Annotated in this window: 99 protein-coding genes, 5 tRNA genes and 1 pseudogene (1 of these 105 cut by a window edge); 53 read left to right on the plus strand and 52 right to left on the minus strand. The window is 42.1% G+C overall.

The window, feature by feature from the left end:
- From V7L01_RS27975 to V7L01_RS27990, 4 genes are all read left to right on the plus strand, one after another.
- Positions 1 to 3,627, plus strand: the 3' portion of a protein-coding gene (locus V7L01_RS27975; protein ID WP_335040629.1) for a WD40 repeat domain-containing protein. Its footprint begins 1,719 nt before the window's first position; 3,627 of the gene's 5,346 nt are visible here — the last part of the coding sequence; its start codon lies off the left edge, out of view; the stop codon is at positions 3,625 to 3,627.
- Positions 3,628 to 3,725: 98 nt separating this feature from the next.
- Positions 3,726 to 4,340 (plus strand): hypothetical protein, encoded by a 615-nt coding sequence (locus V7L01_RS27980; protein ID WP_335040631.1) that lies wholly within the window; start codon positions 3,726 to 3,728, stop codon positions 4,338 to 4,340.
- A 233-nt stretch (positions 4,341 to 4,573) separates the two neighbouring features.
- Entirely contained in the window at positions 4,574 to 5,317 is a 744-nt protein-coding gene (locus V7L01_RS27985; protein ID WP_335040633.1) for an alpha/beta fold hydrolase, read from the plus strand.
- A 192-nt stretch (positions 5,318 to 5,509) separates the two neighbouring features.
- On the plus strand, positions 5,510 to 5,668 hold the full coding sequence (locus V7L01_RS27990) for a DUF433 domain-containing protein (RefSeq protein WP_335040635.1): 159 nt from the start codon (positions 5,510 to 5,512) through the stop codon (positions 5,666 to 5,668).
- Positions 5,669 to 5,694: 26 nt separating this feature from the next.
- Here the strand turns inward: V7L01_RS27990 and V7L01_RS27995 are convergent.
- Positions 5,695 to 5,767: transfer RNA gene (locus V7L01_RS27995), tRNA-Val, on the minus strand.
- A 143-nt stretch (positions 5,768 to 5,910) separates the two neighbouring features.
- Between V7L01_RS27995 and V7L01_RS28000 the strand changes: the two genes are divergently transcribed.
- Positions 5,911 to 6,531: a metal-binding protein gene (locus V7L01_RS28000; RefSeq protein WP_335040638.1), complete on the plus strand. Its 621-nt coding sequence runs from the start codon at positions 5,911 to 5,913 to the stop codon at positions 6,529 to 6,531.
- A 3-nt stretch (positions 6,532 to 6,534) separates the two neighbouring features.
- On the plus strand, positions 6,535 to 7,356 hold the full coding sequence (gene mazG / locus V7L01_RS28005; protein WP_335040640.1) for a nucleoside triphosphate pyrophosphohydrolase: 822 nt from the start codon (positions 6,535 to 6,537) through the stop codon (positions 7,354 to 7,356).
- Positions 7,357 to 7,473: 117 nt separating this feature from the next.
- On the opposite strand, the gene V7L01_RS28010 is transcribed toward mazG, so the two are convergent.
- A complete protein-coding gene (locus V7L01_RS28010; RefSeq protein ID WP_335040853.1) occupies positions 7,474 to 8,664 on the minus strand; it encodes a transporter substrate-binding domain-containing protein in 1,191 nt (396 codons plus the stop codon).
- Positions 8,665 to 8,808: 144 nt separating this feature from the next.
- Positions 8,809 to 8,919 carry an aldehyde dehydrogenase family protein gene (locus V7L01_RS28015; protein WP_335040642.1) on the minus strand — a complete coding sequence of 37 codons (111 nt, stop codon included), beginning with the start codon at positions 8,917 to 8,919 and terminating at the stop codon, positions 8,809 to 8,811.
- 502 nt (positions 8,920 to 9,421) lie between these two features.
- Here V7L01_RS28015 and V7L01_RS28020 point away from each other — a divergent pair.
- Both V7L01_RS28020 and V7L01_RS28025 read left to right on the plus strand, forming a co-directional pair.
- Positions 9,422 to 11,713: a PAS domain-containing hybrid sensor histidine kinase/response regulator gene (locus V7L01_RS28020; RefSeq protein ID WP_335040644.1), complete on the plus strand. Its 2,292-nt coding sequence runs from the start codon at positions 9,422 to 9,424 to the stop codon at positions 11,711 to 11,713.
- A 361-nt stretch (positions 11,714 to 12,074) separates the two neighbouring features.
- Positions 12,075 to 12,290: a hypothetical protein gene (locus V7L01_RS28025; protein WP_335040647.1), complete on the plus strand. Its 216-nt coding sequence runs from the start codon at positions 12,075 to 12,077 to the stop codon at positions 12,288 to 12,290.
- Positions 12,291 to 12,728: 438 nt separating this feature from the next.
- Here the strand turns inward: V7L01_RS28025 and V7L01_RS28030 are convergent, their stop codons facing one another.
- On the minus strand, positions 12,729 to 12,890 hold the full coding sequence (locus tag V7L01_RS28030) for a hypothetical protein (protein ID WP_335040649.1): 162 nt from the start codon (positions 12,888 to 12,890) through the stop codon (positions 12,729 to 12,731).
- A gap of 352 nt (positions 12,891 to 13,242) precedes the next feature.
- Here V7L01_RS28030 and V7L01_RS28035 point away from each other — a divergent pair, with 352 nt between their 5' ends.
- Complete coding sequence (locus V7L01_RS28035) at positions 13,243 to 14,550, plus strand: glutamate-5-semialdehyde dehydrogenase (protein ID WP_335040651.1); 1,308 nt, start codon at positions 13,243 to 13,245, stop codon at positions 14,548 to 14,550.
- 63 nt (positions 14,551 to 14,613) lie between these two features.
- Here V7L01_RS28035 and V7L01_RS28040 read toward each other — a convergent pair whose 3' ends face one another.
- Complete coding sequence (locus V7L01_RS28040; RefSeq protein WP_335040653.1) at positions 14,614 to 15,123, minus strand: GNAT family N-acetyltransferase; 510 nt, start codon at positions 15,121 to 15,123, stop codon at positions 14,614 to 14,616.
- A gap of 347 nt (positions 15,124 to 15,470) precedes the next feature.
- On the opposite strand from V7L01_RS28040, the gene V7L01_RS28045 reads away from it, so the two are divergent.
- Positions 15,471 to 16,418 (plus strand): L-lactate dehydrogenase, encoded by a 948-nt coding sequence (locus V7L01_RS28045; RefSeq protein WP_335040655.1) that lies wholly within the window; start codon positions 15,471 to 15,473, stop codon positions 16,416 to 16,418.
- A gap of 62 nt (positions 16,419 to 16,480) precedes the next feature.
- On the opposite strand, the gene V7L01_RS28050 is transcribed toward V7L01_RS28045, so the two are convergent.
- Positions 16,481 to 17,896, minus strand: coding sequence for an isochorismate synthase (locus V7L01_RS28050; RefSeq protein WP_335040658.1), 1,416 nt, complete (start codon positions 17,894 to 17,896; stop codon positions 16,481 to 16,483).
- 309 nt (positions 17,897 to 18,205) lie between these two features.
- On the opposite strand from V7L01_RS28050, the gene menA reads away from it, so the two are divergent.
- From menA to V7L01_RS28065, 3 genes are read left to right on the plus strand one after another with little or no spacing between them, the layout of a single operon-like run.
- Complete coding sequence (gene menA / locus V7L01_RS28055; protein WP_335040660.1) at positions 18,206 to 19,102, plus strand: 2-carboxy-1,4-naphthoquinone phytyltransferase; 897 nt, start codon at positions 18,206 to 18,208, stop codon at positions 19,100 to 19,102.
- A 13-nt stretch (positions 19,103 to 19,115) separates the two neighbouring features.
- A complete protein-coding gene (locus V7L01_RS28060) occupies positions 19,116 to 20,132 on the plus strand; it encodes an o-succinylbenzoate synthase (protein ID WP_335040662.1) in 1,017 nt (338 codons plus the stop codon).
- Positions 20,117 to 21,502 (plus strand): 2-succinylbenzoate--CoA ligase, encoded by a 1,386-nt coding sequence (locus V7L01_RS28065; RefSeq protein ID WP_335040664.1) that lies wholly within the window; start codon positions 20,117 to 20,119, stop codon positions 21,500 to 21,502. Before V7L01_RS28060 ends, V7L01_RS28065 begins: the two co-directional genes overlap by 16 nt.
- Here the strand turns inward: V7L01_RS28065 and V7L01_RS28070 are convergent.
- The 6 genes from V7L01_RS28070 to V7L01_RS28095 form a co-directional block, all read right to left on the minus strand.
- Positions 21,495 to 21,941, minus strand: coding sequence for an acyl-CoA thioesterase (locus tag V7L01_RS28070; protein WP_335040666.1), 447 nt, complete (start codon positions 21,939 to 21,941; stop codon positions 21,495 to 21,497). The two genes, V7L01_RS28065 and V7L01_RS28070, sit on opposite strands and share 8 nt — an antisense overlap.
- A 35-nt stretch (positions 21,942 to 21,976) precedes the next feature.
- Positions 21,977 to 22,435 (minus strand): type II toxin-antitoxin system VapC family toxin, encoded by a 459-nt coding sequence (locus tag V7L01_RS28075; protein WP_335040668.1) that lies wholly within the window; start codon positions 22,433 to 22,435, stop codon positions 21,977 to 21,979.
- Positions 22,432 to 22,698: a FitA-like ribbon-helix-helix domain-containing protein gene (locus V7L01_RS28080; RefSeq protein ID WP_335040670.1), complete on the minus strand. Its 267-nt coding sequence runs from the start codon at positions 22,696 to 22,698 to the stop codon at positions 22,432 to 22,434. The genes V7L01_RS28075 and V7L01_RS28080 overlap by 4 nt, the downstream gene beginning before the upstream one ends.
- Positions 22,699 to 22,881: 183 nt before the next feature.
- A complete protein-coding gene (locus tag V7L01_RS28085; RefSeq protein ID WP_335040672.1) occupies positions 22,882 to 23,034 on the minus strand; it encodes a hypothetical protein in 153 nt (50 codons plus the stop codon).
- Complete coding sequence (locus V7L01_RS28090) at positions 23,010 to 23,150, minus strand: hypothetical protein (RefSeq protein ID WP_335040674.1); 141 nt, start codon at positions 23,148 to 23,150, stop codon at positions 23,010 to 23,012. The genes V7L01_RS28085 and V7L01_RS28090 overlap by 25 nt, the downstream gene beginning before the upstream one ends.
- A 126-nt stretch (positions 23,151 to 23,276) precedes the next feature.
- Positions 23,277 to 23,492, minus strand: a complete 216-nt coding sequence (locus tag V7L01_RS28095; RefSeq protein WP_334897252.1) for a hypothetical protein — start codon at positions 23,490 to 23,492, stop codon at positions 23,277 to 23,279.
- 235 nt (positions 23,493 to 23,727) lie between these two features.
- On the opposite strand from V7L01_RS28095, the gene V7L01_RS28100 reads away from it, so the two are divergent.
- Together V7L01_RS28100 and V7L01_RS28105 are read left to right on the plus strand one after the other, a co-directional pair.
- The gene (locus V7L01_RS28100; protein WP_335040676.1) at positions 23,728 to 25,917 is read left to right on the plus strand and encodes an NACHT domain-containing protein; all 2,190 of its coding nucleotides are present in this window, start codon (positions 23,728 to 23,730) and stop codon (positions 25,915 to 25,917) included.
- 82 nt (positions 25,918 to 25,999) lie between these two features.
- Positions 26,000 to 26,353 carry a four helix bundle protein gene (locus tag V7L01_RS28105; protein ID WP_335021429.1) on the plus strand — a complete coding sequence of 118 codons (354 nt, stop codon included), beginning with the start codon at positions 26,000 to 26,002 and terminating at the stop codon, positions 26,351 to 26,353.
- Between the two features lie 45 nt (positions 26,354 to 26,398).
- On the opposite strand, the gene V7L01_RS28110 is transcribed toward V7L01_RS28105, so the two are convergent.
- Together V7L01_RS28110 and V7L01_RS28115 are read right to left on the minus strand one after the other, a co-directional pair.
- Positions 26,399 to 26,483, minus strand: a tRNA-Ser gene (locus V7L01_RS28110).
- A gap of 131 nt (positions 26,484 to 26,614) precedes the next feature.
- A complete protein-coding gene (locus V7L01_RS28115; protein ID WP_335040678.1) occupies positions 26,615 to 27,535 on the minus strand; it encodes a TIGR04168 family protein in 921 nt (306 codons plus the stop codon).
- A gap of 149 nt (positions 27,536 to 27,684) precedes the next feature.
- On the opposite strand from V7L01_RS28115, the gene nadA reads away from it, so the two are divergent.
- The 3 genes from nadA to V7L01_RS28130 all read left to right on the plus strand — a co-directional run bounded on the left by nadA (position 27,685) and on the right by V7L01_RS28130 (position 29,028).
- Positions 27,685 to 28,659: a quinolinate synthase NadA gene (nadA, locus tag V7L01_RS28120; RefSeq protein ID WP_335040680.1), complete on the plus strand. Its 975-nt coding sequence runs from the start codon at positions 27,685 to 27,687 to the stop codon at positions 28,657 to 28,659.
- A 124-nt stretch (positions 28,660 to 28,783) separates the two neighbouring features.
- Positions 28,784 to 28,869: transfer RNA gene (locus tag V7L01_RS28125), tRNA-Tyr, on the plus strand.
- A gap of 87 nt (positions 28,870 to 28,956) precedes the next feature.
- Positions 28,957 to 29,028, plus strand: a tRNA-Thr gene (locus V7L01_RS28130).
- A 30-nt stretch (positions 29,029 to 29,058) separates the two neighbouring features.
- On the opposite strand, the gene V7L01_RS28135 is transcribed toward V7L01_RS28130, so the two are convergent.
- Positions 29,059 to 29,715: a group I intron-associated PD-(D/E)XK endonuclease gene (locus V7L01_RS28135; protein ID WP_335040682.1), complete on the minus strand. Its 657-nt coding sequence runs from the start codon at positions 29,713 to 29,715 to the stop codon at positions 29,059 to 29,061.
- Positions 29,716 to 29,784: 69 nt separating this feature from the next.
- Positions 29,785 to 29,857 (minus strand) — tRNA-Arg (locus tag V7L01_RS28140).
- Between the two features lie 147 nt (positions 29,858 to 30,004).
- Here V7L01_RS28140 and V7L01_RS28145 point away from each other — a divergent pair.
- From V7L01_RS28145 to cutA, 5 genes are all read left to right on the plus strand, one after another.
- On the plus strand, positions 30,005 to 30,130 hold the full coding sequence (locus V7L01_RS28145; protein ID WP_335040684.1) for a hypothetical protein: 126 nt from the start codon (positions 30,005 to 30,007) through the stop codon (positions 30,128 to 30,130).
- Positions 30,131 to 30,215: 85 nt separating this feature from the next.
- A complete protein-coding gene (locus V7L01_RS28150) occupies positions 30,216 to 30,875 on the plus strand; it encodes an Npun_F0813 family protein (protein ID WP_335040686.1) in 660 nt (219 codons plus the stop codon).
- Positions 30,876 to 31,015: 140 nt separating this feature from the next.
- Positions 31,016 to 31,867: a hypothetical protein gene (locus V7L01_RS28155; RefSeq protein WP_334773026.1), complete on the plus strand. Its 852-nt coding sequence runs from the start codon at positions 31,016 to 31,018 to the stop codon at positions 31,865 to 31,867.
- Between the two features lie 21 nt (positions 31,868 to 31,888).
- A complete protein-coding gene (locus V7L01_RS28160; protein ID WP_335040688.1) occupies positions 31,889 to 32,893 on the plus strand; it encodes a transposase in 1,005 nt (334 codons plus the stop codon).
- A gap of 5 nt (positions 32,894 to 32,898) precedes the next feature.
- On the plus strand, positions 32,899 to 33,231 hold the full coding sequence (gene cutA, locus V7L01_RS28165) for a divalent-cation tolerance protein CutA (protein ID WP_335040691.1): 333 nt from the start codon (positions 32,899 to 32,901) through the stop codon (positions 33,229 to 33,231).
- Between the two features lie 314 nt (positions 33,232 to 33,545).
- Here cutA and V7L01_RS28170 read toward each other — a convergent pair whose 3' ends face one another.
- Both V7L01_RS28170 and V7L01_RS28175 read right to left on the minus strand, forming a co-directional pair.
- The gene (locus tag V7L01_RS28170; protein WP_335040692.1) at positions 33,546 to 34,487 is read right to left on the minus strand and encodes an ADP-ribosylglycohydrolase family protein; all 942 of its coding nucleotides are present in this window, start codon (positions 34,485 to 34,487) and stop codon (positions 33,546 to 33,548) included.
- Positions 34,488 to 34,574: 87 nt separating this feature from the next.
- Positions 34,575 to 35,516, minus strand: coding sequence for an ADP-ribosylglycohydrolase family protein (locus tag V7L01_RS28175; protein ID WP_335040694.1), 942 nt, complete (start codon positions 35,514 to 35,516; stop codon positions 34,575 to 34,577).
- A 393-nt stretch (positions 35,517 to 35,909) separates the two neighbouring features.
- Between V7L01_RS28175 and V7L01_RS28180 the strand changes: the two genes are divergently transcribed.
- From V7L01_RS28180 to V7L01_RS28205, 6 genes are all read left to right on the plus strand, one after another.
- Positions 35,910 to 36,449, plus strand: a complete 540-nt coding sequence (locus V7L01_RS28180; RefSeq protein ID WP_335040696.1) for a hypothetical protein — start codon at positions 35,910 to 35,912, stop codon at positions 36,447 to 36,449.
- 239 nt (positions 36,450 to 36,688) lie between these two features.
- Complete coding sequence (gene sir, locus V7L01_RS28185) at positions 36,689 to 38,605, plus strand: sulfite reductase, ferredoxin dependent (RefSeq protein WP_335040698.1); 1,917 nt, start codon at positions 36,689 to 36,691, stop codon at positions 38,603 to 38,605.
- A 112-nt stretch (positions 38,606 to 38,717) separates the two neighbouring features.
- Entirely contained in the window at positions 38,718 to 39,362 is a 645-nt protein-coding gene (locus V7L01_RS28190; protein WP_335040700.1) for a Uma2 family endonuclease, read from the plus strand.
- 13 nt (positions 39,363 to 39,375) lie between these two features.
- The gene (locus V7L01_RS28195) at positions 39,376 to 40,083 is read left to right on the plus strand and encodes a 16S rRNA (uracil(1498)-N(3))-methyltransferase (protein ID WP_335040702.1); all 708 of its coding nucleotides are present in this window, start codon (positions 39,376 to 39,378) and stop codon (positions 40,081 to 40,083) included.
- 68 nt (positions 40,084 to 40,151) lie between these two features.
- Positions 40,152 to 41,219 (plus strand): tetratricopeptide repeat protein, encoded by a 1,068-nt coding sequence (locus tag V7L01_RS28200; protein WP_335040704.1) that lies wholly within the window; start codon positions 40,152 to 40,154, stop codon positions 41,217 to 41,219.
- A gap of 75 nt (positions 41,220 to 41,294) precedes the next feature.
- Positions 41,295 to 43,628 (plus strand): after-VIT domain-containing protein, encoded by a 2,334-nt coding sequence (locus tag V7L01_RS28205; RefSeq protein WP_335040706.1) that lies wholly within the window; start codon positions 41,295 to 41,297, stop codon positions 43,626 to 43,628.
- A 43-nt stretch (positions 43,629 to 43,671) separates the two neighbouring features.
- On the opposite strand, the gene V7L01_RS28210 is transcribed toward V7L01_RS28205, so the two are convergent.
- Entirely contained in the window at positions 43,672 to 44,220 is a 549-nt protein-coding gene (locus tag V7L01_RS28210; RefSeq protein WP_335040709.1) for a hypothetical protein, read from the minus strand.
- A gap of 404 nt (positions 44,221 to 44,624) precedes the next feature.
- Between V7L01_RS28210 and V7L01_RS28215 the strand changes: the two genes are divergently transcribed.
- Entirely contained in the window at positions 44,625 to 45,260 is a 636-nt protein-coding gene (locus tag V7L01_RS28215; protein WP_335040711.1) for an esterase/lipase family protein, read from the plus strand.
- 56 nt (positions 45,261 to 45,316) lie between these two features.
- Here V7L01_RS28215 and V7L01_RS28220 read toward each other — a convergent pair whose 3' ends face one another.
- Positions 45,317 to 45,748 (minus strand): VOC family protein, encoded by a 432-nt coding sequence (locus V7L01_RS28220; protein ID WP_334782703.1) that lies wholly within the window; start codon positions 45,746 to 45,748, stop codon positions 45,317 to 45,319.
- A 551-nt stretch (positions 45,749 to 46,299) separates the two neighbouring features.
- Here V7L01_RS28220 and V7L01_RS28225 point away from each other — a divergent pair.
- The 4 genes from V7L01_RS28225 (at position 46,300) to V7L01_RS28240 (ending at position 53,310) form a co-directional block, all read left to right on the plus strand.
- Positions 46,300 to 47,097 (plus strand): TIGR00297 family protein, encoded by a 798-nt coding sequence (locus V7L01_RS28225; RefSeq protein ID WP_335040713.1) that lies wholly within the window; start codon positions 46,300 to 46,302, stop codon positions 47,095 to 47,097.
- A 285-nt stretch (positions 47,098 to 47,382) separates the two neighbouring features.
- On the plus strand, positions 47,383 to 48,165 hold the full coding sequence (locus V7L01_RS28230) for a peptidylprolyl isomerase (RefSeq protein ID WP_335040715.1): 783 nt from the start codon (positions 47,383 to 47,385) through the stop codon (positions 48,163 to 48,165).
- Positions 48,114 to 50,816 (plus strand): type I secretion system permease/ATPase, encoded by a 2,703-nt coding sequence (locus tag V7L01_RS28235; protein WP_335040717.1) that lies wholly within the window; start codon positions 48,114 to 48,116, stop codon positions 50,814 to 50,816. The genes V7L01_RS28230 and V7L01_RS28235 overlap by 52 nt, the downstream gene beginning before the upstream one ends.
- A gap of 886 nt (positions 50,817 to 51,702) precedes the next feature.
- Positions 51,703 to 53,310 carry a S8 family peptidase gene (locus V7L01_RS28240; protein ID WP_335040719.1) on the plus strand — a complete coding sequence of 536 codons (1,608 nt, stop codon included), beginning with the start codon at positions 51,703 to 51,705 and terminating at the stop codon, positions 53,308 to 53,310.
- Positions 53,311 to 53,530: 220 nt separating this feature from the next.
- On the opposite strand, the gene V7L01_RS28245 is transcribed toward V7L01_RS28240, so the two are convergent.
- The 5 genes from V7L01_RS28245 to V7L01_RS28265 form a co-directional block, all read right to left on the minus strand.
- On the minus strand, positions 53,531 to 55,027 hold the full coding sequence (locus V7L01_RS28245; RefSeq protein WP_335040721.1) for an HlyD family efflux transporter periplasmic adaptor subunit: 1,497 nt from the start codon (positions 55,025 to 55,027) through the stop codon (positions 53,531 to 53,533).
- 142 nt (positions 55,028 to 55,169) lie between these two features.
- Positions 55,170 to 56,045: an SDR family oxidoreductase gene (locus V7L01_RS28250; protein ID WP_335040724.1), complete on the minus strand. Its 876-nt coding sequence runs from the start codon at positions 56,043 to 56,045 to the stop codon at positions 55,170 to 55,172.
- Positions 56,046 to 56,298: 253 nt separating this feature from the next.
- Positions 56,299 to 56,556, minus strand: a complete 258-nt coding sequence (locus tag V7L01_RS28255) for a hypothetical protein (RefSeq protein ID WP_331001468.1) — start codon at positions 56,554 to 56,556, stop codon at positions 56,299 to 56,301.
- Positions 56,557 to 57,251: 695 nt separating this feature from the next.
- Positions 57,252 to 58,154: a S1 RNA-binding domain-containing protein gene (locus tag V7L01_RS28260; protein ID WP_335040728.1), complete on the minus strand. Its 903-nt coding sequence runs from the start codon at positions 58,152 to 58,154 to the stop codon at positions 57,252 to 57,254.
- A gap of 122 nt (positions 58,155 to 58,276) precedes the next feature.
- The gene (locus tag V7L01_RS28265; protein WP_335040730.1) at positions 58,277 to 59,017 is read right to left on the minus strand and encodes a dienelactone hydrolase family protein; all 741 of its coding nucleotides are present in this window, start codon (positions 59,015 to 59,017) and stop codon (positions 58,277 to 58,279) included.
- A gap of 382 nt (positions 59,018 to 59,399) precedes the next feature.
- Between V7L01_RS28265 and V7L01_RS28270 the strand changes: the two genes are divergently transcribed.
- Entirely contained in the window at positions 59,400 to 60,383 is a 984-nt protein-coding gene (locus tag V7L01_RS28270) for a GntR family transcriptional regulator (protein WP_335040732.1), read from the plus strand.
- A 44-nt stretch (positions 60,384 to 60,427) separates the two neighbouring features.
- Complete coding sequence (locus tag V7L01_RS28275; protein ID WP_335040734.1) at positions 60,428 to 61,624, plus strand: FAD-dependent oxidoreductase; 1,197 nt, start codon at positions 60,428 to 60,430, stop codon at positions 61,622 to 61,624.
- Between the two features lie 14 nt (positions 61,625 to 61,638).
- Here the strand turns inward: V7L01_RS28275 and V7L01_RS28280 are convergent, their stop codons facing one another.
- The 4 genes from V7L01_RS28280 to tig form a co-directional block, all read right to left on the minus strand.
- Positions 61,639 to 62,559, minus strand: a complete 921-nt coding sequence (locus tag V7L01_RS28280) for an alpha/beta fold hydrolase (protein ID WP_335040736.1) — start codon at positions 62,557 to 62,559, stop codon at positions 61,639 to 61,641.
- Positions 62,560 to 62,649: 90 nt separating this feature from the next.
- The gene (gene clpX / locus V7L01_RS28285) at positions 62,650 to 63,990 is read right to left on the minus strand and encodes an ATP-dependent protease ATP-binding subunit ClpX (protein WP_335040738.1); all 1,341 of its coding nucleotides are present in this window, start codon (positions 63,988 to 63,990) and stop codon (positions 62,650 to 62,652) included.
- Between the two features lie 9 nt (positions 63,991 to 63,999).
- Entirely contained in the window at positions 64,000 to 64,698 is a 699-nt protein-coding gene (gene clpP, locus V7L01_RS28290; protein ID WP_335040741.1) for an ATP-dependent Clp endopeptidase proteolytic subunit ClpP, read from the minus strand.
- A gap of 377 nt (positions 64,699 to 65,075) precedes the next feature.
- On the minus strand, positions 65,076 to 66,515 hold the full coding sequence (tig, locus tag V7L01_RS28295) for a trigger factor (RefSeq protein WP_335040743.1): 1,440 nt from the start codon (positions 66,513 to 66,515) through the stop codon (positions 65,076 to 65,078).
- 850 nt (positions 66,516 to 67,365) lie between these two features.
- On the opposite strand from tig, the gene V7L01_RS28300 reads away from it, so the two are divergent.
- The 3 genes from V7L01_RS28300 (at position 67,366) to V7L01_RS28310 (ending at position 71,483) form a co-directional block, all read left to right on the plus strand.
- On the plus strand, positions 67,366 to 68,409 hold the full coding sequence (locus V7L01_RS28300; RefSeq protein WP_335040745.1) for an aspartate-semialdehyde dehydrogenase: 1,044 nt from the start codon (positions 67,366 to 67,368) through the stop codon (positions 68,407 to 68,409).
- Between the two features lie 137 nt (positions 68,410 to 68,546).
- Complete coding sequence (gene dapA / locus V7L01_RS28305; RefSeq protein ID WP_335040747.1) at positions 68,547 to 69,431, plus strand: 4-hydroxy-tetrahydrodipicolinate synthase; 885 nt, start codon at positions 68,547 to 68,549, stop codon at positions 69,429 to 69,431.
- Positions 69,432 to 69,710: 279 nt separating this feature from the next.
- A complete protein-coding gene (locus V7L01_RS28310; protein ID WP_335040749.1) occupies positions 69,711 to 71,483 on the plus strand; it encodes a ribonuclease J in 1,773 nt (590 codons plus the stop codon).
- A 179-nt stretch (positions 71,484 to 71,662) separates the two neighbouring features.
- Here V7L01_RS28310 and V7L01_RS28315 read toward each other — a convergent pair whose 3' ends face one another.
- Positions 71,663 to 72,289 carry a hypothetical protein gene (locus V7L01_RS28315; RefSeq protein ID WP_335040752.1) on the minus strand — a complete coding sequence of 209 codons (627 nt, stop codon included), beginning with the start codon at positions 72,287 to 72,289 and terminating at the stop codon, positions 71,663 to 71,665.
- Between the two features lie 518 nt (positions 72,290 to 72,807).
- On the opposite strand from V7L01_RS28315, the gene V7L01_RS28320 reads away from it, so the two are divergent.
- Entirely contained in the window at positions 72,808 to 73,185 is a 378-nt protein-coding gene (locus V7L01_RS28320; protein WP_335040754.1) for a Mo-dependent nitrogenase C-terminal domain-containing protein, read from the plus strand.
- Positions 73,186 to 73,296: 111 nt separating this feature from the next.
- Here the strand turns inward: V7L01_RS28320 and V7L01_RS28325 are convergent, their stop codons facing one another.
- The gene (locus V7L01_RS28325) at positions 73,297 to 75,171 is read right to left on the minus strand and encodes a caspase family protein (protein ID WP_335040756.1); all 1,875 of its coding nucleotides are present in this window, start codon (positions 75,169 to 75,171) and stop codon (positions 73,297 to 73,299) included.
- A 199-nt stretch (positions 75,172 to 75,370) separates the two neighbouring features.
- Here V7L01_RS28325 and V7L01_RS28330 point away from each other — a divergent pair, with 199 nt between their 5' ends.
- The 3 genes from V7L01_RS28330 to V7L01_RS28340 all read left to right on the plus strand — a co-directional run bounded on the left by V7L01_RS28330 (position 75,371) and on the right by V7L01_RS28340 (position 77,192).
- A complete protein-coding gene (locus V7L01_RS28330) occupies positions 75,371 to 75,862 on the plus strand; it encodes a hypothetical protein (protein ID WP_335040758.1) in 492 nt (163 codons plus the stop codon).
- A gap of 252 nt (positions 75,863 to 76,114) precedes the next feature.
- Complete coding sequence (rpmF, locus tag V7L01_RS28335) at positions 76,115 to 76,288, plus strand: 50S ribosomal protein L32 (protein WP_012407602.1); 174 nt, start codon at positions 76,115 to 76,117, stop codon at positions 76,286 to 76,288.
- Positions 76,289 to 76,586: 298 nt separating this feature from the next.
- Positions 76,587 to 77,192, plus strand: a complete 606-nt coding sequence (locus tag V7L01_RS28340; RefSeq protein WP_335040761.1) for a sulfite oxidase-like oxidoreductase — start codon at positions 76,587 to 76,589, stop codon at positions 77,190 to 77,192.
- A 60-nt stretch (positions 77,193 to 77,252) separates the two neighbouring features.
- Here the strand turns inward: V7L01_RS28340 and V7L01_RS28345 are convergent, their stop codons facing one another.
- Entirely contained in the window at positions 77,253 to 78,635 is a 1,383-nt protein-coding gene (locus tag V7L01_RS28345; protein ID WP_335040763.1) for an aldehyde dehydrogenase, read from the minus strand.
- A gap of 193 nt (positions 78,636 to 78,828) precedes the next feature.
- On the minus strand, positions 78,829 to 79,974 hold the full coding sequence (locus tag V7L01_RS28350) for a hybrid sensor histidine kinase/response regulator (RefSeq protein WP_335040765.1): 1,146 nt from the start codon (positions 79,972 to 79,974) through the stop codon (positions 78,829 to 78,831).
- Positions 79,975 to 80,158: 184 nt separating this feature from the next.
- On the opposite strand from V7L01_RS28350, the gene V7L01_RS28355 reads away from it, so the two are divergent.
- Genes V7L01_RS28355 through V7L01_RS28365 form a run of 3 tightly spaced genes read left to right on the plus strand, consistent with a single transcriptional unit; the run spans position 80,159 to position 85,874 of the window.
- Positions 80,159 to 80,503 (plus strand): CU044_2847 family protein, encoded by a 345-nt coding sequence (locus V7L01_RS28355; protein ID WP_335040767.1) that lies wholly within the window; start codon positions 80,159 to 80,161, stop codon positions 80,501 to 80,503.
- Between the two features lie 9 nt (positions 80,504 to 80,512).
- Positions 80,513 to 82,663 carry an AAA-like domain-containing protein gene (locus V7L01_RS28360; protein ID WP_335040770.1) on the plus strand — a complete coding sequence of 717 codons (2,151 nt, stop codon included), beginning with the start codon at positions 80,513 to 80,515 and terminating at the stop codon, positions 82,661 to 82,663.
- Between the two features lie 4 nt (positions 82,664 to 82,667).
- Positions 82,668 to 85,874: an AAA-like domain-containing protein gene (locus V7L01_RS28365; protein ID WP_335040772.1), complete on the plus strand. Its 3,207-nt coding sequence runs from the start codon at positions 82,668 to 82,670 to the stop codon at positions 85,872 to 85,874.
- 203 nt (positions 85,875 to 86,077) lie between these two features.
- Here V7L01_RS28365 and V7L01_RS28370 read toward each other — a convergent pair whose 3' ends face one another.
- The 8 genes from V7L01_RS28370 to V7L01_RS28405 all read right to left on the minus strand — a co-directional run bounded on the left by V7L01_RS28370 (position 86,078) and on the right by V7L01_RS28405 (position 93,463).
- On the minus strand, positions 86,078 to 87,031 hold the full coding sequence (locus V7L01_RS28370) for a transposase (RefSeq protein WP_335040774.1): 954 nt from the start codon (positions 87,029 to 87,031) through the stop codon (positions 86,078 to 86,080).
- A 3-nt stretch (positions 87,032 to 87,034) separates the two neighbouring features.
- Positions 87,035 to 88,750 carry an urease subunit alpha gene (ureC, locus tag V7L01_RS28375; protein WP_335040776.1) on the minus strand — a complete coding sequence of 572 codons (1,716 nt, stop codon included), beginning with the start codon at positions 88,748 to 88,750 and terminating at the stop codon, positions 87,035 to 87,037.
- Between the two features lie 64 nt (positions 88,751 to 88,814).
- Positions 88,815 to 89,120: an urease subunit beta gene (locus V7L01_RS28380; RefSeq protein WP_335040778.1), complete on the minus strand. Its 306-nt coding sequence runs from the start codon at positions 89,118 to 89,120 to the stop codon at positions 88,815 to 88,817.
- 21 nt (positions 89,121 to 89,141) lie between these two features.
- The gene (ureA, locus tag V7L01_RS28385; RefSeq protein WP_190736634.1) at positions 89,142 to 89,444 is read right to left on the minus strand and encodes an urease subunit gamma; all 303 of its coding nucleotides are present in this window, start codon (positions 89,442 to 89,444) and stop codon (positions 89,142 to 89,144) included.
- 42 nt (positions 89,445 to 89,486) lie between these two features.
- A complete protein-coding gene (locus tag V7L01_RS28390; RefSeq protein WP_335040780.1) occupies positions 89,487 to 90,326 on the minus strand; it encodes an urease accessory protein UreD in 840 nt (279 codons plus the stop codon).
- 55 nt (positions 90,327 to 90,381) lie between these two features.
- Complete coding sequence (locus tag V7L01_RS28395) at positions 90,382 to 91,686, minus strand: photosystem II assembly protein (RefSeq protein ID WP_335040782.1); 1,305 nt, start codon at positions 91,684 to 91,686, stop codon at positions 90,382 to 90,384.
- Entirely contained in the window at positions 91,679 to 92,617 is a 939-nt protein-coding gene (locus V7L01_RS28400; RefSeq protein ID WP_335040784.1) for an SPL family radical SAM protein, read from the minus strand. Before V7L01_RS28400 ends, V7L01_RS28395 begins: the two co-directional genes overlap by 8 nt.
- 66 nt (positions 92,618 to 92,683) lie before the next feature.
- Positions 92,684 to 93,463 carry a class I SAM-dependent methyltransferase gene (locus V7L01_RS28405; RefSeq protein ID WP_335040786.1) on the minus strand — a complete coding sequence of 260 codons (780 nt, stop codon included), beginning with the start codon at positions 93,461 to 93,463 and terminating at the stop codon, positions 92,684 to 92,686.
- 99 nt (positions 93,464 to 93,562) lie between these two features.
- Between V7L01_RS28405 and V7L01_RS28410 the strand changes: the two genes are divergently transcribed.
- Positions 93,563 to 94,420, plus strand: a complete 858-nt coding sequence (locus V7L01_RS28410) for a ParA family protein (protein ID WP_335040788.1) — start codon at positions 93,563 to 93,565, stop codon at positions 94,418 to 94,420.
- Between the two features lie 15 nt (positions 94,421 to 94,435).
- Positions 94,436 to 94,669 (plus strand): hypothetical protein, encoded by a 234-nt coding sequence (locus V7L01_RS28415; protein WP_335040790.1) that lies wholly within the window; start codon positions 94,436 to 94,438, stop codon positions 94,667 to 94,669.
- 185 nt (positions 94,670 to 94,854) lie between these two features.
- Here the strand turns inward: V7L01_RS28415 and V7L01_RS28420 are convergent.
- The 3 genes and pseudogenes from V7L01_RS28420 to groES form a co-directional block, all read right to left on the minus strand.
- Positions 94,855 to 95,658: pseudogene (locus V7L01_RS28420) on the minus strand (Rpn family recombination-promoting nuclease/putative transposase).
- Positions 95,659 to 95,746: 88 nt separating this feature from the next.
- Positions 95,747 to 97,381 (minus strand): chaperonin GroEL, encoded by a 1,635-nt coding sequence (gene groL, locus V7L01_RS28425; RefSeq protein WP_099099977.1) that lies wholly within the window; start codon positions 97,379 to 97,381, stop codon positions 95,747 to 95,749.
- 97 nt (positions 97,382 to 97,478) lie between these two features.
- Positions 97,479 to 97,790 (minus strand): co-chaperone GroES, encoded by a 312-nt coding sequence (gene groES, locus V7L01_RS28430; RefSeq protein ID WP_100898362.1) that lies wholly within the window; start codon positions 97,788 to 97,790, stop codon positions 97,479 to 97,481.
- Positions 97,791 to 98,095: 305 nt separating this feature from the next.
- On the opposite strand from groES, the gene V7L01_RS28435 reads away from it, so the two are divergent.
- Together V7L01_RS28435 and V7L01_RS28440 are read left to right on the plus strand one after the other, a co-directional pair.
- Positions 98,096 to 98,503, plus strand: a complete 408-nt coding sequence (locus V7L01_RS28435) for a (2Fe-2S) ferredoxin domain-containing protein (protein WP_335040792.1) — start codon at positions 98,096 to 98,098, stop codon at positions 98,501 to 98,503.
- A gap of 403 nt (positions 98,504 to 98,906) precedes the next feature.
- Complete coding sequence (locus V7L01_RS28440; protein WP_012407592.1) at positions 98,907 to 99,584, plus strand: response regulator transcription factor; 678 nt, start codon at positions 98,907 to 98,909, stop codon at positions 99,582 to 99,584.
- Positions 99,585 to 99,661: 77 nt separating this feature from the next.
- Here the strand turns inward: V7L01_RS28440 and V7L01_RS28445 are convergent, their stop codons facing one another.
- From V7L01_RS28445 to V7L01_RS28455, 3 genes are all read right to left on the minus strand, one after another.
- On the minus strand, positions 99,662 to 99,970 hold the full coding sequence (locus V7L01_RS28445; RefSeq protein ID WP_335040794.1) for an NIL domain-containing protein: 309 nt from the start codon (positions 99,968 to 99,970) through the stop codon (positions 99,662 to 99,664).
- A 257-nt stretch (positions 99,971 to 100,227) separates the two neighbouring features.
- Entirely contained in the window at positions 100,228 to 101,622 is a 1,395-nt protein-coding gene (locus V7L01_RS28450) for an ATP-binding protein (RefSeq protein WP_335040795.1), read from the minus strand.
- Between the two features lie 182 nt (positions 101,623 to 101,804).
- Complete coding sequence (locus tag V7L01_RS28455) at positions 101,805 to 102,797, minus strand: chemotaxis response regulator protein-glutamate methylesterase (protein ID WP_335040797.1); 993 nt, start codon at positions 102,795 to 102,797, stop codon at positions 101,805 to 101,807.
- Positions 102,798 to 103,073: 276 nt separating this feature from the next.
- On the opposite strand from V7L01_RS28455, the gene V7L01_RS28460 reads away from it, so the two are divergent.
- Positions 103,074 to 103,475 carry a hypothetical protein gene (locus V7L01_RS28460; RefSeq protein ID WP_335040799.1) on the plus strand — a complete coding sequence of 134 codons (402 nt, stop codon included), beginning with the start codon at positions 103,074 to 103,076 and terminating at the stop codon, positions 103,473 to 103,475.
- Between the two features lie 105 nt (positions 103,476 to 103,580).
- Here the strand turns inward: V7L01_RS28460 and V7L01_RS28465 are convergent, their stop codons facing one another.
- From V7L01_RS28465 to V7L01_RS28475, 3 genes are all read right to left on the minus strand, one after another.
- Entirely contained in the window at positions 103,581 to 105,839 is a 2,259-nt protein-coding gene (locus tag V7L01_RS28465; RefSeq protein WP_335040801.1) for a hybrid sensor histidine kinase/response regulator, read from the minus strand.
- A gap of 93 nt (positions 105,840 to 105,932) precedes the next feature.
- On the minus strand, positions 105,933 to 106,649 hold the full coding sequence (locus V7L01_RS28470; protein ID WP_335040803.1) for a chemotaxis protein CheW: 717 nt from the start codon (positions 106,647 to 106,649) through the stop codon (positions 105,933 to 105,935).
- A gap of 9 nt (positions 106,650 to 106,658) precedes the next feature.
- On the minus strand, positions 106,659 to 108,428 hold the full coding sequence (locus tag V7L01_RS28475; RefSeq protein ID WP_335040806.1) for a HAMP domain-containing methyl-accepting chemotaxis protein: 1,770 nt from the start codon (positions 108,426 to 108,428) through the stop codon (positions 106,659 to 106,661).
- Positions 108,429 to 108,619: 191 nt separating this feature from the next.
- Between V7L01_RS28475 and V7L01_RS28480 the strand changes: the two genes are divergently transcribed.
- Positions 108,620 to 108,880 carry a hypothetical protein gene (locus V7L01_RS28480; RefSeq protein WP_335040808.1) on the plus strand — a complete coding sequence of 87 codons (261 nt, stop codon included), beginning with the start codon at positions 108,620 to 108,622 and terminating at the stop codon, positions 108,878 to 108,880.
- A gap of 187 nt (positions 108,881 to 109,067) precedes the next feature.
- Here V7L01_RS28480 and V7L01_RS28485 read toward each other — a convergent pair whose 3' ends face one another.
- Entirely contained in the window at positions 109,068 to 110,348 is a 1,281-nt protein-coding gene (locus V7L01_RS28485; RefSeq protein WP_335040809.1) for a CheR family methyltransferase, read from the minus strand.
- A 21-nt stretch (positions 110,349 to 110,369) separates the two neighbouring features.
- The gene (locus V7L01_RS28490; RefSeq protein WP_335040855.1) at positions 110,370 to 110,846 is read right to left on the minus strand and encodes a chemotaxis protein CheW; all 477 of its coding nucleotides are present in this window, start codon (positions 110,844 to 110,846) and stop codon (positions 110,370 to 110,372) included.
- Positions 110,847 to 111,044: 198 nt separating this feature from the next.
- Between V7L01_RS28490 and V7L01_RS28495 the strand changes: the two genes are divergently transcribed.
- Complete coding sequence (locus tag V7L01_RS28495) at positions 111,045 to 112,061, plus strand: serine/threonine protein kinase (protein WP_335040810.1); 1,017 nt, start codon at positions 111,045 to 111,047, stop codon at positions 112,059 to 112,061.
- The last annotated feature ends 85 nt before the right edge of the window (positions 112,062 to 112,146 follow it).

Here is a 112,146-nt window from a genome sequence, read left to right on the forward strand (position 1 = left end):
GGCAGGCTTTTGGGAAAAAGTGAGGAGTGGGAAGTTTGTAGAGACGCGATTCATCGCGTCTTTCCTGAGTGGCGAGAGTCAGAACTCGGAACTTCAACCTCTGAACTCGGAACTTCAACCTCTGAACTCGGAACTTCAACCTCTGAACTCGGAACTTCGACCTCTGAACTCGGAACTTCGACCTTTGATATTAAAAATACCCACTCCTTACTTCTCTCGTCTTCTTCACGTCCTAGTGCAGACGCGATGAATCGCGTCTCTACAAAGTTTCTAATCACTCAACTACGCGAAAACGAACAGCGCAACCTGCGAACGGTGTTAATTTTCGATCAATTTGAGGAATTTTTCTTTGTTTACACCGAACCTGCACAAAGGAAGCAATTCTTTGAGTTTTTGGGAGAGTGTCTGAATGTTCTATCGGTGAAAGTTATCTTATCGCTGCGGGTAGATTACATTCATTACTTGCTGGAGTGCAATGATTTGTCCAGTCTCAAGATTATTGGCAATGACATTCTCAGTAATAATGTGCTTTACAAGTTGGGGAACTTCTCACCTGCTGATACGAAGTCAATTATTCAGCGTTTAACTGAAAATACTAGTTTTCATTTAGAACCTGCTTTAGTTGAACAACTCGTGCAAGATTTAGCCGGGGAATTGGGTGAAGTTCGTCCCATTGAGTTACAAGTTGTGGGGGCGCAACTGCAAACGGAGAATATTACAACTCTGGCAGAATATCGGCAGCGTGGCACTAAAGACGAATTGGTTAAGCGTTATTTGCATGAAGTTGTTAATGATTGCGGTGTTGAGAATCAGGAAGCAGCAGACATATTACTGTATTTGCTCACCGATGAAAAAGGAACTCGCCCTCTCAAGACTCGCGCTGAATTGGAACGCGATTTGTTGCCGTACTTCTCGGAGATCCCCCCAACCCCCCTTAAAAAGGGGGGCTTAATTTCTTCAACCCCCTTTTTAAGGGGGTCGCCGCAGGCGGGGGGATCGGAAGCTAGGGCGGAACAAGCTTCTGAAATCAGTAAATTAGATTTAGTGTTAGAGATTTTTGTCCAATCCGGCTTAGTGGTTTTGTTACCAGAAAACCCGGCTGACCGTTATCAACTGGTACATGACTACATCGCCGCCTTTATCCGCCAGCAACAGGAACCGAAGTTAAAGCAGGTGATGGTGGAACTGGAAAAGGAAAGAAAACAAAGAAAACTGAGTGACGCAAAACTGAATAACTTTCTCAAACGCGCCCTTTTTGGTTCCGTCGCCGCAGGATTAGTATTAGCTGGGTTGGCAGGTTTATCATGGCGATGGGGAGTAGAGGCAAATGAGCAAAAAAAACAAGCCGATATTAATGAAATTAATGCTATTAATAATTCTTCAGAAGCGTTTCTTGCCTCTGGACAACATCCAGATGCCTTAATAGCAGCCTTAAAGGCAGGTGGAAAACTCAAACATGCACCTTGGGCACTAGAAAGAAGCGATATCCGAATGCAAACTGTGGCAACTTTACAGCAAGCGGTTTACTTAAAGCCAAACGAGCCAAAAGAAAATCGCGCCATAGAGGTGAATACTTTAGAAGGTCATAGCGATAACGTCAGAAGCATCGCCTACAGCCCCAATGGAGAACAGTTAGCTTCTGCAAGTGATGACAAGACGATTAAAATCTGGGATGTCAGCAGTGGTAAACTCCTCAAAACCCTTACTGGTCATCGCGATATGGTCAGAAAGGTCGCCTACAGCCCCAATGGAGAACAATTAGCTTCTGCAAGCGATGACAAGACCATCAAAATCTGGGATGTCAGCAGTGGTAAACTCCTCAAAACCCTGACTGGTCATAGCAATACAGTCAATAGCGTAGTCTACAGCCCCAATGGAGAACAATTAGCTTCTGCAAGCGATGACAAGACCATCAAAATCTGGGATGTCAGCAGTGGTAAACTCCTCAAAACCCTTACTGGTCATCGCAGTACAGTCTATAGCGTCGCCTACAGCCCCAATGGACAACAGTTAGCTTCTGCAAGTGATGACAAGACGATTAAAATCTGGGATGTCAGCAGTGGTAAACTCCTCAAAACCCTTACTGGTCATCGCAGTACGGTCTATAGCGTCGCCTACAGTCCCAACGGACAACAGTTAGCTTCTGCTAGTCGTGACAAGACCATTAAAATCTGGGATGTCAGCAGTGGTAAACTCCTCAAAACTCATACCGATCATCGCGTAGATGTTATTAGCGTCGCTTACAGCCCCAATGGACAACAGTTAGCTTCTGCTAGTGCTGACATGACCATCAAAATCTGGGATGTCAGCAGTCGTAAACTCCTCAAAACCCTTTTTGGTCATAGCGATAGGGTCATTAGCGTCGTCTACAGCCCCAATGGACAACAGTTAGCTTCTGCTAGTTTTGACAAGACCATCAAAATCTGGGATATCAGCAGTAGTAAATTCCTCAAAACCCTTTCTGGTCATAGTAATTGGGTTATTAGTGCCGTCTACAGCCCCAATAGACAACAGTTAGCTTCTGCTAGTTTTGACAAGACCATCAAAATCTGGGATATCAGCAGTGGTAAACTCCTCAAAACCCTGATTGGTCATAGCAGGGCGGTCAATAGCGTAGTCTACAGCCCCAATGGACAACAGTTAGCTTCTGCTAGTTATGACAAGACCATCAAAATCTGGGATGTCAGCAGTCGTAAACTCCTCAAAACCCTTTTTGGTCATAGCGATTGGGTCATTAGCGTCGCCTACAGCCCCAATAGACAACAGTTAGCTTCTGCTAGTTTTGACAAGACCATCAAAATCTGGGATATCAGCAGTCGTAAACTCCTCAAAACCCTTTTTGGTCATAGCGATAGGGTCATTAGCGTCGTCTACAGCCCCAATGGACAACAGTTAGCTTCTGCAAGTGATGACAAGACCATCAAAATCTGGGATGTCAGCAGTGGTAAACTCCTCAAAACCCTGATTGGTCATAGCAGTGGGGTCTATAGCGTCGCCTACAGCCCCAATGGACAACAGTTAGCTTCTGCTAGTCGTGACAAGACCATCAAAATCTGGGATGTCAGTAGTTTTAAACTCCTCAAAACCCTTACTGGTCATAGCAATACGGTCTATGGCGTCGTCTACAGCCTCAATGGACAACAGTTATCTTCCGCTAGTCAAGACAACACCATCAAAATCTGGGATGTCAGCAGTGGTAAACTCCTCAAAAACCTGACTGGTCATAGCAGTACGGTCTATAGCGTCGCCTACAGCTCCAATGAACAACAGTTAGCTTCCACTAGTCAAGACAACACAATAATTTTATGGGATTTGGATTTCGATAATTTATTACACAGTGGTTGCAATTTGCTAAATAATTACTTCATTGGTCATCCAGAAGTGTTAGAAGAGTTGCAATCATGCCAAACTCCATCGCGGTTGGTGCAAGGGGCGAAAGTGTTAGTCATCCAAGGTGAGAAGTTAGCGCGAAATGATGATATTAATGGTGCTGTTGAAAAGTTCCGCCAAGCACAGCAGTGGGATAATAAATTAAAGTTTGATTTCCAGGCAAGAGCAAAAGAGTTGGCGAATCAAGGCAAGACAGACCTAATCCCCAGCCCCTTCCCTGGCAGGGAAGGGGAGTAAGAAGGGGAGTAAGCCTCAAAGCCTCTCTCCTTTTAGGAGAGAGGTCAAAGGTGTTGCATCCAAACGAGAACTGCTATAGATAATCACAAGGTGGAAGGATGGCATACAGCGATTTTAGTCTCGCCAAGGTGAAAAAGAATTTTGATTTAACACTCGATGAAACTCGGAATTTATTTGCTGATACAAAACCTGTCACACCATCAGAAACTCTCAGAACGATTTTAATAGATTACATTCCTTTAGCAACTGCAATTTCAACCGAAAAAGCTAGGTCAGAGTTTTTAATTGCACCAATCCTGGCAGAGGTCAGACGATTATTAAATAATAAAATATCATTGTTCTCTGGAAATGAGTTTAATGTTGATGCGACCCAAGGATTACAAGGCTTTTGCGATTACATTATCAGCAACTCCCAAGAGCAATTATTTATTTCTGCTCCGGTAATGTTCATTTTTGAAGCGAAAAAAGAAGATATTATCGGTGGTCTGGGTGAATGTGTAGCGGCAATGATTGCAGCACAACTGTTCAATCAAAATCAAGGCAATGAAATTGAGCGGATTTATGGCTCAGTTACTAGTGGAACGAACTGGAAGTTTTTATTTTTAGAAGAGACGACTGTTTATATAGATTCGACTGAATACTATATTAAAGAAGTTGATAAAATTTTGGGTATTTTATTGCAACCTTTTCAGCCTGTTTTAACTGCTGTTTGAACATATCGCAGGTGTTGATGTAACTTACCTGGTCAAGTTTTAAAATTTGCTAAAAAATAAGATAAGTTAAACAACTCGTTCACCATTAAGTATCTAGGCATAAATAAATTTCAAGTTTGTAGTAAGGACTTTAGTCCTGATAATCCTTGCTCTGAGCGATAAATCGCTCACTACAAACTAGGAGTTTATTTTATATTTAATTATGTCTACCTACTTACCACTATTCAATTGATATGAGTCTATATTGTCTAGTTCACGGTGCATTCCAAGCCACGTGGTGTTGGGATTTACTAATTCCCTATTTAGAAGCACAAGGTCACAAAACCATAGCAATGGATTTACCAATTGAAAATGCATCTGCTACTTTGTCCCAACTTGCAGATGTAGTAATTCAAGCACTGCCAAAAACTGATGATGATATTGTGTTAGTCGGTCACTCAATGGCTGGTACTATAATTCCCTTGGTTGCAGAAGCGGTAAAAGTGCGTCAACTAGTGTTTGTGGCGGCGCTACTTCCATATCCTGGAGTTAGTACACTCGACCAATTTTCTCATCGTCTTGATTCTGATACGCTCAAATCATTCAATTACCAGCCAAAAGACCCAAGTAAACTCCAACAGTTCTACGATGAACCTGATATGTATGAACCAGCTTCCGTAGGGAAAGATTATTCAGACGAAGCAGTATTAAGAGAGTTTTTCTTTCATGATTGTCAACCGGATGTAGCACAGTGGGCAATCTCGAAAAGTCGTTCGCAACAATCGATGGCATATATTTTTGAAACGAATCCTCTAAAAGCTTTGCCGCATATTGAGCGTAAATATATTGTTTGTACCAATGACCGAATAATATCTCCTACATGGTCGCGCTACGCTGCACGCAAGCGCTTAGGAGTCGATGCCATTGAACTAGCTTCGGGACATTGCCCACATCTATCTCGTCCTGACCTTCTTGCTTCAGTATTAACTAGTGATTAATTTTTTGAGCAATCCAAAATATTTTGCTTAAGCCGACTATCTTACTGGTGCGTTGGCGCAGCCCAACCTAGGCATCGCTCATAATAAATAAAGCCCGATAAAGGTAAACTGGTATGGATTGGAGAACTTATATTCATTCAGACCCGAAAATTCTCCAATGGATTGCCTGTCGTCAAAGGAACACGGCTATCTGTGGAATTCATATTGGGGTTGTTTGCTTTATGTTGGACAGAACAGCAAGTTAAAGAAAGCTACCCAACTCTCAGCGCTCCTGCAATCCAAGCTGTGTTCGCGTTTGCGGCGGGAATTAGGAAATACCATAAACTCAAAAAGGCTAGAAACCGCATATAAGCTGTCTCTAGCCTTAATTTACTTAATGGGCAGTACCAGACTCGAACTGATGACATCCTGCTTGTAAGGCAGGCGCTCTACCAACTGAGCTAACCGCCCGTTTGTCTAATCCTTAACTAATATAGCAAAACATTTCGCATTGCGCTAGTAGTTTTAAGAAAATCTTTTTTTCTCTTATACTGACTCAGTATTCAGTTACTCAGCACTGGCTCAACGCCCCGCTATCGCTAACAGGATTTAGGATGCCCTCTGGTAGGACGCACGATCGCATTACTATGTATGCTCTGCCATTGGTGGCGGGCGTTACTTTCTGGCAAACTCGCAGCAGCAATGCGACTTTGTTGGTTGCTGGCGGGTTTCTATTTGGCGGGCTGATGTTTGGCCCCGATTTGGATATTTACTCTGTGCAATTTCAACGCTGGGGTTTCTTGCGCTGGATTTGGCTACCTTATCAAAAAAGTCTTCGGCATCGTTCTTTTTTATCCCACGGGCCAATTATTGGCACGATTCTGCGGATAATTTATCTGGGGTGTTTGCTAGCTATTGTGGCAATTTTCGTTTTGGCGATCGCGCAAAGGTTATGGAATCTAAGTTTTACTTGGCAGGATTTGGGGGGAAATTTGGGGCGATCGCTCGTGCAATACGATACTGAATATATCGCCCTGTTTTTGGGGTTGGAACTCGGTGCAATGAGTCATTCTCTTAGCGATTGGGGCGGTTCGGCATACAAGCGCTTTCAAAAACAGGGCATTCGGGGGTTGCTTCCTAGTGGCAAAATTAAGAAGCGGAAAGTTACAAGTCGCGGTAGTCGTCGAGCTACAGTTAGCAGAAAGAGCAACGGAAGAACGACAAAGGACAAATGACAAATGACAAATGACAAAGTTGATACTTTGGCGGCGTTGCAGGAATTGATTGAGGTGGTGGCGAAATTGCGATCGCCTGATGGTGGTTGTCCGTGGGATTTGGCTCAAACTCCTGAAACGCTCACACCTTATGTGATTGAGGAAGCTTATGAGGTGGTGGATGCAATTAAAAGTGGAGATCAGGGTGCGATCGCAGAAGAGTTAGGCGATTTATTATTACAAGTGGTACTCCAAGCCCAAATCGCTAGCGAATCTGGGCAATTTTCTTTGAAAGAAATAACTCAAGGGATTTCCCAAAAGTTGATTCGCCGTCATCCCCATGTGTTTGGTGATGTGTCGGTTGCCAGTGTGGATGAGGTGCGGCAAAATTGGGAACAAATTAAAGCTGCGGAGAAAGGCGAAGCATCTCCAGACGCACAAAAACTGAGTACAAAACTCGGACGTTATGGGCGCACCCTTCCCCCATTGACGGCAGCGATGAAGATTTCCCAAAAGGCTGCGGCGATCGGATTTGAATGGGAAAATATTCAGGGTGTCTGGGATAAGTTTCATGAGGAGTTGGGGGAGTTTCAACAGGCTTTAGCTGAAGAAACACCAGAACGACAAGAAGCAGAATTAGGAGATTTACTGTTTGCAGTTATTCAGCTAGCCCGTTGGCATAATCTTGACCCCAGCGCCGCTTTGCAAGGCACAAATCAGCGATTTGTCCAGCGATTAGAAAAAATGGAGGCAGTTGTTGACCGTCCCCTTTCTGATTACAGTTTGAATGAGTTAGAAAACTTGTGGCAACAGGCAAAAGCTCAACTTGCTCAAGAAGGGTATTAGTCATTAGTCATTAGTCATTAGTCATTAGTCATTAGTCATTAGTCATTAGTTTTCTTCCCCTGCTTCCCCTGCCTCCCCTGCTCCCTCTGCCTCCTCTCCCCCCTGCCCACTCCTTCTTCAAGATTTTTCAGTATCAAACCACTTATCATATAGCGATTGATAAGTGCCATTTTCTTTAAGACTCAGCAGCGCCTGATTAATTGGTTTGCGGTAGGGACTGTTGTTAGGCAGAATGATGCCGTAACTTTCTTCACGCAAGATACTGCCAACAATCTGTACTTTCCCTTTGCCTTCGTTGGCAGCATAAAACAAAAGTACAGGGGCATCAAATACCACGGCATCAGCTTTTTTGGTTTGCAGAGCATTGTAAGCTTGCTCAATCTTGTTAACTTCTAAAACTGAAATCTTATGTTCTCGCAGATATGCGGCGGCTGTGCTACCCGCAGTTGTGGCTACTACCTTGCCGGGTAAATCATCTATACTTCTGATATCGCCCTGAAGCTGTTGTACTGTCAGTGAGGTAGTAGCGCTGGCTGTAAAGTAGGCGGCAAAAAGTACTCCGATGAACATCCAGACAATACCTACTAAGCGTCCCAGTACTCCTTTGGGCATTTCATCAGCTTGGGTTGCTAATGTGGCAGCTGCCCACCAACAGGCTTTGAAAATGCCAGGAAAGTATGGTTTGGGAATCATCCCATCTTTATGATGGCGCTCAGATAACCAAATAATGTGGGCTGCTACGACAATTAACACTAGAGCAACGCCTATTACCTGCAAGAGGCTAGTAGAGAAAAATAATTGCAAAATATTTGGGAAGGCACTGTCGTTGGTTTCTGAGTTTCGTACCATAATTTGCAGCCCCCCAGCCAAAATGGGTAATGAGAAATCAAAATTCTGCTGGCGTTCGGCTGTAATCGAGATAGCTGCAATCCCCAAATTAGCTTTGTTGTCTTTGATAGCAGAAAGCAGTTCCGGTACAGAGGAATATTCAATAAATTTAGACTCTACATCTATTTGCTTGGCAATGCTGCGCCAGAGGTCGATACTGAATCCCGATAGCTCGCCTTTGTCTGGGATCACAAAGGGCGGTATAACTCGTGTAGCTACTAATAACGGTTGTTGAAGTTGTGGTTTTTGGGCCAGTCCTGGAGATGTGATTAACAATAATGCCAGAATTGCACCTATTAATCCTATGCAGGTATACAGTGCTAAGGAACGTCTGGTTTTGTTTCTCCGGTCATATCTGCCTATCTGGCTTTTTCTCCCAGCCATAAGTTGGCGAAATTTACTAGCGATCGCATTCATCATCAGAATTTTATTGGGGTTGTATGCAAGCATATCTATCATGCCCACCCCATATCAAATATCGCGTTAAACATCCTCCAAAAACCGATTTTTTTCATATTTAGAAGGATGAACATGGTTAAAGGAAGAGGCAGGGTGCAGGGAGCATCAGAATACGTCGTAGCAATTTACCCACACAGTACCAGCCCGGAGATTGTTGGCGATCGCATGTGCTTTAGTAATATCCTGAGTCCATACTGCGGCCGCTAGTCCGTACATTGTGGCATTCGCCCGTTAAATTACTTCATCAATGACCCTATTTACCCACTCATTGTTAAGTTAAAAAACATCTAAATTGCATAATCAGATTAAATCAAACTCTTGTGGGGTGGGCATCTTGCCCGCCCTAGCTATGCAATTTAAATGTGGAACAGCTTAATCAGCAATTGGGTTGGGCCGATTTTGACCTGTTGTCCTGGTAGTGTTGCTCTAACCATCAGTCCCTCCTTAAGCTATAAAAAAATTTGCTTAAATCTACCTATTATGTTTGTTGCTTTACAGCACTCTAGGTGGATTTATTTATGAATTCTTTATTTTAATCTATAGTTAGAGGTTGAGATAGCTATATTGTGTCTAACTCACTTTGTACAACTCAGGTTGTCAAGACAAACCTCTATCTTTTGAGCAATAGTTTTTAGCTCGGCTTTTAGCGTACAATTGAGATGATGCTTGCTTGATTTTTCTTCTTACGTGCGCTTTTAGTGTTACCAAAGTGAGCAACATGAGTGTAGACGAGTTTAGTCAACAAATAGACACATTTAGCTCACGGGTGACGGGATTATTGCAAAGTACTGCAAGTGAGCCGTACTCGCAACAAGAGCTAACAGTTGAAGCTTTTGAGGAACTTAAAATCACTCTGGAAGAGCTGAAAATCGCCTCCGAGGAACTACAAGCAACACGAATGGTAGTCGAGAATGAGCGTCAGCGCTACCAAGAATTATTTGATTTTGCGCCTGATGGTTACTTGGTAACAGATACGAATGGGATTATTCTTGAAGCTAACCGTGCTACTACCATACACCTCAATGTTTTACACCGATTTTTGATTGGCAAACCGCTACTCACTTTCATTGCCAGGTCAGATCATCAACCTTTTTTTAATTACCTAACTCAGTTGCAGCATCTCGACCGGGGCGGGGAATGGGAAGTGTGTTTGCAACCACGCGAAAAAATCTGTTTTGATGTTGCTTTGACAGTAGTTACCGTCCGTAACCAGCAAGGTCAACCACTTGCTCTGCGCTGGTTAATGCGCGACATTACTAAGCGTAAGCGTTTAGAGGCAGAGCGGGAACAGTTATTTGCCAGCGAGCAAGCCGCCCGAATTGCAGCCCAAGCAGCACAGAGGCGTTCTAATTTTTTGGCTGAAGCAAGTCGTGTACTGGCATGTTCCTTAGACTATCGCACCACCCTAACGATGGTCGCGCAATTGGCAGTGCCTACCCTAGCCGATTGGTGTATTGTAGATGTCGTTGAAAATAATTCGGCAGTCTTTAATAACCCAGTGATAGCTGCATCTGAACCGCACAAGGAAGGACTAATACGAGAACTGCGACAACGCTATCCAATTTCTGTTGATGCTGATTATGGGCCAGCAAAGGTTTTACGAACTGGTAGGTCGGAACTGGCTACAAACGTTCTTAAGCCCTCACTACAGAGTAATGCGTCAAACGAAGAACACCTGTTTCTGCTGTACCAACTCCAACTTAAGTCTCAGATGATCGTGCCATTGCTGGTGCGTAAACGTAAGCTGGGGACAATTGTATTTGCGTCTGCACAACCAGGACGCCATTACAGTATTGTAGACCTAGCAATGGCTGAAGAACTTGCCCAACGAGCAGCCTTCGCCATTGAAAATGCACAGCTTTATCAGCAAGCCCAAGAAGCTAACCGAATTAAGGACGAATTTTTAGCGATTGTCTCCCACGAACTTCGTACACCCCTCAACTCTATGCTGGGTTGGGTTCAAATGATCCGTAATCGAAAATTGGACGAGGCAATTACCTTTAAGGCTCTGGCGACAATCGAGCGGAATGCTCAACTTCAGAGGAAACTGATTGAAGATATCCTGGATATTTCCCGCATTGTCCAAGGTAAAATCCGCCTAAATCTCCGTAAAGTTGACCTTGTACTTGTAATTAACGCGGCGATTGAATCTATACAACCCACATCTGAGATTAAGGAGATTCAAGTTGTGTCTAACCTTGATTCCTCAGTAGGTGAGGTTATGGGTGATGTAGAACGCCTGCAACAAGTCATCTGGAATTTGCTCTCTAACGCCGTCAAATTCACACCGAGCGGAGGGCGAATTGAAGTGCATCTAAAGCAGGTGAACTCAAATGCCCAGATAACTGTGTCTGACACAGGTAAGGGAATTGCTCCTGACTTTCTACCTCATCTATTTGAGCGTTTTCGTCAAGCTGATAGCACAACTACTAGAGCAGAAGGTGGTTTGGGGCTGGGACTGTCAATTGTGCGCTACTTAGTAGAAATGCACTCAGGCACAATTCACGCAGCTAGCGGAGGGGAAGGACGAGGAGCAACATTTACAGTGCTGTTGCCGGTCGTAGAATTGCAACAAGAGCAGCTAATTAAAGAGAGTGAAGTAAAAGCCAATAACCTCTTAGCGCTGGTAGGTTTGCAAATACTTGTTGTAGATGACAATCCCGATACACGTGAGTTAGTTTCCTTTATTCTTCAACAGTCTGGAGCAAAGGTAATAGCGGTCGGCTCAGTAAATGAAGCTTTAAAAACGCTGCTACGAGCGGAACCAGATGTTTTAGTCAGTGATATTGGAATGCCAGATGAAGATGGTTATGCGCTGATTCGCAAAGTACGAATCAGGGAAGCAGCTCGAGGAAAAAAAATTCCGGCTGTAGCACTGACCGCATTTGCTAGAGATGAAGAGTCCAAGCTGGCTCTGGAAGCGGGATTCCACGTTCATTTATCCAAACCAATCGAGCCAGATAACTTGGTGGCAGTGGTGGCGAATCTGGTCAAAGGCATAAGCTCTTGAGGCAGGGGGAGCAGGGGAGGCAGAGGAGGCAGGGGAGGCAGGGGGAGCAGGGGAGGCAGGGGAGGCAGGGGAAGTAGGGGAAGCAGGGGAGGCAGGGGAGGCAGGGGAGGCAGGGGGAGTAGGGGAAGCAGGGGAGGAAAAAGGGTTATTGAGCAATTATTTTTCTCAAGACAGGTTGCCTTGACTGAATATAGCGGTTCTCGGTTGACAGAGATACAAGAACTCCACCCCCAACCCCCTCCCCGCAAGCGAGGAGGGGACTATGATATACCTCATGTGATTAGGAAAAGCTATAAGGCGTAGTTTATAAATCAAATAGGATTGCTATATTACGTTATTACTAACAATATTTATACGTAAAATGATAGATGCCCAAAAACTACTTTTGCCAATTAAATATATGGGATTGGTGGTAGCGATCGCTGAAATTGCAAATGCGATCGCTGGAATAACAAATGCTGTCACTGGAATAACAAATGCTGTCACTGGAATAACAAATGCTGTTGCTGGAATAACAAATGCTGTCGCTGAAACAACAAATGCTGTTGCTGAAATAGCAAATGACCTAACCCTCTAGTACGCCACGGCGTAAATAGAGCAACCATTTAAAATCTCTAAAGAGCTTATTCCATAATACTTTTGATTTCCGCCTTGCGGTAGTACACTCCCAATATGGTTCGGTTAAGACGCGATAAATCGCCGTCTCTACAATAATCAGTCCTTTGTAGAGACGGCGATTTATCGCGTCTTTGCTTTGCGATTAGCGGCGTGTCATCAAAAAACCTTATCCAAACCGTATTGAGTACACCCCAACAGCTGAATAAAAAAATGGAGGCAGTTACTAACTACCTCCTGATAAATTAAAGCTTGGATGGACTGAGAAATGCTTTGATAAGCAGGCTAGAAACTCAGCTACCTGCTCAAAAACATAATCAAGACCACTCCCAGGATAATCGATCCAGTGCCAAGCATGAATGACCAGAAGCGATGGTAACTATTGACAATGATGCCATTTTCACTTTTGAGCTAGCTGAATCAGATCCATCCAAGGTGCAACACCCCGGCGAAACCAACCTACAGCGCCAACTTGTTCGCCAATCAAGCTTTGGACTCGCTTCATGCCAAACAGGAAATTGCCGATAGGGCCAAAGCGTGAGGCATAATGCAGATAAAGCATTCCCCTACGATCCTGAATTTTTAAATCAGAACCAAATTTAGAACCAGCGTCGTAAAGGAAAAGGCTAGAGAAACATAAATACGATGTCTCTCTAGCCTCCGGTACGCATAAATCATTTTTAAGACTTTCAAATAAGCTCTGTGATAATACTTATAATGTTTTTTGTGCTGTAAGTTTAGCACCTGTAATTTGTCTGCCTTCGATAATCATAGAATAAATGTTTTGAACCAAGTTTTACTTCACCCGATCAGAGTAATTATTGATTACCCAGATGGTTCACCCGATTGGGGGAAGACGATAAGCAATGATGGACTCACATTGATAAGATGAAGAAAAAGTAAAGATTTGTACTATGACTATTCTTAACATTGCTTCTCCCCTAATTGCGATCGCAGGGCAAACCCGCCAAGCTGCAAGCAAACTAGCCATTCTCTCCACTGAAGCAAAAAATCAGGCGATTGAAGCGATCGCTCAAGCTTTAGAATCAGCTAGAGATGAAATTTTACAAGCAAATGTTGCTGATTGTAAAGCTGCTGATGCTGAAGGGATTCCCAAACCACTTTATAAACGCTTGCAGTTGGATGAACATAAATTAAGAGATGCGATCGCTGGAGTCAGAGATGTTGGTAAGCTAGCCGATCCTATTGGTAAAGTGCAGATTCACCGCGAACTTGACACTGGCTTAGTTCTCAAGCGAATTACTTGTCCTTTAGGCGTTTTGGGAATTATTTTTGAAGCCCGTCCAGAGGCGGCGATTCAAATTGCTTCCTTGGCGATTAAATCGGGAAATGGTGTGATTCTCAAATGCGGAAAGGAAGCAGTGCGTTCTTGCGAAGCAATCGTTAAAGCAATTAAACAGGGATTATCTCAAACTGCTGTTAATCCAGATGCGGTACAGTTGCTGACAACTAGAGAAGAAACTCTAGAACTTTTGAAATTAGATAAATATGTAGATTTAATTATTCCTAGAGGTTCCAATTCCTTTGTCAGATTTGTGCAGGAAAATACGCGGATTCCGGTATTAGGTCACGCTGACGGAATTTGTCATCTTTATATAGATCAAGCCGCCGATATTTCTAAAGCAGTTCCGATTACAGTCGATGCCAAAGCACAATATCCTGCTGTTTGTAATGCAATTGAAACTTTGCTAGTTCACTCTTCTATTGCTACAGAATTTTTACCGAAAGTTGCTGAGGCTTTGGAAGAACGCCATGTGGAATTAAGAGGCGATAAACGCACCTTGAAAATTTTACCTAACATCGAAGCTGCAACAGAGATAGACTGGGAAACAGAATACAGCGATTTTATTTTGTCGATAAAGATTGTAGACTCTATAGAAGATGCGATCGCTCATATTAACGAATATGGTTCTCGTCATACCGATGCCATTATCTCTGAAGATTCAGCATCTGTTGAAACTTTCTTTGGACTAGTAAATTCAGCCAATATATTCCACAATTGTTCTACCAGATTTGCTGATGGCTTCCGTTATGGTTTCGGCGCAGAAGTAGGAATTAGTACGCAACAAATGCCTCCCCGCGGGCCCGTTGGTTTAGAAGGATTAGTAACATACAAATATCAAATGACTGGAGATGGACATATTGTCGCTACTTACACTGGGGCGAATGCTAAAGCTTTTACTCATCAAGATTTAGTGTAAAAGATCATCAAAAGTATATGCTCTAGTAACGCTAGAAATACACCGATTTATCCGGTGTATTTTTTATGTTAATAGTTTATCTGAGTTATCAAAAGTTTTAATTGGGCCATGCCATCGACGATCGTTTAAGAAAACCTCGTTAAAAGCTCCATTAGTATATTGACTAATTACTTTACCCCAAAAAGCTTGTGCGCCTAAGTTCAAAGCAGTCTGCCGTACTTCCCAACTGCCGGGAAACTGGTCGAAAATGTGAGTAGCTACCTGTTTGCCAATGCCATGATTTCGATACTTCTTGAGGATAAAGAACTCGGCAATAGACATAGCATTGCTATTTTGATGAAGGTAAGTGTGCTGATTAAGAAGTACAAACCCTGCCAGTTTATCATTAACTTTAATTAGAAATGGGTGTCGCTCAGGTTCTGTCCAATAGTAATCAAGATATCGATAGCCAAATAAGCCGCAGCTATCTACATCTTTAATTTCTATCTCACTCAAGTCATACTGGTATAGTTCCATTAAATTACACAGCACTGATTTCTGTTTTTGAGTAGCTTTTATGACTTCGATTTTCATAAAGCATCTACGATACTGAAACTATATCCTAATTGGGAAGCATTAAACTCGATGTCAGATGATGAAGTTGATTATTCTGAATATTCCATTATTAAACAATGAGTTTTTCGAGAAGGCAATGTTGAGATTGCCAGTAACTCAAGCACAGAAATTAATTCAGATTGATCCAGAATCATAGCTTGGTTTCAATTCCAGGGTGTCGAACAAAAAACACTCATCAATTCTGTCTTGCGTCAACATATTAAATCTTTGAGATGAAGCGATCGCTTTAAGAATCTTGACTCGAAAGGGTTAGTTCTGGAGTTAGCATTAACCTATCGGGACAGTTACAAAAAAGTAGATTTCGCATGAGTAGCAAAATATCCAAGGTCGGTATTATTGGTGCGGGTAATGTGGGTGCAGATGTAGCAAATGCTTTAGTGCTACTCGGTAAATGTGTAACAGTCGTTCTTTTTGACCGAACTTTATCAAAAGCTGAGGGGCAAGCATGGGATATTGAAGACACTATTCCCCTACTTAAAGACATGGAGATTATACCATCAAATCAGTATGAAGATTTAGCGGATTCTGATATTATTGTTGTGACTGTTGGGGTGCAGCAAAAAGAAGGACAAAGCCGATTAGATACGTTGAGCGACAATGCACAGATCGTGCGTTCAACAATAAAAGAATTGGATCGAGTTGCACCCAATTCAATCATACTTATTGTTAGCAATCCAGTGGATGTACTAACACGGATTGCGATCGCCAGTTCCACTAGAGCAGAAAACCTAATTTTTGGTTCAGGAACCGTTCTTGATACTGCTAGACTGAGATATCAACTTGCTAAACGACTGAACGTTAGTAAACAAGACGTTCATGTTTATGTGATTGGAGAGCATGGAGACAGTGAATTTGTCATTTGGTCTAGTGCATTTATTGGGGGAATTTTGTTAGCTGAATTTCCCATACCACAAGGAGCAACGCTGGAACAAATTCAGCAAGAGTACGCAGAGTTAACCCGAAAGCGAGGTTATAACATTTCTGAACGTAAAGGAAATACTAGCTATGGCATATCAATAGTAGTTTGTCAGTTAGTTGATACCATCCTGCGAGATGAAAAGCAGATATTTCCAGTATCGGTGAGAGCAGATTCTAACTATGGAATTGGCAGTGAAGTTGTTCTTGGACTTCCATGTATCATTAGCTCCCAAGGTATTGAGCGCCAACTGGTGTTACCAAGAAATGCTCATGAACAACGTTTATTAGAAGAGTCAGCCACCAAACTGAATGAAGCATATAACTCGGAAGCATAATAAAAATCAACTCACATAGGTGGTAAATATCTTTAGCTGGCATACAAGATTAGTAATTAACTTTAAACTAAGGCTTTCAATAACGCCTGAAGTTTAAGTTGCACCTCTGCAAACTCTTTGTGAGGATCGGAGCCAGCCACGATACCAGCACCAGCATACAATCTCGCGCGATCGCCATTAATTAATGCTGAACGAATTCCTACAATAAACTCACAGTTACCCTGAGAATCTATCCAACCTAGAGGTGCAGCATACAAACCTCTCTCAAAGCTTTCATAACGGCGAATTTCGGCACAAGCTACATCTTGTGATGCACCCGCAACGGCTGGCGTAGGATGCAATTGTCCGACAATCTTTAATGGATGGATGTTAGTAGGAACTATCGCACTTATAGGTGTCCATAAATGCTGGATATTCGATAATTGCCGTAGGCGGGGCGCTAATATTTGAGGTGATAAACCTAGCTGAGATAGACGTTGAGTTATAAAATTAAGTACTAGGGAATGTTCGTGCTTTTCTTTTTCACTATTTAGTAAGCGATTGGCATTAGCTGCATCTTCAGCAGGGGTTTTACCTCGTGGTGCAGAACCCGCTAAAGCATCAGTAATTAACTGTTGATTATTAATACTAATTAATCTTTCTGGACTTGCACCAATAAAGTTTTGCCCTTTGCCATTACTGGTAGAAAAAATATAACAATTAGGATGATTTTGTCGAAGATTATTTAATGATTTAACTAAGCTAAAGTGGGTGCTTGACTTTACATCTAATATATCTGCTAATACAATTTTGCTTAAATGACTAGACCGAATTTTTTCTAAAGCAGATACTACTGAACGTTTAAATTGAGCGGCATTTGTGACAGATTTTTTATATAAGTTTGCTGGGAAGCAATCAATATTAGCAGAATAATATTCTAAAGATTGGATAAATTCAATTTTATTTTGCACCTTCTCCAACAATCTTTCAATATTTACATTTGCATTGATAATTATATTTGTTACTAATATGCAACGCTGATTTTTTACGGCTACTTGCCAACGTGGAAGAAAAATGGTAGCAGATGGAAATGGATAATCTACTTGGGCATTTTTATCAAAAAAGCTGAAATAACAAAAAAAGTGAGGCCCAGAAAAAGGTTGATTAGCGTTACCAAAATTAATTATATTTTTTAGACAAGATTTGATAAAATATTCTGCTTGACTAAAACGGTCTGAGCCATCAATCTGTAATTTTGCTACAGCATCAATTGCGGCGATCGCTTCTCCTTTACCTCTGTCCTCAAAGTAAAAATTTATTTCATTTGCTTGTGTAAGTTTATCTAATACAAGTAAAGGATCGACTAAATCAATTTCTTGGGAGACACTGACAATTTGTCTGCAATTATTTTTGACGCACTTTTCTTGCACCGCTACCAGAAATTGATATAAATCTTTGTGCTCTACAAAGAAGTTGCTACGACATGGTGAAACTGTCATGGATTTAACGATAGTAAATTTTTTTTAAGTTAACTTCCTAAAGTGTAATTAATCGTGGTCGTATTTTTACAGGTAACATATTAAGTTGCTATTTCACCAGCGTAGGGTTTGGCTTATTTATGGTGTTCTCAGACTATGATAAGACAGTTTCAGCCTAAGACTGCAACGTGAGGTGAGTGTTAACAACACAAGGTTAAGAAGGCATAGTAAAAGTGACACTTGTTTGTATATCACCCATATCTAGCGTCTCTTTAAACCATAAAATCTAAAGGGTGAGTAATATTCCGGTAATTTAATTAATCACAACTGATGACTACCAAGCAAATTTTATATCCCAACACCAAGTTATGGATGGCAGCGATTAAACCGCCAATGTATAGCGTTGCCATTATGCCCATTTGGGTAGGAACAGCAGTAGCATTTGCTGAAACTAAAATTTTCAATGGTGTAGTATTTTCTACTTTTGTAGCTGCGGCAATCTTAATTCTTGCCTGGGAAAATATCAGTAATGATGTGTTTGATTCCGAAACAGGTATCGATAAAAATAAACACCATTCTCTGGTGAACTTAACAGGCAATAAGCCATTAATATTTTGGATAGGAAATTTGTGTTTAGGTTTGGGGTTGCTGGGCATACTAGCGATCGCCTTTTGGCAACATGACCTAACTGTTATCGGCATCATTCTACTATGCTGCGGTTTAGGTTATACGTACCAAGGGCCTCCCTTTCGCTTAGGATATCAGGGTTTAGGCGAGATTATTTGCTTTTTTGCCTTTGGCCCCTTAGCAGTGGAAGCCGCATACTACAGCCAAACCCAAACTTGGTCAATGACAAGTTTAGCAGCCTCAGTGATTGTCGGGATTGCCACAACCTTAATTTTGTTTTGCTCACACTTTCACCAAGTCAAGGATGACATAGCCGCAGGGAAGCGATCGCCTATCGTCCGTTTAGGAACAGCAAAAGGTGCCCAACTTCTAGTTTGGTTTACTGGTAGTATTTATCCTCTCACCTTGCTATTTGTACTATTGGGGATTTCTCCAGCTTGGACATTGCTGAGTTGGGTGAGTTTACCTTTTGCTTTCAAATTATGCCGCCACGTCCAACAAAATCACAACCAGCCGGAAAAAGTTAGTAACTGTAAATTCATCGCCGTAGCCGTGCATTTCTGGGCTTGCTTGCTGTTCGGCTTGGGATTTATGCTTTAGCAATTACTAATTGATGCGTTATCAATTTAAATTTCGTCCATATCAGCGAAAGTTTTTGCGATCGCTTACCACTAATCATGGTAAGTGGGATATTCGTGAAGGTATTATCCTCCGTCTCACCGATGAATCAGGTAAACTCGGCTGGGGAGAAATTGCCCCCATTAGCTGGTTTGGTTCCGAAACCCTAGAAAAAGCTTTAGACTTTTGTCGCCAACTGCCAAAAGAAATCACAGACGAGATAATTTTTTCGATCCCAGATGAGTTACCTGCTTGTCAATTTGGCTTTGAGTCAGCGTGGGAGTGGAGGAGCGGGGGAGCAGGGGAGCAGGGGAGCAGGGGAGCAGAGGAGAAGAATTTAAATTTATCCTCTGCGCTTCACTCTTTGCCCTATAGCGGCTTATTACCATCTGGTGAAGCGGCTTTAAATCAATGGGAAAAGCTGTGGCAGCAGGGATATCGCACGTTTAAATGGAAAATTGCTGTGGATGCGATCGCTGATGAACTAGAAATTTTTGAGTCACTGATACACACCTTACCAGCCTCTACGAAACTGCGATTAGATGCCAACGGTGGACTCAGCTATGAGGAAGCAAACTTATGGCTGCGGACTTGCGACAATCTCAAGGCAAATGCAGAAGTACCCATAGAAATTGAATTTATCGAACAACCGTTACCCGTTGAGCAATTTCAGCAGATGTTGGAATTGAGTATGAGTTATGAAACTGCGATCGCTTTAGATGAATCTGTCGCCACACTTGGACAACTCGCCGGCTGTTATCAACAAGGTTGGCGAGGGATTTTTGTGATCAAGCCTGGGATCGTTGGATCGCCATCTCGTCTGAGAAAGTTTTGCCATCAGTATGAAGTTGATACAGTATTTTCATCAGTATTTGAAACTGCGATCGCTAGACTTGCAGCACTCAAGCTAGCAGCCGAATTATCCCGAAACAACAGGGCAATTGGTTTTGGCATCGACCATTTTTTTGAACAAGAAGATACCTGGCTTCAAAGTTTATGCAACAGCCTTTAGACTGTCTTAATAACCTAACTCAGGATGATTGGCTTATTGGTTACAACAGCCATCAATTTAATCAAATAGCTCAAGAATTATATTTAGAACTAACACAATTATCAGCCTGTGGAACCCCACCAAAAATCATTGTAGCTGAACGCGAACCAGTACGATTTTTAGCAAGTTTTATTGCCGCTTGTGCAGCTAATTGTCCAGTTTTTCTTTGTAACCCAGACTGGGGAACACAAGAATGGCAACAAGTCTTTGATTTAGTACAGCCAGATATTATTTTGGGAATGGGGCATGGGGCATGGGGCATGGGGCATGGGAATAATAATATCCAATGCCCAATTCCCAATAGCATTATGATTCCCACAGGTGGTTCATCAGGAGAAATTAAATTTGCCATTCACACTTGGGAAACTCTCATCTCATCGGTACAAGGATTTACAGAATACTTTCAACTAATCCAAGTAAATTCGTTTTGCGTATTACCGCTATATCATGTTAGCGGCTTAATGCAATTTATGCGCTCTTTCACTACCGGAGGCAAACTGGCTATTCAACCATTTAAAGCCGTAGAATCCAGTCAAATATTAAATATTAAACAATCAGAATTTTTCATATCTTTAGTACCAACACAGTTACAACGCCTCCTGCGAAATCCAGAATTAACTGAATGGCTATCTCAATTTAATACTGTACTTTTGGGAGGTGCGCCAGCATGGAACGAACTACTAGAAAAATCCAGATTTCACCACATCCGGTTAGCACCTACCTATGGCATGACAGAAACCGCCTCTCAAATTGCTACCCTCAAACCAGATGATTTTCTCGGCGGTAAAATTAGCAGTGGTCAAATTCTTGCCCATGCAAAAGTAACTATTCGCAATCAGCAAGGCGAAATTTTAAATTCCAATCAAATCGGAAATATCACTATTCATGCTCAATCTTTAGCCCTTGGTTACTATCCTAAAACTAGAGAAAATCAACCTGATTTTCAAGTAGATGATTTAGGCTTTTTAGACGAACAAGGACATTTAAATATTGTTGGACGTAACAGCGATAAAATTATTACAGGTGGAGAAAATATTTATCCAGCAGAGATTGAATCAGCTATACAAGCCACTCAAATGGTTGCTGATATTTGTGTTATCGGCATTCCCGATAAACACTGGGGGCAAGCTTTAACAGCAATTTACATTCCCAAAAAATCAGATACCTCTGCCTTAAAAATCCAAACCTTACTCAAAGACAAACTCAGCAAATTTAAAATTCCAAAATATTGGATTCCCCAGCAAAACTTACCTCGTAACTCCCAAGGTAAAATTAACCGCCAAAAGTTACAGCAAATAGCCACAGAATTCCTACAGAATCCCATTACATAATCTCTCTAGACCTTCTTCTCTCTGCGTCCTCTGCGTCCCTGCGGTTCGTCTCCAACCACTGAACTATCTCATCAGGTAATTCCTGCTTACTTCTACTACTCACATCAATACAAACATGGCGAGTAATAGCCTTAGCAACTATCACCTCACCCAGAGTAATTTCATAAGTAATTTCAAACTTATCAGCACCTATTTTTTGGGGAATTAAACTAATCAGCAATTTGTCCCCAACAAACATAGGGCGCAAAAAATCGACACTAGCATGAACAATGGGGAAAGCTACAGAAGGATTAGTAAAAAAATCTTTGAGATTAATACTTGATGCTTCTAAAGATTCTTCATAAGCTTCATGGCAAATACCCAAAATATTAGCAAAATAAACTACCCCAGCAGCATCAGTATCTTGAAAGCGAACAGTGCGGTTATAAGTAAAAGGCATTTTTGACAATTGAATTACGAATTACGAATTACGAATTATGTTGATTCCAACGGCGGAACCTCGAAGTCATTAAACGAGGAAACATTGTAAGACGAAGCGGCTATTGCCTTTACCAGCTTGCCGTCAAGAGTCAACAAAGTAGCACCTACCTGCTGTGAAAGTGCAACATAAGAGCCATCGTAGGCGGAGATTCCATAATTTAATGCGATCGCAACTGCATCCGCCATCAAATCAGCCGTGGAGACAACACGCAACGGAAAAGCTTTGAGGGTGGCTAAATCTGTCTGAACCTCAGCAGCAGTGTACATCCTTGCACGGACGTACTTCAATAAGGCGTTAGCACACTCAATGTAAAAGAGGTCTGGAACAAATATTTCCGTCTGTGGATTGGCAAAATGGTCGAAAAGTTGATTAACTTTGATAGTTAGTGGATCAGCGATGAAATACTTGATACACACACTGGTATCTAACACGCATCTTAAAGGGGTAGTCATCTGTCGCGGTCTTCTCGAATCAGTTGAGTACTATCAGGTAATCCGAAGTCTGCTGGATTCACACGGCGACGCTGGCGACTTTCTTCTAGGACTTTAACTACATTCTGGCGTTTCTGGTCTTCTATTTGCTGTGCTTCAGTTTTTAAAGCTTGTTCTAACAGAGTTATAACTTGGGCGTTAATTGAACGGTGTTCAGATGCCGCTAACTCTTGCAGTTTTGCATACAAATCATCGGGTAAATTTCTTACATAAAGGGTAGCCATCGCTTTACCTCAAAGTAGAATTTAGCAAAATGATAGCATAATGCAAGCAAAAGGGAGGGGTGCGATCGCTCTCTCCTTAGAGACAAAACTCGACCAGTTGATTAACTTTCGGAGTTAGTGGATCGTCTGGTATAAATTGCTTAATAGCTACACTTGCGTCAACAACACACCTCAGAGGGATAGTCATCTGTCTCGGTCTTCTCGGATTAACGCAGTACTATCCGGCCATTCCACATCAGTTTGGCGACTCTCACGACGAAGGCGAATTTCCTCTAGCAGTTTTGGGACATTTTTTCGTCTTTCGTCCTCAGTTAACTGTGTTTTTGTCTTCTGCAAGGCTTCTGCAATATTGTAATAACTTGAGCATCAACTGAGCTATTTTCAGCTTTAGCTAACTCTTGCAGTTGTTCGTACAACTCATCAGGTATGTTTAGCCCATGAAGGGTAGTCATTGATTGACCTCCCAAAATAATTTATTGGTAATGGTAGCACGATCGCAGTAGGGCGAGAGGTTAGGGAGCGATCGCATTTAGTTAGTGGGTGCGATCGCTTTATTATCTCTACTACCCACCTGTTTCTTAATCCTTCTCTTCTGATTCCTCTGACAGAGATTTTAGTGATGTTTTTCGTAAAACCCAATCAAGATAAAGTACAAGAATCTGCATTTTCAGAAAGTTGTTAGCACTTTTGATATTTGCATCACTCAGCACCCATTTACAAAACTTTTCCAGCAGTATTCCAACAACAACTTCAACAGACTTATTTATAACCAGAGGGATTAGTGTTTCTAGCATTGCGATTGCCTCAATAGCTTGACTGAGTTCAATGTCGCAATTTTCTTTTGTAGTTATTTATCTGACTTACCTTGACTTAGCCTGACTTACACTGATTTAACCCCACATTTTGATAAAAACTTTGGCTACACTGGCTTATAAGTAATTGTGGGAGTGGTCAATGTCTATACCAGAGGACTTTCTTAAGCAACTGGAGCAATACAGTGAATTGTCGCACCGAGAGAAAGAAGTCTTTGTGGAAATATTCGGTCGCAGTAAGAATCGAGTCCACGTAACTCAAGAATTAAATATTTCCGAAAGTAACCTCAGCACTTGCCTTACAGGTATTTACAAAAAATTTTGCATCACTGGTAATGGCCCTGTTAAAGAAAGTCGCTTACGGGAGTATCTGAGCAAAAGATACTCACAGCAAAAACCGTCTGGCGATTTAACTACAGATCACGTAGATGATTCTATTGATACCTTAGTGCAAGAAATCCGCAAACAAATCAAACCCTACATCAAAGAAAAGTGCGGAACCATGCGGGTATTAGATATGCCTAAGCCTATTGAGTTAACAGGAAAACAAGGTATTTACACAAATGTCAATATTCTGGAGGCAATAACAGGACGAAGACGACTAAAAGTTGCGGAACTAATGCAAAGCTCTGATCATGATAACTTTGAGCGACTTGGACTTAGCAGAGTAAAACAGAAACGAGTCTCAGGATTAGAGGTTGTACAGCGTTATAGTAAGTTGATGGTTTTAGGTAAACCAGGAGCAGGAAAAACCACTTTTTTAAAATATCTAGCAATGCAGTGTATTGAAGGGAGATACCAAGCAAATAGAGTTCCCTTGTTTATCACATTAAAAGATTTTGCAGAAGCAGCTAAACAACCAGATATTTTGAAATTTCTTGCTCAACAATTATCAAGCTGTGGGGTAACTCATGCCAGTGCAGCAGTAGAGAAACTGTTGAAACAGGGTAAGGCATTGGTATTGCTGGATGGGTTAGATGAAGTACGAGAGGAAGACACCAATCGTGTTTTACGACAAATTCGGGAATTTTCTGACTTTTTTCATACCAATCAGTTTGTAATTACCTGTCGTATTGCTGCTAAAGAATACACTTATGAAAGTTTCACAGAAGTAGAGATGGCAGATTTTGACGAAAAACAAATAGCCATTTTTGCTCAAAACTGGTTCCAATTAACTGATCCAGTTAAAAGTAAAAGATTCATTGAAAAAATAAAGGAGAATGAACCAATCCAAGAACTAGCTAGTAGTCCTTTACTTTTGACATTGCTGTGTTTGGTGTTTGGAGATAGTGGAGATTTCCCAGCAAACCGTTCTGAGCTTTATCAAGAAGGATTAGATGTATTGCTGAAAAAATGGGATGCCAAACGCAATATTGAACGGGATCAAGTCTATAAAAATCTGTCTTTGCAGAGAAAGGAAGATTTATTGAGTCAAATTGCCTTAACCACTTTTGAGCATAAAAATTATTTTTTTAAGCAAAAAATGGCCGAAGCATATATTGTTGAATTTATTTGCAACTTACGTGATGCTGACTTAAATCCAGAAGCCTTGAAACTCGACAGTGAAGCTGTCCTAAAGTCTATTGAAGCACAGCATGGGCTATTAGTAGAAAGAGCAAAGGGTATCTATTCATTTTCTCACCTAACATTTCACGAATATTTTGTAGCAAGAGAAGTAGTTGCCAACTCTGCCTATGAAACTTTGATTGAGCATATCACAGAGACACGCTGGCGGGAGGTTTTTTTGCTGACTGTTAGTATGATGCGAAGGTCTAATGAACTTCTCTTATTAATGAAGCAGAAAGTAGATAGTTTTATAGCTAGAGATGAAAACTTACAAAAATTTCTTTATTGGGTAAACCAAAAAGCTTTATCCATCCAATCTAACTATAAACCAGCAGCTATCAGAGCGATTTATTATGCCATTGGTTTTTCTAGTCACTGCTCAATTGGTTGTAGTAACGAGCTTATCGAAAATTTAGATTTAGGGCGAATATTGGATAAAGTCCTTGACTCCCACATAGCACGTAAATTTAATGATGGTCTTGAGCATAACGTAGCTGTTGACCTTGAACTTGCTCTTAGCCTTAATTATGATCCAGATTCACCTTTTTTCAATCTCTCTTTTGCTATCGAATTTATAGATAAATCTGAAGTTCGGCATTTATTGGAAAAGTTAAGAAAGCAGACATATAGCCAAGCTTGGGTTGACCAACTAAGAGCAATAATGATTGAATATCGTAATATTGGGCATGACTGGCAATTTAGCAATGTACAAAAGGATCTTTTAAAGCAGTATTATGACGCAAATAAGCTCTTAGTAGATTGCCTGAATAGTGATTGTTATATTAGCCGAGAAGTTAGGCAAAAAATTGAATATACCTTTTTTTTACCAATCAAAAGTTAAGAATTTAGTAAAAACTGAGACAATGCCAAACAAAGAGGAGAAAAACGGTATAGTAGCTTATTTCAATTTAGAATTTTGACTAATGAAAAAAGATATTTGCGATCGCACCTTTACTTTTTCAGTTCGCATAGTCAAATTGTGCCAGTTTTTAGATGACAAACCAGGAGTAGCGCGAACCCTTGCTCAACAGTTATTAAGGTCAGGAACATCGATAGGAGCTAATGTAGAAGAAGCACAAGCTGCTCAAAGCAAAGCAGATTTTATCAGCAAGCTTATGATTGCACTAAAAGAATCCCGTGAAACCCGGTATTGGTTAAGATTGCTTATTGCTTCCGAAATAGTACCTCAAGAAAAAATTAGTCAACTCCAATCCGAAGCTGAAGAACTAACAAAAATCCTTGGTGCCATAATTATCTCCACCAAAAGCCCCACCTAACCTCTTCAATTTTTAATTTTTAATTTTCAATTTTTAATTCCTAAACGGAGAGGGGGAGATTCGAACTCCCGGAGGTTTTAGCCTCATCCGATTTCAAGTCGGACGCAATCGACCACTCTGCCACCTCTCCAGTAAATCTGTCAAACTTATGCCGATCCTAGTTTCAGACGCTATTTAGGCGCTTTTGTTGGTTAGCACTAAACTTGACAGATCATACTATACCCTATAATCTACGCAGATTGCACTACTGGATGCGAATGTCTACGACACAATCCGCGATCGCTCGTACAAAATTTCCCCCTTAGCCACCTGAAAGTCATTCCCCACCCAAACTAGGGAAACTTGCGAAACCACACCCGCCTCTAGGGTGACAATGGAAAAGTTACGCAACTTCTCGCTGTCATTTTCCACAATCCTGGGGACACTTGCAGCATTTAAGTAAATTGTCCCCTCTGGACTTCTAAAGATGGGCTTGCGCTGCACCTTCTTGGTATGGCGTAAATCTCGGTGCATGTGACCAAATGTCACCAGAGGAATGGTTTTACCAGCAGTCAAGGCTTGAGAAATCGCCTCGCCCAAATCTGGATCGCCAAAGTCGCCGCCAATTGGATGCCAGTCTTTGCCGCAAGGGTCTTCGGGGCGATCGCCTAACCCACTAGGCCCATTGTGGCCCAAAAATATAATCGTCTCGTAGGCGGCGCTTTTGATCGCTTTGACGATGCGATCGGCAGATTCTTCCAAACTCGTCACACCGTAACGTTCTTGACAGATTTCCGCGAATTTCCACTCTGGGCCACCCCAGGTAAAGGGACGACCCCCCACGACAGTTAAATTCCAAGCGGGGAAATCCAACTTACCGTAACCAACATGGGACGAACCTAATAAATCGAGTTGTTCCTGTACCCAGTCTTCCTTAGAGCGGTCATAAGGAGCCTTTTTGCGTCCCCATTCGGTGGCGGTGTACCAGGCATCGTGGTTGCCCATCACGGCTGCTTTGGGAATATCGAGAGATGCGATCGCTCTGACCACTTCCACCGACTCGTTGCCAAAATCCCCGACAAACAGCACTAAGTCAACACCCAAATGCTTGAGTGCAACGCCATCTTCCACTTCCCATTGGTCGTGAATATCTCCAACTACAGCAATTTTGAGGTTTATCGATTGAGTTTTCTGACTGGTCATGCCACTTTCCTTGCCGTCTATCTCCAGGATATGAAACTCAGCCCGATTTGGACACAACCCCAAAATATCAACCGTCCACTATTTTTGGTAAAAACTACTATAATTGAATCCACAGGACATACATTTGCAACATAAAGCACCCCTAAACTGTGTTTACCACTGCACTAGCTCAACGACAAAACACCCAACTGGGTGAACTACCACTAGATTTGTTTGCCGCGATTCAGAGTCTCAAAAAAGAACTCAACGCCGTTATCCTGGCGCATTATTATCAAGAGCCAGATATTCAGGATATTGCAGACTTTATTGGGGATTCATTACAACTAGCAAGAGCCGCCGAAAAAACCAATGCGGATGTGATTGTCTTTGCTGGCGTTCACTTCATGGCAGAAACAGCAAAGATACTTAATCCCGATAAATTAGTACTTTTACCAGATTTGGATGCTGGTTGTTCTTTAGCAGATAGTTGTCCACCAGACGAATTCGCAGCTTTTAAAGCAGCGCATCCAGATCATTTGGTGGTATCTTATATCAACTGTTCTGCTGATATCAAGGCGATGAGCGATATTATTTGCACCAGTTCCAACGCTGTGAAAATTGTGCAGCAGATACCGAAAGAACAGCCGATTATTTTTGCCCCAGATCGGAATTTAGGGCGGTACGTCATGGAACAGACTGGACGAGATTTGGTGCTATGGCAAGGTAGCTGTGTTGTCCATGAAACCTTTTCGGAAAAGAAAATTGTCCAGTTAAAAATTGCCCATCCCGAAGCAGAGGCGATCGCACACCCAGAATGTGAAAGTAGTGTATTGCGCCACGCCAGCTTTATTGGCTCCACAGCCGCTTTACTCAAGTATTGTCAAAGTAGCCCCACGAAAGAATTTATCGTTGCTACGGAGCCGGGAATCATTCACCAAATGCAAAAATTAGCTCCTGACAAGCACTTCATTCCTGCACCGCCGATGAATAACTGTGCTTGTAACGAATGTCCGTTTATGCGATTAAACACCCTAGAAAAGCTCTACTGGGCAATGAAAAATCGCACTCCCGAAATTACCATGTCAGAGGATATCCGTCTTGCTGCACTGCGACCAATGCAACGAATGCTGGAGATGAGCGTGTAACCAGTATTTTTTATCCATAAGGTAGAGACGCAGTTTTGTTGCGATCTCTACCCGCAAGTTATTTTTTCTAATCACTTGCTATTTATAAAACATGGTGCTAAGATTTTAAATCGTGAGAGAAATCGGGTCGGTGTCCGAGTGGTTAATGGAGACGGACTGTAAATCCGTTGGCTTGCGCCTACGCTGGTTCAAATCCAGCCCGGCCCACCACTTACGAAGTTATAAGTTATAATGACTGGGTTAAGAGCAAAGCTCCCAGCATTGTAACTTACAACTAAAAAACCAAAGTTATATTTTGCCCGTGTGGCTCAGTGGTAGAGCACACCCTTGGTAAGGGTGAGGTCACGAGTTCAATCCTCGTCACGGGCTTTTTAGATGAATATAAACAGAACAGAAGCATTAAGTTTCAGTTTTTTCATAAGCTTTCTTAACCCAATACCCTCTGGGTGGCTTTTCAACCCCATAAGCCTTACACCACTTTTCTACAGCTTTATCAGATACGCCAAAATCTCTCCCAATTTGTGCAGTTGGCTTTTCCCAAACTAGTTTTTCTAGTTCTTCTTTAGATGGTCTTTCTACTTTTCTAGTATGAATTCTAGAATCTGGGTTAACCTTTCTAGTCGTTAAATCAACGCCAAACTCCTTGTAGGTTCGCTTAGACGCTGCTTCAGTAAAGTCTGTAAAATCCTCCCACCAGTAAAAGGGTGTAGCTGAATTAGGTATCTGGGTAGTTATGTAGCAACCCTTAAAGTTAATTGATGGATAAACAACTTTATCTATGTCAGGAAGATAAACAGCATAAAAGTCAAAGTCATTTACTTTGTACTTCTTCTGATGAGTCCCATTTTTATCGACCCAAATAGTTTTATTTACTACCCTGTTATCTCCCGCGTATTTAGCTTGTATTTTGTAAAATTTATCGTCTTTGTAGACAACAAAATCAAAAGGTAAATGTTCACAAACAAGTGGTGTGAGGACTAAATAACCTTTGAGGGTTAGATCAGCCATTGCTTTCGTAGCAGCAATATCGCCCTTGTTCTTAGTATGATGCAGCAATAACGAACCCTCAACCAAGGAAACGATCGTATCACTTCACGGTGCTTGAGGGTTCATATTGAGTTAAAACGAGCGCGGCAGGGTTCGAACCTGCGACCGATTGCTTAGAAGGCAATTGCTCTATCCACTGAGCTACGCGCCCAAAACAAAACTATGGCTCCCAAAGGAGTCATCTAAAATATTATATCGTTTCCGCGTACCAAGAAGCAATCGAAAATTGCAGATTTACCACTAGCAAGGCTAAGATGCTAGTCGCTAGTTAGTGCAATCTACACCGAAAACAAAACAGATGGGGTATTGGTTTAGATATATTGAGTTGTCAAGGGGTTATTTGCCTGTTAACGCCACCGCCCTCTGGGCGGCTACCTTCGGGAAGGATCTGGCGATCGCTAGGCTCATTTCCACAGTATGCTAGGTAATTTCAGCCTTGGCGATACTGTCAAATGCCATTATATATTCCATATTAAGAGTGCCCCTGTGAGGAGTTATTTGCTAGTGCCATGTTTATTCTCAAACGGCAGGATGTTGAAATATCAAGCATTCAGCACCCAAAAAAGGATCAGCAGGTGCCGATTCTCAGTTATCAAGGGCAGACTTTTCGCTTAATTAGCGTATTCAAAGCTAGTCAAGAAGAAGAAGCTAGAGCCTTATGGAGAGAATTAACGGATAACCGAGGTAAAGCCTGTGTTTTACTGGAAGAACCCGAACGCTTTAGCGTTTGGGGTAAAATCCGTTTAGAGCAACTGGATAGTGACACAGGTGGTCATGGCAAAACGGCAATTTTAGTCCAAGCCAGTATTTTGCTGTTGCAGGGTGTTTCTATCGACATTGAAGAGTTTTTAGGTGCTAGACAAGCTGCATTATTTGAAAAAGATATTGCCGAAGTATTACAGCAGAAGCAATTTCCTCAAGCATCTTCCCTAGAAGCAGTTAAATATTTGGTATCTACTAATCCGTTACCGACAGCCAAAATACCTGATTGGCAAGAAAATCATGTAGTTATCCTGTTACAAGAACTGCATCGATTAGGAAAGGGCTATTTTGGTAACGCTAATTTTACCAAACAAGTGATTTATAAGCTAGAAGATATGCCAGAAGCCGAGCGATCGCTATTTATCACTTGGCTAAATCAATCGCCACTGGGTAAACTATGGCAGTAGCATGGAAATTTTTTAACAAAATTCCTGCCACTGGCACTTGCTTTTGGTGTCCGATTGTGTATTACCTGGCAGACACACTGCTAGATATACAGTCCTTTAAATCAAAATACTGCCAGAGTGCATCTACATAGTCAAGTCTTATGAATAACTCTTACGAGAATTCGTTCCTTTCTAAATCAATTTTCACCACTCAGAACATTGTCTTAGCTAATATTGGCTGGGCCGTACTGGCACTGCTATACTTTTTGTTGTTTAGTGCCAAAGTTCCTGGAGCAGATGGCATAGAAAGCCGAGCCGAGTGGTATGTGATTGGCACAAATATTTTTGAAGCTTTAGCTTATTTGGCTGCCGGTATCTTATGCTTGAGGAACTGGCTGAGTCCGCAAATCGTCAGTGGACGGAATGTTTGGCTCTTAATTGGCTTAGGTATGCTTTCCTATTTCGTTGGAGGGATAATTTTCGGGTATACCGAAATAATTTTAAAAGATGAACCAGATGTGTCTGTAGGCGATATATTTTTTGTACTTACTTATCTATTACTTGGCGCAGGCATGATTTTAGCTGTGGCTTCCAGGCGAATTAATCTGGAAAAATGGCAGTGGCTGATTGTGTTAGCAATTGCAGTGTTCGGTAGTTTGTTAGCATGGTGGATTTCTATGCAACAGGAAACACCCTCAGAACTGCTAGTCGCTATTTTGAATTGGTTTTACGTAGTTAGCGATGTAGTTTTGCTAATTATTGCTACCACCCTGCTACTAGCCTTTTGGGGGGGAAGAGTTTCCCAGTCTTGGCGAATGATTGCAGCGGCGGCCTTTTCGCTCTACATTGCAGATATGTGGTTTAAATACGCCCAAGGCCCCAATTATCAAAGTGGGGAGATATTAGAAGTGTTTTGGGTGTTTAGTGGAGTGTTATTTGGCATGGGCGCTGTCTTAGAATATGACGCATCACTAAGACGAACGCGGCGTACCAGCGGACGAAAACGAGCTTAGTAAAGTTTTTTGGTATCTACCGTGAGAAAATTAACAGACTCTGACAAGCAAGAAATTCTGAAGTTATATCGAGAGACTGCCGAAACAACCTCAACTTTGGCAGACCGCTATGGTGTGAGTAATTCGACAATTAGTCGCCTGCTCAAAAGCACTTTGCCAGAAGATGAGTATGAATACTTGGTCTCCTTAAAACGGGCTGCGAGAACTCCTGAGGGTAGGGCGCAGGTAAGCTACGAGCAATTACCTCTGCTGACTCAACCAGAGCCGGAGATAGAAGTTCCACCCATCATCGAAAGTCCACCTGTGGAAGTGCCAAAGGTTGAGCCACTGCCACGTCGGGTAATTCATGTAGAGCAGGAACTTTACTCAGAGGAAACGGCAGAGTCACTCGCTGCTAGTAGACGGGTGCGGCGACGCCCCTCGGCGACGGAAAAACCCAAACTCCGAGTCACAGAGAAATTAGAAACTCCAGAGCCAAAGCCGCCGGAAATTGTCAGCATCCCCATCCCACCGCTAAAGAATGAGCATCCAGGAGCAGCAGTCATCGCGCAGATGCTGGGCGAAGATTTGCTCGACGAATCAGAGGATTTGGATGATTTAGAAGATGATGATTTAGAAGATGACGACTTTGAGGAAGAAGACTTTGATGACGATGACTTGGATGAGGAAAGACCTTTAGTCACAAAACGAAGACCAGGTGAAGCATCAGTTCAAGTTTTACCTCTGTCGATAGCGAATTTGCCGAAAACTTGCTATTTGGTAATTGACCGTTCCTCGGAATTAATTACCCGTCCTCTGAAAGACTTTGGTGACTTGGGGCAAATTCCTAGCCTGGAAACCCAGCAAAGAACTCTGCCGGTATTTGATAATCATCGCGTCGCCAAGCGCTTTTCTACCAAGCGCGATCGCGTGATTAAAGTTCCTGATAGTAAAATGCTCCATAAGGCTCGGACTCATTTGCAAGCTAAGGGCATTACACGACTGCTGATTGATGGTCAGGTCTATTCCTTGTCTGCGACGGTTTAAAGGTCATGGAGACACCTGCTGGCTATGGTGTGGTATTGGTAACAGCTAGCAACATGCAGGAGGCAGAAGCAATTGCTAATGCTCTTGTGGAAGCGAAACTCGCTGCTTGTGTGAGTCTGTTACCAATCCACTCAATTTACACCTGGCAAGGAGAACTGCATAAAGAGCAGGAATGGCAATTAGTGATTAAAACTGATTTGGCACAATTTCCGGCAATGGAGGCCAAAATTAAGGAATTGCACTCCTATGAAGTGCCAGAAATTATTGCTTTACCAATTGTTGCCGGTTCTCAAGCCTATTTGCAGTGGATTTCTCAGCAAGTTAAAAGTAAAGAGTGAGGAGTTATGAAAATCAGAACTTCTCACTCTTTGTAGAACTTAAAATTATAAACTAGTAGTCTGACCCATTAAATTTAAAAGATTAAGAGAACGAACCGCAAAGTACGCAAAGAGCGCGAAGTTAAAAGATAAAAAAGAAAAATTTAAAAAACTGATTCACCTATCAAAACTTTTGCGATAACCTACAAGTGCTCTGTCTCATTAATTCTGACAAGTAGATAAATTCTTCAATTTCTCTTCTTTCCTTCTTCCTTCGCGTACTTCGCGTCTTCGCGGTTCGTTCTCTTATCCCTCAAAATTAATGGGACAGACCACTAGCTGTAAACAGCCCTTGCAAAACGCTCTGCCAAGTTAATAATGTCCTGCTTACGAGCAATCTGGTTCATCCATTGTTGAGGAATATTTTCCACCCCGTAGTAAATTCCCGCTAACCCACCGGTGACAGCAGCAGTAGTATCGGTATCTCCGCCTAAGTTGACAGCTTTTAACACCGCTTCAGAATAAGACGAGCTATTTAACAAGCACCACAGGGATGATTCTAAGGTATCAATCACATAGCCGCCAGAATTAATCTCTTCTACTGGTAATTTGGCAATCTCACCACTGAAAACTCTGCTAAAATGCGGCTTCTCTAACAAAAATTCTTGGACAGAATAAATTGTTTGGATGTCTTGCAATCCTTGTAAATAAGCTGTTTGGGGGTCAGCCCCTTCCAAGAGCGCCACTGCAATACTAATATAAATACCGCAGGCCATTTGAGAACGGAGATGAGCGTGGGTAATGGAAGAAACTTGATGTACCCGCGCAATCAATTCATCCAGAGTTAAACTTTTGTGACAATAAGCCATCGGCAAGATTCTCATCAGAGAACCATTGCCATTACTATTTTCACTAGTACCACCTGCTTTCAGGGGTGGAGTTCCTTGTTTCCAGTTGACAATTGCTAAAAATGTGGTGTTACCGATATCAAATACTTCACCTTGAGCAGTCCAGTAATTTTCGTGATACCAACGCCAGAAAGAATTAGCAATCGCATCCAGTGAAAATCCCTCACAAAGACATTCTGTTAAACAAAAGGTCAGCGAACTGTCATCTGACCACGTACCAGCAGGAACATCCCAAGTTCCATAACCCAGCATCGATGTGACTGGAGATTTTACCCGTTCAGCGCGGCTGGTGAACTCCACTGGCACGCCCAACGCATCACCAACACATAAACCCATCAAACCAGACAACGTTTTTGCAGCGGTTAGCATTGTTCAACCAGCATGAAACTTTTCTACCACTGATTTTACTTGCGAAAAGCCGCTGTTGAAACGCTTGGTATAATTTTTAACTCCAAATTAACTGTAAACAGCCCTTGCAAAACGCTCTGCCAAGTAGATAATGTCCTGTCTACGAGCAATTTGGTTCATCCATTGTTTGGGAATATTTTCTACGCCATAGTAAATTCCCGCTAACCCACCGGTGACGGCGGCGGTAGTATCGCTATCTCCACCTAAGTTGACAGCTTTCAGTACTGCTTCAGAATAAGACGAGCTATTTAATAAACACCACAGGGATGACTCCAAGGTATCAATCACATAGCCACCAGAATTAATCTCTTCCACTGGTATCTTGGCAATCTCACCACTAAAAATTCTGCCAAAATGCCGCTTCTCTAACAAAAATTCTCGCACAGAATAAATTGTTTGGATATCTTGCAATCCTTGTAAATAAGCTGTTTGGGGGTCAGCCCCTTCCAAGAGTGCCACTGCAATACTAATATAAATGCCGCAGGCCATTTGCGATCGCGCATGAGCATGAGTAATCGCCGAAACATCATGCACCCGCGCCAGCAATTCGCCTAAAGTCAAGTTTCTGTGACAATAAGCCATCGGCAAGATTCTCATCAACGAACCATTGCCATTACTATTTTCAACCTTCCCACCCGCCTGATGGGGAACAACTCCCTGTTTCAGGCGCATAATTGCTGTGTGGGTAGTTTGACCAATATCAAAGACATCGCCACGGGGAGTCCAGTAAGCCTCCTTGTACCAGCGCCAGAAGGAATTGGCTATAGCATCCAACGAATACCCCCTGCAAAGGCACTCTGCCAAGCAAAAGCTTAAGGAACTATCATCTGACCAAGTTCCTGGTGGTTGATTCCATGTGCCATAACCCAACATCGTTGTCACTGGAGATTTCACTCGTTCAGCACGGCTAGTAAACTCCACCGGCACACCCAACGCATCACCGACACATAAACCCATCAAACCAGACAACGTTTTTGCAGCGGTTGGCATTATTCAATCTCCACAAGAATTGCTCAAAATTAACTTTATAGATTCCCTCTATAGCTTGTTGCAACAGATGCTACAGCCTACTTTTCATCCTCTGTGAAAAGCTCGGCAAAAAATTGTTAGTCGGGTATTTTATTTACCATATACCGACTTAGTTTTAGTTCCAAATATTGTGCCAGTTTTCAAAGCGTCTATTTTTGGAACAAAGACCCCAGATGAAAAGACATTGAATGTAATTATAACAGCTTATTTATTATTCTCAGGGATAGCTTGCCTCTAAGCGCTATGCATCAATAGCAACATTCATTTAATAAAATCTGGGAAAAATTTGGAACATTCTCATACAATTTGCGACTAGGAATATACAAGTAAAAAATACAAAATTTGGTAAAAAATATGAAGAGCTTACTCAAGTCTTTCATGACAATTTCTGCATTGTCTTCCTTAATAGTTGCTCCTTTTTTCCTATCAGCTGGTCAAGCTGATGCTGAAACTAAAAAGGGTACTGATGCTAGCTATGTTGGTGCTGGTGTTGCAGCTGGCGTTACCAGCGGCGGACAAGGTATCAACGATGATGCCACATTTGGTGGTAATGTTACAGGTCGTGTGAAATTAGGAACTACACCATTTTCTGCACGCGGTAATGTCCTCTGGAGTGATAAGACAAGTGCCATTATCCCAGAACTTTCTGTGGATGTGCCCATCGCTAATAGAACTAATGCCTATTTAACTGGTGGTTATTCTTTTGTAGAGAAAGATGGCTCGCCAACTCCTATAGGTAACAAAGATTCAGTAGTGGTAGGTGCTGGTGTTGAATCGGAAGTTGCTAACAATTTCCTCGTCTACACTAATGCCAAAGTAGGAATTGGTGCTTACCAAAATAGCGATACTCCTGCTGTTAGCATCAATGGTGGTTTAGGCTATCGGTTCAAATAAAAAATTATTGAGTCCTGAGTCACTCTATACTTTACTTAAGTACTCAGGACTCAGCACACAAAACTCACTATTCCAAAAAGCTGGTTTTGTTAAGTGTTACATCACTGACAAAGCCGGCTTTTGCCGTGGTAAAATTAAATCATTCCTCATTATTCCGGCCGGATTACCGGGGATCAAGTAGCCGAAGGGTGCTGATTCGGCGTCTACTAATGCTTTATTGAGAATACTATACAAGTCTAATGGTTAAATCTGCTCCTTCCCCCATCGCAACCCGTAAGCCTTCCAAAGTAGAAGGAATCAAGGAAAATAGTAATTTTTTGCGCGAACCTATAGCAACTGAGATCCTTCAAGACACTACCCATTTTACCGAAAATGCAGTGCAGCTTTTGAAGTTTCACGGTTCTTATCAGCAGGATAACCGCGATAACCGCACCAAGGGACAGGAAAAAGATTACCAGTTTATGCTGCGGACAAAAAATCCGGGTGGTTTAGTACCGCCGCAGCTGTATCTGGCTTTAGATAAAATAGCTGATGAGTATGGCAACCACACGTTACGAGCAACTACCCGTCAAGGTTTCCAACTGCACGGAATTTTAAAGAAGAATATCAAATCAGCAATTGCCACGATTGTCAAGAACCTGGGTTCGACTTTGGGAGCTTGTGGCGACATCAACCGCAACGTGATGGCACCACCAGCCCCATTTAAGAATCGCCCAGAGTACCAGTATGCTTGGGAGTATGCCCAGAATATTGCTGACTTGCTGACAGCGCAAACAGGTGCTTATTACGAAATTTGGTTAGATGGGGAAAAGGCAATTAGTGCTGAAGAAGACCCAGAGGTGAAGGCAGCCCGACAGCGCAATGGGAATGGGACAATTATCCATGACAACGAAGAACCGATTTATGGCACGTACTATATGCCCCGCAAGTTTAAAATTTGCGTGACGGTGCCAGGGGATAATTCGATTGATTTGTATTCCCAAGACCTGACGTTGGTAGTGATTACCAATAAGAAGAAGCAATTAGAAGGATTTAATATTTTTGCTGGTGGTGGTTTAGGTAGAACCCACGGTAAAGAAGAAACTTTCGCTAGGTTAGCAGACCCCATTGGTTATGTGGCGAAGGATGACGTTTACGACATCGTGAAAGCGATTGTTGCTACCCAGAGAGATTATGGCGATCGCACCGACCGTCGTCATGCCAGATTAAAATATTTAATTAACGATTGGGGTGTAGATAAATTCCGCACTCAAGTTGAAGAATATTTTGGTAAATCAGTCGAAGCGTTCAAACCACTGCCAGAGTTTAAATATTACGACTTCCTCGGCTGGAATGAACAAGGGGATGGCAAGCTATTTTTAGGAATTTCCATTGACAATGGTCGAATCAAAGATGAAGGTTCGTTTCAACTGAAAACCGCTTTGCGGGAAATTGTTAAACAGTTCAACTTGTCCATCCGTCTGACAGCCAACCACAACCTGATTTTTTACGATATCGAACCAGATAGCAAGCAAGCTATTCAAGACATTCTCAGCCGTCACGGTATCGTAGACGACCCTAGTAAAATCGAACCTTTAGTGCGGTATGCAATGGCTTGTCCGGCTTTGCCTACTTGCGGCTTGGCAATCACAGAATCAGAACGGGCAATACCAGGCATTTTGGAGCGGGTTCGCGCCCTTTTAGATAAAGTAGGTTTACAAAAAGAACATTTTGTGGTAAGGATGACAGGATGTCCCAATGGCTGCGCTCGTCCCTACTTAGCAGAATTGGCCTTTGTCGGTAGCGCTCCAGAATCTTACCAACTATGGTTAGGGGGTTCGCCAAATCAGACTCGACTGGCACAACCTTACATAGAAAAGCTGCACCATAATGACTTGGAAACCTTCTTAGAACCGATTTTTGTTTACTTTAAGAAATCTCGGAAATCGAAAGAAAGCTTCGGTGATTTTTGCGATCGCGTTGGTTTTGATGCGATCCGCGAATTTGCTGCCACCTACGATCCCCAAACAGCCAATGGTGCAAGCAAATCACGCCATCGGGTAAATTTGAAAGAAGAGGTTTATAGCAAGTTGAAGGAAGTAGCAGAAAGCCAAGGTAAGCCGATGACTCAGTTAGTTACTGAAGCGCTAGAGGTTTACTTCCAGAATCTTTCGTAAGCCGAAAAATTGAAGATAATAAAATCAATGAGAGACACAGATAAATCCATCTGTGTCTTTCTCGCGTAAATCCTAATACAGTTAGGTAACACATCCACAGGAAGACTGAACTATGGTAACAACAGCAAAATTTGCAGAAACTAGGGATGTGCTGCAAAACATTAGCTGGCAGACATTCAAAGCTATGCTGGCAGATATGGGATGTGAGCGAAATAAAAGGCTAGCTTATGACAACGGAATAGTAGAAATTATGACTCCGCTAATGCCGCACGAGAATTCAAACCGTCTCATCGAAGGTTTTGTTCTTGTGCTGTGTGAAGAATTTGGTTTAGAAGTTAAAAGCGCTGGCTCGTTGACTATGACGCGGGATGACTTGGAGCAAGGAGGCGAGCCGGACAGTAGTTACTATATCCAAAATGAATTGTTAGTCCGCAACAAAGAAAATATTGACCTAAATACAGATCCACCACCAGACATAGTACTGGAAGTGGAATATTCCAGACCCAAGATAGACAAGTTAAGCCTTTATGCTTCAATGGGAGTCCCAGAATTCTGGCGGTATAACGGAAATGTCTTGAGAATTTACGCCCTTAACAGTGGACAATACTCGCAAAGCGATCGCAGTCCAACTTTTGCGCCTGTGCTGGTAACAGAGATTCCCCGATTTATCCAAGAAAGCAAGAAACTTGGACAAATAGCAGCAACTCGTGCTTTCCGTACCTGGGTTAGACAACAGATGTCTACAGCAGGGCAATAATTTATTAAGAAAAATGTCTCAACTGCAAAGAATTGCGATCGCACCCTCCCAATTACAACAAGGGCAAATTTTGCTCACCAAAGAACAACAGCATTATTTAGGGCGTGTGTTGCGCTTGCGTGAAGGCGATCGCTTTATTGCAATGGATGGTAAGGGAAAATGGTGGTTATCACAGCTAGCAGGGGAACAAGCACAGGTTTTAGAAGCGCTTTTGGTAGAAACAGAATTACCTGTATCAATTACGCTGATGGTGGCGTTGCCCAAAGGCAATGGATTTGATGAAGTAGTACGGTGTTGTACAGAGTTGGGAGTAACTTGTATTGCACCAGTATTGAGCGATCGCACTTTGCTTCATCCTAGTCCTCAAAAGCTCGAACGCTGGCGGCGTATCGCTGCGGAAGCCGCCGAACAATCAGAGCGATCGTTTGTACCGACAATTTTAGAGGCTGTTACTTTTAACACTGCCGTCACCGTTAATCAGGCAAGTCACCGTTACATTTGTGAGGCCCGTGGTGAGTATCCTCATTTAAACAAGGTGCTGAGTAGCATCTCTGAGGAGATTGTCATTGCCACTGGCCCAGAAGGGGGATGGACAACACAAGAAATTGAGAATGCAAAGTTAGCTGGATTTCAGCCTGTTTCCCTTGGTCGCCGTATCTTGAGAGCAGTTACAGCCCCAGTAGTAGCATTATCCTTGATTACCGCAGCTTGTGAAGTATAAATGATTTATAGCTCACGCAAAATAACTTTTGCGCGAGACATCACTCCAGCGTGTATTTAAAGTAAGTGATGATTGAGCAAGTTGCGATCGCCTTTGAGCATAAAGACTATCAAACAGCTGCCAAATTACTCAAACAGCTGTTAACGGAATCGCCCGAAAATCCTTGGGTACAATATTATCTCGGTCGGCTACATGAAGTATCTAAAAAGCATGAAGATGCAGAAAAAATTTATCGACAACTGCTGCGAGATACAAGAAATACTAAAATAGTGGCGCTCGCACGTCAAGGTTTGCTACGGCTACAAGAGATGGAGCTAGAAGAAAGACAAAGAGCCATTTCCCAAGCAACAGCCCAACCAAATAACACCGAACTTGGCGTACTAGTCTTAGAGCCTCTCAGCACCGAGATAAAAACAGAAGCATCTCGAAAATTTGCCCAGATTATGCAGCTAGACCCCTACACTGCACGCCTGGTACTGCCAAGTCGTGGCTGGAGGTTGTACCGCACTGGCCAAGTGGGAGAACTAGAATTTTATGGCAAACAGCTACAGCAGGCTGGCATTCCTTGCTTTTGGGCAACAATAGCGCAAATTCAGCAAATTCAAGTTTATCAAGTCAAACATTTCCAAGCATCTACCCCACAAGCTACTGTTGTTTGCCGCAATCAGGCAAATCAACTCGGTTCTCTTACCTTTGACTGGTCAGAAGTCACAGCAAGGGTTGTGGGATTGTTGCCCATTTTTGAGGAAGTCGTAGATCGCTACGTTCGCGGCAAACCAGAACGGAAAAAAACTCAAACACAAGACTATGCCCAGTTTTGTGATTTACACCTACCTGGTAGACGTTCCATTCTCCGACTTTATGATAACGGCTATGAATTCCAGCAAGGTTTAGAAATCATTCCTCAAGCTAGCCAAAATACAATCAGAATTAATTGGAATAGTTTATCAAGTTGGATTGACCAGCAACTGCCTCAAGTCAAAATTTGGTCAGATTTCACACCCTTTGCAGATACAACATTAGATCAAACAGAAATGCTGAGTCATATCAAGTCTCACATCGATTTGTTTCGTAGGGAACAGACTAATTGGGATTCAGCTTTTCATTTATATAGTGGACTTGTGTTTGTTAAATAATTTGTAGTCCGTAATTCGTATTACCTACCTGAAGAACTAAGTTCATAAATAAAATCGGAGTGTTATATCAAATCTATGAATACAGTAAGTCCTAAAAACCAACATTTAGGGGGTTTGTATGTCCAATCCTCTGAAGGAGAGCAGCTAGTTTTTCCGCTCAAGCATACGGAAGTTCTAGCAAAAATTGCAGGTAACTTGTCACGAGTTGAGGTCATTCAAAGCTTTGAAAATCCTTTCACGCAGCCTTTAGAAGCAGTCTATATCTTTCCGTTACCCGATGAGGCGGCGGTGGATGACATGGAAATCAAAATAGGCGATGCCTTCGGCAACCCCTCCGGTGTACGCACGATCAAAGGTAATATTAAAAAACGTGAAGAAGCTATAGCTATCTACGAAAAGGCAAAACAAGAAGGACGCACCGCCGGACTTCTAGAACAGGAACGAGACAACATTTTTACCCAATCTCTCGCTAACATCAAACCTGGCGAACAGATTGATGTCACAATTCGTTATACCGAAAGTTTAAAATTTGAGGCGGGAAACTACGAATTTGTTTTCCCGATGGTGGTGGGGCCAAGATATATTCCGGGAACGCCGATAGATAATAGCGGTGATACAGACCAAGTTCCTGATGCTTCTCGCATTACATCGCCTGTAGTCTTAGAAGGAACGCGTTCGCGTCACAATATTAATGTCACAGTCGAAATTGATGCGGGTTTGCCTATTTCTGAAGTGCGTTCTCCTTCCCATCAATTAAAAATTGAACACTCAGGTCAAATTGTGCGGATTCAATTAGCGGGAGAAGATACAATTCCCAACAAAGATTTAATTCTCCGCTATCAAGTTTCTGGTGAAGAAACTCAATCTACAGTATTAACTCAAGCCGACGATCGCGGCGGACATTTTGCAATATATCTGATTCCAGCTTTGGAATATTCCACTGATGAAATTGTCCCCAAAGATGTCGTATTTTTGGTGGATACCTCCGGTTCACAATCTGGCGATCCGTTGCAAAAGTGCCAAGAATTGATGCGGCGATTTATTAATGGGTTGAATCCCAACGATACTTTCACAATTATCGATTTTTCCGATAGAGTCAGGCAGTTATCGCCAACACCTCTGCCGAATACACTAGAAAATCGTGCCCAAGCGATCGCTTATATTAACAATTTACAAGCTGCTGGCAGTACAGAAATGCTCAGTGGCATTCGTACAGCCATAAATTTCCCCACACCAACCGGAAGATTACGCAGCGTTGTACTTCTAACTGATGGCTACATCGGCAATGAAAATGAGATTTTGGCAGAGGTACAACAGCATCTCCAAGTGGAAAATCGCCTTTATAGTTTTGGTGCTGGTAGTTCAGTCAACCGTTTTTTACTAAATCGCATCGCCGAAATTGGTCGGGGAATATCCCAAATTATTCGTCATGATGAACCCACAGAAGAAGTTGCCGAAAAGTTTTACAGGCAAATTAACAATCCTGTACTCACGAATATTCAAATCTCTTGGCAAGGTGACACAGAATCGCCTGTTATTTACCCAGCAATAGCGCCTGATTTATTCAGCGAACAACCATTAGTTTTATTTGGACGCAAACAGGATAGAGCCGGCGGTAATCTACAAATATCCGGCATTGCTACGGGTGGTAAGCAGTATGAAAAAACGTTTAACCTCATATTTGAGGAAACAGGAAATCTTGCTGTAGCGCAGTTATGGGGACGTGCTTGCATCAAATCTTTGATGAATCAAATGGTGAGTTTTGAAACTAAAGCTGGTGTAGAAGCAGTTACAGAAACAGCCTTAACTTATCAACTACTTTCTCAATACACCGCTTTTGTGGCTGTCAGCGATGATGTGCGGGTTGAACCAGGAAGCGAATATGTATCTATGCAAGTGCCAGTGGAAATGCCTGAAGCAGTTAGTTATCTTGGCGGTGTTCCTGTTGGTATTTTTGCCAGTCAAATCTCAACCTTAAAGGCAGCAGCACCAGCCTCAGCAGATGTTCCAGAATTTCTGACAAAAAGGCGATCGCCACAAACCCCAGTAGCTAAAGAAGTCGATATCTCTTTTAGCTTTAATTTTAAAGAGATGGAACAAGATGAAATACCAGATGCAGCCATCAACCATCAGTTAGAAGTAATCAGCGTCACTGGCTTGGATGAAACAGAAATTGCTGACCTAACCCAACACCTTCAACAACTAAACTTGCCTTCAGGCTTTAGTGGTGAAATCGTTTTTGAGTTCACTGTCAACAAAGGTCGGGTAGCAGGGATAATGTTGGATGAAGAAGCCTCGACTTTAAAAGATGCAGTTGTAGTGGAGAAAATTAAGCGATCGCTCCTACTTTGGAGAGTTTCCCCATCTACAACTGGTAAACTTGTCTTAATCTTGCGTATTCACACTTAATCGATCTGTACTATAATGACACAAAGTTTTGTGTCTCTGTGACTTAACCAGGGGTTTTAACCTGACGTGCCATGTCTAGGTAAGCGCTCATATTTGCCCCTGGACGGCGACGGCCATTAGAGCTAGTAGCCGAAGGAGCGAGATATTTAGGCGCAAAGGTAGTTTCTTTTGGCTCCTCTTTGAGGACTTTGGCTGCTGCGGCTTTTGCCTTTTTGCCAGGTTCAATTTTAAGACCCTCAGCAGTCTGGACAAGCGTAACATCAGCTGGTTTGGGATTTTTAGCTGATTTATCCTTCTCCTTAGCTGCTGGTTTTTCCTTACCCTTAGCTGCGGCGGTTTTTGTTCCGTTCAATGAAGCTGGCTTGGATGCTTCTGGTGCTTCTGGTGTTTCTGTTGCCGTTACTTTCTTAACATTCGATGCAACGGTCTCTGCTACTTTCTTTACGTTCGATGCTACTTCTTGAGCAGCATCTTTAGCAGCATCTTTGGCTTCGTCCAATTCTAAGAAGTAGCCATTGCTTTTCTTCTTGCCTGGTAACAGTCCGGTAATGAAACCCAGAATACCTGAAATTAACTTTTTGATAAAATCCATTACAATTACTCCTGCCTGTTATAGTTGGAACTCGACCGTAATTGTTAAAAATTACGACAAAATGTTACATTTTCTACTTTGCGTCACCCCGTCTTGGTGACAACCCTTATAGGCTTGTGCTTAATCAACATTGTAGTAAAACTATAGGGCAAATGTTTTTTTGCAAGCACTTGCGACCTGTATACACCGAGAACTAATTATTAAATTTTACTGTAACTAAGAGCAAGATTCTGAAAGCAAGCTTTACAAAAATTAACATTTATTTGCGTGCTAAATACTTATTGAATTGAAGCAAGCAGTTTACTTTCACTTTCAACCAGCGCGAGGAGTGTCATAGCCTGTTGACAGATAGCGGCGGTACTCAGTTACATTTTCTACAGACTTAATTCAGCCGGATTTTGTAGATGAACACTGAAAATCAGCAGCGCAATCCCGTGTTATTAGTACATGGAATTGACGACACAGAGGCAGTTTTCCATAAAATGAGGGCATACCTCATACAACAGGGTTGGTCTGTATATAGCTTGAATCTGGTTCCCAATAATGGTGAAGTGGGTCTTGATGAGTTGGCAAAGCAGTTAGCCAATTATGTTACAGCTACATTTGCATCAGAACAACGCCTAGATTTAGTAGGCTTCAGCATGGGAGGAATTGTCAGCCGTTACTATGTCCAGCGATTGGGAGGAATTAAGCGCGTTCAGCGGTTTATCACCATCGCTTCACCCCATCATGGAACTGTGGTTGCTTACGGTTCCTGGCGTCCTGGTTGCGTACAAATGCGCCCCGACAGCATTTTTCTCAAGGATTTAAATTCTGATGCTCTAATATTGGGGCAGCTAGATTTTACATCTATCTGGACACCTTATGATTTGATGATTGTCCCAGCGAGTAGTTCACAAATGCCCGTAGGAAGCGAAGTCATAGTACCAGTTGCTCTACACTCTTGGATGCTAACAGACCCCAGGAGTTTAGCAGTAGTAACAGCAGCTCTAGCAAAGCCTATTAAGCTACCGTTACTGAAGAAAAAATCCACTCAGTAGCCAGGATGGTTGTTACCCTTGCATTTTTTAATTTTTAATTTTTAATTTTTAATTTTTTAAGTCCTATCCCCAATTTGTGTATGTTCGTAACTCCCAAAAATCGCCTCTGGGTGACGATAATACTTGAACTCCATTAGGTTATAAAAGGGATCTTCTAAAAAGAAAGTGCGATGCTCAAGAGGAGAACCAACAAAGCGATTTTTGGTTTCTTCGCGGAAAAGTAGTTGTTGCTGTTGTGCTCTTTCTAGTAAGTCTTGCCAGTCACGTTCTTGGGTAAAAATTAGCCCAAAGTGTCTAGGATAGATAGTGTGTTGCGGTGTCAAAGGTTCTTTGGTGACGTGAGCTACTAGTTGATGGCCGTAGAGATTGAGAATCAGGGCGTGATGGTTTTCACGGCCAGGAATGCAACCCAAGCCATCCACGTAATATGCTTTTGTTTGAGCAATGTCCGTCACAGGGAAAGCAAGATGGAATAAAGTTTGGCTCATATACTTATATGGAAAAGACTAGTAGTTGATGCTATCTACAATTTATGCTGTTAAGTCTTGATTGTGGTCAACTTGAACACAGTTTTAATTGACATTAACTTATATCCTTTATCCTTATGACTAAGATTGAGGACTGAGTAACACTTCAGCCGCTGCACCCTGCGGCTACGGACTTTGCCCTGTATATTGTTTTGTGCAGCTATACTAATTTAGATTTGTATTGGCAGACGCTTGAGAACGTAGATTATTTAATAACTTACAAGCTTATTAGGCCGTGTTGGCAACTTAACCCACCCAATGAAAGTGCTTTGAATGCGTTACGCACTCGAAGAGTCCACCTAACTAAACAGAAGTTTTGCATTTTGTTTAATCCACGCTCTTTAGCCAATATTGCAGTATATATCTGTTTGTAGTTTTACACTCAAGTTTCAATTTAGTTAACAATACAAACATATTACTTTAGCTGGAGAGGTTTCAGAAATTAAGCACTAAGCATGACAAATTCGTTATTCTGTTGATATTCAAACAAAATTACTCATGATTATTTGCTGATGTCATCCTTAATTGATTCTGTAAACCCCTGGTTGGTAGCAGTAGGATTAAACACAATTCTATTGGGTTTAGCTTGGATTGCTCCGAAAAAGCTGCTTACCCCAGCCGGATTATTCCACGCCTGGTTTCTGGCCATCCTAATTTGGGTAACTCTAGGCTGGCAAGGATATGCAGTAGTAATGTTCTATTTTCTGGTTGGTTCTGGCGTTACCCGCATCGGTATGGCGCAGAAAGAGGCAGAAGGAATTGCCGAAAAGCGTTCTGGGGCAAGAGGCCCAGAAAATGTTTGGGGTTCGGCTTTAACTGGGGCGCTGTGTGCCTTGGGAGTCGGGGTGATAAATTCGGGATTTCTTGTACCTATTTCCCAATCCCTAGTCCCCAATCTCCAGTCACTATTATTGTTAGGCTACGTAGCGAGTTTCAGTACCAAGCTGGCTGACACCACTGCTAGTGAAGTTGGTAAAGCATATGGTAAAAACACCTTTTTGATTACCACACTCCAACCAGTGCCTCGCGGTACAGAAGGGGCCGTAAGTTTGGAGGGAACTTTAGCTGGTATCGTGGCTTCTGTGGCGATCGCATTTGTGGGTTGGGGAGTTGGTTTAATCGATCTATTAGGAGTAGCTTGGTGTGTGCTAGCAGCATTTATTGCCACCAACTTAGAAAGTGTAATTGGGGCAACATTGCAATCTAAGTATACCTGGCTGACCAATGAAGTTGTAAATATTTTTAATACATTAATCGGTGCGATCGCGGCTGTGCTACTTGCCTGGACATGGATAAGTATCATTAAGTAGACCGATGATAATAAACAATTACTTGTTTAGCTGGGGCATTGGGCATTGGTAGAAAATAAGCAATCTGCCCTACCACTGATATTTTTAATCCTGTTTTGTCCCCGCTAGACTGTAAAAGCAATGGTGGGAAATTATTTTATTTACTAGCTATATAATTTTCTGACCATTTAGATGTAATTAGTTCATAGAATCTTTATCATATTTATTCATAAACAACCAGATGATTTCTATATGATTTAATTTAAAAGTCCTATAAGTGTTTAACCATATTCACATATTTAGTTCATGGAATCTTTATCATTTTTGACAATCAATGACCAAATAATTTCTATTGAGGAAGCAGTAAAGTACCTGCAAGCCTCTGGAAAATTAGGACAGTTTATTGGAGACATTCTCCGCCAATACGTAATTGAGGAAGAAATCCGAAACCGAGACGATATTGAGATTGGTACAGCAATAACCGAACAGGCAATTATTGACTTTAGGCTGAAAAATCAACTGACTGACCCGCAAAGTTTTCAAGAATGGTTAAAGACCAACAACACGGATTATGCGAGTTTTTACACATCGGTTAGTTTTGGTTACAAGTTAGAAAAGCTAAAAGCTGTAGTGACCCAAGCAAAACTCCAAGAATATTTTATTGAACGCAAAATCTTTTTGGATCGATTAGTACTTTCCCGGATTGTTGTTGATAATCGCGAATTGGCAGAAGAACTACATACCCAAATTGAAGAAGGAGGTAGCTTTGAGCAGCTAGCCAAAGAGTATTCACTTGCAGATGACCGAGTTGTGAACGGCATGATGGGAATCATCAGCCGAGGAAGTATGCCGGATATATTACGGGCAGCTATTGATGTGGCGAGTCCCGGACAAACGATCGGGCCATTAGAAATCGTTGGCAAAGACTCTCCCCAAGGAGAAGGACCTTATGGTTTGTTTCGAGTAGAACAATTTCTGCCAGCGTCTTTAGAAGATACTCAACTAAAGCAAGCACTACAAAATGAGTTGTTTGAGAAATGGCTAGCAGAGAAAATTCAAAAACTGACAGTCAAATTACAAGTGAGTTAAATATTCTGGATAATGAATCTTTACGATTAAAAGTGCTAGCTTCTTTGCCTTGGAATCAGCCACCTTTATGCTGGCTGACTCCCGAACAACAATCCAAATTAGAAAATGAGTCCCAAACTCGTCAGTATCGTCTTGGAGACAAAATCTGGTCAAATGATGTCGGCGGTTACCAATTCTTAATTGTGGCTGGAAAAGTTCGCTTGCGAGAAGAAGGGGTTGGCAAACCAATAGCCGCCTTAGATGTGGGCGATTGGTTTGGTGACTTACAAAAGTTGTCTGCGGATTTCAAAGCTGTAGCTGCTAGTAAAGAAGTGGTAGTAGTGTGTTGGCAGACAGCGCTGTGGACAGAATTTTCTAACCCACAAATTCAGGAATTTTGGCAAGTGTTACCAGTGGATATGGAGGGAGGAAGGGAGACATTTTCCTTCTCTTCCACACCTTCACTAGCACCAGCCTCGGAGGGGACTTCCAGCCCTCACAGTCTCCAACCCCAAAGAGGACTTCCAGCCGCCAATCAGATCGTCTCAAATTATCCGTTTGTTGCCAGTTGGAACACCGCTGCTGCTTGTTTAACAATGGTGACGCAACAGTTAGAAAATTCTGTGCAACTGGAATGGGTGCAGCGCCAACTCAGAGGACAACGCCCAAAACAGGTTGTGGAAGCAGCAGAAAAGTTAGGGTTAGTGTTGCGACGGTTACAAGTGAGTTGGAGTGAGTTGCGACAGCTATCATTTCCAGCTTTACTGCTGTGGAATTCTGACTCACCCCAGAGTCCATCTTGGGTGGTGGCCTATGGAGTTAAGGGCGATCGCTTAATTATCGCTAATCCTCTAAATCCGGAACGGACTTGTGAAAGCTTGCCGCAGTCAATAGTTGAGGCATGTTGGGATGGACGATTGTGGCAAGTAGAACTCATATCTCAGCAAGAAAAATTTAACCTCAGTTGGTTCACTCCAGCAGTTTGGAAGTATAAGGGATTGCTAATAGAAGTATTGTTAGCATCTTTTACCTTGCAGCTTTTGGGGTTAACCACACCGCTAATTACGCAAGTTGTCATTGATAAAGTGATGGTGCAAGGGAGTTTGCCGACTCTCGATGTAATGGCGATCGCACTTTTGTTCGTAGCCATATTTGAGTCCGTACTTGGCATCCTGCGTCTATTCATCTTTACCCATACAGCTCGTCGTCTCGATTTGAGTTTATCAGCACAGCTATTTCGCCATCTGATGCGTCTGCCTTTGGCTTATTTTGAGTCGCGGCGCGTCGGAGACACAGTAGCACGAGTCCAAGAACTCGAACAAATTCGTCAGTTTCTCACAGGTACAGCATTAACTGTGATTCTGGATAGCATCTTTGCTGTGGTGTACCTAGCATTGATGTTTTACTATAATATCCCACTCACCTTTGTGGCCTTAGCAGTACTGCCGCTATTTGCCACTTTGACGATAGTTGCAACACCAATTCTGCGTAACTGGCTCAACGAAACTTTTAACCGGAGTGCCGATAGTCAATCGTTTCTAGTAGAGACAATCACCGGAATTCACTCCGTTAAAGCCCATGCAGCAGAACCAGCAGCACGCGATCGCTGGGAAGGCTTATTTGCTCGCTTCATTCGCACAGGTTTTAAAGCTTCTACTACCTCCAATATCAGCAGCAACATTGGTGACTTTCTCACCAATTTTTCCACCATGCTGATTCTCTGGTTTGGAGCCAAGTTAGTCATCGAACAAAAGCTCACAGTCGGACAGCTAGTTGCCTTTCAAATGCTGTCTGGGAGAGTCACAGGCCCACTTTTGCGCCTAGTACAGTTGTGGCAAAACCTTCAACAAGTGCTACTTTCTGTAGACCGGATTGGTGATATTCTTAACGTCTCGCCAGAAGCTGAACTGGGAACTGGCCTAGTTTTACCACCCCTGAAAGGACAAGTCACCTTCGAGCAAGTATTTTTCCGTTATCAGCCAAACTTTGAAGCAATTCTGCGGGGAATCTCTTTTAATGCCGAACCAGGGCAATTTGTTGGCATTGTCGGACGCAGCGGTTCTGGTAAAAGTACCCTGTCTAAGATATTGCAACGCCTCTATCAAATTGAATCAGGACGCATCCTAATTGATGGTTTTGATATAAAAAGTGCCGATTTAGCCTCACTGCGGCAACAAATTAGTGTAGTTCTCCAAGAAGACTTTTTATTCAACGGTTCCATTTTGGAAAATATCACTCTCGGTAGTCCAGACATTACCGCAGAGCAAGTAGTAGAGGCGGCAAGATTAGCAGTAGCCCACGATTTCATCAGTCAACTACCCTACGGTTACGAAACTAATGTTGGCGAACGCGGTACAGCTTTATCGGGCGGACAGAGACAACGTATTGCCCTAGCAAGGCTATTTCTTTCCCAAGCGCCGATTTTAGTTTTGGATGAAGCTACCAGCGCTTTGGATAGTGAAACTGAACAGCAAGTACTGCAAAATCTGCAAAAAGTTTCCGCTAATCGTACCGTGTTTCTGATTGCTCACCGTTTTGCCCCCCTCAAACGTGCTGATTTGATTTTGGTATTAGAGCAAGGCGTGATTGCCGAACGTGGCACTCACTCACAATTGTTGCAGCAAAAGGGTTTGTATTGGTCACTATATCAACGCCAGCAAGCAAACATTTAGTAGATTTTAGCTTGTGGCTACTTGACATCTGGAAGTGGCTTAAGGATGGTCTTTGGCGAATGAAGTTATACTCCATTCGCCATTTGACTTTGCTTGCAAAGTGTCATGTAACAGAATGAGAAATTTTGCGATCGCAAATATCCTCGAAGATTTTGGTATTACAAATTTATATCTGAAAATAGTTATTTTTAATCTATAAAAATAGATGCTTAATGCAGTATAACGCACCCTACTGCTGCGACACATCTAAGGGACTTCCAAATAAAAAAATATTCAATTATTGATTGTGGGGTGGGCAACATGAGCGCCATATAAACTGGGCGCTCATGTTGCCCACCCCACAAGATTGGATAATTTATTTCTTGGAGTTCCCTAAGCTAATTTTAAAACCCTTGTAACTTCTAACTTTATAGGACTTATATCAATTCTCTATGAAGATGCACAGAATTGACTGCCTGAAATCCCTGCTAGATAAAGAAGCTTCTATGTAGGCTCATATAAAATTGGTATTACACAATAACTCACTGAAACTCTTATTCCTACCCTTCGGTAACGCCAAGGGCGAACGTGTCCTTTGTGTCCTTTGCGGTTCGTTTTTTCATTATTTTGCGTAAGTCATGGTTTAGAAACATAACCAAATTAATTTTTTATTACAGCAATTTATACTTAATACCACTATAAAATTAATCTTTTTTTCTCAAGGTTTATGTTAATAAAAACTCCAATATGGATTCTGCTTTTTAGTAGTAGAATTAGCATTTTGTTATGAAATTTCATAGTAATTATTGACAATGGAGCTTATTCACACCTTAAAACCTTTTTCTTGTAAAGGCTTTAACGCTTCAAACTGTCAAAAAAAAATTGATATCTTTGAGAAATAATACTTATGCTCCGTGATGATGTTAATAACAAGGTGCTGTCAGATAAACAGCTAAATGTTACCTCAATCTCCTCATTAGATAGCTTTAATCCGAAGGATGGCTACACCCTCAACTTCCGCGGACGTAGTAGCTATAACTCAATAGATGCTGATGTGCAGTTGCAAAAAAGCGGTGATTCCGAAAATAGCAGTAATGCTAATGCTTTGAGCACTGGGAATTATAACTCCACCACTGGCTATGGCTTGATTAATGCAGCAGCAGCAGTGGCTAGAGCTGCTGGTCGGAATACCTTTGCTGATGTTCCCGATCTCGGTGGCAATAATTGGGGAGCAGACCTTGTTAAAGCACCGGAAGTCTGGGCACAGGGATACACAGGTAAAGGCGTTGTTGTTGCTGTTGTAGATACTGGAGTTGACTACAACCACGAGGATTTAAAAAATAATATCTGGACGAATAGCAAGGAAATTGCGGGTAATGGTATAGATGATGATGGCAATGGCTATGTTGATGATAATTACGGCTGGAACTTTGCTGATAATAACAATAACAGCCTAGACAACAACGGTCATGGCACTCATGTTTCTGGCACGATCGCAGGGGAAAATAATAACTACGGTGTCACTGGTATTGCTTATGATGCCAAAATTATGCCCGTCAAAGTTTTAAATGAATCTGGCTCTGGTTCCTATAGTTCCATATCTAAAGGTATTCGCTACGCCGTGGATAATGGAGCTAATGTAATTAACCTCAGTTTAGGAGGCACATCTTCCAACCGGACTTTACAGTCAGCGATTGACTATGCCAGCAGCAAAGGGGTGATTGTTGTCATGGCAGCAGGTAATGATGGTGACTCATCACCAGACTATCCCGCCCGCTATGCATCCAAGTCGGGGATTGCCGTTGGGGCTGTGGATAAAAATAATAATTTGGCAGACTTCTCTAACCGCTCTGGAACAAATGAAATTTCTTATGTTACAGCCCCAGGAGTCAAGGTCTATTCCTCAGTTCCAAATAATCAATATGCCACGTATAGCGGCACTTCTATGGCTGCTCCACACGTTGCTGGTGTAGTTGCTCTGATGCTTAGTGCTAACCCTAACCTGACTGATGCTCAAGTCCGTCAAATTGTGGCAGAAACCGCAGGAAATAGTACAGAAACTACAAACTCTAGTTTAAATATTTCTAATGTCAGTTCTCTGGCGAATCAGGTGATTGCAAACACAGCAGCAAACAATACACAAACTAGAATCTCTAGTTTTAATATTTCTAATGTCAGTTCTCTGGCAAGGCAGGTGATGTCTGACGACAACCTGAGAGGCATCGACGCCCAAACAGCTTATCTCACATCACAGACATTTTCTAGCTTTAATAGTTCTAATAATTCTAATGTCGGTTCTCTAATAGATCCGGCAATTACAGAAACGACGAAATATCTGACACCAGTCGAAGTTAATAACGGATTAGCCAATCCAGATTTATGGCCGCAATTCCAAAACTATGAGAATATTTTGGGCAGCATCAATATGGATAGGAATGATGATAATGAAGATGAGAATAATCTTGATTTTGACAAATTACTAGAGGGAATGCAAAAACAAATAGATTCAGTATAGAAAATTCTTGGAGATTGCTTGAGAATTATAGCAATTTGTAGTTGAGTGTAATGCTGCTCGGTTGAAAAAATCAACCAACCCGCTCATCTGTCATTAATGAATGTAAGGGTTTAGCAATGCTAAACCCTTATGTTTTAGGTTTGGATTTTAGAAAGCGTAGGCTAGCAAAAAACGCAGGCATCGCCTTTGAACTGGAATAAAAACAACAGAGGCTACAAAACTACCTTACTGAAAATGCCTCGCTGAACCGCCGTGTCACAGGCTCAGTGATGAATGTCAAAATTGACTTTTTCCGAGTGACAATTTCACCTGTAGCAGACATCCCTGGTGTAAATTCGACTTCTTGACCGCGCACGTTAACTGAGTGTTTATTTAGCTTAATTCTAGTGGGAAAAACTAAGCCTAATTCTTTATCAATAATTGCATTCGGACTGACTTGCATGACTTCGCCCTCCACAGTGCCAAATTCTTGGAAGGGGAAAGTCGCCATTTTCACTTTTGCCTTCATTCCTTGACGAATAAACCCAATATCGCGGTTTAGAACTTTCACCTCTAGAAGCATTTCTTCCCCTTCCGGCAAAATTGACAGCAATTCTTCACCCGATTGCACTGGCCCCTTGGTGGCTTTAACTCTGTAAATCGTACCGGCAACGGGAGCCTCAATTGTTTCTAAAGCTTGCTGCTTTCTCGCTTGCTCTAATTGACCTTGAACAGTTGTCAGTTCTTCTTTACGTTTGTTGAACTGGGTCAAAATTTCACTTTGGCGTTCTGATGCTACACGCTGGGCCTGACTGCGTGCACCGTTGTAAGCTTGTTCTGCTTGACGAATTTCCTGGACTTGAGCAGCAATATCTTTTTCTAATGATGTGACTTTATCTTGAGCCTCTGTTATTCTATTCTGGGCGTTGGTCACTTCATCTTGCGATCTGGTGATTTCTGTCTTTGCACGAGTTAATCTTTCTTGGGCATCCAAGTAATCGACACGAGGTACAGCACCAGGAGTAATTAGAGTGCGTAGGCTTTTTTCCCTTTCTTGAGCAAGCGCCAAATTACTTTCAATCTTGATCCGGATGCTATCTGCGTTGACAAGGTTAGTTTTGGCATTAGTAACGCTGCTTTTGGCATTAACTAAATTGTCTTGCAAGCGACTCAAGCGGACTTTGGCTTGATCTATGAGTGATAGTTGGCGATTTGCTTCTGCTTCTGCTGCTGCTTGACGAGCTTGGAAGTCTTGCAGGCGGGAGCTTAAAAGTTCATCTTGCACTTTCGTCCCAGCAGTTTTGCCTCCGGTGCGTTCTGCATCCAAGCGCTGTAAATCGTCCTGAATCAATCTAGTAGATTTGGCTAGGCGGGAAACATCGGTTATTTGCAAGTCTGGATCTTTTTGAATCAGAACTTCACCTTTAGTAACGCGATCGCCTTCTTGCACTTTCACGGCGACAATTGACCCTCCACCCAAGGATGTCACCGGTCTTACCTGTGTGGAAGCAATTAATTCCCCTGGTGCTGTTGCTACTTCATCTATTTGCGAGAAATACGCCCAGGCGATCGCCCCAAATACGATCGCACTCATCGTTCCCGCTAATAATCTAGTGTACAAGGGTGGCAATTCCTGTACTGCCTTCCCCAATTCATAGGTGAGTTGTTCCTCTGGTTGGGCGAATCGCTCTTTTGTCTGACGTGCTTGAGTAGCATTTGCAGCTAGGGAAGTTTTCATTTTTGTCCTTTGTCCTTTGTCCTCTCTTACAAAGTTCTGTTCGGAGGAAATCTCCGCTCAGACTTTGCGCTTTGTCGTTAATCATTTGCCCTTTGTTATTCACTAATGACAAATGACTAATGACAAATGACTTGTGTTTAACTCAAACTGCTAGATAGCGCCGCAAAAAATTTTCTAATGTCTCCAATTGGAAGTTAAAAATCGCCTCTAAATTAGCAATTTCATCTTTTGTACAAAAAAATTCATTTGCTAGCAATGTGCGATAAGTTCCCAAAGCTTTTTGAATTTGCGGATTAATTAAACCCAATGCACTCTGTAACCCATCAACGGCAAATAGTGGTGAGTTAATTATTACTGGCTGTTTGTTGAAGATCCGACCAAAAATCCGAGGAATATCTTCTCGTAATAAAATCTCCGGCCCTCCCACTGGTAAAATCTGGTTGCGAGCGCCTTCAACTGTCACAGAATCCACTACAATCCTTGCCAAATCATCGGTACTGACAATTGAAGTACGGTTTTTGCGATCGCCAATGAGCAGATACAATCCCGTCTCCCGAAATCGTTCTACTAGTGGCAGCAAGTTTGATGCTAATCCAGATGGGCGTAAAATAGTGTAATTCAAGCCACTAGCTGCCAAATATCGCTCTACTGCTCGTTTGGCTTTGAACACAGGAGCGTCTTCATATCCGCGATCGGCTCCCAGTACGGAAATGAAGACAAAATGCTCTACACCATTGGCTTTCGCCTGGTCTATTAGTTCAATATTGGCGCGGTAATCTAAAGAGAGGGCATCGCTATCAGAACCGTGGGCGCTGATAATATACTTGACACCCCGACTAGCTTTCTGGATATCTCTTTCCTCTAGCAAGTCACCGATGAAGATTTCCGCACCTCGGTGTTCTAACTCGCTATAGCGCGACGTAAGGCGGACAAATGCCCGCACAGACTGTTCTCGTTGCCGTAGGAGTCGCACAACTCTGCGACCAATTCCTCCTGTTGCTCCAGTTATTAGAAACATATAAATACCTAAATTGAATACTTTCAGCGTTTATATAGGGGTTCGCTCGTTTGTATGCAATACACTTTGACCTCTCTCCAAACCTCCTCCTCTTAGGAGAGAGGCTTTGAATCTTACTCCCTTTCCCTAATAGGGAAGGGGTTGGGGGTTAGGTCTCTATTAGCCAATAGGTCATACCTTATTTATCTTAATACTCTAAAAATTATCCCCCATATCTTAAGTAGATGCAGGGGATAGGGTAATGGAATTAGTTTTACTGGCTCAACAAGTTAATAGCTTGTTCAAGCGACATCTTAGCCTTGTGCAAGTTCAGCAGGTTCTCCTGGTCGTATCGGTCAGGATAGCTCATTTTCCTGCCCTCCAAAGTTATCCGAATTAGTGCTGCTTGCTCATCTGTGGGTGAATTCATCTCTTCTATAGCAGAACTGATTACCTGGATAGCGTTAAAGTTAGGGAATTTTAACCCTTTACCTTGCTTCATTTGTTGCAGCGCTAAAAGTGGAAATGCCATCAGAGTTACGATGTACGAGGTTTTGTATCCTGCATTCCCGGTTGGTTTGCTTATAGGTCTCAAAAACCTCCAGGAATTATTACTTTAGTTCGTGGACTTTATCAGTTTGAATCCACCTTTCTTGGCTGGAAACTCGCTCTAGGTCTACTTGTGTGTACACCGTAGCCGCAAGCGGGGTGGGGTGTTAGGGACTTTTGCAAGAGGTCTAATAATCAGTCCTTTGTAGAGACGGCGATTTATCGCGTCTCTTGCCTTAACCGAACCGTATTGTGAGTGGTGATGTGATAACAAAATCAAGGTTGCAAATTTCGGGGTAAGCGAGTCATGAAGTCATACAAATTCTTGTTTAGTCCTCTTGAGAGGACTTTCGCTATTAGCCGTAGGTTTCTAACCTATGGCGGGTGATGGATTCAAATGTGAGATTGTGGATTAAGGTATTCGATCGTTGCAGAATATTGACATTGCCCACACGTCCGCCTCAGAATAAATTCTGCGGCTCATAGCGAAAGTCATCTAAAGCTGACTGAAATTCTTGTTTTACCTGCATTTCCCGCCAGAGCCTAGAAAGGAGTCTGGGAAAAGTTTTCCCAATTTACAATCCCCCCACATCTTTGTAGATACAGGGGGAGTATTAACAATTCAAAATTCTTTAAGATGGGGATTTAAACGCTTTGTGCAAGCAGCCCATCTCAAAACTATTCAGAAGCTTTGTTATTAGCTCTATTAGCACGCGCCTCAGCCGAAGCCATCACCTCATCCATATTCTCTAGGACTTCGCCAGGGAAGTTTTCCAGAACTCTGGTAGAAAGAGCAACCCGCCCTTTACCCTCATCCAAGTCAATAATTACAGCTTTAATTGGCTGACCAACTTGAAATACCTTTTCTAAAGAGTCAATGAATTTTTGGCTTACCTGCTTGATATGAAGCAAAGCCCCCATACCATTTAAATCGACAAACACACCAAAAGGTTTAATACCAGTAACTTTGCCTTCCACCAGTTGACCTAGTTCTAATAAGCTGAAATTGCTAGAACGAGTTGCTAAACGCTGGGAAAGGATGAGTTTGTTGGTGTTTTTATTAATTTCCAAAAAGCCTACAGTCAGATTTTGACCTTTGAGTGCTTCTAAATTATCACGCTCTGCCAGGTGCGATCGCGGAATAAACCCCCGCAAAGACAGGATATCAACGGTGACACCACCTTTATTCACACCCATAACCCGTACTTGCACAGTCTGAGCATTTTCCTGCATTTCGGCCAGTCGTTCCCAGATGTGCTGAATTTCCAATTGCTTTCGAGAAAGGGTGACTTGACCTTCTGCATCCTGATCTCGGATAATCAAAAACTGCATATCCTCTTGCAATGGCAGCACCTCCGATAAATCGGTAACTGCTCTCAAAGAAGCCTCATCGCGCGGCAGAAAAGCTGACGACTTGCCACCAATATCGACATAAGCTCCATCATGGTCTAGTTGGAACACTTTGCCATGTACAACCTGTCCCTTTTGAAACTGGTAGTCGTGTTTTTCTAGCGCTTTGGCAAAATCGTCCATCGTAAACGACGAATTGGCTGTTTGAGAAAGTTTCGATTCGGAATTCATGACTTTTGAAGATTAATTGTTATTTGATATGGTGCAACTGGAGTTTAGATTGTCATTTGTCCTTTGTCATTTGTCATTTGTCCTTTGCTAATGACTAATGACTAATGACCAATGACTAATGACTAGTTCAGTTGACTAAAGAGTTGTTTGACTTGCTCCCAAGCATCAGCAGCAGCTTTAGGATTATAACTGGCACGAAGGTCACAGAAAAATCCGCGATCAGCTCCATCGTAGCGAAACACACGATGAGGAACTTTATATTTTTCTAACTCTGCTTCAATCTCATCTACTTGTTCGGGTGGAATGCTAGCATCTTCTGTACCAAAGAAGGCATAGAGAGTGCCTGGAATTTCTTTGGTGCGGGTGACAGTGGGAGCGCCACCTCCTGGTGTGCGGGTGGTAATTCCAGCACCGTAGAAGGAAGCCGTAGCTTTAATATCTGGTAAGGTGGCTGCAAGATATGCGACGTGACCGCCAAAACAGAAACCAATACAGCCAAAACCATCTTTTTTCACTTGCGGCAGATTTTTGAGGTAGTCAATTGCTACTTGAATATCGCTCAATAACTCTGATGCCTGAGTTTGCATGGCGTAGCTTCTGCCCGTTGCAACATCTTCGGGTGTGTATCCGGTTTCAAAACCAGGAGCAGTCCGTTGAAAAAGTGCAGGTGCCATCGCTACATACCCAAGTTTGGCAATCCGTTCTGTAACTTCCCGAATGTGAACGTTGACACCAAAAATTTCCTGTAATACCACGACTCCTGGGTAAGAGCCAGATTCTTTTGGCTCTGCCAGATAAACAGACACTTGAATATTATCTTGCAAAAGATTAACCGTTGTGGTAATTATTGCTTGCTCTGTCATAATAATTTTTACTAGTGCTATGTAATTAGCCGTGTGTTTATTTGATATAACTATGCCAGTATGCCCAGGTTATTTCCAATTAAATTATCAATTACCAAATAATGAGCGCATTAGAAATTTCTACCAGAAAAACTTTATATGTAAATAAAATATTTGATATGTAACAAATATATCTAATCACTAAAGGAGTGTTGAGTTAAAAGTGCCGAGTGCTGAGTGCAAAAGCAACATTTAATACTCCAAACTTAGCACTTAGCGAGAAGTCAGAGCGGCGGCTTCCCCCGTTAGCGCATCCCACCACAGGCATCTAAGCTTCTGTGACTCAGCACGGGCTAAACCCTAGCTATCCGCTAACAGCACTTAGTATTCAGGAGGTTTGCTGATGATTCAATTCCGTATTCAGCCAGACAGCGAAATCCCCGCATCAACCCAGCTGTTTAATCAAATCCGGTTTGCGATCGCTTCCCGGCAATATCCCCCTGCTTACAAATTGCCAAGCACCCGGGCGCTGGCAATGCAAACTGGCTTACACCGCAATACCATTAGTAAAGTCTACCGTCAACTAGAAGAAGACGGATTTGTTGAAAGTATGGCTGGTTCCGGAATTTATGTTCGTCCCCAAGGTCATGAGGGCGGTAGTAGACTGCAATCACCAATACTCAAACAAAATCCTGATGCATATCAAGTTGTCCAGAAAGCACTCGACGATTTGCTCACCCAAGGATGTTCGCTCAATCAAGCACGAGAGCTATTTTTAGCGGAAATTGACTGGCGCTTGCGTTGTAGTGCGCGGGTACTGGTTGCAGTTCCATCTTATGACATGGGTGCTGGGGAGTTGATGGTGTATGAATTAGAACGGTCTTTAAAAATACCAGTCCAGTTGGTAGCAATGGAAGAATTAACAGCTGTGCTAGATAAAACTACCTCTGCGACAGTAGTCACAAGTCGGTATTTTATCAGTAATGTGGAAGCGATCGCTGCTCCTAAAGCTGCACGCGTAATTCCTCTGGATATCTACGACTACAGCAAAGAACTCAGCCTCTTGAAAACCCTACCAAAAGAAAACTGTGTAGGCATAGTTAGCCTTAGTTCCGGGATTGCACGAGCAGCAGAAGTAATCCTCCACGGTCTGCGAGGGGATGAGCTATTAGTGATGACTTCGCAACCAAAAGATGTTTATAAACTTCAAGCTATGGTTAAACGGGCTGAGGTAATCATAAGCGATCAAGCCAGTTTTGCGGCAGTACAAGCAGCCGTACAAGCATGTGATGAAGATATTATTCGTCCACCAAAACTGATTAAGGTTGAAAATTATATAGGTATTAACTCAATTAACTTGCTAAAACGAGAACTGGGTTTGGGTTAATCCAAAGATAATTCGACCAACATCTATAAAGGAGGGATGATGTAGTGCAAATTGTGATTGTGGGCGCAGGCCCAACAGGTGTAACCCTTGCCCTGCTCCTTGCGAAACGTGGTATTGCTGTAACGTTAATTGAAGCAGCAAAAGACTTTCATCGTGTTTTTCGCGGTGAAGGATTAATGCCCAGTGGGTTAGATGCACTAGAGCAAATGGGTTTATCGCCATTGTTGGAGGATATTCCCCATCGACAACTCGACGCATGGGAATTCATTTTGGGTGATAAGCAGTTGTTTCGAGTTGATGAACCAATGGGAGCAAGCCGACCCTGTACGCTGGTTTCACAACCACCATTACTCAATGCACTGATTTCTGAAGCTCAAACTAATGATGGGTTTAAATTTATCCAGGGTGTTCCAGTCAAAGATTTACGCTGGAGTAATCAACGTGTCGCAGGTGTAGTACTGAGCGATGGGAGAGAAGTTGCTGCTGATTTAGTGATTGGGGCAGATGGTCGAAACTCTCTGGTGCGACAACGTATAGGATTGGAATTGGTACGCCAGCCCAAAAATATTGATATTCTCTGGTTTAAACTTGCCGCCAGTCCTGAGTTTGCAGCCGATAATGTGTTTCGTACTATTGTAAATGGCGATCGCGTATTTACCATCTTTCACGGAGCAGAGTCAGGAAAACTGCATCTGGCTTGGGTAATGTCAGCAACGGAAAGCACTGACTCCAAGCAAGCTAACTGGGCAGAGATTTTTGCCTCGCTATCACCCTCATGGCTAGCAGAGCATTTCCGTAATCATGCAGACACTATCGAATCCCCGATTCGGCTTTCTGTTGTGGTTGGTTATTGTCCACAATGGCACGCACCAGGGGTACTGCTTCTGGGTGACGCTGCACACCCAATGTCTCCTGTCCGCGCTCAAGGAATTAATCTAGCATTCCGTGATGTGATTGTCGCTGCTAATCATCTTGTACCGTTGTTGCACAGAGAAACTGGACACCAGGATATTGACATGGCATTACCGCAAATCCAAGCGGAACGCGAGCCAGAAATTATCCGCGCCCAGCAACTCCAGTTAGAGGAAGCTAAACAAGGCGAACTACTGCGAAAAAATGCACTGCTGCGATCGCTGTTGATTCAGCTTGCTCCCTTACTGCGTAAAATAATTAAAAAGTCTTGGTTAAAGCGACAATATAAAATGCGTCAAGGTATCACACAGGTACACTTAACTGTCTAAAAAACCGCCAGCAGTTATCCCACTTGTGGTTGTGGGGTGTTAATTTGCAAAAACTCTTGTACCCGTTGTAAATAAGTTGGCGCATCTTCCAACATTGGAAAATGCGCTGTGTTACGAATCATCACAAATTCCACTTTGTCACTCAGTGCGGCTGCTTGACGCCCCATTTCGGCTGGAATAATTTTGTCATACTCCCCCGCCACGAGTAGAGTCGGCACTGTCAGCTTGGCAAACTCTTGCGGCATTACTTCAGATTGAGCCTTACTGACTGAAGTAAAAATTGTCCCTAAAGCCGCATCGTAATCTGCTTCGAGAAAATCTTCCAAAAAAGCTTGCCGCTCAGAATGTGGTATGGAAGTATGTAGAAATCTGGCCATAAACATCTGGTCAACAAATGGAATTTTGCTTAACCACTTAGGACGGAATTTTACTACATAGCCACCAAATTTATGAAAAGCACTAAAGGATTTTTCGTCGTACTCAAAAATGCCGCTACAGGTTAGAATTCCTCGTTCTACTCGTTGGGGGTAGCGGTTAAAAAATAAAGTAGCAACAGACGCGCCCATTGAATGAGCATTGATATAAACCCGCTGAAGATGCAACCCATCTAACAAAGCTGCCAAATCATCAGCATATTCCTCTAATTCATAGGTTAACTCTCTGATTGCCTGTGATTCTTCCTGGGGGGACTCAGATTCGGCAACAGCTTCACTTGCTTCGGCTATGCTTGGCTTCCCACCAGAACGACCAAATCCCCGCATATCGTAGAGTAAACAATCAAATTGCTCCGATAAAACATTAGCGGTATTTTGCCAATATCTAGCCGAACCAGCCCAACCGTGCATGAAAATCATCACTGGTTTCACCAAAGAACCAGATGATTTTTTCACCCATTCATAGTAATGCTCAACGCCACGAACATTAATATAAGGCATTAGTCATTTGTCCTTTGTCAGTTGTCATTAGTCCCTGGTATATGGTTATTATTCCTTATTTTTTGACCAATGACTAATGACCAATGACTATTAGGCTGATTCTGGTTTCGGTAGTGAAGATGGATGTATTATCAGTTCGGCAGTCGATCGCTTTTCAACCATCTCCCGTGTTACTGTACAACGTGTCACATCCTTCCGGGATGGTAACTCGTACATTACATCCAGCATCAATTCTTCGACAATACCACGTAATGCTCTAGCACCAGTTTTACGACGGTAGGCTTCTTGAGCGATCGCTCGTAAAGCATCTGGTTTAAAATCTAACTGCACATTATCCATCTTCAGCAGTTTTTGGTACTGCTTGACTAAGGCGCTGCGTGGTTGGGTGAGAATCGCCATCAGCGCTTCTTCATCTAGAGGATCTACTACTGCTACCATTGGCACGCGCCCAATAAATTCGGGAATCATACCAAATTTTACTAGATCGTCTGGTGCTAGATGGCGGAGAGTATCTGCTGCCCGTTTTTCCTTCGATTGGCCTTCTCCAGGTTGCACAAAGCCTATTGCTTTTTTGCCAACTCTCTGATCCACAACCTTTTCTAGACCTACGAAAGCACCACCACAGACGAACAAAATATTACTTGTATCAATCTGAATACAATCTTGATAGGGATGCTTGCGCCCTCCTTGGGGTGGTACATTGGCGATCGTTCCCTCTAACATTTTTAGCAAGGCTTGCTGCACGCCTTCGCCAGAAACATCGCGGGTAATTGACGGGTTCTCGCTCTTGCGAGCAATTTTGTCAATTTCATCAATGTAGATGATTCCCCGTTGCGCTTCCTCTATATCTAAATCTGCCACTTGCAACAGTCGCAGCAAGATATTTTCCACATCTTCTCCCACATACCCTGCTTCTGTCAGCGTCGTAGCATCAGCGACAGCAAAGGGTACATCCAGAATTTTTGCTAGGGTTTGCGCTAAGAGAGTTTTGCCACAACCAGTCGGGCCAATTAACAAAATGTTGGACTTTTGCAGTTCTACAGCATCATCTGCCGCAGCTTTGCCAGTGGCTTTAGACTGAATTACTGCTAGCCGCTTGTAGTGATTGTAAACGGCTACTGACAGCACTTTCTTCGCTTCGTCTTGACCAATGACGTGTTCGTCTAGATACTTTTTAATCTCTCTTGGCTTGGGTATTTGATTAAACGAAATACTAGAAGAGTGGGTACGCCGTTTTTGAGGTGGTTCTGCTCTTGGTGCCGGTTGTGCTACCGCACCATTAGTATCTAGTAACTCCTCGTCTAGTATTTCATTACACAAGTCAACGCATTCATCGCAGATGTAGACTCCCGGCCCCGCGATTAATTTACGCACCTGCTCTTGAGACTTGCCACAAAATGAACACTTTAAATGGGAGTCGTACTTAACCATACCAGCCTCTTATTTCAGAATGGTGACGTTTTCCCCTGCTGTGGGAAGATTTTGCCTGGAAATGACTTGATCGATCAAACCGTAGTTCTTCGCCTCTTCTGCCGACATAAAAAAGTCGCGCTCAGTATCTGCTTCAATTCTTTCTATGGGTTGGCCAGTATGATGAGCCATTAACTCATTCAACTTAGCCTTAATGTAAAGAATTTCTCTGGCTTGAATTTCAATGTCAATGGCTTGACCTTGAGCGCCACCAAGTGGTTGGTGAATCATAATCCGGGAGTCGGGCAGAGACATTCGCTTACCGGCAGCCCCTGCTGTCAACAAAAATGCCCCCATGCTCGCGGCTAATCCAAAACAGATGGTAACAACATCAGGGCGAATTTGCTGTATTGTATCATAGATTGCCATGCCTGCGTAGACCGAGCCGCCAGGAGAATTAACATACAGTTGGATGTCCTTCTCTGAGTCTTCGGCGTCTAGGAATAACAACTGAGCGACGATTGAGTTGGCGACAGTATCATCTATTGGCGTTCCCAAAAAGATAATCCGCTCTCGCAGCAGGCGGGAGTAGATGTCGAAAGCCCTTTCTCCCATGCCAGATTGTTCCACCACCATCGGCACGATGTTGCTAGGGCTGTTCAACTGGGAGTTAATGTTGATTCGACTTTGGTTGCTGATGGGGTAGTTTCCCGACTGCGATACAAGCATACAAGCTTTCTTTGACGATAATTTAGGACAAGTGTTTCAGCAGCAGATGCTGCCTTTTCAACGAATGGGATTTTTATAGGTACGTGTTAACCATTATGCCTCATATAATTTCCTCTCGTGTAACACAGTATCAAGCTCAGGCGATAACATGTATCACTATTTGCTTAAAATTCATTAATTCTTTAATTATTCTGCCTTTATCCCTGAGTTTTCAAGAGTTAAGAGTTATGGGGCATTGGGCATTGGACAAGAATTAATAGTTGATCTCCTCTTGCCTCCCCTGCTCCCTGCTCCCTGCTCTCTCATCTCTTTTAACTTACCCATTTCACCAGTACTTTAACTCAGAACTGGTGAACTCATGGCTGTGGGATTGTTTATTATCCTTCTGAGACTTCTGTCGAAGCTTCGCTGGTTTCTTCCTCTGTCTGAGGTGCATCAGCTTCAGCATCTGATTCTGCGTCTTCCGTTTCTTCTGCGGGACTTAAGGAACCTTCGGGTACAAGTTCAACTGAAGAGTGTTCTAATAACCAATCAATGGTCTTTTCAGTTAATAGTTCGTTTTCCACGATTGAACGCAGTCTATCTTCATCAACATCTTGTTCCTCTGGGTACTGTTGCAAAAGTTCTGTGACTCTAGCTGCGATTTCTTCTGGTGTTACCTCAACAGATTCGCGTTTAGCGACTTCGCGCAACGACAAGGAGCGTTTGATGCGTTCAATTGCCTCAGTACGCGATCGCTCCCGTAATTGAGGAATAATATCTTGAGTAAACAACTTCCTTACATCCAATCCCTGCTGAGACAGGCGCATTGCTGTTTGCGTTAGCATTGCATCCACTTCTTGCTCAATCATGGTTGCTGGTAAGTCAACTTCTACGTGCTTGAGCAGTTCCGTTAACAACGCTTCTTGCTTGTTGGTTTTTGTTTTGTCGTCCGCCTCTTTTTGATATTGCTCTACTAAAGAGGCGCGTAACTCCTCTAAGGTTTCAAAGTCGCTCATTTCTTGGGCGAAGTCGTCATTTAATTCTGGTAGTTCTTTTTCCTTGAGTTCTTTGAGCGTTACTGTGAAAGTTGCCGCTTTTCCAGCTAAATCTTCATTAGCATATGGATCTGGGAACTGCGCTGCAATTTCTTTGGTTTCTTCAGGATTCATCCCTACTATTCCAGAAATAAAGCCTGGAATAAACTTATCTTCCTGCAACTCAACTTGAAAATCGGTTGCTTCGGCTCCGGGAATCGGTTCTAGTTCAGCTGTTTCGTCCTCGCCCTCAACTCTGGCGAATGAACCTTTAAAATCGACTACGGCAATATCACCGATTTGGGCTGCACGTCCTTCTACAGGAATCAATGTCGCCAATTCTTGACGTTCCTTATCCAGCGTGTTCTCCACTCGTTCTGGATCGAATTTGACTTCTTCAGCCTTAGCTTGCAAATCAGTGTATTGCACTAGATTTACTTCTGGTTCTACATCGACAGCAGCCGAAATCGTCAGGGGTTTTCCAGGTTCATAATTCTTAATCAAATCCTCAAAGGAGGAGCGCAACTGCGGCTGACCGATTGCTGGGATGGCTTCTTGTTTGACTGCTTGCTCAATGCCATCTTGAATTAGTTCTTCCAGCGCTGCTGCCTTGATTCGAGTTGTACCCAGCCGTTGTAGCAATATCGGCCGAGGCACCTTGCCTTTACGAAACCCAGGAATATTGGCAGTACTTGCTAAGTTTTTGATGACCTGTTCGTAAGTTTGCTTGGTAATTTCCGGCGTAATCTCTATTTCCAGGCCAATTTGGCTGGCGGGAAGTTTTTCCTGGGTGACTTTCATGCTTCGTCTCTAGTTTTCTGGTATTTTATACTCCGAGTACACACAAGACGCAATAAAATAATTGTTTGCGTTTATGGCTTGATGTCTCTTATGGGCAATGGGAGTTTGCCACAAGGCTTTATGACATCCAAGGATGGATGTTCGTCCTGGGGCAAACATCCAGTTTACTGCCAATTATCAAGGACTTGACATTTTACCTTCATAACAATTTGGTTAATGGGGCATTGGGATTAGGCCAGAGGTGACAGGGAATAACCTGTACCCTATTCCCTTCTTCACTCCCCACTCACTCTGAAACTGAGGAATTAATTATTCAGTGGGCTAACGCCGTGATATCCTGGTTCTCAATGAGTAGTTAGTACCCCCAAGTTAAAGTTATAGTACTGAGTCTAGCTATTATTAAATTGTTGGTATGAGAGCGCATCTAGTTACCTAAGCGCATAGCTCAGTTTTATCCTGTGCTGGTTTTATGCATTTCGCTCCTAGTATATTCTTCATCTTGGTAAGCAACTTTGCAGCCAAGAGGTTTGTTGCCTTACAGGTGGGATGCCTGTGAAACGTCTAAGTGCAGATATCTCCATTTTTCTACTAAATGGCGGTTTGTTGTATAATAATATATAGTTAAAATCCATGAAAAAATTAAATCGCCATTGTTGTAAAATGCAACATCACTTAACTTATTAAATAACCAAGAAAATAAATGTATTAAATATATAAAGATAGACTAAATTAGAGAAAAATCTAAATCTATTCAAAATCTATTTAAACACTGCGATCGCTATTTAAATATAACTAAATTGTCAATTGTTCCAAGAAATTGCAGATAAGTCCCTTAAAGGAGGAAGCAAGTTTGTCGAAATCCTATCGTTTAGCTATTTTGGGAGCGACTGGTGCAGTTGGCACAGAGTTGCTGGAATTATTAGAAAGTCGTAATTTTCCGGTTGCTGACTTGAAGTTATTGGCATCAGAGCGGAGTATCGGGCGATCGCTGCGGTTTAAAGGGGAAAATATACCAGTAGAGCAAGTTTGCGATCGCGCCTTTGAAAATGTCGATATAGTATTGGCTAGTGCAGGTGGTTCCACATCCAAAACTTGGGCAGCAATTGCTGTCGAAAAGGGCGCAGTAGTAATTGACAACTCCAGTGCCTTTCGGATGAACCCGGAAGTTCCACTAATAGTACCAGAGGTGAATCCACTAGCCGCAACTAATCACCAAGGCATTATTGCTAACCCCAACTGCACAACGATTTTAATGGCTGTGGCAGTCTGGCCATTGCATAAAGTTAAACCAGTACAACGCATCGTCGCTGCAACCTACCAATCTGCTAGTGGTGCGGGTGCTAGAGCAATGGCAGAAGTCAAAACCCAAACAAGCGCTATACTACAAGGACAGCCAGCGATTGCCGAAATATTGCCTTATCCATTGGCATTTAATTTATTCCCGCATAACTCCCCATTAAACGATTTGGGTTATTGTGAGGAAGAAATGAAAATGGTCAACGAAACCCGAAAAATATTTGGTACGCAGCAAATCAGAATCACTGCAACCTGTATACGGGTTCCCGTACTCCGCGCCCACTCAGAAGCCATTAATTTAGAATTTGAGACTCCCTTTAGTGCAAAGGAAGCCAGAGAAATTTTAAATTCCTCCCCTGGAGTGAAATTGGTAGAAGATTGGGGAACTAATCATTTTCCGATGCCAATTGAAGCAACGGGTCAAGATGAAGTTTTAGTGGGAAGAATTCGTCAGGATATTTCTCATCCTTGTGGCTTGGAATTATGGTTGTGTGGCGACCAAATTCGCAAAGGCGCAGCATTGAATGCAGTACAAATCGCCGAGTTGTTGGTAGAAAAAAATCTGCTCAAACCTGCTAAAGCTTACGTTTCAAGCTAGTCATTAGTAAAAATAAACCACTAATGAATCAAAAAGAGCAAATGTGCAAATCACTGTTGAAAGCAATTTGCAAATAGGTTATTACAATAGAAAACCACCAACATACAAAAACATGGGTAATCAGGAGTGAAAAAAGGGTGGGAGATTTTGGCAATGTTTTAACCGCTATGATTACGCCGTTTAAAGCAGATGGTAGTGTCAATTATGATGTAGCGGCAGAACTAGCAGCGCATCTAGCTAACAACGGTACAGATACATTGGTGATGTGCGGCACAACAGGAGAATCCCCGACACTAAGTTGGGATGAGGAATACCAGTTGTTTGTCGAGGTATTGCAGTCCGTGGCCGGAAAAGCCAAGGTAATCGCAGGTTGTGGATCGAATTCCACTAAAGAAGCGATCGCAGCCACCCAAAAAGCGTCTAAAATAGGAGTACATGGTTCCTTACAAGTTGTTCCTTATTACAACAAACCGCCACAAGCGGGATTGGAAGCGCACTTTAAGGCAATAGCACAAGCCTGTCCCGACCTACCATTGTTGTTATATAATGTCCCCGGTCGTACCGGACAAAACCTTCAGCCAGAAACAGTTGCCCGGTTAGCTGAGGTTAGCAATATTGTCGGGATTAAAGAATCTACTGGTAATATAGATCAGGCAAGCGAAATTCGCCGCTTGACACCAAAAGAATTCCACATCTATTCTGGTGATGATTACATGACTTTGCCCTTGTTAGCGATCGGGGCAAAAGGTGTAGTCAGTGTGGCTTCTCATCTGGTAGGAAACCAACTACAGCAGATGATCCAAGCTTTTAGTGCGGGGAAAATTGAGGTAGCCAGTGAGATTCATCTCCAACTCTTCCCGTTGTTTAAAGCTTTGTTTCTCACTTCAAATCCTATTCCAGTGAAAAAAGCACTGAAACTTCAAGGTTGGGAGGTTGGTTCAACTCGTCCGCCGCTATGTGAAGCTGATTTAGAAGTCAGTCAAAAATTAGAAGCGGTTCTGAAAGAACTAAGTTTAATCTAGCCGTCAGCTAGTTAAGCATCGGTAATCTACTTGTTGCCAAAGATACATATAAACAACGATTGTAATTGTTCATAAGTTGCAATTTAAAAATCTGTGCTAGGACTGATAGACATACTATAAATTCTTCAGCGTACAGTCGATTTTATTGAATAAAAAATTGAAGATTTCAATTAAAACTTGATTGCTTTGGGACTGAATTAAGAGACAAATGATGTTGTCTTAAATACATGTTCGTTAACTATCAACTAAATTAACCACAAGTAACAATCTAAGGAGAAAATGGCTAAAAACGAAGCTAACAATTCCGCCTTGAAAATTATTCCTTTGGGCGGTTTGCATGAAATTGGCAAAAATACCTGTCTTTTTGAGTATGACGATGAAATTATCCTGTTAGATGCAGGATTGGCTTTTCCCACAGAGGCAATGCATGGAGTAAATATTGTTCTGCCAGATACGACCTATCTGCGGGAAAATCGCCACAAAATTAAAGGGATGATCGTTACTCATGGTCATGAAGACCATATTGGCGGGATTGCTTTCCATCTCAAGCAATTTGATATCCCCGTGATTTATGGGCCCAGACTAGCAATGGCAATGCTAGAGGGTAAATTAGAAGAAGCAGGAGTCCGCGATCGCACAGAAATTAGAACTGTTCTACCACGTGATGTGGTGCGGATTGGCAAAAACTTTTTAGTGGAATATATCCGTAACACCCACTCCATCGCTGATAGTTTTACTGTTGCCATTCATACTCCCCTTGGTGTAGTCATTCACACAGGGGATTTTAAAATTGACCATACCCCAGTGGATGGTGAAAAGTTTGACTTGCAACGCCTAGCAGAACATGGTGAAAAAGGCGTCCTTTGCTTGCTGAGTGATTCCACTAACTCAGAAGTGCCAGGATTTACACCTTCGGAACGTTCAGTTTATCCCAATCTGGAGAGAGTATTTAGTCAAGCACCTGGGCGATTATTTGTCACTACCTTTGCTTCTAGCGTGCATCGCATCAACATGATTTTGGATATTGCGAAGAAGCAGAATCGTGTAGTGACAGTTGTGGGGCGTTCCATGCTGAACTTGATTGCTCATGCCCGCAATTTAGGTTACATCAAATGTGAAGATAATCTGCTGCAACCATTGCACGCAGTTCGTAATCTTCCTGATGAAAGAGTATTAATTTTAACTACAGGTTCTCAGGGTGAATTGATGGCAGCAATGACCCGTATTGCCAACAAAGAACATCCCCACATCAAAATCCGCCAAGGAGATACGGTAGTCTTCTCTGCTAACCCAATTCCTGGAAATACGATCGCTGTAGTCAACACAATTGATAAGTTGATGATTCAAGGGGCGAAAGTGGTCTATGGTCGCGATAAAGGGATTCACGTTTCCGGTCACGGCTGTCAGGAAGAACAAAAGCTGATGATTGCCTTAACTCGACCCAAGTTCTTTGTGCCATTTCACGGCGAACATCGGATGCTAGTGAAGCACGCAGAAACCGCTCAGAGTATGGGTATTCCCGCAGAAAATATGATCGTTATTCAGAATGGTGATATTGTCGAACTGACTGAAGATGCTATTCGCGTCGCTGGTAAAGTGCCATCTGGTATCGAATTGGTGGATACTACTAGTTCGGGTATGGTAAGTGCCAAAGTGCTGCAAGAACGGCAACGCATGGCTTCAGAAGGCATTATCACGATCGCAGCTGCCATTGATTGGAATGGTAAACTGTTGGCGAAACCAGAAACTCACCTCCGGGGTGTAGTGACAAGTGTAGAGCGATCGCTGTTACAAACCTGGGTAAAACAACGCATTGAAGAAATCCTCACTGTGCGCTGGACAGAATTTGCTCCTGAGCAAGGTGAAGCAGCAGATATAGACTGGGGTGGATTGCAAGGAACTTTAGAACGAGAATTGCAACGTTCCATCCGTCGGGAATTGCAATGTCAGCCATCTGTGACTTTGTTGATGCAAATTCCTGATGAGCCACCTGTGAAAGTTGCCGATGGCAGAAGGCGACGGACTCGGACTGCTGCTCAGGTAGCATCATAGAGAATTTAAGTTAAAAATCTCATACAGAGAGAAGTTTGAGCAGTGGCTTTCAACGCTCAAATTTCGATTGGCGCACAGACACAGAATTTTTCTGAACGTCTTTGCGCTTTCTTTTATTATGAGTATAGAAATTATCTATAGTTATTGGAGGCGATCTAACTTGTTAGGTTGCTGTCCCCTTAAGCAACTCCAACCAATATCTCCTCATTTTTCTCGGCTGCTGAAAGATACAAATCTCTCCAATGCTCAAAGTGGTCAAGACACCATCCTTCCCAACTTTCATCTCTTGCAAACAGTGTTTCAGGATCGATCTGTCGCAAAATGCTGGCTCCTTCACTGACTAGCTCACGGGATATAAGTCCCAATGACTCCTCTGTTGACAACAGAGTTGGAGCAAGAGTTTGATCTCCAAACATGAGCTTTTCAACAATCTCATCGGCATTCGCAACCTTTCTTCTCGATAGCTCCTGCGACAAACGTTTCTCGATCTCAAAAGATGATTTTTCTAGTGATGCTGTTCTATCTTCAATCCCTGGATATGCTTGACGAGTAAGCCTTAACTCAGACCGCAATTCAGCAATTACCCAATCTGCTTCTAGCTCAGATCCAAAAATCTCTTGGTGTGTTTCGATAAAATCTTCAAGGATTTCATTAATCTCTTCAGGATCAATCTCAAAAAAGCGGAAAATGCCGCAACCATGAGGGAAAAGATAAGCTACAAGGATGCTGAGTGCCTTTTCACATTGAAGGCGTGCGTACAGTGTACTGGAAGGAGGAATTGCCCTGTAAAGTACAGAAACACCCATAAGCAAGTTCATCTGATGTTAACGCTTCAGACTATATCACTCTCAAATTGCCACTGCCAAACAGTTTTGTGAAATGCAATCGATTCTACTCGATCAAAAATCACTACTTCTACGCTATTCAGCCAGCGATGAGCAGGACACCCTTACGTGAGAAAGTGGGAACACGGAGAGGAAAAATGCCTTCTAGAGTATTACTGATGTTTATACTTAGCAAAAATTCTTTCAGAAAGACCTTATATTAAGTTCTGTAAATGTTACACTAAAACCTATCCAATGATGGATGTCTTTATTAAAATTTAAACTGTGTCAAGTTATGAACAAGATCGTAATATTACACTACCGATCCCCAGAAAATTGCGATTAACTTGACGTAGTAATAAATTAAGTTCTGACTTAAGTGGCTAATCAGGTATTACATTATATCGCAGTCAGAACGCGATTCTTCCGGGAAACTTCGTTGCCACGTTGTATATATTCATCAAAAAGATGAATAGCCTCAATAACACAGAGGGTTAACCATGAAGGTATTCGACAATACCACCAAAAAGATTTTTCTGGCTAGCTGGGTATCAATCAATCAAGCAGAAACTACTGATCATAAAGCAACCCAGCTAAACCATTCTGTTTCCAAGCCTTACTGGGATATTCTCCAACCCTTACGGCAACGAGTAGAAAACATTCAAATCCGCGATCGCCAACTAGCTCACCGTTTGTGCAAACTGATTCCATCTCAGTGCCCCTTTGAGCGCGATGTCAAATTATTTGGCAAGACCTTGTTTCACATCCCGCCCATGTGCAAGCTCAACCCCTTATATGAAGAAGTGGTTGGTTTGCGTTTCCGAGCGTTGTGCTATCTAGCCGACGAGTGTGGCGAAGATGTATCGCAGTACTGCTAATACTGAGATATAAGCATTGAGGTAAAAGTTATGAGTCAGGAGTAACAGGTCGGGGATCAATAATATAACTCCTAACTCCTAACTCCTAACTATTCTTTTATTATTTTTTTACTATTTCTTTTGCCATTTTTGGATGGCATCCTGAGCATCTTCGTAAGCGCCTGTTTCCTCTGGCACTAAAGCTGCGGTCGCAATTGCGGCATTAAGTTCTCCTTCGGCGGCGCGACGCTTGGCCAGGTCTAAGATTTTCTCACTCCAGTTATTGATGGATTTTTGGGCAGTATCGAAGCCTGGTTGTCCTGGTGGTACTTTCTTGGCAACTTCGATCGCCCGATTGTAGGTAGATGCCTGTCCAGACTTAATTAAGCCATTAGCTGCATCTAAAAGGGTTTTGTTACTGACATACTGCTTGCCTTCTAACCGCCACAGGTTAATTGCTGCTTGTGCTTTGGCATAGGGAGCTTCATCTTTAGCAATTAACCGAGCGGCAGCAATAGCGCTGGCATACTGTCTTTGTTTAGCACGACCTTCTGCTAAATCTAAAATCATCCGACTCCAAATCTTAATATTCTCCTGAGCTTGTTCGTACAGTGGTTCGCCGGGTTGAATTTTCCGGGCTGTAGCGATCGCCATGCTCAAATCGCTAGCCTGAGTTTGTCTGAGCGACATTTTCGCTAGGTCTAATACTGCTTGATTCCGCTTTTTCGACTCGGAACTAGAGACTATTTGGGTACTAGATTGGTTATTGAATCTAACTGGTGAAGTGCGATCGTTTGGTAAATTCTGGATAACCTTGGGGTTGCTAGCAGCAGCATTAGGTAATGTGCTTGATATTTGCTTAATTCTAAAAGTTTCTTGATTACGCAGAAAAACTACGGCCATTAAACCTGCTACCAATAGGCTGCCTCCGCCCCATAAGATAAATTGTTTCCAAAAAGGGATGCTTGGCTGATTCGATGGCAATCGAGAGACGTAACCTTTGGAGGAATTGGGGATAAATCTTCCTTTGGTATTCACTCCCAAGGAAGTTTCTGGCATTGGCTGCGATAAACTGCCAGCCGATTCTTGGACTTGTTGCCCCTTGGAATTCTCGGTATTGTGAGCCTTCACCTGTTGGGAATTCACATTAGGTTCTCCCCATCTACCCCGATCTGCTGAAGTTCTAGGGTAATCATCGAGGGAAGGAGCTGCAAGTGCAATAGCAAAAGATTCCTCCGGATAAATCACCGATTCTGCTTGAAAGGTATTTTCCATTGCCAATTTTGGCAAAATTACTTGCTGCCTTGATGGAACGATCGTGGCAGGATTTTGGACAGGACGCCAGTGGTGGTGACATAATTTTGGCATGAGCAAGCTTAGGTAGCTTTCTAAATCTGCCAAGTTGTTGCCATTGCCAGAACGCAAAGCTTCTAACAAAGTTGCTGTAAAGAATCCGTGACCTAATTCGCTACTTTCATGGGAAAATTGCTCTGGTTGGCAAGAAAGAATTGTCGCAAGTTGTAGTTCTTGGGCTAATTCTATTGTTTCTTCACCAACGGGAGCATCCGCTTGGGTGCCAAAAGCGCGGTTGATATCGAGTAGTAGCAATACATTCAGGTCAGCAAGTTGCAGACTTTGCATTAGCGATCGCAATTCTATGCCAGTCTCTTGCACGAGTTCGGGATTGCCCTCTACTGGCATTAAGTAATCTTTGCCCTTGTAGTTGACCCCATAACCGCTAAAGAAGAACCACAGATAGTCTTCTGGTTGCCAACTTGTTGCTGCCAAATCCTCAAGCAGCAGCAAAATATTCTCTTTAGTCGGATACGTCGATGTACCCCCAATCGGTGGCGAAGTATCTGTCATTAACAAACAGTGTTTGGGGACAAAACCTGCATCTGTCGCCAAAAAATCTTCTAGTGCCTCAGCATCTGCTTGGGCACAACTTAAAGGTTGAAATAACTGATATTGATTGATGCCAATCGCGATCGCCCAGTAATTTGCCATCCCGCTCTTTGTCAGTTATTGTTTGCTGGTCTTAAAATTGCGGTTGGCTTTGCCAAAAAAACAAAGCTAACCTATGTTTTATAGTCTAGGTGATTCTGTTTGAATCTTAAGTTAGAATGTAATTTTTATTACGTTATTTGCCCGGAAAATACTTCCACATAATTTCAATAACAGATCGTTATTAAGGAGATAGAAGGTCATGAGCAAGATTTATGCTCACCTACCATCATCGATCGCTCCCTTCTCAGTTATTAGCCAAATTGCCAGAAGAATCCGGATAGTTCCTTTAGTAGTTTTACTCATATCTACCGTTCCTGCGTGGTTTTTGACGGAAGCGATCGCACCTCAGGTTGTGCGAGCTTACACCGCTAGAGTCGATCTAGCTATTGACCGCCTGCCAGATGAAAACTACGAAACCGTTCTCCGGAGAGCGGAAGCGGTCGCAAGGGCAGCTGCTCAAAGGAGTTTCGACCAAGATATCTTGGTGACAGATGTTTCCATCATTGTGTCCGTACAAAATTATGGAGCGATCGCACCAGTCCTGACATTAGATGTCAGTCGTCCTCAATGGCGATCGCGCCCGGATGCTCAAAATTGGGCAACTTACTTCAAAACTGCGCGATCGCTACTTTTCTTTGAAAATAGCTCTAATCCAGTTCCAGCAGCTAGCAGTGTGCCAACCAAAAAATGATCGGTTGAGCTAGACACACAGAGAATCCGAGCCAAGGCTTCCTTAGCTTGGACTTCTCCCAACACAGACACTGCGCCAAACTTGCTTTAAGAGTAGGGGTACGGGAAACGCAAAAAAGATGACTCTTAAAATTGCCTCTGTCCCCGCGTCAGTCTTAACCCAACTTACTTAATTCCTGACAGAACTGTTGTCCTTGGCGTCAGTGGATGGCCTAGAATAAGAAGGTTGTCAAGAATCGCGATATCTGCTGACATGGCTGTTCCTAAGAAGAAAACTTCCAAATCAAAACGAGATAAACGTCGAGCTACCTGGAGACACAAAGCTGTCGTCGAAGCTCAGAAAGCCCTCTCTCTGGGCAAGTCGATTTTGACTGGACGTTCTACATTTGTATATCCAACTGCTGAAGAAGAGGAAGAAGAATCATAATTTCCCAGTCAGGAAAAGCATGAACAGCACCGATAAATTTGATTGTTAAAGTTACCAATCAAACTTATTACCACTGGATAAACGCTTTTTATTAGCTTTCCTGATTGCATTATGAATCATAGATACTCTACACAAGCTCATTAGATCGAAAAAAATTGGTAGTGAGTAATTGGGAATATCCATTACCCATTACCTATCATTCATGAGTAACGATATTAAAGAGTAAGACATCTGGTGCTGTTGACAACTCAGCAAAAAAGCTTGTAAATACCTTGAGAAAACTTATTTTTCTCCAACTATGCTAGGAAAATTTTTTCAGAAACCAGGGAAAGAAGAGGGGGAACGCGTCCCTCCTGGTCAACACTTAGCTAAGGGTTTCCCCGTATTAACTTACGGTGCAACTCCCCAAGTCAGCACTGAGGAATGGGAGTTTAGAGTTTGGGGTTTGGCAAAAACTGCTACCTTTAGTTGGTCAGACTTTATGGCGCTACCTCAACACGAATTCACAGCGGACTTCCACTGTGTAACGCGTTGGTCTAAACTGGATGTCAAATGGACTGGCATTAAAGTGACAGATTTCATGGGTCTGATTGAGCTAGACCCGAAAGTAGCCCACGTTATGGAACACTGCTATGGCGGCTACACCACCAATATTTCTGTAGAAGATTTTCTGCGCGAAGAAAACTTCTTTGCTTTTAAAGTCTTTGGTGAAGACCTTCCAGCTGAACATGGTGGCCCAATGCGGCTAGTTGTGCCCCACCTCTACGCTTGGAAAAGTGCTAAGTGGATTAATGGTTTAGAGTTTTTAGCTGGTGAAGAACTTGGTTTTTGGGAGCGTAATGGTTACCACCGCCGTGGTGAACCTTGGGCTGAGGAGCGTTACAGCAACGCTTTTGGGATTTAATAGTTATGGGTTAGGAGTTCTAGATTTTTATTCCTCACTCCTCACTCATAACTTTTAGTTTTAACCCAGAAGTTTCTTTATTAAAGGCAATTTGCCTTTATAGGGAGCGTATCGCCATTTTAAATCGAGCCAGAAAGAGTTTTGCAATACACTTTTGTTATGGGAAAAGGTGTCAAAACTGGCTTTGCCGTGATAGTTGCCAATACCGCTATCCCCTACCCCACCAAATGGTAAAGACGAAACCCCAAACTGCATTACTGTATCGTTGATACAAACTCCACCAGATGAAGTGTCCTGCAAAACTCGCTTTTGTAGATTTTTGTTTTGAGAAAATAAGTATAACGCTAAGGGTTTAGGTTTAGAGTTAACCAACGCGATCGCTTCTGCAATGTCAGTATATTCAATAACGGGTAGAATAGGGCCAAAAATTTCTTCCTGCATTACAGGATCTTCCAAAGAGACATTCTCAATCACTGTGGGGGCGATATAACGTTCTGATGGTTGAGTTTTTCCACCAATCATAACTTCACCATCTTTGAGAAAGTTAACCAACCGCTCAAAGTGTTTTTCACTAATAATCCTGGCATAATCAGGACTATTTGCTGGATTATCGCCATAAAATTCTTTTAGGCATTTTTCCACCCCATCTATTAAATCTTTTTTGATTTTTTTGTTAACTAAAAGATAGTCAGGGGCAACACATGTTTGTCCAGCATTAATAAATTTACCCCAAGTAATTCGTCTAACAGTGTGTTCGAGATTAATGTCACTATCTACGATACAAGGACTTTTACCACCCAATTCTAAAGTCACTGGTGTGAGATATTTTGCCGCTGCTGCCATAATGATTTTGCCGACGGCTGTACCACCAGTAAAAAAGATATGGTCAAACTTTTCTGCAAGTAGTTTTTGACTCGCTTCAACGTCTCCTTCTACTACTGCAATATAAGCTGGATCAAAATGTTTAGCAACAATTTCAGCGACGATCCGGGAGGTATGAGAAGCAATTTCTGAAGGTTTGATAATTGCACAATTACCGGCTGCGATCGCACCTACTAGAGGTGAGATAATTAACTGAAATGGATAGTTCCAAGGGCCAATAATTAACACAACCCCTAACGGTTCTGGATAAATTCGGGCTGAGTAGGAAAAAAAATCAAAGGAAACGGCTGCTTTTTTGGGCTTACTCCAGTTTTGAAGATGTTTGATAGCGTAATCAATTTCCTTAATTACGCTTATTTCTGCAAGGTAAGCCTCCAATTCTGGTTTATGTAAATCTGCTTGTAATGCCTCGACTATTGACTGTTGATGCTCAATGATTGCTTGCTTGAGTTTTTTAAGTTGTTCAATGCGAAAAGTTACATCTTTAGTTTTGCCAGTTTGAAAAAACTCTCGCTGATTCTGGAGAAGATTGCCAACGTTAGATAATTCTGTGGTAATCATTATTTTGTCCGATCAAAAACTATTTATGTAATGCCAATGCTGTTATAGCAGCATATTAGATTAGTCAACTTTTAGTGTTTGATTTTCTAATTGAAATATTTGCTTTAAATTATCGGTAGATAGTACTAATTATAAATTATGAATTGTCAGGTTAAAAAACTCTACAATTCATAATTTATAATTACTAATTTTTTCATGTTTTGATTGGTAGAAGCACCATAAATACACTACCTTTGCCCAACTCGGAATTAAGGAGAATAGTGCCTTGATGTGCCTCGACAATTCGGCGAGCAAGGTATAGTCCTAAGCCACTACCAGAAGTTTTGTGGCTACCTTGGCGAAATCGTTCAAAGATGGTGGTTTGTTCTGCCGGAGGAATACCTGGGCCAGTATCCGCTATTTCAATTTTAATGTAGTCAACGGAATTAGATTTTCCAGAGAACTGAGATTGACTAATTTTGTCAAACTGGCGTTGACAAGTAAAACGAATAGTAACAGACCCAGAGTCGGTAAATTTGATCGCATTCCCTATCAGGTTAGTGAACAGACGATGTAATTCTAAGCGATCGCCCATCACTGTGTTTGTGCTTGACTCCTCAGTAAAGTCTAGATTAATGGACAGTGCTTTGTCTTGAGCTAGAGGTGCTAATTCTCCAGTCACCTCTTGTAGCAATTGGCCCAGATTGACTGGTTGAAATGCCAGAGTTTTGCGACCTGCTTCAAAGCGATAAACTTCCAATAAGGTATTCACCATAGAAAGCAGGTTGATATTGCTACGGGCCATGATGGCGATTACTTCCTGCATTTGCGGTGATAATGTTCCCAAGGCACCTTGCTGAAATAGCATCAACATGCGATCGGCAGCTACCAAGGGAGTGCGTAAATCGTGGGTGAGGCGGGAGACAAAATCTTCTCGCTGGCGGGCAATTTCATCACGTTCATCCATACTATGCTTCAAACGCAGGAGCGATCGCACTCGTGCCAGCAATTCATCTACTGTTACAGGTTTGCGGATAAAATCATCAGCACCCAAGTCTAAACCGTGGGCGACGTTGGGCGCATCGTGGGCAGTGATTAGCAGTATGGGGATATATTGTGGCAATTTCATCTCTCCACGAATGTGCTTGGTGACTTCGTACCCATCCATATCTGGCATCATCAGATCCAACAGAACCAAGTCACAAGGAGAAGCTTTCAATTCTGCTAAGGCTGAAATCCCATTTTCTGCGGTGCTAATGGTGTAACCTTCTTCCTCCAAAATAGTTTTGATTAAAAACACGTTATCAGGAGAGTCATCAACAACCAGAATTTTGTCAGAGTGAGAAGATTGTGAAGTCATATAGATGCAAGGTATGGGATAAAAGTAAATTTTTAGGGAAACTGGTTTATTGGTATAGTTTTACTAGATATTATGCTTAGATATACTTTCTCCAAAAAAATTGTTTATCTAAAAATTTATACAAATTGACTTTCAAAACAACTTTACTTACCTTTTTTAGATATAGCCACAAGCTAATTAAATTATGGCTCGTAAGCTTCTAGAACTGAATACAGAGGATGGCGGGACGATTTTGGTAGCAGTTGAGCTACCAGATGCATCAGTAGGTCGTGTATCGCCCACTGGTGATTTACCTATAGAAAGAGTAGAGGCTAATTTCGATGCAGTGAAGGAATTGATTGTTCGCGGGTGTCGGCCAATTACTAAGGCGTTTCGTACCTTGCAGCAAGAATCGCAACCTGTAAGCGGAGAAGTTGAGTTTGGCGTGAATTTTACCGCCAAAGGCTCTGTTTATGTGGTCGAATCCACTGGGCAAGCATCACTGAAGGTGAAAATAACCTGGAAACTGGCATCAGAAGAAAACAAGTAATAAATTTTCATGAATTGGGAATTAGTTAAAGCTTGTACCGTAGCGATCGCTACCCCAGAAGGTTACATCCAAGGCACGGGCTTTTTTATCTCACCCAATGGATATTTACTCACCTGCGCCCATGTAGTTGAGTCGGCAGGGGGTTGGGAAAAAGTGCGAGTCAATGGGCAAGGGGTTGAGTTGGTTTATTTAGGCGATCGCACCCGTGATGATTTCGCCATATTGCAATTATCCGGTTATCAAGGTGCTTCAGTTCCCTTAGCTGTTAATTTTCAGCCGATGGATCGATTTCTGTCTATTGGCTATGGGCGAACGGATTTTCCTCAAGGTGCTTCGATTGATGGCACGATCACTGATATGAATCCCCAATCTGAATTTAGCAACTTACCAATGTTGCGGTTGCGAGTCAAGGCGAATTCGCAACAAGTGCAAGGGGGTTATAGTGGTTCGCCCCTATTTGATGCGGAAACTCAACGAGTTATTGGCATAATTGCCGCTTATGACAATACAGAAGGCGCATTGGCTCTACCTCTGGCTACGGTGCAGCAAAAATGCTCAAATTTTTCAATATTTCTGGATATTAATCAGAACGTGCCACTTTTGCCACCAAATAGCGACAGCGCCAAAGTTTTTATTAGCTATCGCAGTCAAGATCCAGACTTGAGCCTTGCCCAGTATTTTTATGAAGCAATCAAAGCTGCTGGACATGAAGTATTTATGGCGGGTGAGAGTATTCGCCTGGGGGAAAACTGGCCTCAGCGCATCGATACAGAATTAGAACGGTGTGATTACTTTCTTCTGCTGTTATCTCCACAATCAGCAACCAGTGAGATGGTTACAGAAGAAGTAAGAAGGGCAAAGCAGTTACAAGATTTGCGTCCTGAACATAAACCAGTAATTTTGCCCATTCGTGTCAATTTTCCCTTAAGTTCACCACTAAATTATGATTTACGGGGTTATTTAAGTCAGATTCAGCAGCGACAGTGGAAATCGCCTGCTGATACTCCCAGGATTTTGCAAGAAATTTTGTCATTGTTGACCGAAGATGGTGGAAGCAGCGCAAATCGTCCCGCTATAGAGGAATTACCAACTGTAGCACCTGCTTGGAAAACTCAGGAAAGTCCGCCTCTACCAGTTGCAGAACCAGAATTGCCAGAAGGACAAGTAGATTTAGTTTCGGAATTTTATATTGAGCGTCCTCCCATAGAATCTCGCTGCTACGAGGCAATTTTGAAGCCAGGATCTTTGATTCGGATCAAAGCGCCCCGGCAGATGGGTAAAACCTCACTCATGGCGCGGATTCTTCATCACGCTTCACAAGAAGATTATCTAACCGTGCCTTTGAGCTTTCAATTGGCAGATGGAAAGGTTTTTGCAGATTTGGATAAGTTCCTTCAGTGGTTTTGTGCCAGTGTAGGACGGAGGTTGAGGCTACCCAACAAGTTAGCAGATAACTGGGACGATATTTTTGGCAGTAAGGACAATTGCACCGCTTATTTCGAGGAGTATCTTTTGCCAGAAATCAACCAGCCCCTAGCATTGGGATTGGATGAAGTTGATCGGATATTTCAACATCCCGAAATTGCCGCAGACTTTTTTGGGCTGTTACGTGCTTGGCATGAAGATGCTAAAAACCGGGATATTTGGAAAAAACTGCGGTTGGTAGTAGTGCATTCCACAGAAGTTTATATTCCAATGAATATCAATCAATCGCCGTTTAATGTAGGCTTGCCGATTGAGTTACCAGAGTTTAACGCCCAACAGGTTCTTGATTTGGCACGAAGGCATGGACTCAATTGGAGTTTTACCCAAGTTGAACAACTAATGGCAATGGTGGGAGGACATCCCTATCTTGTACGAGTGGCACTTTATAACATTGCCAGACAGGATACTACGCTCAATCTGCTTTTGCAAACAGCCCCCACAGAAGCTGGCCCTTATAGCGACCATTTACGTCGGCATTTGTGGAATTTAGAACAGCGTCCAGAATTAGCTGCTGCTATCAAAAAGGTAGTTGGCAATAGTAGCCCAGTTCGGTTGGATTCGATACAATGCTTTAAATTAATCAGCATGGGCTTATTACAACAACAAGGAAATGATGTAACGCCACGTTGTGATTTGTATCGTCAATATTTTTGCGATCGCTTGAGAGTTAGCTGATGAAATGAATTCACAACCAAATTCTTTATATGACTATACAGTGGGGGGAAGTTTAGAATCTGATGACCCTACTTACGTAGAGCGACAGGCAGACCAAGACCTCTACAACGGACTAAAGTCTGGGGAATTTTGCTATGTACTCAACTCGCGGCAGATGGGAAAATCTAGCTTACGAGTTCGAGTAATGCAACAGCTGCAAAAAGATGGCATTGCTTGCGCTGTGATCGATCTCTCAAAAATTGGTAGCTTTGATGTTAACCCTGCTCAGTGGTATGCAGGGTTGATTCTAGGTCTTATAAAGGGCTTCAACCTTTCGAGTAAGGTTAATCTACGCACTTGGTGGCGTGAACATGATGACTTACTTTCTCCTGTGCAACGCTTGAGCGAGTTTATTGAAGAAGTCTTGTTGGCAGAGATTGATCAAAAAATAGTTGTCTTTGTCGATGAAATTGATAGCATTCTCAGCTTAAATTTCTCAATGAACGACTTTTTTGCATTTATACGAGCCTGCTACAATGAGCGTGTTGACAACCCACAATACAAACGTCTCACTTTTGCTCTAATAGGAGTGGCAACTCCTTCGGATCTGATTCGAGATAAAAAACGTACCCCCTTTAATATTGGTAAGGCAATTGAGTTAAATGGCTTTCAATTTGATAAAGCCCGACATTTAGCTAGAGGATTAAAGGGTAAAGTTAACAATACTGAAACTGCACTCAAAGTAATTATAGAATGGACAGGTGGGCAACCCTTTCTGACCCAGAGGCTTTGTAATCTTGTCCTTATTACCCAATTGTCAATTCTAGAGGGACAAGAAGTAGAATTAATTGATAAACTTGTACAATCACGCATAATTGAAAATTGGGAATCCCAAGATCAGCAAGAGCATCTCAAAACAATTAGCGAACGGATTTTTAAAAGTGAGAAAGGTACAGCACAACTTCTAGAAATCTATCAGAAAATTCTGCAATCGGGCGAGATACTAGCCGATGAAAGTCTTGAACAAATGGAATTGCTATTATCCGGCTTGGTAGTCAAACAACAAGGGAAATTAAAAGTTTACAACCGAATTTATAAGGATGTTTTTAACCTGAGTTGGATTACTAAGACGTTAGCAAAACGGCAAGATAGAGCAAAGAATTCAGCTTTTGAATATTCACCGTATGAATACCAAACAGGAGGAAGTCTTCCACCTAATGCCCCTAGCTATGTAGTGCGGCGGGCAGACCAAGAACTCTACACAGCAATCAAGGCTGGAGAATTCTGCTATGTACTCAACTCGCGGCAGATGGGCAAGTCTAGCTTACGAGTGCAAACGATGCGTAGGTTGCAATCAGAAGGAGTTTTGTGTGCTGTAATTGATCTTACAAGCATTGGTAGCTTTAATGTCACTCCAGATCAGTGGTATGCAGGTATAGTTAACACGCTTCAGACAAGTTTTAATCTCTCCAACAATTTTAATTTACTCAGTTGGTGGCGTGATCATAATCATCTAGCTCCTATAGAACGCTTAAGCAAATTTATTGACGAGGTACTATTAGCAGAAATCCTCGGAAACATCGTTATTTTTATAGATGAAATTGATAGTATTCTCTCCATCCATTTCTCAGGAGACGATTTTTTTGCGTATATTCGCTCTTGCTACAACAAACGTGCTGATCAGCCAAAATACGAAAGGCTTACGTTTGTGCTGTTAGGGGTAGCAACGCCTTCAGATTTAATTCAAGATAAACAACGCACGCCTTTCAATATCGGTCGGGCAATCCAACTCGACGGATTTCAGTTAGATGAAGTTCAGCCAATGATTCAAGGTTTAACAGGTAAAGTTGACAATCCGCAAGCTGTCATGAGGGAAGTACTGGCTTGGACTGGCGGTCAACCCTTTCTTACCCAAAAATTGTGCCGATTTATCCTTAAAGCTGAGTCTCTTATTTCAAGAGGTGGAGAGGCTAAATGGCTCAAAGACTTGATGCAGTCAGATGTAATTGAAAATTGGGAATCTCAGGATGAGCCAGAGCATTTGAGGACAATACGTGATCGAATATTGAGGAATGAGCAGGTTGCTTTTCGTTTGTTGGGGCTGTATCAGCAAATTTTGCAGCAAGAAGAAATTCTCAGTGATGGTAGTTCTGAACAAATAGAGTTACGTCTATCAGGGTTAGTCGTTGAGCAACAGGGAAAGCTAAAAGTTTACAACCGTCTCTATGGGGAGATATTTAATCAGCAATGGTGCGAGAATACACTAGCAAAACTGCGCCCCTATGCCGAAGCATTAAATATCTGGGTAGCTAGTGAGGGTCAGGATGATTCACACTTATTGCGGGAAAAAGCACTACACGATGCTCAAACTTGGGCACGAGATAAAAGTTTAAGTGATTTAGATTATCAGTTTTTAGCTGCCAGTCAGGAGTTAGAAACGCGTGAGATTCAGAAAAGATTGGAACTAGAAACAGGAAAAGTTGCAGTAGCACTAACAGAAAATGTTCTCTTGACTGAGGCACAAAATAAAGCACTCAAAGCAAAGCGGAGGATTTTTATAGGAGCTACCGTACTCGGTAGTACCTTCTGGCTGCTAGGCTTCATTTTTTTACCACCTTGGCTTGCTGTTTTTTATAACAATCGCGGATTAGATAATCGGCTGGCTGGTAAATTAGTTAGCGCACAAAGCGACTTTTCTTGGGCAATCAAATTCAATCCAGACTATGTAGAAGCTCACTACAATCTGGGAATACTTTATGAAGACTTAAAAGATTTTGAGCGTGCCCATGCAGAGTATAAGATTGCAGCAGAAGGTGGACTCAATGTAGCTTACAATAACTTAGCTAGATTATATATTTTAGAGAAAAACTATTCAGAAGCGGTTTCTCTACTCCAGATAGGAATTACACAGGTACAGAATGATGATAACAAACCACTAAAATATGCAATGCTTAAAAATTTGGGATGGGCTAGACTAAAGCAAAATCGATATCCTGATGCAGAAGCAAACCTACTAGAGGCAATTGAATTACAAAAATCTGCGAAAGTAACAACTAATATTGCTGCCCCTCACTGTTTACTAGCACAAGTAATGGAAGCACAACAGAACAAAAAATTCGCTTTAAAACATTGGGAAGAATGCCTTAGTTATGCATCTAGTTATAATCCTGATGAAGATGCTTGGATTGGTCTAGCACAACAACGTATTGCCGAAGACATCAAAGACAAATAATGAAAAGCATAATGTATTTATAAGGCTAAATCGAATTGTAGATAGTACCGCAATTATGTTGAATGATTGAAAGTTGTGGACTGTGAGCGCACTCTCTCTTCAAAATAGGCGATTATTCATCTATAAACATTACAACTGTTTCTAATTGACTCAAATCTACTTCATACGTCGCCGGCATTGTTAATGCATCGGAGCGATCGCATTTATTTCTCAGAGGTGAGATTATCTAAAACTTGCTGAAATTCTGCTGTGGAAGGAATTGCGATCGCACTTTTGAAAAGCGTTTTTAGCACAGATGGTTCTTCTATCTTATTGATAACTTCGACAATAGAGTTTGACACTTCTCCAAATCGTGTTTCTAGCACTGTAATTATGCTTTCTCTAGCATTTTCGACAATTCCTTCTTCTTTTGCTAGCCTTTCAATACTAGTTACGTACCGCATTCTATCTGCCTCCTCGTAACTTCTAACTTCTGTTTTAAAACTAAGTGCCAACTCTTTTGGCAAAACCATTATCCAGTCGATAAACCGAAATAATTCCCGAATATCTTCTCGGCTATATCCCCGTTCATACAGCCGTCTGACTAGGCTTAGTTTCCACTGTAGCCGATTTTGTGGGTTTCGTTGCGTTGCCTTGGTCTTGAGATGCGCCATCACAATTACACCAAAGGGGTTGGTAGTTTGTTCTAGGGTTTCCCACCCTTGCTCATAGTCCAACAGTTTCGCCACAGGGAACTCTAAGCTGACGCGACATCCGCCCAGTTGATAGCTGTAGCTAGAAGGCCGCCAATTTGTTTGTTCATCTGCTAACACTGCTAAACTAATGACTCGCTTTTTATGACGGTCAAATAAGCGGTAATTATATGTGTACATCCGTTCGGCAAATTGACTGTCATATTGCCCTTGGACTTCCACATGAACCAATACCCAAGCTTCCTCTCCATCCAGTAGCCAAACTTTTGCGACTTTATCGACCAAACGCCGCCCAATTTCTGCATCCGGTTCTAGTTGTTGCAGTTCTGTGTCCAGAAATTCATAAGGTCGCGTCCAGTCGATTTCAGCATAAGCTTGGGTGAAAAAGAATTCCAGAAAGCGGAGAAAATATAGCTCAATGACTTCTTTCCAAGGACTATCGTAATCAGTAAGTTGCTCAGTCATGAATTAAAACAAAAAGTACCTCTGTGCCATTGGTAAAACTGTCGCAGGTTCACAAATCAGCAACTCACCATCAGCCCTGACTTGGTATGTTTCTGGATCTACTTCAATGTGGGGTAGTGCATCATTCAGCTTCATATCCTGCTTACTCAATTGGCGTGTTCCAGAAACTGCAACTGCTGACTTTTGTAAACCTAGCTGGCTGGGTATTTCTTTCTCTAAAGCTGCTTGGGAAATAAAAGTTAATGATGTGGCATGACGCGCCCCTGCAAAACTACCAAACATTGGCCGCATATACACTGGTTGCGGTGTGGGAATACTGGCGTTGGCATCGCCCATTTGCGACCATGCAATCATTCCACCTTTAATAACTATCTCTGGTTTCACGCCAAAAAATGCAGGACGCCACAAACATAAATCTGCTAATTTTCCCTCTTCCACTGAACCGACATATTCAGCAATTCCGTGAGCGATCGCAGGGTTAATCGTATACTTAGCAACATATCTTTTCGCCCGAAAATTGTCTGCTTTTTGCTCAGTTCCTTGTGGGTTAAGAGTTCCCCGTTGCACCTTCATTTTGTGAGATGTCTGCCAGGTGCGAATTATCACTTCGCCTACTCTTCCCATCGCCTGGGAGTCGGAAGAAATCATGCTAAATGCGCCTAAGTCGTGCAAAATATCTTCAGCAGCAATGGTTTCCCGACGGATGCGAGATTCGGCAAAAGCGACATCTTCAGCGATCGCAGGGTCGAGGTGATGGCATACCATCAACATATCCAGGTGTTCATCTAAGGTGTTGAGAGTGTAAGGGCGTGTGGGATTGGTAGAAGATGGCAAAACGTTGGCTTGGCTGCAAACTTTGATGATATCTGGTGCGTGTCCACCGCCTGCGCCTTCAGTGTGGTAGGTGTGGATAGTACGATTTTTAAAAGCTGCGATCGTATCTTCAACAAATCCGGCTTCGTTCAGGGTATCAGTATGAATCGCTACTTGCACATCATATTCATCGGCAACGCTGAGGCAAGTGTCAATTGCTGCGGGTGTAGTTCCCCAGTCTTCATGAAGTTTTAACCCCATTGCACCGGCGGCTACTTGTTCTACAAGTCCTTGAGGTTGACTAGCGTTACCTTTGCCCAAAAATCCTAAGTTGACGGGAAAAGCATCAGCAGCTTGCAGCATTCGGTAAATATTCCAAGGGCCAGGGGTACAGGTAGTGGCATTTGTACCTGTGGCAGGGCCAGTACCGCCGCCGATCATGGTGGTAATCCCGGAAGCGATCGCAACTTCAATTTGTTGGGGGCAAATAAAATGAATATGGGCATCAATACCGCCAGCAGTGAGAATCATTCCTTCCCCTGCTAAGGCTTCGGTTCCAGGGCCAATAATAATATCTACATTATTTTGAATATAAGGATTTCCGGCTTTACCAATTTTGAAAATCTTGCCATCTTTAATGCCAATATCCGCTTTGACAATACCCCACCAATCCAGAATTAAGGCATTGGTAATCACTAAATCTACAGCACCATCGGCATTAGAAATGGGGGATTGTCCCATCCCATCGCGGATGACTTTACCGCCGCCAAATTTCACTTCGTCGCCGTAGGTGGTGAAATCTTGTTCAACTTCAATAAATAATTCTGTATCTGCAAGTCGGATGCGATCGCCTATTGTGGGGCCATAGGTTTCGGCGTAGGCGCGGCGATCCATTCTGTAAGGCATATAAAATCCTTTTTTTTTAACGCAAAGGGACGCGGAGGGAAGCGCAGAGGTACGCAGAGGGTTTTTAGAGATTTCCGTTGATTTTGGCGTTGAAGCCGTAGACTTGGCGAGTACCAACTAGGGGGATTAGAGTTATTTGTTTTTCGTCGCCTGGTTCAAAGCGGACTGCGGTTCCTGCGGGAATATCGAGGCGCATTCCTCGCGCTTGTTGTCTGTCAAAGTTTAAGGCGGTGTTAACTTCATAAAAGTGATAGTGGGAACCGACTTGTATGGGGCGATCGCCTGTATTTGACACTTGTAATTTTATAGTTGGACGACCAACATTTAGTTCAATTTCACCTGCTGGTGTGATAATTTCGCCAGGAATCATAATAAATTCAAAAATTAAAAGTTAACGAATTGGATTATGTACTGTTACTAACTTTGTGCCATCAGGAAAAGTAGCTTCTACCTGCACTTCATGCACCATTTCAGGTATTCCTTCCATGACATCATCTCGTGTTAAGAGAGTTGTACCATAACTCATCAATTCAGCTACAGTTTGCCCATCCCTTGCACCTTCTAAAATGGCAGCCGAAATATAAGCGATCGCTTCTGGATAATTCAGTTTTAAACCCCTTCCTTTTCGTCTTTCTGCTAATAAAGCAGCAGTAAAAATTAATAGCTTATCTTTTTCCTGCGGCGTAAGTTGCATTCCTACCTCCTCCTCTGAGTTCTCCGCGCCTCTGCGGTTCGTTCAAACCTGCCAAACTCTTGGTATACAATTACCACAATTCAAAAAAGAAACTCGCAGCAACTGCCAAACATCAATAAACCAGTTTCTCACCTCAGATGTAGAAGCACCGCGATATCGACACAATAATCCATGTTGTAATCGGCTAACACCCGCTTCTCCTTCCCCATTCCATAAATTTCGCGTTTTTTCGACAATTTCTGCTGAAACTGCACCACAAACCCAAACTAGACTACCTACGATTGGTTTTCCACCCAAGCCGTGGGGACTGTGAAAAGTTTCCTCGCTACCCCGTAACCATTGCCGATCAATCCACAAGGGAATACCTTGCTGCCATATTTCCGTGTGCGATCGCCATTCTCCTTGCAAGAATTTTTCTCCTCTAGCACTGCGACCAAATCGGGTAATTTCCCAGCCTAAAAAGCTAGCCCCGGTTGCTAATTCTACCCGTAAATCTTGCCGATAAATCGCGTCGTTAAATAAAATTGTCTCTTGCGGCAACCATTCTAAACAAGCACCAGTATCAACCTGCATCTGGATGGTTTGTCTAGCTTGTAAGCCATTGCTGCGATATATCTTGCTTGCAGCCGCCGTAGTGATTAAGGCTTGGGTTTGGGGTTGGAGGTGGATGTTAGAGGATAAGCGATCGCCTCCCACCATTCCCCCAGCCGTGTGTAAAATGACGCTATGACAAACTTTTTGACCCTCTGGATAAAATGGGCGTTGTACCTTCAGGGGCGCTTGTTGGTGATTGTAAATTAATTGGGTTGCACCTTGGCGATCGGCATAGACTAAATTAAGTTTGCCATGCCAACCTTCTGCTATTTGTGAATTGCAGGTCATTTATAAATTCAAGATTAAAGTTCAGATACCTTATATTTCTTTAATATATTCTCTGCTATTTTACCTGCAATTTATCATGATTTTTAGCCAAGATTACATAATCATCTAATGCATAGTTTGACTGATGCTTCTGACCAAAATACTGTTGCAGTATTGGACTCATATACAGTTTTTTTGGTAATTTGTCTTGAGCAAACTTAGCAAATTCAGCACCGGGCAAAGAGGTTCTTGAACTTGTTGAGGTTAGATACCTATACCAGACTAACTCTAATCCCAGTTCCGCTAGAAATTTATCCACTACATTTTTTTCCTGTTCTTGGTTTTCAACTTGGTGAACATCGTAAATTTGGAATAACTTTTTGTTTTGCACAATTAGCAGGATATAACCTGAATTTTTTAAGCTAGTGGCAAATATTTGCTTGTAAGTATTATTAGCTTCAACCCTCTTCGCTTTATCTATAAAGAAGCAGTGGGAAATTACAATAAAGTCGAAAAAGTCTTTGGGTAGATTATTCGATTGAGTTGTCCAAGTAAAAATATCAGTAGTAACAAAGCGGAAGTAAGCATTCACTGTAGTTAGACGCGATTCTATATATCGTCGCCAAAACTGAAGCCCACGAAACTGGAAAGCATCTTGTTTTTCTAAAGAGTAGTAGGATATATGCATTTGTGGGATATGAAAAAAACCGCTACTACTTTGGAGAAATAAAGCTAAACCATAAGCAACTGTTCCTGGCCCTGCTGCAATATCAAGGATATTAACCTTACTTGGTAGTAAAGCATCCTGGTAAATGAGAAACCAAGCTAAATATATGCAATATACATTGTCTAAAAAATACTTCATAAAGTAGACATGAGGAGTTAGACTAAAACGGTAGTCTGGATCTTGTCCAATTTTTAAGTTATTAATATCCTCAAGAGCATCTTCTAGCTTAATAAATAATTGTTTTTCAGGAATTTTGCTAAATTCTTCTTTGAGATATTCAACTAGTTTTGATTCAAAATCATCAAATATACGTTCATCAATACCAGTAAATTGCAGTTTATATTCATCGTGCTGTATTAAATTAAAAGCTTTATAGATATATTTAACAAATTCCTCATCTTGAATTAATATAAAATCATCTTTTTGCTGAGATGCTTCTGTTAATTGTTTACTTAAAGTTTCTGTTTGTCGTTTGTATTCTTGAGAATAGCGTTCAAGTTGAAGTTTATCCCTAAATAGTTTTTCTAACCATGAGAATCTGGCACCTGATTTTTGAATTTCTTGCAATAATTGCGTTGAACGTCGGATATCCCCGCGTCTCAAAGATAATTTAAACTGCTGACTTCGCCACCAATTTCTGATAGGATTATTCATAACCAAATCCCTCTTTACCTTCCATAATTTCTACACTTGGAAGCCGAGAAACTAACTTTTCCTTAAATTTCATATAGCTTAATTTCTCATCGTCATACCACCAAGCGTATTTTTGCTTAATTTCTTCAGCTTCTTGGCGAGTTGATGCGATGAGAGAACGACTCTGGCTAGCATGAAAAGTTTGAATTACAACCCTATCGGCGATGGCTAATTTGTTAATGAAAGCAGCTTCATCAGTTGGGAAAGTAGGAAGTAGAGGGGTAATAGTGATAGATATTTTAGGAACAAAACCTTTGAAATAATCAATACTTTGTTTAATTTTAGTTATAGCATTTAGTCTGGCTTTAATACTGGGCGATCGCGGTTCAAAATCTTTTCTCACTAATTCGCTCCCAGTGGGAATGCTCATATTAATTCGCAATCGCTTAAATCGTTGTAAATAATCAATATCTCTAGTAATAATTGGGCTACGAGTTTGAATCACCAAAGTTGGAGTTGGATAACCGTCAATCCCCATATCTAGCATTACCTCTAACAACCGACGAGTCAATTGATGTTTAGACTCAAGTGGTTGATAAGGATCGGTAACGCTACTCATGTATATACTAGGAGGAGTCTGGGGATTTTTTTCATACCATTTTTTTAATTCTTTCGCTAAAATTTCAGCAGAATTTTCCTTAAAAATTACCCATTTTCCCCAATCTTGGCGCATTTGAGCATTAGGAGTAAATGCAGCAGCATAGCAATAACTACAACCGTATTGACATCCCCTGTAAGGATTGAGAGTAAAATCATAATTACCAATAAAACCAGTAGCTTTTGTTAAGAGTGATTTAGCATTTTGTGCATAAACATTAACATCTCCAAACTTTTCTTTGACTAATTTGGTAGGAATGCATTCGCAATAACCTTCATATTTTGGTTGTGCCATCTGAATCCTGATATTTATTGAGAGTGAATTAACGCACTCGACTTTTTATGATTCCCATTTTTATTTTTAAATTACTTCCCCAAGGTGTACGCTAGTGCGATAGACCATATAGACAAAACCACTCTCATCACGAAAGCGCTGATATAGTTCTTGAAATCTATCAATAAGCTGTTCGTATGCCAAGCCTTCACACGGCAAATAAGAAACACTCATTGCTCGTCCAATAAGTCCAGTTAAATCTAACTGTTGTCTATAAGTAAAATTATATTCACGGATGTTAATAAAATGGGGAGTTACTAACAATGGCTCTACCGACTGCATTCGAGATTCTGCCGGGTGATTATTAGATGCTTCGCGGACTATTCGGCTATATTCTGTAGTTAAGGCATCCTCTTGATCGCGATTATTCCATACCACAGCCAAGCGTGCTGATGGTTTTAAAATACGGTGGAATTCCAATAAAGTTGGTTCGGGATTGAACCAGTGGAAAGCTTGAAAACAAGTAACTAAATCAACTGAATTATCAGGTAGTTGGGTAAATTCTGCTGTTCCATCACGAAACTCAATCAAAGGATGTGATTCAGCAGCTTCTCGCATCGCCGCGTTTGGTTCTATGGCTATGACATTAACTCCACGTTCAGCTAACAGTCTTGAAGCAATTCCCGTACCTGCACCAATATCTGCTGCTACGAGTTGTGAATTTTCACCTAATCCTTCCAAGATAATATCAATTGCATCTGCGGGGTAACTTGGTCGATATTTTACATAATCCTCTGCTCTGTCAGAAAATCGATTGAGTGGGTTTAAGGTGTGTAAGGGGGTTGTTTCAGGATTAATTTGGCTCATAGGTTTTGATATAAAAGTAAAAATGAACCTGTTAGTTGGGCGTATTTTCAGGGAAGCATAGAACTGTAGCTCATGAAATGCGTCAATCTACCAGAAATTATGACAGCTAAAGTGATAAGTATTTGCAACCTCAAGGGTGGAGTTGGTAAAACTACCATAGTCATGGCATTAGCGGAATATTTAGCAGGCGATACAATGTACAAAAAGCGTGTACTTGCTATTGACCTTGATCCTCAAACTAATTTGACTAGTGCTTTAATGTCTGAAGATGTTTGGGAAAGACAATTTGAAAGTAAAAGATTGACATTACCTTATTTATTTAAAGATCCTGAATATTTTTTAGAAAATGTTAAAAGCGAAAATTTTATAGTTAAACAAAACATTTCAAATGTTAGAAATAGAAATTCTTTTGCCCAATTACATCTAATACCTAGTAGCCCAAGGTTATTTGAAATTCAAGAAGAATTGCCATCGGGCTATTATTCTTGTAACTTAAAACCTGTTGAGCTTATTCGTACAATACTCAAACCTTTATTAAATAATTATGACTATATTTTAATAGACTGTGCCCCAAATATTAACACAGTAATTAAAAGTGCTTTCTTAGCTAGTGATGGTTTAATAATACCCTGTGTACTAAACAGAATGTCAATTCATGGATTAGATTTGTTACTTGAACAGATTGAAAAGTTTAACAGATATTATATACATAACTTAAAAACAGTAGGAACTTTGATTTCGCGTTACAACGGAACTAAAGTCCAAACTGAACATTTAAACTCTATTAGTGTGAATCCGTTCTATCCACCAGTTTTTGAAAGCAAAATTTTAGAAAGAGCAAAAATTGCAGAAGGTTTAGAATTGAGTAATTATTTGACATATAAACAAAAATATGATGATTCTCACGATTCTATGGTGAAATTAACTAAAGAATTTATTCAGAGAGTAGGTAAATAATGGAAGCATCACAAATTGCAGATTTATTTAAGAGCGATCGCAGAAGTTGTAGAATCCGATCCAAAACTTGCCAAGGCTGTAGAAAAATGTCTAAATAACAGTTTAAACTCTCAGAAAAGTAAGAATTTATCCGAGGCAACACCAAAGCAATCAGATGCTAGTAAAACTCTCGAAAATGGCGATATTATCCTAACTGAATGTCGGCAAATTTTACGCGGACAGGGTGAACAACAACTGAGGCTGTACTGAGCTAGGAGAACAGGTTAGAGAATTATTAAAACACGGTCAACTTGACCCGAAACGCTCTATGCGCCGCCGGAAGGATTTGAATATTATTATTGAGCATATTATTCAAAAATTGCAAGCTCAAGATAAAAGCGGTAAACTACTTGCAGCTTCAATCTCTAAAATATGATGCAGCTTTATTAATTTCTCTATTGCTGTTCTAGCCAAGCTATCAAATCAGCAATTTCCGAAAAATCAAGCAGTTCCTCTCCCAAATTCTCTAACTGTTCGGCAGATAAATTACGAACCTGCTCAACTAATGATCCATCAAGATCACCAAAACGCCGCTTAAGTAGACGACTAATCAATTTAAACGCTTCCTTTTGAACAATATCTTGATAAATTACAGATTCTTTCATAATATCCTCCCGCAAAAATTGCCGAACCAAATCCTTTTAAAACCGCAAACCCGCCAGAATTTCTACACAACCCGCAATATTTTGCCGCTCCTCTCTATCTGGAATTGTAGCGACTTGTTCAGCCACTTGTGCCAGTAAAGTTTGTGGCGAGTCAGTTCGCGTCAAACTTGCTAAAGGTAACAGCGCCGGATTAGCCAAAAATAGTGTTGAATCTTGCTCCCAAAGACGAATAACCTGATATTGGTGAATCGTTGTGTTGTCCCGATATTCTTCAGTAAAAGCAATTTCGTTAGTAGTTTCTTGCAAAAAGATTAGCACTTGCACTACAGCACAACGGTATTGACGCTTCAATCTCACAGAATAATCGAGCATTCGGAAATTAAGCGCCGGATTAGATTTCGCCAAAGTTTGAAATTCAATGTGCAAAATTTGGTTAGCTGCTTGCAAAAATGTCACAGAATCCGCGCGAATTGGTTCAAGCGTGAGTTCCGTTTTTAAGACTTCAATTTGTTGCACCTCTACCCCAAGTAACCAACGCACAAAGTCGGCTGGGTACTGTTCAGCTAAATATTTACAAGCGTTGTCGTAACTCACCCTCTTCCTCTTCTTTTGACACAAAAAAACAGCCGCCTCCACAAGGGAAGCAGCTATTTTTCAACTTATGTAACTAAACTACAAAGTATTAGTAATCGAAGTCACCGCCACCAGCACCAGCGCCAGCAGGGGCGCCATCCTTAGGCTCAGGCTTGTCAACTATAATACATTCGGTTGTCAACACCATGCCAGCGATAGAAGCAGCGTTTTGCAGAGCAGAACGAGTCACTTTTGCAGGGTCAACAATACCAGCCTCTAACAAATCGACGAATTCGTTTGTTGCAGCGTTGTAGCCAACGTTGAATTCTTTCTCTTTCACGCGTTCAGCGATTACAGCACCATTCTGACCGGCGTTTTCAGCAATCCGCTTCAGAGGTGCAGGTAAGGCGCGAACGACAATCAACGCACCAATCAACTCTTCATCCTTAAGATTGCTCTTTGCCCAAACTTCCAATTCAGGAGCAAGGTGAGCCAGAGTTGTACCACCACCAGGAACGATACCTTCTTCCACAGCAGCTTTGGTAGCGTTGATAGCGTCTTCTAGGCGCAACTTCTTGTCTTTCATTTCGGTTTCGGTTGCTGCACCAACTTTCACTACAGCAACACCACCAGAGAGTTTAGCAAGACGCTCTTGTAATTTCTCTTTGTCGTAAGAAGATTCGGTTTCATCGATTTGACGACGAATCTGTTCTACACGAGCCTTAACAGCAGCTTCGTTACCTTCGGCAACAATTGTGGTGCTGTCCTTGGTAATGGTGATCCGGCGAGCTTTACCCAGGCTATCCAGCTTGGTGTTATCTAGCTTCAGACCAGCATCTTCGGTAATTAGTTGACCACCAGTTAAAACAGCGATGTCTTCTAGTAGTGCTTTGCGGCGATCGCCAAAGCCAGGAGCCTTAACAGCAGCCACGTTGAGTACACCGCGCAAACGGTTTACTACCAAGGTTGCCAAAGCTTCTTTTTCAATATCTTCGGCGATAATCACCAAAGGACGACCAGCACGAGCTACTTGCTCTAACACTGGTACAAGGTCTTGTACCAAAGCGATTTTCTTATCGGTCAGCAGTATGAAAGGCTCATCAAAAACTGCTTCCATCCGCTCAGGGTCGGTAGCGAAATAAGGAGAGATGTAGCCTTTGTCAAAGCGCATCCCTTCAGTGATTTCCAACTCGGTAAACATAGATTTCCCTTCTTCTAGGGAAATTACGCCTTCCTTGCCTACCTTGTCCATTGCTTGGGCAATCATCTGACCGACTTCTTCGTCATTACCAGCCGAGATCGCACCAACTTGGGCAATGGCTTTGGAATCTTCCACTGGACGGGCGTGTTCTTTGATTTTGTCTACTAAAAAGGCAGTAGCTTTGTCAATACCACGCTTTAGTGAAATCGCGTTAGCACCAGCTGCAACGTTCCGCAAGCCTTCTTTGACGATCGCATGAGCTAAAACGGTAGCAGTTGTGGTGCCATCGCCCGCAGCATCATTGGTCTTAGAAGCAGCTTGACGAATCAAAGCTACACCAGTGTTTTCAATGTGGTCTTCTAATTCGATTTCTTTAGCGATCGTTACACCGTCATTAACAATTTGGGGTGCGCCAAATTTCTTTTCTAGGACTACGTTACGACCTTTGGGGCCAAGGGTAACAGCTACAGCCTCAGCCAGGATGTCAATGCCTCGTTCCAAGGCGCGACGGGCGTTTTCGTTGTAGATAATGCGCTTTGCCATAATTTCTTCTTAGTTGTCCTTTGTCTTTTGTTTGTTCGTCATTTGTCATTTGTCCTTTGTCATTGGCTAATGACTAATGACCAATGACTAATGACCACTAAATAACGACTGCTAAAATATCTTTTTCAGAAAGCAGTACATATTCTTCGGTGCCGAGTTTGATGTCAGTGCCGGCGTACTTAGAGTACAGCACCTTATCGCCGACTTTGATTTCCAATTCTTGACGGTTTCCGTCGTCATTACGCTTGCCAGGGCCAAGAGCCACTACTTCCCCTACTTGGGGCTTTTCCTTGGCGGTATCGGGCAAATACAGACCACCTGCGGTCTTTTCCTCAGAGGCGTTCACTTTTACGAAAACGCGATCGCCTAAAGGTTTAACTGTAGAAACGCTTAGAGATAAAGCTGCCATATTATTTCTTTCCTTTAGAGATTAGCACTCTCAACTCCTGAGTGCTAATCTACCGAAAATTGGCATCCAATGGCAAGAATTCCTTTAGTACGGGTTCCCGAACTAGAAGCTCATCGGTGTACTTAAGTATAAATGCCTAATTATTTCTACCTTTCAGGTTTTGTTCTATAAGTTACGAAGATTTTTATATGGTCAAAGGCACTAGGGAGTAACGAAGAGTTTTCCCAATGCCCAATCCCTTTGTCGGTCAACTTTATTTGCAAAGCTTGGAAATTGTTATAGAACTGTAATCAGGGAGCCGCTCGATGAGTAAGATTACAGCGATCCAGTCCAGCCATCAAATCCCCAAAACCACTAAATCTCTAGAACATGAAGCCCTGAGTAATTGTGTAGAAACATTAGGACTTGCAAAAATTCAGCGACACATTTTTATTTGCGCTGACCAGACAATTGCTAACTGCTGCTCAAAAGCAGCTAGTCTGGAATCCTGGGAATACTTAAAAAAGCGGCTTAAAGAGTTAAAATTTGATGAGCCGCAACAGAGTCAGCCCATTTGCGTCTATAGAACTAAAGCCAACTGCTTGCGCGTTTGTTGTTCTAGACCCATAATGGTGGTTTACCCTGATGGGGTATGGTATCGCCAAGCAAACCTGGAAGTTATTGAGCGGATCGTCCAAGAACACTTAATAGGCAATAAGGCAATAAGGTGGTAAAAGAATATGCATTTTTAACCCATCCTTTGCCAGAAACTTCCTTAGTTTCTTGTGAACACCTCATAGAGGTTTAACAACCGAAGGATATGGTGTAGCAGTAAGCTTTAAGAAAGAGCGGGTTGGTTTTGAGGTAGGGTCATCTTTAAGCCAATACTTACTTGTGAGTCAGAAGGATTATTATTTAATCAGTGTTTTTTCGCCCGCCACTTTCAATGCGATATATAATAGCGCATTATAGATACTACTGCTATACGTATCCTTGCTGGACTTTTGCTATCGAGCTACTAGTCTCTTGAAAGTGCTCGGCATTTTTGAGACTTCGAGACAGCAAAGGCAAGTTAAGTAGGAAAAAGGACAACATCTCCAAATAACCCACCATAGAGGATAAATATTCAAGACCTTGATGGACCGAAGCGCGACAAGTGCCACTGCTATGAAAGAGCCCAGCATGAAAGATCACAAACGACTTCTATTGATTGATGATGACCCTAACCTCATCTTGCTGGTGAAGGATTACTTAGAATTCCGGGGATACGAAGTCATCACCGCCGAAAATGGACGTGAAGCTCTGGAAATTTTAGAGCAAGATGTTCCAGACATGATCATCTGCGACGTGATGATGCCGGAAATGGACGGATATACTTTTGTGGAACAAGTCCGGCAAAACGAACGCACCAGCTGGATTCCGGTTCTTTTCCTTTCAGCTAAGGGACAAAGTGCAGACCGAGTTAAAGGTCTGAACAAAGGTGCTGATGTTTATATGGTCAAGCCCTTTGAACCAGAAGAACTCGTAGCGCAAGTTGAGTCCTCGCTGAAACAAACTATCCGTTGGAAAGAACACCAAGCAAAAGGAGGCGAAAACGGTTCCCGTATCCAGGTTCCCTTCGATGTGCAATTAACCCCAACCGAACTGAAAGTAGTTCAGTTTGTTGCTAGGGGTTTAGCTAACCGTGAAATTGCTGAAGAACTCAATGTTAGTCAGCGCACGGTTGAAAGCCATGTGTCCAATATGTTGGGCAAAACTAATCTCCACAATCGCACTGAACTAGCGCGGTGGGCGATTGAAAATCAAATGGCCTAAAATCAGCAACGAGTGCTGAGTGCTGAGTGCTGAGTGTTTTTGACTCAGCACTCATAACTCAGGACTAAGCACTCAATTTACCAACCATCTTCTTCAGGGCTGGATTGGTGCAAAACTTCTAAATCCAGTTCATCCAGGTAAGTTAAGGCGCTTTCAATTTGGGAAGTAGTACCTTGTAGTTCCAAGTCGAAGCAGCTATATTGTGGTACGTTTGTGCTTACCTGAGCATCAGCAATAACGATTGTGACCCCATAGTGAGAAACCAGTCGTGAAATGACTGGTTCCTCATGCAAATCTTTAGGAATGCGAACTTGGATACGAGTTTGGGTGCGTCTATTATCTAAAATATCTATATTAGATTTTACTTGTTTATTTGGAATTGCCATTCTAGCTTCCTACTCGACTTCTGGGATGAGGGTTTTACTTTGCACGATTCTTTTAACACTAGCGTTACTCATCCTATGAACGCAAACGGTAGCAAATGATTCATAATTCATCATCAAGATTCGATGAGATCAATTATGGATTCCTATAAAAAAGTGCGATCGCATTTAAGTGGATTATAAATTTATTAACTTATAAGTAAATCTTTGTTGGAAGATGAATCAAGTCTTGGAGAATAATTCTCCGATGAAATCTTAATTTAAGTATTGCTTTTATTATTAACAGCTAATGCTATTGGAATTTCGATCGTAAATTCCGTTCCACGAGCAAGTTCAGACTTTAGCTGGATATTCCCCTGATGTTTCTCAATAATTTGATGGCTAATTGCTAAACCTAGTCCCGTTCCTTTGTTGATAGGTTTAGTTGTAAAAAAAGGATCGAATATCTTGCTTTGAATCTCGGAATCTATTCCATCACCGTTATCTCTAAATGTAATTATAACTGTTTCTAATTTAGTTACTTCAGTTTCAATTACAATTTGTTTTTGGATATGATTATCTAGCTCTAGTAAAGCATCAATGCCATTACTAAGAATATTCATGAATACTTGGTTTAGTTGTGCTGGATAACATTGAACTGGTGGGAGATTTCCATATTTTTTTATAATTTCAATTTTTGGTTGTATTCGATGATTTAAAAGTAATAAAGTACTTTCAATACCTTCATGAATATTAACAGCTTTTTTCTCTGACTGATCGAGTCGAGAAAAGTTTTTTAGCGATAGCACGATGTCACGAATCCGATCGGTTCCTATCCTCATGGATGAAAGAATTTTTGGTAAATCATCGATGATAAAATCAATATTAAATTCACCAAATTTTTCTTCAAATAAAGAATAGGAATCTGGATGTTCTTGTTGATATAGTTGGATTAAATTTAAAAGACAGTTTACATGGTTATTAAGATGATTAAAATTTCCGTGAATAAAATTAACAGGATTATTAATTTCGTGCGCTAATCCTGCAACCATCCGACCCAAGCTAGACATTTTTTCTGTCTGGATCAATTGAACTTGGGTAGTTTGTAATTCTCGTAAGGTATTTTCTAACTGTTGTGCTTGAAGCTGGGCAGTAGCAGTTGCAGTAGTGAGTGCTTTGAGGTTATTGTAAGCTTTGGAATGATAACGAATGCGGGCAATTAACTCAACTGCATCGGGTAACTTAATTAGGTAGTCATTTGCACCCTCAGCAAAGGCGTCGGCTTTCAACTTTGGTTCTTCTTTACTGGATAGCATGACGATAGGAATATCACGAGTTACTGGATGAGAGCGAAACCAACGCAGTAACATTAATCCATCGATATCTGGCATGATCATATCCAAAAAGATCGTCGTTGGTTCTATAGCGATCGCATCTTGAATAGCTTTAGCTGGATTGCTTGTGTAATGAAGGGAAATATCTGTTTCTGTCGCAACCATCCGACGGAAGGCTTCGCTGATAATTACCTGATCGTCAATTAGCAAAAGTCTGACTGTGCATATTTTGGCATCCAGAATAAATGGCATAGCTTGTGGGGTTTGTGGTTCACTCCACTTTGGTGATAATCTTTCTGTCTTTTGAGATATTTGTAAGAGTGCTGTTTCTTGCGGGTTCATTTAGCACCTCTAAATAGGTCTTTGTTTTTACGACTACAAACTAATAAGTTAAATATACTAACTTGTGATTGTCGCAATTATATCTCAGTAAATCATTATATTAGTGTTTTGAAATACTTCGTAAAGATATTTTAAGTATTTGCTTTAACACAAATATGTGCATTGCCGTGATATAAACTTTGCTATTTAATTAAGTATTTTCCCGTAAAATTGATGCAGGCTGATGCGATCGCCTCAACTGGCAAAACCTCTACCGCAGCTTTTAATTCCACTGCTACTTTCGGCATACCATAAACAACGCAAGTTTTGCGGTCTTGAGCAATAGTATGCCAACCTGCTTCGCGCAATTGTTTTAAACCTTGAGCGCCATCTCCACCCATCCCCGTCAGCAACGCCCCAACCCCCTTTCCAGTCCAATTTTTAGCCACACTCTTGAAGAAAACATCAACTGATGGACGATAGAAAAAATGTAGTGGTTCTTTGTCATAGCCAATGGTGAGGTCGGGACGCATCACTAAATGATGGTTTGTGCCAGCAAGCAGAACTTTACCAGGCTGTGGTGTAGAGTTTGCGATCGCTACTTGCACACGCATAGGAATTTGCTCGTTCAACCAGGTGGCAAAACCTTGGACAAATTGAGCATCTATATGCTGAACAATAACCACAGCCGCCGGAAAATCTTGGGAAAATTGGGAGAGAATAGTTTTCAATGCCTGGGGCCCACCAGTGGAAGCCCCGATAACGATTAGAGGTGGAAGTGATTTTGAGTTATGGACAGGCGGCGATCGCCGATATGAAGATTTACCAATTAAACGGGCGATCGTGGCAATTTTATTTAGTAGCCCATCATCACCTAAGATTGGCGTATTGATGGCATCCAAGGCTCCATAGCCCATTGCTTCAAAAACCTTGGCTGCATAGCGATTAACGCTAGCTGTTACCATCACAATCGCGCAGGGAGATTGCCTCATGATATGCCGTGTAGCTTCTACTCCATCCATACTGGGCATCAGCACATCCATCAAAATCAAGTCGGGAGTATCAGCCGCACACTTGCTCACAGCTTCCGCACCATCGTAGGCAACCCACGCCAGCTTGTAACCTGGTATTTTTACCACAGCCCGCCGCAGTACCTCTACAGCCATGAACATATCGTTAGCGATCGCAATTCTCACAATTTATCGCATTTCTCCAAAATAACCCAAAAAATACAACAGATAGAAACCCAGATTAAATCTAGATTCAGCCCTTTCAAGGTGGTGAAATTTGGAAGGAAAATTGGTAATTTCAATATTCAAAAAGCCCACAATCTGAGCGGAGGATTCAAAATGGTAGCACTGAAACAACGTATCTTTGTTCGTTACCTTGAAAGGGCTAGTCCTATATAATTTAGATGCCTTTGCCATATAGTCTAGTCTAAACTCCAGTTTATAAAGCACAAGGAGTAACCAATGAAGCACTTTACCTTGTTTACTTTTCTGTATCTAGCAGCAGGAGCTTGCCTAACAGCGATCTTCCTTGGACATTCTGACATCGCTCCAAACTTTAAAACAATTCTGCTAATTAATGCTGGACTGTTATACCTTACTTCTGTCCTAAGTACTTTTCCCTTTTGGCGTAATCGCGTACTACAAAGCGAAGCGAGACTGCGCGATAAACCTGCTTGGGATCGGAATATTGTCATGATTATACCGATATTCCTCATTGCATTGATGCTTGTTATAACCATCCCCGACCTGGTGAATCACAACTGGGCAACTCCGGCAATCGCCAGATCATCTATAGGGCTACTGGTCATCCTACTTAATGCAGAACAACTTTTTATCAGAAACAAAATTCGGCAAGAATCCTGATTACTAGACAGACAGTACAGGGAGATGGATGAGATTTTTTGTCAATGCGTAAGTTCTAGATTCAGCCCTTTTAAGGTGGTGAAATTTGGTAATTACGAATTATTATCAAGCCTCTCCAATTAAATCAATCACCGCTTTTAACAGAGTGTCATCATGAAAGCTGCTCTTAGTTAAGTAGTAGTCTGCACCTGCTTCTAACCCTTGCAGTCGGTCTTCTTCCCGGTCTTTGTAAGAAACGATAATCACAGGTATTTGCTTCAACTTGGCATGAGTTTTTATCTGGCTGGTGAGTTCAAAGCCGTTCATCCGGGGCATATCAATATCTGTCACCACCAAGTCATAATCGCCGCTACGGATTGCATTCCAACCATCAATGCCATTAACCGCCACTTCAGCTTTGTAACCATTGTTTTCCAAAAGTTTGCGCTCCATTTCGCGCACAGTTATTGAATCATCCACCACTAATACTCGCTTGTAAGCTTTGGTAACTGCCTGATGAGCAGACTGATTTACCTGAGAAAGTTGTCCGCTGGAAAACACTTTAGCAATGGAACGGACTAAATCTTCGACATCGACAATCAAGACTGGCGAACCATCATCCATCAGGGCGGCGGCGCTAATATTCGGGACTTTACCAAGGCGGGGATCTAGGGGGCGAACAACCAAATTGCACTCACCGAGAAACCGATCTACAACTAATCCATAACGATTGAGGCGATCGCTAATCACAATCACTGATAGCGATTCTATATTCACCGCAGGCGAGGCTAACTCTAAAACTTGACTTGCTAAAATCAACTCCACAGGTTGATTATTTATGACGAAAAATGGGCGATTTTCCGATACAGCAATCTTAGACTTCGATAATATTAACACCTCTTCAATGCGTGTCAGTCCAAAAGCATAAGGTTCGCCAGCAATTTCCACCAACAGGGTGCGAATCACAGATAGCGTCAATGGTAACTGTAAGTGAAAGGTCATACCCCTTCCCAACACAGAAACCGCCCGCAGCGTGCCGCCAACTTCCCGCACTGTGCTATGGGCAATATCCAGCCCTACACCTCTACCCGAAATTTCAGTTACAGTTTGGGTTGTGGAGAAACCAGGCAAAAACAGGAATTCCATCAACTCAACTTCGGTAAGTTGGGCTGCCATTTCCGGGTTTGTCAGTTGTTTGCTGATGACTGCTTGGCGCAAAAACTCGATATCGATTCCCCGCCCATCATCTGCAACGGTGATAAACAGCATTCCGGCGCGATGGGTAACTTCAATCCGAATAATTCCTTCTTCTGACTTTCCTGCTGCTAGACGTTCCTGGGGCAATTCAATGCCATGATCGATCGCATTCCGCAGGATATGAGTCAACGGAGCTTCCAGACGTTCTAGAATATCTCGATCTACCAAAGTAGACTTACCAACGATTTCCAGTTTCACCCGTTTACCCAATTGTCTCGCTAAGTCGCGCACCATTCGCGGAAATCCCTGTCCCCCATCTGCAAAGGAACACATTCGAGTAGCAATAACTTCTTGATAGAGGCGATGGGCGAGGTTAGCAGAACGCTGAGAAAATTGTTCTAGTTCGTTTTGGCGATCGCTCATCATCTGGTAACATTCGTTAGCTTTTTGATGAGTTGCACTCAAGGTTTCCTTAATTTGCCGATCCAGATGATAGTTGCCTAATAAATCTTGTAACTTCTCCAACAGGTTGGATAATTCCCCCTGATTCTTTCTCAGCTTCAGCAAAGAGTTAGCAAATGGTTCTAATAAATTCGCCTCAACTAAAGACTCTCCTGCTAAACCCATCAAACGATTCAGATTTTCAGTACTCATTCGCACCGCCCGATTTTGGGTGATGCCCAGTTCTTCTAATGGGGATGGGGAAATAAGGGTTGTCTGTTGGTTGTCTTCTAACTGTGCTGTTGTTATTAGGGGATGAATTTTTGTAGAGGTTGCCTCTAGAGTTAGGATATTAGCGATCGCACTCACCAATGATTGAATGCCAACATCTTCTAACAGTTGCAAATTTGGGTTGGCTGTAACCGTTTCCGCTATCCGCAGGAGCATATCTACCCCTTGCAACAATACATCAATGCGATCGGCAGTTAAGGAAACTTTTCCCTCTTGAGCCGCCACAAAGCAGTCTTCCATGACGTGGGCAAGGTTGACAGCCGGATCGATTTGGACAATTCGCGCAGCGCCTTTGATACAATGGGCTGCCCGCATTAAAGCTGCCAATTCTGGTTGGGGATCGGGCTTAGTTTCCAGTGCCAACAGGCGATCGTTCAATACCACAACTTGAGCTTTTACTTCCATGTTGAATAAATCAAGCAAGGAAAGATTGCTGACATCAAATTCTTCTAACATTACTGCACCTTCCTAGAACACCGATTCATTAATCCTGGAAGAACCTCTCCCCCTTCCCTTGTAGGGAAGGGGGTTGGGGGGTTAGGTTTTTGATTACAGCACCTTCCTTGCTAAGGTGGTGAATAACAATTCATCATCTAAATAGCTGACACTGTGCGATCGCTCCATTGGTGACACGCCAGGTTGCCAGTGAAATAATCCTTTAGTATAAGTTTGAGTCAGACTCTTAGGCGGATCTTGTAACTCATCCCGGTGAAATCGGTGTACTCCATAAAGTTCATCTACACCAAACACCCAAGTTTTATCTGCATTTTCCAGCACCACCATGCGCGAATACACCACTGGACTCAGCGATTGTACTGCTGTATCAGCAGTTTCCAGATTCAGCAGATGACTCAAAGAGATACACAATCGCAATTCGCCTCGGATACTTACCAATCCCCGCAAGATTTGGTTGCTGCGATGCGGTAGGGTATGAACCACACTCGGAGGGGAAATTTCCTTGAAGATTTGGGCAGAAAGTGCCAGCCATTCCCGTTGCAGACGAAAAATCACAACCGTGATTTGAGTGGTGGCTAAAGTATGGGATATCTGGGAATTTTCATCAGTTCTAGATTTAGCTAGTAACTCAGTCCACTCATGCCGATAATTTTCAGGTATGGAGCGCTCTAGCAAATAGCGTCCAGCAGTAGAGTAAACGGGGCAATTGCGGCAATGGGTGTAGGTGGCTAATTGCGGACAAGAGCGATCGCCCTCAATGCCGATAAAATTCCAACAACGTTCAATATTTAATGGCGTAGCGGGGTTCATAAGGGCTGCTCAAGAGAATTGGGGAATCAGGGGTATAACGTTTTCTGCTTCCACCTGAAAGCGGGCAATCTCTTGACGCAATCCCTGCGCCACTTGGTTAAGTTGGGCTATGGCATGATTAATTTCCCGCAAAGAATCCGTACTTTGGACGGAGGTACTGCTCAACTGCACCATCGTTTCACTAATTTGTTGCGCTCCCACAGATTGGGTTTCCATACCCTGGTTGACAAACTCAAATCGCGGATTCAGGTCTTGCACTTGCTGGATAATTTGCCCAACCTGTGTACTAATGCTGGCAACATCTTCTATATTCCGCCCAACTTCTGCGGCAAACTTGTCCATTTCCATCACACCTGTAGAGACTGACGATTGCATCTGCTTAACCATCTGCTCAATATCGAGGGTAGCAACGGCGGTTTGATCTGCTAGTCGCCGAATTTCTCTAGCAACGACAGCAAAGCCCAAACCATACTCTCCAGCTTTTTCGGCTTCGATCGCCGCATTTAACGACAGCAGATTCGTTTGGTCTGCCACCTTGGTAATTGTGACGACGATAGTATTAATGCTATTTGCCTTTTCGCTAATTACTCCCAATCGGGCAGCGATCGCATTAGTGGCTTCTGCTAACTGCCGCATAGTGGTTTCCATCCGCACTATATCTTTTTGACTATCATTCGCTGCTGTAGTTGTGATTTGGGAAATGGTTGCAACTTGTTCCATTGCACTTACTAATTCCCTAGAGGTAGCGGAAATTTCTTTAGTAGCGGCAGCTACCTCATTAGTAGAGGCTACCTGTTCCGTGAGCGTCCCTTCTAATTGTTTACCCGAAGCTGCTATTTGAGTCGCTGAGGAAGTAACCTGTATGCCTGAATGCTGTACCTGACGAATCAGAGTATTCAGATTCTGAGTCATAGTTTGGAAAGCAGTTAAGAGTCTATTCATTTCATCTTTGCTGTTGGAGTCAGTCGCAATTTTAGTTGTTAAGTTTCCCAGAGAAATTTGCTCTGCAACTTTAATAACACTAAAAATCTGAGAAGTAATTTGTCGAGCGATTACAAACCCAAGAGTAATCGCAGTTATGGGGCCAATGGCAATTCCTACAGAAATCCAGAAAATACTGCGACCCACATTCTGTTCGACTTCTTTTTGTGTATCTGATATGAAATTTTCATTGATATTTACAACTTTTTTTGCTTGTAATATAGTAGTTTTAAATAATGCTTCTTCCTGTTTCTTTATCTCAAAATCAATTTGATTGCGTAAGTCTAACCTCTTTTGAATATTAGCTGTAATAGTTTCTGGTTGTCCTTGAAGAATTAATTCAAGCTGTTTTTTCCAAGGATTCTTAATTCCATCTTGATTTATTTTTTGTTCCACTTTTAATAATTTTTCATGAACTTTTTCCCAAGTTCCCAAGTTTTCTTTAAGTAAGTTATACTCTTTTAATTCTTCTTCAGTGGATGGAGTTGCGTCGTACTGTGCAATACCTTCGTTAATCTGTTTCCAAGCGTTCTGGATTTCAGTGATTACACTCTCTCTTTCACTAACAGTAATTTCAGGATTAAATAATAATCGTTGTGCGGATTGAATTTGTGTCTGGCCTTCCTTAATCTTCCATACCCCAGACAAGCTGGGGATGTCATTCAAGGTTAGTGAGTTAATTGACTGATTTAACTCGTTGGTAACGAACCATGCCAGCAAGGCCATTACGAATACAATCAGTCCTATGAATAAAAATGAACCGATCAACCGTGTTTGCAAGGTGATGTTCTTGAACATTGGATATCCTATTGTTCCTCTGCTGCTGTAAAACGCGTTCATCTCTTAAAATTCCCAAATCATAAACAAGATGAACAGTTTGTATTTTTATTTTTAAACAAATTATTAAGTAGGTAGCCTTAGTTCAGAGACTAGCTTTTTCTTCTAATGTGAAAGTGTTGAGTGCTGAGTAAGAAGTTTGAGTATCTGAGGTGGATGAACGGAGTTCAAAGGTGGATGAACGGAGTTCAGAGGTGGATGAACGGAGTTCAAAGGTGGATGAACGGAGTTCAGAGGTGGATGGACGGAGTTCAAAGGTGGATGAACGGAGTTCAAAGGTGGATGAACGGAGTTCAAAGGTGGATGAACGGAGTTCAAAGGTGGATGAACGGAGTTCAAAGGTGGATGAATCCAGTTCAAAGGTGGATGAATCCCAATACTGCTCGGTTAAGAATATAGCGGTTCTGAGTTGAGTCCAATACAGACCTAACCCCCAGCCCCTTCCCTACAAGGGAAGGGGAGTAAGACTCAAAGCCTCTCTCCTTTTAGGAGAGAGGTTTGGAGAGAGGTCAAAGTTTATTGCATACAAACGAGAACTTAACCTACACATTTCTATTTTTTAAGCAAAACCTACACAATATTGCCTCCTACTCGATCTCCTCAGAACTGCTTATCCTTCGTTAATCGGTGAATTCTTTGCCAGAGAAGATTAGCACTATCCGCATTTCCTTGATGTTCTTTGAGTAATGCCAGATGAGTCAGCGCCTCTTGGTGAGTCGGTTGTAAATAAATTGCTTTTTGAAAAGATTGTGCCGCCCGCTCATTTTGTGCCATCGCTTGCTGCACCTGACCTAGTAAAAGATATGCTTCAGTACTCGCCTGATTTTGGTTGAGATAGTCGTTGCATAGTTTAACCGCCTCATCCAATCGACCTTCATCGGCTAAAGCTTTAGCTGTTTCTAACAAATTTACTTTTAGTTCTATTGGCAATATCGGATTCTGAGGAGCAACATTTAACCTCTCTTGGGCGACAAACTTGGAACGGTTTTTTTTCGGTAGCTGTCGCTTGTTGAGAACATCTATATTTTTGCCTGTGAAGCCTTGTCTCTGAAGATTTGGATGATGATTTTTGCGAACATTTTCGCCCCCTGTGGACTTTCGATGAGCAACTACTGAATCTTGACGAACTGAGATCAATTGAGTTTTAAACAATAACCAAGTTTCAGCGTGTCCCACAAATAGCAAGCCTTTTTCCCTTAGCAATCTTTCTAAGACTTGAATGGTGCGCTCTTTTGTTGTCACATCGAAGTAAATCAATAGGTTACGGCAAAAGACTACATCATAAAGCGGCGTGTCAGCTAGAAAAGCCGGATCTGCCAAGTTGCCATTAATAAAATTCACCATACTTTTCACCTGTTCGCACAGGCGATATCCTGCCTCAGTTGCCTGAAAATAGCGCTCTTGAAACGATTGGCTATTGCCGCGAAACGAGTATTGATTGTAGATTGCTCGTTGGGCTTTTAGTAGGCACTTGTTGCTAACATCAACAGCATCGATGTGAATGTTTGTCGGATTTAATCCTGCTTCCAAAAGAGCGATCGCAATGGAATATGGTTCTTCACCCGTTGCACATGGTACACTCAAAACTCGCAGTACTCTCTGGGGATTTTTTGGCAACCATTCAGATAATACGTAATGCTTTAGAAATGCAAAAGATTCTGGTTCTCGAAAAAACCAAGTTTCTGAAATAATTACGGTGTCAATCAGTGCTTCCCATTCCTGGGTAGATACCTGTAACTTCCCCAGATAGTGAGCAATATCCGTGATGCCGCAATCTGCCATGCGTTGATAAATTGCACTTGCGATCGCATCAGCACCAATAGAATTTGCATCTAAACCAATTTTGCTTTTTAGTAAAGCCTCAATAACAGATTGTGCCATTTATAGAGTCTTCAGACCAATCTAAAACCTAGTATTGTGATGACTTTCTGGCAAGAGATTGACTTGCTGCGCTTCTGACAACAAGTACTCAATGCGAAGACACTGAATCATCCCTCGATCATCTACAATCATTTTGCCCAAATATGGCGCTGTATCTATCTGGATATTGGGATTAACAAATTCAGACTCAGACTTATGTAATGTTTCTACAACTTGTTCTGTCATCAAACCCAAAATATAGGGAGCCTTAAGTTCTGTATTATTACTTCCCCAATAATTGACTAGGACAATCCTAGTACTCAGGTACTCACTGGAAGGTTTACCACGCATCAACTGACATAAATCAATTACTGGTACAATGCGTCCCCGATAGTTAAAAACACCAGCGATATGCTCAGGCTGGTGGGGCAAACTTTTGAGTACAACAAGCGGTATTACTTCTATAACCTGTCGGCTTGCTATGGCATATCGCTCATTCCCAATGTTGAGAAGTAACATTAACACTAATTTTCATCTCCAGTGCTAGCTTTTGTATTATTTGTAGACTATGCAAGACATCTATTCTAGGTTATTAGAAATTCATTGCAGGCATATTTTAAAAACTATATGCTACTTTGTCAAAGTTTTAGGGAACTCTATTAATAGAACTTTAGATTGCAATAAAAATCGATTTTTTAGGATATTTACTTTTGTGTAATGACCTATTGTATAAATCCCCATTGTCCAAAACCTGTTGACCCAGTGAATGCAAACAACCTGATTTGCCGTAACTGTGGGTCAGAAATACTGTTGCAAGGTCGCTATCGGGTACTCAAACAACTAGGACAAGGTGGCTTTGGTAACACTTTTGAAGTTGACGAGTGTGGGAAAACTAAAGTTTTAAAAGTGCTGACTGAGAATAACCCCAAAGCCATTGAACTGTTTCAACAGGAAGCAAAGGTTTTGAGTCAGCTAAACAGTGCGGGTATTCCCAAGGTAGAACCAGATGGTTATTTTACTGTTTTACCTAAAAATAGCTCTGTACCATTGCACTGTTTAGCAATGGAGAAAATTGAAGGCGTAAATTTAGAGCAGTGGATGGAATTTCGTAATTATCAACGTCTTTCTGAAGCTCAAGCTCTCAATTGGCTAAAACAACTTGTAGAAATTCTCGCTTTAGTACACGCTCATCAATATTTTCACCGTGATATTAAGCCTCAGAATATCATGCTGCGACCAAATGGGCAGCTTGTCTTAATTGATTTTGGTGCAGTTCGACAAATCACGACAACAATTTTGGCGGGAAATTCCCATACCAGAATTATTTCACAAGGCTATTCACCGCCAGAGCAACAAAACGGTTATTCAGTACAACAGTCAGACTTTTTTGCATTGGGACGGACTTTTATTTTTCTGCTCACAGGTAAGGAACCCCAGGATAAAGAAATTTATGACCCTCTGACAAACGAGTTGCACTGGCGAAAATCTGCACTCAATATTTATCCACTTTTGGCAGATTTAATTGACCATTTGATGGCTCCTACTGCAAATCATCGTCCTCAAAATACGCAAGTGATTTTGCAGAAGTTGAACGAAATTGAAAAAGCGTTACAAATGCCTAGAATACTAGGGCAAAAAACGGCAATTCAATCAACCAATGGGTCTAAATCTGCTGCGTCATCTAGTTCTGTTGCTACTGTATCAGTCGGTAGAGCTAAATCAGTCAATCAGTAAACCAAAAAGTTTTTCCAAAAAGGCGATCGCTACGCACACCGCAGGCATCATCAATAAACAAACACGTATAAGCAAGTATTATTAA

It is taken from the genome of Nostoc sp. (assembly GCF_036917095.1).
GTDB lineage: Bacteria > Cyanobacteriota > Cyanobacteriia > Cyanobacteriales > Nostocaceae > Nostoc.

Bases quoted from the DNA above. Each gene is read 5' to 3' on its own strand.
- V7L01_RS28195 (WP_335040702.1), top strand. From the start codon at position 39,376: ATGTCTCAACTGCAAAGAATTGCGATCGCACCCTCCCAATTACAACAA.
- V7L01_RS28280 (WP_335040736.1), bottom strand. From the start codon at position 62,559: ATGCCTTATATTAATGTTCGTGGCGTTGAGCATTACTATGAATGGGTG.
- V7L01_RS28340 (WP_335040761.1), top strand. From the start codon at position 76,587: ATGCTAGGAAAATTTTTTCAGAAACCAGGGAAAGAAGAGGGGGAACGC.
- V7L01_RS28090 (WP_335040674.1), bottom strand. From the start codon at position 23,150: ATGACTACCCTTCATGGGCTAAACATACCTGATGAGTTGTACGAACAA.
- V7L01_RS28240 (WP_335040719.1), top strand. From the start codon at position 51,703: ATGCTCCGTGATGATGTTAATAACAAGGTGCTGTCAGATAAACAGCTA.
- tig (WP_335040743.1), bottom strand. From the start codon at position 66,515: ATGAAAGTCACCCAGGAAAAACTTCCCGCCAGCCAAATTGGCCTGGAA.
- V7L01_RS28450 (WP_335040795.1), bottom strand. From the start codon at position 101,622: ATGAACCCGCAAGAAACAGCACTCTTACAAATATCTCAAAAGACAGAA.
- V7L01_RS28470 (WP_335040803.1), bottom strand. From the start codon at position 106,649: ATGAACCCCGCTACGCCATTAAATATTGAACGTTGTTGGAATTTTATC.
- clpP (WP_335040741.1), bottom strand. From the start codon at position 64,698: ATGCTTGTATCGCAGTCGGGAAACTACCCCATCAGCAACCAAAGTCGA.
- V7L01_RS28485 (WP_335040809.1), bottom strand. From the start codon at position 110,348: ATGGCACAATCTGTTATTGAGGCTTTACTAAAAAGCAAAATTGGTTTA.
- rpmF (WP_012407602.1), top strand. From the start codon at position 76,115: ATGGCTGTTCCTAAGAAGAAAACTTCCAAATCAAAACGAGATAAACGT.
- V7L01_RS28260 (WP_335040728.1), bottom strand. From the start codon at position 58,154: ATGAATTCCGAATCGAAACTTTCTCAAACAGCCAATTCGTCGTTTACG.
- V7L01_RS28210 (WP_335040709.1), bottom strand. From the start codon at position 44,220: ATGGATTTTATCAAAAAGTTAATTTCAGGTATTCTGGGTTTCATTACC.
- V7L01_RS28200 (WP_335040704.1), top strand. From the start codon at position 40,152: ATGATTGAGCAAGTTGCGATCGCCTTTGAGCATAAAGACTATCAAACA.
- V7L01_RS28215 (WP_335040711.1), top strand. From the start codon at position 44,625: ATGAACACTGAAAATCAGCAGCGCAATCCCGTGTTATTAGTACATGGA.
- groL (WP_099099977.1), bottom strand. From the start codon at position 97,381: ATGGCAAAGCGCATTATCTACAACGAAAACGCCCGTCGCGCCTTGGAA.
- V7L01_RS28325 (WP_335040756.1), bottom strand. From the start codon at position 75,171: ATGGCAAATTACTGGGCGATCGCGATTGGCATCAATCAATATCAGTTA.
- V7L01_RS27985 (WP_335040633.1), top strand. From the start codon at position 4,574: ATGAGTCTATATTGTCTAGTTCACGGTGCATTCCAAGCCACGTGGTGT.
- V7L01_RS28225 (WP_335040713.1), top strand. From the start codon at position 46,300: ATGTCATCCTTAATTGATTCTGTAAACCCCTGGTTGGTAGCAGTAGGA.
- V7L01_RS28405 (WP_335040786.1), bottom strand. From the start codon at position 93,463: ATGAGCCAAATTAATCCTGAAACAACCCCCTTACACACCTTAAACCCA.
- ureA (WP_190736634.1), bottom strand. From the start codon at position 89,444: ATGCAACTTACGCCGCAGGAAAAAGATAAGCTATTAATTTTTACTGCT.
- V7L01_RS28035 (WP_335040651.1), top strand. From the start codon at position 13,243: ATGACTATTCTTAACATTGCTTCTCCCCTAATTGCGATCGCAGGGCAA.
- V7L01_RS28050 (WP_335040658.1), bottom strand. From the start codon at position 17,896: ATGACAGTTTCACCATGTCGTAGCAACTTCTTTGTAGAGCACAAAGAT.
- V7L01_RS28445 (WP_335040794.1), bottom strand. From the start codon at position 99,970: ATGGCAATTCCAAATAAACAAGTAAAATCTAATATAGATATTTTAGAT.
- V7L01_RS28390 (WP_335040780.1), bottom strand. From the start codon at position 90,326: ATGACCTGCAATTCACAAATAGCAGAAGGTTGGCATGGCAAACTTAAT.
- V7L01_RS28255 (WP_331001468.1), bottom strand. From the start codon at position 56,556: ATGGCATTTCCACTTTTAGCGCTGCAACAAATGAAGCAAGGTAAAGGG.
- V7L01_RS28155 (WP_334773026.1), top strand. From the start codon at position 31,016: ATGAATAACTCTTACGAGAATTCGTTCCTTTCTAAATCAATTTTCACC.
- V7L01_RS28270 (WP_335040732.1), top strand. From the start codon at position 59,400: ATGATTCAATTCCGTATTCAGCCAGACAGCGAAATCCCCGCATCAACC.
- V7L01_RS27980 (WP_335040631.1), top strand. From the start codon at position 3,726: ATGGCATACAGCGATTTTAGTCTCGCCAAGGTGAAAAAGAATTTTGAT.
- V7L01_RS28070 (WP_335040666.1), bottom strand. From the start codon at position 21,941: ATGCCTTTTACTTATAACCGCACTGTTCGCTTTCAAGATACTGATGCT.
- V7L01_RS28465 (WP_335040801.1), bottom strand. From the start codon at position 105,839: ATGTTAGAAGAATTTGATGTCAGCAATCTTTCCTTGCTTGATTTATTC.
- V7L01_RS28315 (WP_335040752.1), bottom strand. From the start codon at position 72,289: ATGGGTGTTTCTGTACTTTACAGGGCAATTCCTCCTTCCAGTACACTG.
- V7L01_RS28410 (WP_335040788.1), top strand. From the start codon at position 93,563: ATGACAGCTAAAGTGATAAGTATTTGCAACCTCAAGGGTGGAGTTGGT.
- V7L01_RS28230 (WP_335040715.1), top strand. From the start codon at position 47,383: ATGGAATCTTTATCATTTTTGACAATCAATGACCAAATAATTTCTATT.
- V7L01_RS28250 (WP_335040724.1), bottom strand. From the start codon at position 56,045: ATGTTTCTAATAACTGGAGCAACAGGAGGAATTGGTCGCAGAGTTGTG.
- V7L01_RS28345 (WP_335040763.1), bottom strand. From the start codon at position 78,635: ATGATTACCACAGAATTATCTAACGTTGGCAATCTTCTCCAGAATCAG.
- V7L01_RS28370 (WP_335040774.1), bottom strand. From the start codon at position 87,031: ATGACTGAGCAACTTACTGATTACGATAGTCCTTGGAAAGAAGTCATT.
- ureC (WP_335040776.1), bottom strand. From the start codon at position 88,750: ATGCCTTACAGAATGGATCGCCGCGCCTACGCCGAAACCTATGGCCCC.
- V7L01_RS28440 (WP_012407592.1), top strand. From the start codon at position 98,907: ATGGACCGAAGCGCGACAAGTGCCACTGCTATGAAAGAGCCCAGCATG.
- V7L01_RS28460 (WP_335040799.1), top strand. From the start codon at position 103,074: ATGAAGCACTTTACCTTGTTTACTTTTCTGTATCTAGCAGCAGGAGCT.
- V7L01_RS28045 (WP_335040655.1), top strand. From the start codon at position 15,471: ATGAGTAGCAAAATATCCAAGGTCGGTATTATTGGTGCGGGTAATGTG.
- V7L01_RS28190 (WP_335040700.1), top strand. From the start codon at position 38,718: ATGGTAACAACAGCAAAATTTGCAGAAACTAGGGATGTGCTGCAAAAC.
- V7L01_RS28020 (WP_335040644.1), top strand. From the start codon at position 9,422: ATGAGTGTAGACGAGTTTAGTCAACAAATAGACACATTTAGCTCACGG.
- V7L01_RS28025 (WP_335040647.1), top strand. From the start codon at position 12,075: ATGATAGATGCCCAAAAACTACTTTTGCCAATTAAATATATGGGATTG.
- V7L01_RS28330 (WP_335040758.1), top strand. From the start codon at position 75,371: ATGAGCAAGATTTATGCTCACCTACCATCATCGATCGCTCCCTTCTCA.
- V7L01_RS28065 (WP_335040664.1), top strand. From the start codon at position 20,117: ATGCAACAGCCTTTAGACTGTCTTAATAACCTAACTCAGGATGATTGG.
- V7L01_RS28245 (WP_335040721.1), bottom strand. From the start codon at position 55,027: ATGAAAACTTCCCTAGCTGCAAATGCTACTCAAGCACGTCAGACAAAA.
- V7L01_RS28060 (WP_335040662.1), top strand. From the start codon at position 19,116: ATGCGTTATCAATTTAAATTTCGTCCATATCAGCGAAAGTTTTTGCGA.
- V7L01_RS28205 (WP_335040706.1), top strand. From the start codon at position 41,295: ATGAATACAGTAAGTCCTAAAAACCAACATTTAGGGGGTTTGTATGTC.
- V7L01_RS28105 (WP_335021429.1), top strand. From the start codon at position 26,000: ATGAAAAAAGATATTTGCGATCGCACCTTTACTTTTTCAGTTCGCATA.
- V7L01_RS28395 (WP_335040782.1), bottom strand. From the start codon at position 91,686: ATGAATAATCCTATCAGAAATTGGTGGCGAAGTCAGCAGTTTAAATTA.
- V7L01_RS28220 (WP_334782703.1), bottom strand. From the start codon at position 45,748: ATGAGCCAAACTTTATTCCATCTTGCTTTCCCTGTGACGGACATTGCT.
- V7L01_RS28080 (WP_335040670.1), bottom strand. From the start codon at position 22,698: ATGGCTACCCTTTATGTAAGAAATTTACCCGATGATTTGTATGCAAAA.
- V7L01_RS28490 (WP_335040855.1), bottom strand. From the start codon at position 110,846: ATGTTACTTCTCAACATTGGGAATGAGCGATATGCCATAGCAAGCCGA.
- V7L01_RS28180 (WP_335040696.1), top strand. From the start codon at position 35,910: ATGAAGAGCTTACTCAAGTCTTTCATGACAATTTCTGCATTGTCTTCC.
- V7L01_RS28475 (WP_335040806.1), bottom strand. From the start codon at position 108,428: ATGTTCAAGAACATCACCTTGCAAACACGGTTGATCGGTTCATTTTTA.
- V7L01_RS28040 (WP_335040653.1), bottom strand. From the start codon at position 15,123: ATGAAAATCGAAGTCATAAAAGCTACTCAAAAACAGAAATCAGTGCTG.
- sir (WP_335040698.1), top strand. From the start codon at position 36,689: ATGGTTAAATCTGCTCCTTCCCCCATCGCAACCCGTAAGCCTTCCAAA.
- V7L01_RS28435 (WP_335040792.1), top strand. From the start codon at position 98,096: ATGAGTAAGATTACAGCGATCCAGTCCAGCCATCAAATCCCCAAAACC.
- V7L01_RS28365 (WP_335040772.1), top strand. From the start codon at position 82,668: ATGAATTCACAACCAAATTCTTTATATGACTATACAGTGGGGGGAAGT.
- V7L01_RS28350 (WP_335040765.1), bottom strand. From the start codon at position 79,974: ATGACTTCACAATCTTCTCACTCTGACAAAATTCTGGTTGTTGATGAC.
- V7L01_RS28320 (WP_335040754.1), top strand. From the start codon at position 72,808: ATGAAGGTATTCGACAATACCACCAAAAAGATTTTTCTGGCTAGCTGG.
- V7L01_RS28360 (WP_335040770.1), top strand. From the start codon at position 80,513: ATGAATTGGGAATTAGTTAAAGCTTGTACCGTAGCGATCGCTACCCCA.
- V7L01_RS28000 (WP_335040638.1), top strand. From the start codon at position 5,911: ATGCCCTCTGGTAGGACGCACGATCGCATTACTATGTATGCTCTGCCA.
- V7L01_RS28115 (WP_335040678.1), bottom strand. From the start codon at position 27,535: ATGACCAGTCAGAAAACTCAATCGATAAACCTCAAAATTGCTGTAGTT.
- V7L01_RS28150 (WP_335040686.1), top strand. From the start codon at position 30,216: ATGTTTATTCTCAAACGGCAGGATGTTGAAATATCAAGCATTCAGCAC.
- V7L01_RS28175 (WP_335040694.1), bottom strand. From the start codon at position 35,516: ATGCCAACCGCTGCAAAAACGTTGTCTGGTTTGATGGGTTTATGTGTC.
- V7L01_RS28095 (WP_334897252.1), bottom strand. From the start codon at position 23,492: ATGCTAGAAACACTAATCCCTCTGGTTATAAATAAGTCTGTTGAAGTT.
- cutA (WP_335040691.1), top strand. From the start codon at position 32,899: ATGGAGACACCTGCTGGCTATGGTGTGGTATTGGTAACAGCTAGCAAC.
- V7L01_RS28495 (WP_335040810.1), top strand. From the start codon at position 111,045: ATGACCTATTGTATAAATCCCCATTGTCCAAAACCTGTTGACCCAGTG.
- V7L01_RS28235 (WP_335040717.1), top strand. From the start codon at position 48,114: ATGGCTAGCAGAGAAAATTCAAAAACTGACAGTCAAATTACAAGTGAG.
- V7L01_RS28355 (WP_335040767.1), top strand. From the start codon at position 80,159: ATGGCTCGTAAGCTTCTAGAACTGAATACAGAGGATGGCGGGACGATT.
- groES (WP_100898362.1), bottom strand. From the start codon at position 97,790: ATGGCAGCTTTATCTCTAAGCGTTTCTACAGTTAAACCTTTAGGCGAT.
- V7L01_RS28310 (WP_335040749.1), top strand. From the start codon at position 69,711: ATGGCTAAAAACGAAGCTAACAATTCCGCCTTGAAAATTATTCCTTTG.
- V7L01_RS28010 (WP_335040853.1), bottom strand. From the start codon at position 8,664: ATGATGAATGCGATCGCTAGTAAATTTCGCCAACTTATGGCTGGGAGA.
- V7L01_RS28030 (WP_335040649.1), bottom strand. From the start codon at position 12,890: ATGCTTTATCTGCATTATGCCTCACGCTTTGGCCCTATCGGCAATTTC.
- mazG (WP_335040640.1), top strand. From the start codon at position 6,535: ATGACAAATGACAAAGTTGATACTTTGGCGGCGTTGCAGGAATTGATT.
- V7L01_RS28075 (WP_335040668.1), bottom strand. From the start codon at position 22,435: ATGACTACCCCTTTAAGATGCGTGTTAGATACCAGTGTGTGTATCAAG.
- V7L01_RS28380 (WP_335040778.1), bottom strand. From the start codon at position 89,120: ATGATTCCTGGCGAAATTATCACACCAGCAGGTGAAATTGAACTAAAT.
- menA (WP_335040660.1), top strand. From the start codon at position 18,206: ATGACTACCAAGCAAATTTTATATCCCAACACCAAGTTATGGATGGCA.
- V7L01_RS28015 (WP_335040642.1), bottom strand. From the start codon at position 8,919: ATGTACGGACTAGCGGCCGCAGTATGGACTCAGGATATTACTAAAGCA.
- V7L01_RS28400 (WP_335040784.1), bottom strand. From the start codon at position 92,617: ATGGCACAACCAAAATATGAAGGTTATTGCGAATGCATTCCTACCAAA.
- V7L01_RS28170 (WP_335040692.1), bottom strand. From the start codon at position 34,487: ATGCTAACCGCTGCAAAAACGTTGTCTGGTTTGATGGGTTTATGTGTT.
- V7L01_RS28265 (WP_335040730.1), bottom strand. From the start codon at position 59,017: ATGACAGAGCAAGCAATAATTACCACAACGGTTAATCTTTTGCAAGAT.
- V7L01_RS28145 (WP_335040684.1), top strand. From the start codon at position 30,005: ATGGGGTATTGGTTTAGATATATTGAGTTGTCAAGGGGTTATTTGCCT.
- clpX (WP_335040738.1), bottom strand. From the start codon at position 63,990: ATGGTTAAGTACGACTCCCATTTAAAGTGTTCATTTTGTGGCAAGTCT.